This window comes from Melioribacteraceae bacterium (genome assembly GCA_035362835.1).
Lineage (GTDB): Bacteria > Bacteroidota > Ignavibacteria > Ignavibacteriales > Melioribacteraceae > DSXH01.
On sequence record DAOSDY010000002.1, the window covers coordinates 721,389 to 836,731 of the forward strand.

The window sequence follows — 115,343 nt, forward strand, 5'->3', positions numbered from 1 at the left end:
ACCCTTTGTAATTAAATAAGTTAGCAAGAATAACCGGTCATAATGGAATATTGGAATGTTTCTTTTTCGGATTTGAATCGACTTTAGTTTTAAGGAGCTGAAAGGCTGATATCAATCGCTGACGTGTCTCCCGCGGAATAATCACTTCATCAATATATCCTCTTTCGGCCGCGATGTATGGATTTGCAAATTTTTCAATATAATCAGAAAGCATCGACTCCAATTTCTTTGCAGGATCTTCCACTGATGATATCTCCTTCTTGAAAATTATTTCAACGGCACCTTTCGGACCCATTACAGCAATCTCAGCAGTTGGCCATGCGAAATTGAAATCGCCTCTTATATGTTTGGAATTCATAACATCGTAGGCTCCTCCGTATGCTTTTCGTGTTATGACGGTTACTTTTGGAACAGTAGCCTCGCAGAATGCAAAAAGTAATTTTGATCCGTGCCTTATAATACCATTCCATTCCTGTTCAGTACCAGGTAAAAAACCCGGGACATCTTCCAAAACTAATAAAGGAATATTGAACGCATCACAGAAACGAATAAACCTCGCGCCTTTAACTGATGCATTAATATCAAGTACGCCGGCAAGAACAGAAGGCTGATTTGCAACAACACCAACTGATAAACCACCGATCCTTCCGAATCCAACTATTATATTCTGTGCGTAGTTTGAATGGACCTCCAGAAATTCTCCGTTATCGAGAAGTTGATTTATGATCTCCTTCATATCGTATGGTTTATTCGGATTATCCGGTATGGCTTTGTCCAGAGAATCGATTATGTGATCCTGTGCAAAATCGAATTCCCTTTCCGGGGGCAGGTCTTTCCAGTTTAAGGGTATATATCCGAGTAAACGACGAATATTCTCGAGTACTTCAACTTCGCTATCGAATGCGAAGTGAGCCACCCCGCTTTTAACCGAATGCGTATCGGCACCGCCAAGATCCTCGAAACTTACTTCTTCGTGTGTTACAGTTTTAACTACATTTGGACCCGTAACAAACATATGGCTGGTGTTTTTAACCATGAAAATAAAATCTGTAATTGCAGGCGAATAGACAGCTCCTCCGGCACATGGTCCGAGTACAGCAGATATTTGAGGAATCACACCTGAAGCAAGTGTGTTTCTCAGGAAAATATCCGCGTAACCGCCAAGACTTACAACACCCTCCTGAATCCTTGCACCGCCTGAATCATTTAATCCGATTACAGGAATTCCGATCTTCATTGCCATATCCATTATTTTGCAGATCTTTTCAGCGTGTGTTTCAGACAATGATCCGCCAAATACTGTAAAATCCTGACTGAAGACTGCAACCTGGCGGCCGAAGATTCTGGCAAATCCGGTTATAACTCCATCACCGGCTATTCTTTGTTTATTAATTCCGAAATCGTTCGATCTATGTTTAACAAACTGATCTATTTCCTGAAAACTTCCTTCATCTACCAGAAGAAGAATTCTTTCGCGTGCAGTAAGTTTCCCTTTATCGTGCTGCTGTTTAATCTTCTCCTCGCCGCCACCCTTCTTTGCTTCCTCTCGCAGCGATTCCAGTTTCTTTATTTTTTCACTCATAGATCCTTCAGATTGAAATGTGAAGTATTTTTTTTGAATCGGTTTCTTTGAATAATCTTTCAATCTCATTTCTTTGTGAAATAAATCGGGAAGAGTTTAAAATAGAATTATCTCTTTCTTCCGGCAGGTCAACTTTCATTTTATGGAATATCTCAGCAGGTTCATTACCCATAAGATATATATTATCTGAAAGATAAAGCGCTTCTGTAATATTTGTAGTTGCGATAAGCAGAGATGTTTTATAACGGGTAGGGACTTTTCTTATCAGACTGTATAATTCTGTCTTTGTAAGGTCGTCCATTCTTGTAAACGGTTCATCGATGCAGATAGATACCGGGTCGCGGGCAAGGGCACGTGCCAGGGAAATCCGGAACCTGAATCCGATGCTGCGATTATCCGGATAATAATCTGAATATCCTTCAAGTCCAACGAATTCGATCAGATACTTTATATCAACATTCCCTTTTGAAGCAAATAAAATATTCTCTTTTACAGAAAGCCAGGGGAATGAAGAAGGAGTTGAGGGAATAAGCATGATTTTCCCGTCATCCATTCCGGATATTTCGCCGGTGGTTTCTTTATCGAGTCCTGAAATAATTTTCAGCAGTGTTGTTTTTCCAGAACCTAAAGGAGCAATAACGGAAGTAATTTTAGCGGGCTCTATTATTAAAGAAATATTTTGGAATATTTTCTTACTGTTTCCGAAAGAATCGGAAATAGTTTTAGAGATATTTTTTAGCTCAATCATTCTTCCCAGAAAAATATTTTTTCGTCAATGTATTTTATTACAGAACTGCCGATCAGAATCAATATGCTAATGACAACAGCAATAGAAAAAAGACCGGCATAATCATTATATAAAAGTGCTGTTCTATAAATTCCTCCGAATCCTTCTATTCCGCAAATAAATTCATATATCATTACAAGTATCCATAAGTAATAATGAATCCTAAAAAGGTCACTGAAGAAAACCGGTTGTATTTGTTTATAAACAATTTTCGAATAGACTTCCGGTCTGCTTAAATGCATATTCAATCCGGCTTCAAAGTAGGTCTTATTGAAACTACGCGATGAATTCAATAACGAGCCGGCAATCATAAGCAGCGAACTTAATAAACCGAATAGAAATTCCGCTGCAATCGAATCTTCAAACCAGTAGGCAAATAGTATGGCAAAGAAGAATGAAGGGAAATACCTGAATATCTTCAGTTTTTCAACCGGGCCTGGATATTCAATAGAAAGTTGTATCAATCTTCCTGCAAATAAACGGATAATAAAATAGGAAACTACAAGAGAGAAATAAACTATAGAGGAAGTAATAGCAATTGCCTGTAAGATGTTATAACCTTCCCAAATATACAGGAACGATTCAAAAAGCATATGAGGCATCGGCAGAACCCTGTTAACCGGAAGTATAAATTCGAACAGGACTACATAAATAAAAAATATAACCAACAGGAATCCTGATTTAGATCTGAATGATTCACTCATAATTGATTTACCGCTCATCCGCCTGATTTTTTAATTAGAATGTTTTTAATATATCTAAAGAGAATACTCAAATCAAATAGATATTTTTATTGGAAGAAAGGATTATGATTTCTTTCCCGGCCGATAGTACTTTCCGCTTCATGTCCGGGATAAATCCTGATATCATCCGGCAGCACAAATAATTTATTTCTGATCGAATCGATCAGTGTCTTATAGTCTCCTCCCCATAAATCGGTTCGCCCGATACTTCCTTTGAATAATACGTCGCCGGTAAAACAGATTTTTTCGGATTCGAAGTAGAGACAGAATTCACCGGGAGAATGGCCGGGAGTAAACAGAAACTTACCGATTGCCGAACCAATTATTAGCTCACTGTCCTCAGATATCAGTTTATCGGGTTTCGGAGATGGAGTTAATTCAGTGCCGTAAAGTTTACCTTGCTCAATCATCATATCAAGAAGAAAAACATCATCAGGTGGAACCATAAAAACAGGATTATATTTTTCCTTAATAAACGCATTGCCAAATATATGATCGATATGGCAGTGAGTATTAATAAGGAATTTCAGCCGAATCTTATTGTCACCAATAAATTTCTCAATCATTTTCTGTTCATTACTGTCATAGCATCCCGGATCTATTATCGCGCCGTCCAGATTTTGATCGTCATAAATTATATATGTATTCTCAAGAAAAGGATTAAAAGTAAATCGTTTTACGAGAAGCATATTGGTTTACCGGAAGTTTTTCCTAATACGGTTAAATAATTTTTGAGTGTAATTAATATAATTGTCCCTGGTTTCTTCGATTGAGTCTCCGCCGAATTTATTCATAAAATGTTTAGCAAGGATCCAGGCAGTCATAGACTCAGCGATTACAGCGCATGCAGGAACAGCGACAAAATCGCTCCGCTCTCTGCGGGCATCAATCTCCCTCATTGTTTTCAGATTGACCGTTTTTACCGGAGACATAAGAGTCGCAATAGGTTTCATCGCAGCGCGGATAATAAGAGGCAACCCGTTTGATATTCCACCTTCAATGCCGCCCGCCCGATTAGTTTTTCTTGTTAGCTGATTTCCCCTCAAAGAAATCTGGTCATGCACTTCAGAACCCAAAAGACCACTTGAATGGAAGCCATCTCCAATCTCAACTCCTTTTACGGCATTAATCGACATGATCGATTGTGCAATATCAGCATCCAGGCGGGAATCATATGATGAAAAACTACCGAGGCCTACCGGGAGACCCGTGGCAATTACGAAAAAAGTACCGCCGAGAGTATCACCCTTTTTCTTTGCCGATTTTATTTTTCTAATAATCTTTTCTTCGTGGTCCTTTTCAAGTACTCTTACCTGGCTATTATCAGCCTTATTGCTAAGATTTTTTATATCAATTTTTATTTTCCTGAACGGATCATAATTTTTCAACGGATAAACTCCGCCAATACTTTCAACAAAACTCCCGATCAATATTCCAAATTCAGCCAGGAAAATTCTTGCAATAGAACAGGCAGCTACTCTTGCCGCTGTTTCCCGAGCGCTGGATCTTTCAATGGAATTTCTTATATCATCAAAGTTGAATTTGGCAACACCTACTAGGTCTGCATGTCCGGGGCGCGGTACGGATATTTTTTCAACTTCACTGCCTTTACCATCAATGCTCATAATCGATCTCCAGTTTTCCCAGTCTTTATTCCATATTATCATAGAAATTGGAGAACCGATAGATTTGCCGAATCGAACACCGGAGATTATTTCCGCCCTGTCCGATTCTATCTTCATCCTTAATCCGCGTCCGTATCCTCCCTGTCGTCTTATCAATTGAGCATTAATTTCGTCAAGTTTGATATTTAGATTTGAAGGGAAACCGGAGACAATTGTAACAAGTCCTTTTCCGTGAGATTCGCCTGCAGTTTTAAAGTCGATCATTCAACACTTTCTAAAATTTGTTCATAAATATAAAAAAAAAGCGTCCTAATAATGGACGCTTTTTACATAATCTGATGAAATGACTATTATTTGGGAATCTCAACCCCGACAAGTCTGGAGGTACCCTGATTATCGAGAATAATTCTCAATAGAACCGCCTGACCTTTTTTGCTATCGAGAATCGATTGAAGATCGGAGACATTATTAATCTCCTTCTTATCCGCGGAAGTGATAACCATTCCTTTCAATATTCTCTGGTTGTATGCTTTACTGAAATTCTTAACATCACTAACTATAACGCCGTTATCAACTTTGAATTCTTTAAGCTCAGGTTCAGTCATATTTCTAACAGTCATTCCGAGATCGCCGAAAGTCACTTCTTTAAGATCCTTGTTGTTCTCCTTTTTATTCTTATTCGCGGCAGTCACAACTTTTTTATCATCATCTTCATCACGCGATTTAAGAGTAACATATCGTTCAACCTCTTTTCCGTCACGGAAGAGTGTAAGTCTAACCTGGGAACCTGCACGTTTTGAAGCGACATAAGACTGAAGTTCATTCGGCTGATTAACCTCACGGTCATCGACTTTCAGAATAATATCTCCCTGTTTAATATCCTCTTTTTCAGCAGCACCGCCTTTAACAATATCCTGAACAATAACACCTTTTGGTTCTTTCATACCGAGAGCTTTGGCCGTTGATGCATCGATCTCGGCAATACTTACACCAATGTAGCCGCGGCTTACTTTACCGTTGGCAATTAAGTCATTGGCCACAGATTTTGCCAGATTAACGGGAATTGCAAAACCGTATCCGATGTAACGCTGAGTCATCCCGTCTGTCGCTATTGCACTATTAACTCCAATGACGGATCCATTGAGGTCAACTAGTGCCCCACCGCTATTGCCCGGATTGATAGCTGCATCAGTCTGGATGAAATTTTCAATCCCGTAACCGTTCTCGTCGCGAATGATATTTATGTTTCTTCCGGTCGCACTTATAATTCCGGCAGTAACAGTCGATGTTAGAGAAAGCGGGTTTCCGATTGCCATAACCCACTGACCAACTTTAATCTGGTCTGAGTCCCCAAGATATGCTTCAGGAAGACCGCTCGCTTCAATTTTTATTACAGCCAGATCTGTTAGAGGGTCCGTACCAACAACTTCAGCGTCATATTCTCTTTTGTTATGCATTGAAACACGAACCTGGCTCGCATTTTCAACGACATGATTATTAGTTAGAATATATCCGTCATCGCTTATGATAATGCCGCTTCCACCGCCCTGCTGTTCGCGGGGTACATCATCCCTGAAAGGGAAAAAGAAATGAAATCCCTCAGGCAAATTGTTTTTTGCTTTTGATACTACACTTATCTGGACAATTGAAGGAGTCACTTTGTCGGCGACCTGGACAAAAGCATTATTAAAAGCTTGAGCCTGCTGGTCAATCTGTTCAAACGGCGGTTTCGATGCACCTATTTGAATATCAGCATAACCAGGTCTTACCAGACCAAATCCGGAGACAAGAATTGCCCCGAAAACAATCCCAATAAACACCAATGAGATAGTACCGATTAAATTTTTTCTGCGCATTTATTAAATACCTCCTGATTTTAAATTAATTCTAATGATTTTAATCCTTTGAATTCAGTGAGATTATACTTTAGAAATTTTGTCATCATCTGCAGAATCCGATCAAGATCTCTTGATAAGTATTTAACATCATTTTTTCTCTGGTTTAGACAAATATATAATTTGAAAAGTTCCTTATTAATTTCAGTATGAACTAGACGGTCCTGACAGCATTCCTGGCATACAAATCCCGAATCGTAATTAAAAGCCAGGTCCTGTTCGGTGGTTAAAATCCTTCCACAGACGGAACAGTTTTCATAATGTATTGCGTAACCAATCTCTTTAATGAAAAAAATGAAATATTTTGTAAATGTATATTTGGGATCGGCAGTTTGAATATTCAAAAGTTCAAGTGCTTTTACAGTTCCGGTAAATAATCTTGTATGGGCTTCATTTTCCGCTGTTAAACCGGATAGAAGTTCAACAATTGCTTGAGCGTATTGCATCCTTTCGAGGTCGTCTTTAACTACGGTGAAGTGATTTAATAAATCAATTTCCCTGACTAACTGGATATCCCTGTTCTCCTTTTTATAAATAACAATTTGAACATAATTGAATGTATCCAATGCCGCACCGGTTCTGGATTTAGGGGATCTGGCTCCTTTAATAATGGCTGATATTTTTCCGTAATCGTAAGTAAAGAAATGAACTATCCGGCTCGAATCCCCGAAATCGAGTTTACGTAAGACAATTGCTTCGGTTTTTATAAGTTCAGACATTTTCGAATCTGTATGGAGGATAATGAACAGACTTTTCCGTAATAATTGAAGTAATGTATTGATTAGGAGTTACATCGAATGCCGGACAAAATGCATCATATTCCGATGATGTAATATGACAACCGTTCATTTCAAATAATTCCATTTTATTTCTTAATTCGATTTTAAATTCCGATCCTGTTTTAGAATTAAAGTCGATTGTCGTTGAAGGCGCTGCAATATAAAATGGTATTTTGTGATGAAGAGCTAGAACAGATAAATGATAAGTGCCGATCTTATTGGCTGCATCCCCGTTCAATGCGATACGGTCGGCTCCGGTTATTATTAGATCTATATTTCCTTCTTTCATCAATACCGCGGCTGTTGAATCTGCAATAATTTTGAAGGGAATACCGAGTCTGTTTAACTCCCAGGCGGTTAGCCTTGAACCCTGAAACAATGGACGTGTTTCATCAACATATACAAATTCGACAAGACCGTTTTCATATCCTCTCTTAATTACACTTAATGCTGTCCCGTCACCGCCTGTTGCCAGTGCACCTGTATTGCAATGTGTGAGCACAGCTGATTTCTTTTTTAATATCTGCTGCCCATTCACACCTATACTCCGGCACATTTCAATATCATCTTCATGAATTTCAATTGCTTTGGAAATCAATACATTATAAATATCCATACGACCAGAAGACCTGTCAAACAGGTCCTTCATCATATTCAAAGCATAAAATAAGTTTACAGCAGTTGGACGCGTTATTATCAGTCTGTTATATGCTTCGTAGAAATCTGACTTAGGTTCCTTTTCGGATTTTTTAACTGAAAGGGCAAGTGCATAAGCCGCTGCAATCCCGATTGCAGGTGCACCGCGTACTTCTAATCTTTCAATAGCTGATGCAATCCTGTTATAATCATCGGTTATTATGTACTCTAAATTGAGAGGAAGCAGGGTCTGGTTTATGATGTGCAGCTTTTCCTCTTTAAATTCGAGCGAACGTATAAGTGTCATCTTAACTGAAACTGGATAGTTCTCTAAATTCAATAAACCTGTTATGGATCTCCAGAAAACTCAAATTCTCCAATCCTTTTGTACTGAATTTTTCGACACAGAAGGAAGCCATCACCGATCCGTATATAACCGCGCGTTTGAGGTTCTCGAAAGTAAATTCCCTGTTCTTATGTAGGTAACCCGTAAATCCTCCGGCGAAGGCGTCGCCTGCGCCTGTTGGATCGAAGATATTCTCCATCGGATATGCCGGTGCAGAGAAAATAGTATTATCTCCGAACAGAAGAGCACCGTGCTCACCCTTCTTGATGATCAGATACTTTGGACCCATCTTTGAAATTTTATGTGCAGCTTTTATAAGGTTCGGCTCATTCGAAAGTAAGCGTGCTTCCGAATCGTTTATTATTAGAACATTTACTCTCTTGAGGACTGTAAGCAGTTCGTCGTAAGCACCGTTAATCCAGAAATTCATCGTATCGCAAACAACAAATTTGGGTGCGGTTAACTGATCAAGAACATCGTTCTGAAGAGAAGGGGCTATATTTCCAAGGACAATAAAGCTGCTCTTTTTATGTCTCTCCGGAATTACCGGTTTAAATTGTTCGAACACATTTAAATGTGTAAAAAGCGAGTCCCTTACGTTCAAATCGTAGTGGTACCGGCACCCGTACCGGAATGTTTTTGCTCCTTCAACAATCTGCAGTCCTTCAAGGTCGACATTATGATTTTCCAGCATACGAATATGTTCGCTGTTAAAATCAGTCCCCACTACACCAACAATACTAACCGGGCCGGTAAAATAAGATGCGGCAAGTGAAATATATGTAGTTGAACCTCCGAGAGCGTTTTCGATCTTATCGAAGGGTGTTTCAATATCATCCAGACCAATTGATCCAACGACTAAAAGTCCCAATTCATATTCCTTCTGTTTTGATGCGTTAATATATATAAAACCGGAAGATTTTTTTGATTACCGGAAATTTATTTCGTTGAAGTATAGGACCGGATTTTCAGATTCGAAATACTGATAAATCGTATCGACTGATTTTCTCTGGCCGTTCCATGCAAGAAGAGATTTTGCTTTTTCTTTATCGACCCATTGATATTCCGAGTGTTCCGATGAAATTACAACTGCGTCGTTATTAACAAGAGCTGCAAAAACCGGTATCATAAACAAAGCATCCTTCTCGGGTGAGTAGAATGAATTTACATTCGGGACAACCCATAATTTTTCCGGTGTTAATCCTGTCTCCTCTTTAATTTCGCGTAGAGCGGTATCGTAAGCTTTTTCTCCTTCATCAATGGAACCTGTAACCATTTGCCAGATTCCGCCGTAGTTTTCGTTTTCAGATCTTTTCAGTAAAAGAAATTCTATTCCATCGTTTTGCTTTCTAAAAACGTGGGCTTCAATTAAACCTGATGTTACTTTCATATGATCCCAGAAAATAATTTAAAAATAAGCTCTTGCCTCTGCTCTCATTGTATGAATTACTCTTCCGCCGCCGTGAATTCTTCCGTCGTAACTGAATGAAGTCTGGACATAACTTGCAATCTTATAATCGAAAAAGACCCTCCAAAAATAATTTTTACCGATCACATTTCCTTGAGTAATTTCAAACGGAAGATTTCCCGTTAGGTCTTTTCCGGTTAACTCAGTTCTTTCGGTTTCAAACCTTATACGCCCCAAATTAGCAAGCGAGACATAAATTCTCAAAACAATTGAGTTCTGATCCACTACAGACGGTTTAAAAGGATATTTATCCTCGCTCCTGGCAACCTGAACTTTTAGTCCCGCCTCAATACTGTTTACCGGACGGTATGTAAACTCCGTCACCACATCATTCCTGTAAACTTCTCTTGCCCGGTTTGAAGATGGCGGTGAGAGAAGGTTATCGATCTGATTTGTAATCTCAGTCTGATTATTTATTCCCTCAACAAGTTTTAACCTGAGTCTGACCGACCTTTCCCTGAAGAATCCCTTTTCCAGTCCTGCGGCATACTGATTAAGATTTCGTTTCTGCAGATAGCGGATTCTGATTGAAAACTCATTGTTGAACTGAAACAGATTTATATCGTTCTGAAACAGTTGAGAACCTCTTACAGTAGTTGAATCATTAAGAAAACTAGAAAGATGGATAAGATAGATTTTGTCTGTCTCATTATCTCTGCTGTTCTCTTCTATTCGCCATGAAGTTTCCGTTGACACAGCTTTAAGAATTCTTGATAACAGATCTTCACCATTTATGATTCTGTTAAAATCAATTTTCCATCTGGTATTTGTTTTCAGATCGATTACAGGAAATAGCTGGTCGGTTGGAGTGGTAATTACAATGAATTCTCCGTCGTAGGATGTAAGCTGGAATTCATTTTCTTCAGCAATTCCGTTGTTGTTTAGGTCACCAAGATAAATATAATTGCCCGTACCAAACGGTACTTTTACAAAGACTTTTTCGAGGCTGGCGGATTGTTCAGTCGATGCCTGGTAGAACAGCTCGCCGGTAATAAAACTGTTCCAGAAGTTGAAACGGTTCTGGGATAAAAAGAGAACAGTTTCGTTATCGGAGTAACCGATCTGTATGAAATTATCTGTATACTTTTTATTCCTGTAGGTGATATTGATGTTCGAGGAAACTTCCCGTAATCCTTTTAAAGATATCTGAATCTGCTTCATATCCGTCTTCGACTGGAGTACCATAGTTCGATTAAGCGGGAAAGATTCCTCCCTATAAGAGTAGAGTGCTCGTATATCGATCGCATTTAAAGGAGAAAGTTCTACGAACGGTGCAGTTTCAACATACTTAAGACTTGTGGCGAGAAGTGAATCATTAAAAAAATCATTTTTGTTTTCATAGATAAAATTAAATCCGGGCTTTATAAAACCGAAAGAATAGTAGCCGCTTCCATTCTGACGATTCCAGTCGGTTGAAATGTCGTCGTTTTTTGAATTAACATAATCCAGATTATATTCAGCCGAGAAGTTACTGCCGTCACCAATTTTCATAACCGAATTGATTCTATCCGATTCAAAACGGTCACCCTGTTTTATGTATCCGTACTTTGATATAAGTGAGATATTTTCAGCAGGGATAAGGTCCAGGTTAATTTCTCTTAAGTTTTGATCGGAATTAGGAGCAGCGGATAAATTATAATGGCGTTTAAATTCAACATCATCAATCCTGTCCAGCGAAGAATACCTCCCTTGAATAAAACGGTCTTTCAAACCGAATCCGACTTTTCCCAGTGATAAAGTTCCTATTTCAATTCTCCTTGGTGAAAATAATAACTCAAGTTTTCTGGCATAACCAGTATTCTGGTCATCATCTAATCCTGAGAACCTGTTCCGGTCCCAGGAACTTCCTGAGAGTTCTATGTTCAATTTTGAACCTTCAAAAAGATCCGCATTCACGAAAAACGACCCCACCTGTTTTAATTCAGGCATCGGAAGAAAAACAACAGGCAAATAATTTCCGTTATCAATGCCGGCAAATTTATATTTTCCCAGACTCTCTTTTATGTAGTCACCTTTCTTATCACCGACGTAACTGAAAGTGACCTTATAAATTGATGAGGAATTTCCCGGAGAATAAACATAGAATGTGTAAGGCTCCATATTTATTGTAGTATCAACCCTGGAGTAAACACCTGAAATATTTCCGAGTGAATCAGGCGGCGCAAGCGTTACACCTGATCGGGACGCGAGCGTTCTGTCGTTACCGGCAATACGGAGAATTTCGAAGTCGGAGTCCGACAAGCTTATTTCAATCGGGTTATCCTGATCATCGGCCTCACGGAAAAAACTTGCTCCTATGGTTAATGAATTATTCAAGAGACTTGTTTGATAATCAGCCCCCGAAAAATTCCTTCTGAATTGCTGGTCAGTGTATTCATAATCGATCGAAATGCGGCTGGCGGATGTTATAATCCTTTTAGGTGTGAAAATTATTTCCGAGATGGAATAATCAATAATATAATCGTTATTCTCACCCCGTTTTAATTCGAGTCCGTCCAGAAATACTTTTTCACTTCCTGCAATAACAATAATTTCACGTTCGTTATTTACTCCGGTTAAACGATATGGCCCCTGATTCCCATCCAGTCCGTTAAACTGAAGGGTATTGAATTTCCCTCGTGAACCCGCTACTAATACAGATCCGGTATGATTATCAAAAGTGAAATCTCCTTTTAATCCCTGGAGTTTTCTGGTAATCTGAGAAAATTCACTTCTACTGGTGTTTAATTCATAATCTCCGAAAGTACCTGTCGCGTTTTTATGCTTTACCTCTATGAATACTTTATCGAGTTCTTCAAGAGTCTCTGTATTCCCTTCGGGTTGAATAGGAGTATTTTCATCTGAAAGAGCAGCTACAATTTCGAGATCCTCAGAAAGTCGGCCGGCTAACTGCAAACGGAGACCGCTATTCAATTGAAATTCGGAATTTGTTCCGACTGTAAAACCTCTTATGAGGGCACCGCTCTTTTGAATATCTTTACCGAATATGGATTCTGTCGAGAAAGCATTTTTATCAATCTTAGAAACAAATACTGAATCGGACTTTAAATCATCATAAACTACATTTAACCTTCTTTTCCGATACTCAGTTGATAATTCTAATTTAACAGTATTGTAAATTATTATGAGCAGATCATGGAGTTTGAATTTCGATGAATCTGAAATCGAAAACCGTCCGGTTGAATAAGTGATGGAGTAGTTACTCCGGTTTAAGAGGATACCATTTATAAATATTTTTTCTGAGAATGGTATAATATTCAGACTGGATATTTTATAATCGTTCTGAGGATTAACATTAAACGTATCGGTTACAGAGACTTCATCGGGATGCTGCGCAAGCAATCCAGCATGAGGTACCGATACTAGTAGAGCAAATATTAGAATGAATACTTTTTTCAATTGGATGTTCAGGATTATTCTGTAGAATAAATCTATACCTAAACTCCCTCTCTTTCAAGTTCAATAAATGAATGGCATTAATAATGTTGGAATTTTATATCATGTTTATTCATATCGAAGTGCTTCAATAGGATCGAGGTTAGCCGCCTTGTAGGCGGGATAAACACCGAAGACTACACCTACAAATGTAGTAACAATAAGACCTATTACAATCCATTCCACCGGCAGGACAACGGATACGCCGAGAGTAACTGCAACAAGATTTCCGCCTATCACTCCGATCAGAATACCGATAAGTCCGCCAAACCAGCTGAGAGCAACAGCTTCGATAATGAATTGAGCAAGGATGTTCTTCTTCATTGCACCAATAGCTTTTCTTATTCCGATCTCGCGGGTTCTCTCTGTAACACTAACAAGCATAATATTCATAATACCGATACCGGCAGCTAGAAGAGCAATAAACGCAACAACGCCGGCTCCAAGTTTAAAATATTTGGTAATATCGTTGAACTGCTCAATCAGTTGCTCATTAGTTACAAGTTCAAAATCATTTTCCAATCCGGTAGGGACTTTCCTTATTTTCCGCATTGCTCCGATTACTTCGTCCATTGTTGCGGGAATCATTTCTTTTGTCTGGGCCATTACAACAAAGTTGGCGCTTCTATCGCTTCCAAAATGTTTTTCAAAAACGGAGAGAGGGACACATATAAAATTATCCTGAGACTGACCAAGAATACTTCCCCTTTTTTCGAAAACGCCGATTATTTCGTAACTGAACTTTTCAACTCTTATTCTTCTACCGATTGGATCGATTCCTTTAAATAATCTGTCTACCACGTCTGTACCAACAACAGCAACAGGTTTGGAATAGTCGTCATCAGATTTTGAGAAATTTCTTCCTTCTTCAATTTTGAGATCGAGTGCAACAAAATAATCGAAATTTACACCAGCGACAGCAACACTGGGGTTGGTTTTTTCATTTCCGTATTTAATAACTTTTCCGCCGGTAGACAGCGAAATTCCAATTGCAACCGGCAGTGAAGTCATTTCTTTCAACTTAATTCCGTCTTTTACTTCAATGTCTTTCCTGTTCCTCCGGTCTCTGGACCCATGCGGATTTCCAACTCTTATAGCTGGCCACTTCTGGACAATAAAATTATTTGTACCGAGACTGTTAAATGTATTTTCCACGCTTTGTTGAATTGCACTTATTGCCGTCATTACAATGATAATTGAAAACAGACCGACAGCAATTCCGAGCAAAGTGAGAACTGAACGAAGCTTACTGGTCCTAATCGAATTAAATGCGAGTTTTATACTCTCGAAAAAAAGCATTATTCATACCTCAAAGAATCTACCGGATTAAGTCGGGATGCTTTCCATGCAGGCAGGAATCCGGAAATGATTCCTACAACAGCAGAAATTAAAAGTGCAAGAATAACTACCTCTAGTGGCATTGAAGTCGGAAGAAATTGATTGATTATCAAACTCAATGGAAATGAAATCATAAGTCCGATAATACCGCCTATAAGACAGATAACAGCCGACTCAGTGAGAAACTGTAGAAGAATAGACCAGGTTTTTGCACCAATTGCCTTTCTAATTCCGATTTCCTTTGTCCGCTCCGTAACAGAGACAAACATAATATTCATAATGCCGATGGCACCAACAAAGAGAGATAATGCAGTAATAACAATTCCTGCAATCGCGATGATCCCGACTGTCTGATCGTACATCTGTTTAAATGCTTCCTGCTGGTTCACGGCAAAGTCGTCAGGTTTTCCATAGGGTACTTTTCTAATTATTCTCATGGATGCAACAATTTCTTCTTTAGCATCCTCGAGCCTGGCGGTATCACCAACTTTAATATCAATTCTTAATCTGCCCCGTGACGGGCCAGCAAGAGCTTCGAAAGCTTTTATCGGCATTATTATCATTCCATCCATACTGAATGATCCTAAAAATCCACTCCCTTGTTTTGTCATTACACCGAGTATTTTAAAAGGGACATTATTAATTTTTATTTCCTTATTGATTGGACTTTCAACCGGGAAGAGTTCTTTTACAATATCCTGACCGATCATACATACCCTTCGTGCAGCTTTAACATCAGTCTCAGACATAAATCTTCCATCTTCCAGCTCGATCTGGCTGGTAGTTTGGAATTCATGCGTTGTACCATACACTACGGAAGAAACAACTGTTTTTTCTTTTCTTTTAACATTCATACCGAAAGAGGATTTAGTTGGTGCAATAGCTTCGTAAATTGTAAGCATCTCTTTCAAACGCTCGTATTGCTCCATTGTAATATTTTTCCTGTTTCGATAACTGCTCCAGTCACCCATTGCGAACCAGGGAGTTTTACTCACATATAAAACATCGCTGCCGAAGGAAGAGATGGATGTGAGGAATGCCTCTCGAAGGCCTACAATAGCAGTGGACATTGTGGTTACCGCAACAATACCGATTATAATACCAAGTGTTGTTAAGGCGGATCGCATCTTATTTGCACGGATTGCACGAAGCGCAATTGCAAATATTTCAGGAAACTCTACTAGAAATAATTTCACTTAAACTATATATTTTTTTTATCAAATATATTGCAGTAGAGCTTAAGAATAAAGTGAAAGTATAAAATTGTCACATTTATTTGAAATGAATTCAGGAGGAAAAAAAATTCATTTAGGATTTGAACCGGCTAATAACGGTTCATAGTAAGTAATAATCTCATGGTGTTATTTACTCATATCTAAGTGCTTCTATCGGATCAAGATTTGCGGCTTTATATGCAGGATATGTGCCGAAGCTTACTCCGATTAAAACACAAAGAAATACACCAATTAAAACCCAGTCGATTGGAATTACCGCAGTTGCATTTAAAAACGATCCAGCCAGATTACCTAATGAAATTCCGAGAACAATACCAACAATACCGCCGATAAGACTCAATGTAATTGCTTCAATAATAAACTGGAAGAGTATGTTCACCCTCTTAGCGCCAATAGCTTTTCTTATTCCGATCTCCCTTGTCCTCTCTGTAACAGACACAAGCATAATATTCATAATTCCGACACCGGCAGCAAGAAGAGCAATTGCCGCTACAACAATAGATCCGATTCTAACCCCGGAGGTAATATCGTTTATTCTTGTCAGAATCTGCTCGTTAGACCAAATATCAAAATCATTCTCTTCACCGGGTCCCAGTTTTCTAACAGTCCGGAAATAACCTTCGGCAATTTCCATCAGTTCATTGTAGGTATCTTTATCGCCCGACATAACAGTAATATTAATTGATCTTGCTCTTTTACCGTACATTGCCTGAAAAGCTGTTAAAGGAATCAACGCAAAGTTATCCTGGCTCTGGCCGAATACATCCCCCTGCGATTCAAGAATCCCGATTACCCTGAGTTTATATCCATCAACAGTTACTTCCTGATTAAGAGCTGAATAATTAGGGAAGAGGCGCTTAGCAACATCGGGGCCGAGTACAATAACCTTTGAATAACTCTGAACATCCCGCTCGTTGAAAGCTCTTCCTTCATCAATTGTCCATTTGTTATTTGGAAAAGCTTCTGGTGTGCAGCCGGAGACCTGAACATTAGGATTGGTTTCCCTGTTGCCGGCTTTGAATACTTTTCCGAATCCCCACTGTTCAGCACCGACAGATTTGGCCTCAACAAGTTTTTCTCTTAGCTGAACAAACTCTTCGTAAGTAATATCAGGACGGTTTCTGAATCTTGCATTTTGTCCCGGTCCGCCTGTTTGAACAGCCGGCCATTTTTGAATTTGAAAAGTATTCTGCCCTAACTGAGAAACTCCCTTTTCGATACTAGATTGAAGCATTTCTATTACAGTGCTGATTGCAATAATCGAAAAGATTCCTACGATAATTCCAACAATTGTAAGTGTGGACCTTAATTTATTTGCGTGGAGAGATGAGAAAGCGACTTTAATAATTTCAAATATTTCCATTATTCATACCTCAGAGCTTCAACCGGATCTAATTTTGCAGCAGTATAAGCAGGTGCAAATCCGGATATTACTCCTGTTAAAAGTGAAATTACAATTGCAAGAATGACAGTATCGATTTGAACTGATGTTGGAAGGAATTGATTAACTATCATGCTCAACAAGACGGCTAATAACAAACCAACCAATCCTCCAAGCAGACAGATTATGGCAGATTCGGTTATAAATTGTCCCAGAATTGATCTGCGTTTAGCACCAATTGCTTTTCGAATACCGATCTCTTTAGTTCTTTCTTTTACAGAGACGAACATAATATTCATAATTCCTACGGCTCCAACGAAAAGGGACAATCCGGTTATGAACAATCCTGCAATCTGGATTACACCGATAGTGGAATTAATAGTTGTAAGTAGACCTTCCTGCTGATTAATTGAGAAATCGTTCTGCTCGTTATACTTTAGTCCGCGTATCCTTCTCATAATGCCGATTGCTTCTTCCTTTGTATCTTCAACCAGCTGACTGTTTTTAGCTTTTACATTGATAGTAACACTTCTGAAGAATTCACTCTGAAAATATTTGAAAACATTTGATATCGGTATGAAGACCTGCCGGTCAGGATTAAAATTGCCCATAACCCAGCTACCCTGTTCGGATAAAACACCGATCACTTTGAACTTATGCCCTCTTATCCGGACATCCTGATTAAGAGCATTGCCACGGGGGAATAGATTCTTCGCAATTTCAAAACCGATAACACAAACCTGTCTGCCGCCGTTGCTTTCAAGTTCATTGAAAAATCTTCCTTCGTCAAATGTAAGATTGGTTGTATTAATATATTCGTGATTAGTACCCTGTACAAGAATCGATTCTACATTCAGATCCTTAAATTTTACAGTCTGATTTGACCAGACAGTAGGGGCAACTGCGAGAGGTAGTTTTGCAAGTTCCTTATATTTTTCATAATCCTCGAGAACAAGATTTTTCCTGTTCCTCAATTCCCAGAAAGGAATATCGTTATTGAACCACTCCCACTTATCAATATACAGGTTGTCGCTGCCAAGAGAAGAAACACCGGTTTGGAAAGCGTTATCGATTCCTTTAATAGCTGTAGACATCAATACAACAGAAGTAATTCCGATAACAATACCGAGAGTAGTAAGAATTGCCCGGACCTTATTGGCTCTGATAGCTCTCAGCGAAATAAGTAGCCCTTCCTTCAATTCAAATAAATATGTACCCATCGGTTATTCCTTTGCTGTTTTTCAATTCACTGCCAGTTTATTTTCAGACATTGAACTGAGAAATAATTTATAATTTCGATACTCCGTTTTTCTGCGGTATGTATCTCTTTCTAACATTTTCATCTTTTTCGATCAATCCGTCTCTCAGTCTTATAATTCTTGCAGCGTGTTCGGCAATATACTCCTCGTGAGTTACAAGAATTATAGTATTGCCCTGCCCGGATATTTCATGGAAAAGAGCCATTATGTCTTCACCGGTTTTAGTATCAAGGTTACCTGTCGGTTCATCAGCAAGAATAATAGATGGATTGGTAACAAGAGCTCTTGCGATAGCAACTCTCTGACGCTGGCCTCCGGATAGTTCATTCGGTTTATGATGCATACGATCTGATAGGCCTACCTGATCTAAAGCCGAGCGGGCCCTCTCCTTTCTGTCTGATGCAGAGACACCGGCATAGATTAAAGGTAGTTCAACATTATGAAGTGCATCCGAGCGTGGCAGCAGGTTGAAAGTCTGAAAAACGAAACCGATCTCTTTATTCCTGATTGTTGCCAGCTCATTATCATTCATCTGACTAACGTTCACACCTTTGAAATTATAGATTCCTTTAGTCGGAGTATCTAGGCAGCCCAGGACATTCATAAGAGTCGATTTACCCGAACCGGAAGGACCCATAATAGCAACATACTCACCTTTATCAATTCTAAGTGAAACATCTGCCAACGCATGAACTTCTTCACTTCCCACCTGATAAATCTTGGCAATGTGTTCAATATTTATAATGTTCATATTCTTTCCGTTAAAAATGAATTATAGTTAAGGTTTTTTCTCATCCTTGCGTTTCGATGTTACAGATACTTTGGAATCGTTTTCGAGATCTTTGGATATCGCTCTATATGGTCCGGTAACAACTTCTTCGTCTCCTTTAAGACCTTCAATAACTTCGATATATGTATCGTCGCTAATTCCGGTTTTTACTTCGATCATTTTAGCTTTACCGTCATTTACAACAAAAACAACTTCCTTAGGTTTATTCTCTTTACCATTCTTGGGTTTCTGCGGCTGAGCTTCTCCTTCTTCTTCAGTATTCTCTACTGGAGCTTTTTCGGATTCGGATAAACGTGCTGTTACACTCTGAATAGGAACTGCCAGGACATTGACTTTTGTTTCTGTTTCAATGTCGGCATCACAGGACATACCCGGTCTAATCTGATCTCCGGGATCAACTAGTTTAATTTTTACTTCGAAATTCACAACCTGATCCTGTGTGCCTAATCCGGTCGTCTTAGCACTATTACCGATTTGTGTAACAATTCCTTTAAACTCCTTATCTCCGAAAGCATCAACTCTAATTTTTGAAGTATCACCTACAGATACAAGGATTACATCGTTTTCGTCAACGTCAACAGTCGCTTCCATCTGGGATAAGTCAGCAACGGTTAAGAGAGCTGTTCCCTGGAATACGCTTCCGATAACTCTTTCATTCAATTCAACGTCGAGAACACTTACAGTACCGTTCATAGGTGCATAAACATATGTCTTATTCAAATTTTCGACGGCTTCTTTTAAAGATGCTTCAGACTGTGCAACGCTCGACTTCTGGGATTCATAATTTGCATTTGTCTGGAGGTAGCTCGATTTAGCGGCTTCAAGTTCCGAATCGCTCGCAAGCCCTTTCTGGAACAATCCCTGGACCCTTTTATAATCAGCTTCGACCTTATCGAGCAGAGCTTTTGTCGAACTCAAGTTGGCTTTTGTTTGAGCGAGGCGTGCTTCGGCACTAGTCTTCTGAGCTTCATAAATATCAGGTTTAATTCTAAGAAGGAGTTGACCTTTGGAAACTCTATCCCCTTCACGAACCAGTAAAGAGACAATTTCGCCGGTTGCCTCTGCGGTAATTTTAACAAGGAAAACCGGATTTATCTTGCCGGTTGCGGATACAACCTGAGTAATAGTTTTACGTTGTGTTAATTCGGTCTGGACCTGGAAGATATCCTCTTTATTTCCGCTGAATGCAACAAGAAGAATAATTACGAGCAGTAAAACTCCCAATCCTCCGAATATTATAAGTTTCTTTTTTGAATTCTTCTTTCCGTTAGACATTTTGTATAACTCCTTAATGTTTTATTCAAACTTTTTATAATCTAATTTGCCGAGTGAATTATTCAGTTTATCACGTTTGGTATAAAAGTCGAATGATGTATTGATTTTGTTTCTAAGTGCATCCGTATAATCTCGGTCGGCCTGAAGCACTTCGAGAATTGTTCCTGATCCCAGATTATAACGTTCCTGATTAATTTTTCTGGTCTCTTCTGCCGCAGTAACATTCTTGGATGCCACATCAAGACTTTTTTTAGCAGCGGTTAAATCCAGATAACCCTGTTTAACTTCAATCTTAACTTGGCGTTCTAAAGCAAACAGATCCTCTTTAGCATTTTTAAGATTCACTTCAGCAAACTGAATCTGGTTCTCAGTATTCCAGTTAGAGAAAATCGGGAAATTAAGACTCAGACTAATGTTCAGAACTTTACGGTCGAAAAGTTTATCGAATTTAGAAGCACCGCTCGAATATGAGTAGGATCCGCTTAAGGATGGAAATAATCCGGATCTCGCCATAGTTAATCCGCTTTCCGCTGACTGTACAAGGAGCTGCTGGCTCTTAAAATCGAACCTGGTATCGAGAGCAGCGCCCACCATAGCGTTTATATTATCGTATTCGGCGAGATATGCATCGGATTCAGAAATTTCTTCTGAACCGAATGGACTGACAAGCTTATATTCTTCAAGTACATCGAGACCCAGATAATTTAAAAGATTGCTGATTGTGTTTTCATAACTATTTTGAGCCTGAATCAGCAGTAATTCAGCATTTCCAAGCTGGACCTGAGCAGTATAAACATCCGCTTTTGCAACAATACCAAGCCGGTTACGCTCGCTTACTGTTTCATAAAATTTCTGATAGTATTTAACATTGTCCTCACGCACGCGCATCAGTTCTTCCGCATTTAAAACCAGATAATAAAAATTTGTTGCTTCGTAGACGACATCCTGTTTCTTCTTTTCGATATTATATTCTGTTGCCCGGAGATTATTTTTTTTCTGATTGATGTTGGCAATATTTGCCAGTCCGTCAAAGAGGGTTACACTTCCTCCTAGTCCTGCAGAAAAGGAACGGTTATCAATCTGCGACGGCGGAGTAATTACTTCATTACCAAGAAAATCTCGTTGAGTACTGCCGGCATCGTTTATCCTTTGAAAACTCCAGCCTGCATTTGCCCCGAGTGTCGGAATAAGGCTTCCATATGCAGATTTAAGTTGAGATTCGCTGGTACTCAATGAATTCTTAACTTTTATAAGAGAGGTATTTCTTTGAAGTGCTATTGATACTGCTTCCTCTAATGTCAAATTTTTCTGAGCGGCAACCGGAATTGTAAATAGAAGTGTAATAACTGCCAGAATCATTCTTTTCATCTTTAATTACTCCTTTTCTGCGTTTCTCTTCACAGAATTTAATTTTCTGTCAAATTTGACGGAATAAATCAATTAAAAGTTACAATATTGAGAAAAATAATTTTTACTAACGGTTCAGGAAAGACTCCTTTATTTGAAGCAGATAATTGAATGCTTCTTCATAATTATTCCCAATTCTTCCATCTAGTATGGCTTCTTCGATGGAAAACTTAATCTCACCCACTAATTTAGAAGGAGGAATATTACAAATTCTCATAATTTCATCTCCTCGAACAGGTGACTGGAAAGCTCTTAACCTGTCTTTTTCTTTAACATCATGTACTTTCTGCATCACAAGGTCATAGTTTTCAAGATATTTGTTAACCTTATTGGGATTCTTGCTTGTGATATCTGCCCTGCATAGTGTTATTAAATCATCCAGGTCTTCATCAGCAGCAACAATAAGTCGCCTTATAGCGGAATCTGTAACTTCCTCGTCAACAAGTGCAATTGGCCTTAAATGCAATCGGATCAGCTTTTCTATATAACTGAGTTTATTGTTTGGAAGTTTCATCCTTTCGAAGATTCTTTTCATCATTCTTGCGCCAAGCTCTTCATGGCCGTGGAATGTCCATCCTGTTCCCTCAATAAATTTTTTGGTTGGAGGTTTTGCAATATCATGAACTAAAGCTGCAAATCTTAACCATAGGTTATCGCTTGCTTTTGAAACGTTATCTACAACCATACAGGTATGATAGAACACATCTTTATGGTGATGTTCATTCCTCTGTTCAATTCCACCCATCGCATCAATTTCAGGAAATATTATTTTCATCACACCGCTTTTAAAAAGATGGATCAAACCGATCGATGGATTTGGTGAAGCAAGAATTTTCAAAAACTCATCCGTAATTCTCTCCTGCGATACAATTGACAACCGTTCAGCCAGTTTTGAGGCTGCATCAAAAGTTTTTTGTTCAATTAAGAAACCGAGTTGTGAAGCAAACCGGAATGCTCTCATTATACGCAACGGATCATCGTTAAATGTAACTTCCGGATCGAGAGGTGTACGAATCAGTTGATTCTGGATATCATCTAATCCTCCAAGCTTGTCCAGTAATTCAGAGTAATCCCGGTTATTGAGAGAAATAGCTAACGTGTTAATCGTAAAATCCCTGCGGTTAATATCGTCCTCTAAAGTACCCGGGGTAACAACCGGATTTCTGCTGTTGCGGTTATAAGATTCTTTTCTGGCACCTACAAATTCCAATGAGAAACCTGAATAATTAAAATGTGCAGTCCCGAAATTTCTGTATATAACTATCTCCTTTATTGAAAGACGTTCGGCTAAAGCAGCAGCAAATTCCGGTCCGTTCCCGACAATTAAAAAATCCATCTCGCTGCGAGTCCTGCCAAGGATAAGATCGCGAACGTATCCGCCGATAAGATAAACATCTTCTCCTCTTTCAACAGCAAGCTGCGAAGCTTCTTTAAGAAATGCGAATTGATTAATATGTTCTTTAAAGTCGATCATTGATAATGAAAATTCTTCTTAACTTCTTCAGCAAAATTATAAAACCAGTTAATCATCCTGAGGTTATCGATAAATATTTTGTTGTGAATGTCTCCCGAATCAAATTCTAAAGACTTAACAGCAAGTTCTTTAGCTAACAAGTAATCACCATATTTGAGAGCCATCTTCGACAAACCCAGAACAGAAAAAGCAGAAACTCTATCGTTTACCTTTAAACGGCCCGATAATTCTTTTAAAAACTTCCATTTTATTTTGTCAACCTCTGCATAACGAATCAAAGAAGGAATCGATTCATAAAGAATAGCATTAATGTTTATGCTCTTCAGAATATTGAACCGTTCCACTATATCTGCTTCAATATATTTTTTTAACGAGTCGCGCGAATACTCCCCGATACGGAGTCTTAACGATGCTTCGTTTCTGTATTCGATGGAAGGTGACTGAACTACTAAACTATCGTAATATTTTAATCCCTCTTCCGGTTTGTTATTTCTAACTGAAAGATCACCGGCCATTAATTCAAGAATGTAAAGATAAGGAGTTTGAACGAAGTAATTTAATTCTTTTAATAAAATTTCTTCCGCTTCTTTAAATTTTTTAAGTTGTGTTAAAGAGTTCAGCCAACCGTTTAATGCCTGATACGAACCAGAATAAAAATAGACTTCACGGAAATTTATCACGCCCTCATTATATTTCTTATCATCGAAAAGGATCCATGCATCTTTTATCCGTTTTGCTGCGGCCCGGGCACAGTGTTTCTTAAAAATTGATTTACCGCCGAGATATAACTGAGCCAAATGTTTGGTAAAAGTTATCTCCTCCGCATCTAAAAACCGGTAGAAATTCTGCTCCAGATTATAAAGCGAATCACCAAGAATATTTTCGAATTCCAGATTACTATAAAGAGCTTTTACTTTTTCTATACCATATGTTTCGATAAGGTATTTAACAAATGAACCGCTATATATGTATGCCAGGGAGGAAAAATGAGAAAAAAAATCTAATCCGTCGAAAAGATCGGCAATTGATATTTTAAACCCGGACTTTCGAGCCATTCGCGCAATTGAGTGGACCGAAAGACCGTTGAAGTCGTCCTCTATAGCCATAGCAAATCCTTCAATCATTGCCGGATTAAGATTATCAGCAACTTTAAATGGTGTTGTACCGAAGTCCCCTGCAAGTATATGAACGAGCTCGTGTTTTAGAGAAGCGTCAAATTCATTCCCATTAAGATAAATCTGGTTAAGCCACGGCTTAGCTACATTAGCATTTCCGGCTCCGAAGTAATTTCTTTTATCTTCCCTATCATTAAAAATAAATGATGTTATTTTCTTTTCTCTGCGGATGTTTAATTTCCCGCTTATTTGTTCGTAATAATATTCATGAAGCAAAGCAATCTGTTCGGCTTTTATTGAATCGATGCTGTCTGAATAGAGGATTTGAAAGCGGGGTGTCTCAATTCGGTTGTTAAGATGACGTGCAATCGTTCCAATATCGGTTGAGAATGATAAGCATGGTTTTATAAGAATAAAAACTGAACTAATAACTAATATTAAACTAATTGACTGCAGTCTGTTCAGTTTCTTTTTAGTGTATAAAAAGTGAATTCCGAGAAAGATTATAAACAGAATAATTAACAGCATCCTGAATAAAATTAATTTAGAATCAACTGCCAGGTCTTCGTCATAAATAGTACCCGGGAAAAATCCTATTATAAGATTGTAAAAAAAGATTTGAGGATTAAAATAGATTTCTATTAAAGGTATAATCAGAATTAATATTGTAAGGAAATGGAAGATGAGTTTATGATAGCGTCTTGCATATTTGACGATAAGAATCCCGGAAACAGATCCGAAAAACAAAGATGGTATTGAGATTACCAAGTAAAAAAGGATTCCGTCAATCACCGGACAATTGGTAAAAACTAATGTGGAGGAAATACCCGAAACAAGAGGAATAAGCAAAGCCAGGATAAAAAATGTTTTGTGTCGGCTAAAATATCCCGTAAATGAAGCACTGGATTCTTTTCTTGTATATAAGATTGATAGGTAACCCGAGAAAATAAAGAACAGGAAACTGTTCAGAACTGAAGATTCATAACCGATAATATTAACAAGAGGGAAAAAATTAAAAATCAGGTTTATAAATAAGAGAATAGCAAGCAGTATAAATTGTAATTCAACTCTTTTTAATCTCAACTTAGAATTCCGTTGTGGCAACTCTTTCTATTTCCGCTCCTAACGATTTCAACTTTTCTTCAATTTTTTGATATCCTCTGTCGAGATGATAAATCCTCAGGACCTCAGTAGTTCCCTCTGCAGCCAAACCGGCTAATACTAACGATGCGCTGGCTCGTAAATCGGTGGACATTACCTTAGCACCTGTTAACTTCTTAACACCTTTGACTATAGCCCTGTTATTTATAAGTTCAATATTTGCTCCCAGCCTATTCAGTTCCGGAACGTGATTGAAACGGTCCAGATAAATCGTATCAGTAACGGAGGATGTACCTTCTATCAAAGTCATGTAGGCTGTCCATTGTGCCTGCATATCAGTAGGGAATCCGGGATAAACTGCGGTTGTTATATCAACACATTTACGGCTATTATCTGTTGCATCTAAAATAATTTTGTCCTTTGAATTAAATAACTTAATTCCGCTGTCCTCCAGTTTTACAAGTACAGAATCCAGATGATCCAACTGTGTATTCTCAAGTTCTATTCTACTGTCTGTAATGGCGCCTGCAATCAATAAAGTACCGGCTTCAATTCTGTCGGGAATATTTCTAATTGAAAAAGGTTTAAGCACCTCGACACCTTCTACTTCAAGTGTGGTTGTCCCTATACCCTGAATATGTGCTCCCATACCGTTTAGATATTCTACTAAAAGATTAATTTCGGGTTCAATTGCAGCATTCGTGATAAGAGTAGTACCTTTAGCAAGAACTGCAGCCATCAACGCATTTCCGGTTGCACCAACAGAAGGAATATCAAAATGAATCTTGGCACCGTGAAGACGTTTTGCCCTGGCAATAATATAACCCTCTTCAAGTTCAATTTCGCCTCCGAGTTTTTTCATTGCCTCAATGTGAAGATTAATAGGCCGGGGTCCCCACGCACATCCGCCGGGCATAGAAACTTTTGCATAACCGAAACGGGATAGTAGCGGCCCAAGAACATATACGGAAGCCCGCATTTTCTTTACATGTTCATACGGGGCTATCTGACTGGTAATATTGCTTGTATTTAATGTTAACTTATGATTGGCAAACTCTGTTTCAACACCTAGATGGGTTAAGAGTTTGATCATCGTATAGATATCGTTTACCTCGGGAGTATTGTCGATAATATTGATACCGGAATTAAGAAGAGTTGCAGGCATTAATGCCAGGGAAGAATTTTTAGCGCCGCTTACACTAACTTTGCCCGATAATCTTTTTCCACCGCGGATTATAAATTTATCCAATCTAAAATTCCCTATTCAATTCTGAACATCATACCGTTAACACCGACAAGATATAAATGTCCGTCGGGATTAAGAGCAATATCGTTCATATTCGAAAAGATCTGAGATTCTACAAGGTTCCAGTTCTCACCACGGTTTTTTGAGACCATAATAGTCCCTCTGTTTCCAATCAGCACTGAAGTCTTATCATTTATAAACATTACCCTCTGTAGTCCTCCAATATCAGTAACCCTTGTTTCCTCCCAAATTTCTCCGTAGTTAGTCGATCTTAAAATCATTCCGTCGCCGCCAACAATCAAACCGTATCCATTCTTAGTGAAATCGATTGCTTTAAAGTAATTGTCAACAGATTTAAAATCCGACTTATTCCATGATTCGCCGCCGTTAGTGGTTCTAAGGATCATTCCATTCCAGCCGACTGCAAAACCCCGTTTCGCATCGATGAATGCGATGTCGAAGATAAGGTCGGTCGTATTAGTTGTTACTTTATACCAGTTTATTCCACCGTTAATTGTTTTAAGAATTAGTCCTTTGTTACCAGTAATAAATCCGGTTTCATCGTCAATAAATCTTATTCTGAAAAAAGTATATCCTTTCTGAAACGGGATCTGCTGCAGAGAATCGAGAGCATTGTAACTGTAAAAGATAGAAGATGAATCTCCGACAATTATTGATTTGCCTGACGGTGAGACATATATATCGCTGAAGTTAATGTTGACACCTATGTCTTTCGGCTCCCAGGTTATGCCAGCATCATTCGAGATAAGCACTGTACCCGAATCGCCGACGGCAGCGGCCATTTTTTCGTTTGCAAAATAAACGGCATTCAGATTAAAAAGTGTATTACTCCTGACTTTATTAATCGAAGAGAATTTTAATTTATCATCTTCCGACGAAAAAAGGGACTGTATGCTGTATTTTTCAAGTTGATCGAGTTTATTGCTGGTAAGCAGATCGTTAACCTGATGAAAAACGAAATAGGCAAGAACTAACATTAATATTATAATACCTGCAAAAGCGAGGCTCGAAAATGTTTTATAAGTCTTTGAACGTTCGGTCGATTTCTTAAAATAGCTCGTATACATTTTTGCGACATGCTTATCAACTTCCTGTACATCGTTATACATATCTTCGCAGCTGTTATATCTTTCAAGCGGATTCTTTTCCAATGATTTCATAATTACTTTATCCACCTGATCCGGGATGCCGGTCAGCCGGGTTGAAATCTTTGGAGCGGTTTTCTTGAGATGACTATCCATCACCTCGTATTCACTCTGAAAATCGAAAGGCGGAGTACCGACAATCATTTCATAAGTAGTACAACCGATCGAATAAATATCACTTCTGTTGGTAACATCCTCTCCTTTAATCTGTTCAGGACTCATATAATATACGGTACCGATCTTTGAGCCGGTTTTGGTCATATTTTTATCGAACAAAGATTTGGAAATTCCGAAATCCATAATTTTCGTTATTCCTTCTTTGTTCAGAATAATATTGGAAGGTTTTATATCTCTGTGAACAAATCCTTTGGAATGAGCGTAACCAAGTCCGAGTAATGCCTGCTTAAGAATATAGATAACATCGTATAAATTGAATCTGCCCTGCCGCTGAATTACTTTTTCGAGACTTTCTCCTTCAACATACTCCATTGCAATACCGAGGAGATCCCCGTATTCAATGAAACCATAAACAGTGACAATATTCGGATGCGATAATTTAGCCTGATTTTTTGCTTCTCTTTTAAATCTCTCTACAAACCTTTCACGGTCATACGTCTGTGCATTAAGCATTTTAATCGCAACATAACGATCGAGTTTTGTATCATAAGCTTTATAGACTATTCCCATTCCCCCTTTACCAAGAACAGAAACGATCCGGTAATTATCGATCAGTTTACCGATTAAATTTTCCATCAATAACTTTATTTTTTGTATGAGAATATAAAAAAATCTTTTCGAATTACGTTTTGAAAAATCTTTTAATGAGTGATAAAAAGGAAGATTTTTGATATTTCAAACCATTTGACTAATTTTGCAAACCTTTTGCGAGAGTGGCGGAATTGGCAGACGCGCTAGACTTAGGATCTAGTACCCAAAAGGTGTGGGGGTTCGAGTCCCCCCTCTCGCACTTTCACTATTTTTTAATATTTATTGAGGTTTCTTTTGGAAATAAAAGTTAATCAGGTATCCGACTCTAAACAGGAAGTAGAAGTAAATTTAACATATGAAGAAATTACTTCAGATATTGAAGAAGCTTATAGCGAAGAGAGAAAAAATATAGAAATCGACGGCTTTCGAAAGGGTAAAGCCCCGATGGCGATGATTAAAAAACTATACGGCGAAGCTATTGAATACAAAGCCAGTGAAAAAATTGCCACTAAAAAATTCTGGGATGTCGTTGATCAGGAGAACCTGAAGCCGATTTCAACTCCGCAGTTAACCGATATCGACTTTGTACCGGGAAGTAAATTGTTTTTCAAAATCCAGTACGAAATTAAACCGAAACTTGAATTAAAGAATTATAAAGACCTCGTAATAGAAAAACCTTTATTCAAATTAAAAGAAGAAGATATCGACAAAGAAGTCGACTATTTGCTCAAACCTCATTTCACATTTGAAACTTATGATGTTGTTGAAGGCAAAACCTTTCGTATAACTGTAAATCTTCAAAAGCTGGATGAAAACGGTGTTGCCGTTATCGGTCAAGGAAGTGAAAACATGCTTATCGATTTGAGCGACGAAAAAGTTAACCAGCAGATTGTTGAAAATGCTAACGGTAAAAAAGTAAGCGACAAATTCGTATTTACATTTGTAGACGAACATTACCATGGCGAAGAACTTCACAGGGAGGAATACAGGTACGAAGCCGAGATTACAAAAATTGAAAAAATTGTATATCCGGAATTGACAGAGGAAATCTTGAAGAAGATTTCGGGTAACAAAGCTGCAACACTCGATGAATTTAAAGATATGTTGAGAAAGAACTTCACTGAGTACTACACAAAACAATCTGAAGAGATATATACAAACAGCTTATTAAATGAAATAGTGAAGAACAACGAATTTACTCCCCCTCCCGGATATGTAAGTTCCGTTCATAAGCGCCTTATTGAAATGGAAAAGGAGAATGCTAAGCGCTATAAAATGCCTAATGTTGACGAGAAAGCTATTGCAGAGTACTACAAACCGAGAGCCGAGTGGAATGCCAAGTGGCAGATTATACTTGAGAACCTTGCAGAGACAGAAAGTATAAAAGTTGAAGAATCCGAACTGGAAGAACTTGCGAACAAGGAAGCCGAGAAAACCGGGATATCCGCGCAGAAACTTCTTAAATACTATAAAGATTCCAACCGCGGCGATGTACTTCTGGAGGATAAGGTTATTGATTTTCTGAAAGCAAATAATAAGATTAAAGAAGTTGATGCCGAAGAAAAAACCAAAGAAAAAAAAGGAAAATAAAATGAAAGTTAATTTCCCGATCGATTCTATTTATAAAAAAGATTATGAAATTTATAATCAGCTTGTTCCCTATGTAATTGAGCAAACGGGTCGCGGCGAGCGCGGAATGGATATCTTTTCCAGGTTACTAAGGGAAAGAATTATTTTCCTTGGGACAGCGATCGACGATCATATAGCAAGCCTGATAATTGCCCAGCTTCTCTTTCTGGAAGCGGAAGATCCGGAAAAGGATATTTTCCTTTATATCAACTCCCCCGGCGGAAGTGTTTCGGCCGGTCTGGCAATATATGATACAATGAAATATATAAAGTCGAAAGTTTCCACTATTTGCGTTGGATTAGCAGCAAGTATGGGAGCTGTTCTTCTTGCCGGAGGCGAAGCTAACAAACGTTCCGCACTCCCCCATTCAAAAATCATGATACATCAGCCGTGGATCGGTGGTCTGCAGGGACAGACAACAGACATCGAGATTCACGCAAAAGAAATGATAAAGACGCGGGATACAATCTACAATATTCTTTCCGAGCACACCGGTAAGAGTTATGAACAGATTGCAAAAGATTGCGACAGGGATTATTTCCTTACTTCCCAGGAAGCAAAAGAATACAAGCTGATTGATAATATTCTTGTTCATAGAGTCTCTCAAACAGATCAGAATAAAGAAAAAAAATAATCTAATAAATAATTAAGGGCACATAAGTGCCCTTTTTTTTGTCATCCAATTCCGAGGGGGTAACATGAAAACTCTCAAACGCCTCTTTCTCCTAACACTCATTGCAACATCCGGTTTATTTGCTCAGGAAAAACTGTTAACTGTTGAAGATGTTATACTTAATTCGTTTACTAAGTATTCTCCGGCTAATATCCGACAGCTTGGATGGATACCCGATTCTGATTTTTATGTTTTTCCCGAAGGGACCGGAGAATCTTCGGTACTGATGAAATCCACTCCACTCTCAGTGAAAAAAGATACTTTGATTACACTAAAAGAGATCAATTCAAAATTAGAATCTTTTGGTCAGAGGAAACTGAATAATATCCCTGCGATACGATGGACCGATTCCAATACACTTCAATTCTGGTCTGGAGGTACCTGGTTTTCTTACAACATCAAATTCAAAAATATTTCCAAATTAAACGCCCTCCCATCAGGTGCAGAAAATCAAACTCCTGCACCAAATAATAAGTTTGTCGCTTATACCATTGCAAATAATCTATTTGTGAATCTTGATGAGTCGAAAAAAATTCAGATTTCAAATGATACAGACACCAATATAGTTAACGGTCAGGCTGTTCACAGAAATGAATTCGGCATCAACGGCGGAATTTTCTGGTCCCCTAATTCAAATTATATTGCTTACTACCGTATGGACCAGACGATGGTTTCTGACTACCCTCTCGTTGAAATCGACAAGACACCAGCACAACTTAAAAATATCAAATACCCCATGGCCGGTCAAAAGAGTCATCACGTTACAGTTGGGCTTTACAACATAGAAAGCGGAAAGACCACGTGGATTAAAACCGGAGAACCTCTTGAACAATACTTAACTAATCTGGAATGGTCACCAGACGAAAAATATTTTTATATAGCTCATTTGAACCGTGATCAGAACCACATGGAATTCAAAAAGTATGATGTAGCCACCGGCGATTTAATCAATACATTATTCGAAGAAAAGGATACGGAATTTGTTGAGCCCTTGAATCCTATGATCTTTCTCCCGAAATCGAACAATCAGTTTTTATGGTTTTCTGAAAGAGATGGATTCAATCATCTCTATCTCTACGATACGGACGGTAAAATGATTCGGCAAGTTACTCAGGGTAAATGGGTAATAACCTCCTTCCATGGATTCGACAATACCGGAAAATTTATTTACATCACTTCCACAAAAGAATCCCCCATCGAACGCCATTTTTATAAAGTGAATCTTGAAAACGGGAAAATGGATCGGGTTACAAGCGAACCGGGCGTTCATAATGTTCAGGCAAGTTCCAACGGACAGTTTTTTATCGACTCTTACAGCAGTCTTGAAGTCCCCCGCGTTATTAATATTCTAAACAAGAAATATTCTGTTGTTAAAAATCTTTTGAATTCTGATAATCCGTTAAAAGAAATTAAACTTGGCGAAGTAAAAATCTTTACTATCAAGAATGAGGAAGGGACAGACTTATATTGCAGAATGATCTATCCGCCGGATTTTGATAATTCAAAGAAATACCCTGTAATATTTTACGTCTACGGAGGTCCTCACTCCCAGGGAGTTCTTAATTCCTTCGGTGCAGGAAGTTATCAGTTATGGTTCAGAATGATGGCCCAGAAGGGATATATTGTTTTCGAACTTGATAACAGAGGTACATCCAACAGAGGATCTGATTTTGCTCAAGCTACATTCAGGAAATTAGGTACGGTTGAAGTTATGGACCAGATGGCAGGAGTTAATTATCTGAAGTCACTTCCTTATGTAGATCCTGAACGTTTCGGAGTTTACGGCTGGAGTTACGGAGGATTTATGACAACTTCATTAATGCTCAGGACGAACGGCGCATTCAAAGTTGGCGCCTGCGGCGGTGCTGTAATCGACTGGAAATATTATGAAATAATGTACACAGAACGATATATGGATACACCTCAAACTAATCCTGATGGGTACAAGGAATCGGGTCTATTGAATTATATCGATAACCTCTCTGGTAAACTATTACTCGTACATGGCACTTCGGATCCAACAGTAGTATGGCAGAATACATTAGCATTTGCCAAACTTGCCGCAGAAAAGAATAAACCTCTTGAGTACTATCCATATGTAGGGCACGGGCATGGAGTTCGGGGACGGGAGGCTCTCCATCTTTACAATAAGATCACCAATTTCTTTATTGAAAATCTCTGATAGTTTCTTAACAGTCCCGCTTTAGGCGGGACTGTCTTAATCACAGGTTCAGGTTTATCATTTTCAACTCTTTCGTAAATTGTTTATTTTCACAATCAAATTTTGAATACTTCATAGCACGAGCTCTATGCCAACTAATGATAAGTATGATTTCCTAAAAAAGATATCAGAGCTTTCCGAATTTGCAAAACGCGGGGATGATTTTTTTGCTGACGAGGTCTGTAATTTCATTGTTGATGAATTTAACCTGGAAGCTGCAGTTCTTTTTTCAATTGGAACCGACCATAAATTTACAGTATTAAGCAGATCAAGATCCGCACGTAAGAGTTATTCCAAAGGTTCCGCTCACAATTGCCAATCCTGTAAAAATCTTGTTTCCGAACTGACCAATACACTCTACAATGATTCCTCCTGTCAAATACAGATTTCCGACTTTCTTGTTTACGAGGCATGCGCACTTGTTAAAGTAAGTGACGAGCTGAAGATATTGATAAAAGTTGCGAGGAAAACCGCTTTTTCTGCTGAAGAAAAGGCTGACCTTGAAAATGCAATTAAACTGATCGGATTGATTTTTTTCAACTGGTTTTCTACAAAAGGCAATTTAGTTGTTACGGATATTTCATTTACCGGTCTATTCAACAATACTTCGGTTGAATTGAAGAACAGTGTAAATTCTATTATCGGATTCACTTCAATTATTTCCGAGGAGAACCTTTCTGCATCTAATTCAGAGTATCTTGCTTCCATAAAAAAGTATTCTCAGGGCATGCTTCTTATAATCAACGATCTGAATGAAATTGCCAAAGCAGATAGTGGTAAACTTGTTCTCGTTCGGAAAAATATTTCAGTCAGTGCTCTGGTTAATGATATTTCCGCGCTCTTCAAGAGCAAATTATCCAACAAAGAAATTTCATTCAAAATAAACACAGCCGAAGAATTCTCACGTTCAATCGATCTGGACGATCAGAAATTACGCTACATTTTAAGCAATATATTATTTTTCATAACCTCTTCAACTGCCGGTGCCAAAATAACAATTAATGTGACTGGCCATCGAGGTAATAAAATAAGATTCGAAATAATCGAGTCCACAAAAAGTCTTCCGGCCGAACTTATAGAACGGTTTTTTGAACCATTTGCACTCTCAAAGAATAACGAATATAAAAGTACAAGTCTTACAGGACTAAGCTTAACCTTAGTAAAAAAATATGTAAATTTCCTGGGAGGGGATATTACTGTTACCGGAAGCGATAACAGTACAATATTTAATTTCACTATCAATGGAGAAGTGATGACAGAAATTGAATCCACTCTATCGCAGCTGCCAAAACCCTCGACAAAGAACAAGGTTCTTGTAGTTGAGGATGATTACGCTACTTCCAAACTCCTCAGTAATTACCTCAACAAATGGGGCTACGATCCTACTATTGTCAGTTCCGAAAGTCAGGCTTTTTCTGTAATAAACAGTGAACCGCTTCTGGCTATAATTCTCGATATTGAAATTCCCAACATAAACGGTCTGGAGCTGTTAAAAAAGATTCATGATAATCCGAATACGAAAAATGTTCCTGTTATCGCATGTTCAATTGAACCCGAACAGCAAAAAGCTTTTATGATGGGAGCGGTTGAGTATTTTGTAAAACCGATTAATTACAACTACCTTGTTGAAGTCCTTACTCATTACAAACTCCGTAAAGATTCAAACGTATTATGTGTTGATGACGACGTGCCTACACTCAATCTAGTTAAACAGGCTATCCAGAGTGTAGGATTTAACGCTATAGCAGAAAATGTGTCTGCCAATGTAATGAACCTGATACGGGATAAAGAAATAGATCTTGCAATTGTTGATCTTGATATGCCTGCCCCTAACGGATTCGAATTAATAAAACTAATTAAGTCAGAGAAAAAATTCGCAAACCTCCCTATTATCATTTATACAGGAAAAGAAAATTATAAAGAAGATCTCTCCAAAATAGAAGGATTATTCGAAGAACTTCTCGAAAAGAGATCTACTAACATAGAAGATCTTGCCGATACTATTAACGCAATGATAAACCGTTATGAAGTACCGCCTCCTGTTGATTCTGTAATTCAGAAGAAAGGCGGAACCAAAATACTGCTTGCAGAGGATTATAAGCATTCTCAGATAATTGTAACCCGACTACTTAAAAAGAATAACTACGAGGATATAGTAGTTGTTGAAAACGGTGAAGATGCCGTTAAAATGGCTACAGGAGATAAGTTCGATCTGATTCTCATGGATATGCAAATGCCAATTATGAATGGTTTCGAAGCGACCGAAAAGATACGCCAGATGCCCGAATACAAGAATATTCCTATTATCGCGCTTACCGCCTTCGCAATGAAAGGCGACCGTGAGAAATGCCTTGAATCGGGCGCTACCGATTATATTCCAAAGCCGATCGATTCTAAAGAATTTATTGAAAAGGTTAAATACTACACTAACGCTTAAGAACTGTACTTCCCTGCATGTTAAGGGAAGTACGTCCGCTCTTCTTGACCTGCCGGATATTTCAGTCAACTTTTTTATATTTAAGCCGCTTTTTTTATAAATAAGGATTATTGTGGAAAATATTAGAGTCCGTTTTGCCCCCTCTCCAACCGGATACCTTCACGTTGGCGGTCTAAGAACCGCACTTTATAATTATCTATTTGCAAAAAGAAATAAAGGTAAATTTATTTTACGGATCGAGGATACAGACCGCAACCGGTATGTTGAGGGTGCAGTCGAAAATCTAATTTCAGCAATGAAATGGGCGGGTCTCGATTATGATGAGGGGCCGGATAAAGCCGGCAATTACGGCCCTTACATGCAGTCGCAACGACTCGAAATTTATAAGAAGCATGCCGATCAGTTGGTTGAGAATGGCAATGCATACTATTGTTTTTGCACCCCTGAACGTCTTCAGGAATTAAGAGCCGAACAGGAGAAACAAAAACTTCCTCAGGCAAAATATGATAAACACTGCCTGAATCTTTCTAAGGATGAAATTCAGAAAAACCTTTCGATAGGGATCCCTTACGTAATTCGCTTGAATGTAAAACCAAACCAGAAAATTGCGTTTAACGATTTAATCAGGGAGCGCGTTGAATTCGACAGCAGCAATGTTGATGACCAGGTTCTTATTAAAAGCGACGGCTATCCGACTTATCACCTGGCTAACGTTGTGGATGATCATTTAATGGAGATCAGCCATGTAATACGCGGAGAGGAATGGCTCTCCTCAACACCAAAGCATGTATTATTGTATGATGCATTCGGCTGGGAACGCCCTTCTTTCGCGCACCTTCCATTACTTTTGAATCCAGATAAATCCAAATTGAGTAAACGTCAGGGTGATGTTGCTGTTGAAGACTACAGGGACAAAGGATTTTTAAAGGATGCTCTAATAAACTTTGTTGCTCTTCTGGGATGGAATGCCGGTGACGATAAGGAATTTTACTTAATAGATGAGTTGATTGAAAAATTCTCACTTGATAGGGTGAATAAATCGGGAGCTGTGTTCGATCTTCAGAAGCTCAACTGGCTTAATTCTGAACATTTAAGAAAAATGAACGACCATCAGATACTACCCCTTCTTAAAATGGAAATTCAGAATTCAGATTATTCTGGTCTGAAACTAACCGATGAATATCTGCTGAAAGTGATTGCCGCTATGAAAGAGCGGGTCTCTTTTGTAAAGGAGTTTATAACAACCTGCCAATACTTCTATACTTCACCTGTAGAGTATGAACAAAAGTCATTCGAAAAGAACTGGAAACCTGAGACTGCCGGACAAATGGAGAAACTGATAGCTCGTTTTTCAGTATTAGAGAATCCATCAAAGGAAGAATTTGAGAATTCACTGGCTCTGACAGCCGAGGAATTGAATTCAAGCAAAGGTAAGCTGATACATCCTTTGCGGCTGGCGGTATCCGGACAGAGCACAGGGCCCGGAATGTTCGAACTTCTTGCAATATTAGGCAAGGATGAGGTAATAAGAAGAATTCAAAAAGCTATATCCGTCCTCGTGAATTAGATTTCATTAAGGGAACTTAGAGAGATTTTTTCCAGTTTAGCTTCTAAAAACATATGAAGCTATATACACTATACCGCGAGCAGACACTCAATATTTCACTCGAGAAGGCATGGAATTTCTTTTCATCCCCCGAAAACCTTAAAATGATTACGCCTGGTTATATGGGTTTTGAGATAATCTCAGATTACAAAAATGAAAAAATGTATCCAGGAATGATAATCGAATATATAGTGAAACCTGTCCTTAATTTCCCCATGCGCTGGGTAACGGAGATTACTCATGTGCAAGAGCATGAATATTTTATCGATGAGCAGAGGTTCGGACCGTACAAATTCTGGCATCATCTTCATCAATTCAAATTAGAAGCAGGGAAATTGATAATGATAGATAGAGTCAATTATGCACTGCCTCTAGGTTTGATTGGAAGAATTGCACATTCCTTATTCGTCAGGAATAGGATTGAAGCGATTTTCAATTTCAGATCGAAGATACTAAAGGAAATTTTCAGTAGTCATTAATAAAAATTTCGCGGCTAATTGTCTATCTCTGTTTTGCCCAGCTGTCCTTTAATGTTACTGTTCTGTTAAACACAAGTTTTTCCGCTGTAGTATATTTTGTATCGACACAAAAGTATCCGTTTCGTTCGAACTGGAATTTCTCTAGAGGCTTAGCGTTTTTAAGAGACATTTCCAGTTTAGCATTTTCAATTATTTCGAGCGAGGCAGGATTTATCCTGGAAAGCCAGTCCTCCTCATTACCCGGATTTTCAACAGTAAATAGCCTGTCATACAATCTTACTTCTGCATTAATCGAATGTCTTGCAGAAACCCAGTGAATTACACCTTTAACTTTTTTAGTACTTGTACCGGTTCCGCTTTTAGTCTCGTGGTCAATAGTACATCTTAGTTCGGTAACCTCTCCTTTTTCATTCTTAATAATTTCCTCACACTTAATTATATAAGCATAGCGTAATCTTACTTCCCCGCCCGGTATAAGCCTGTGAAAACCCTTAGGAGGATTTTCCATGAAATCGCTCTGTTCGATATAGAGCTCATTGCTGAAGACTACTTTACGCGTTCCTGCTCCGGGATCTTCAGGATTGTTTACAGCATCAAGTTCTTCTTCACCATTATAATTTGTAATAGTAATTTTAAGAGGATTAAGAACCGCCATAGCCCTGTTTGCTTTCTTGTTCAGATCATCACGGATTGCGTATTCAAGCAGCGCGATATCTGTAGTTGCATCTCTTTTAGCAACACCAATTATCTCTGCAAAATTTCTGATCGACTCAGGAGTATACCCTCGCCTCCGGTATCCTGAAATTGTTGGCATACGGGGATCGTCCCATCCATCAACATATCCTTCTTTAACCAATTGAAGTAGCCTTCTTTTGCTCATTACTGTATAACTTAAATTCAGTCGGGCGAACTCGATCTGCTGCGAATGATGCACTTCAAGCTGATCCAGAAACCAGTCGTACAGAGGTCTGTGATTTTCAAATTCTAAAGTGCAGATTGAGTGGGTTATTCCTTCGATAGAATCTTCATTGCCGTGAGCCCAATCGTAGGTCGGGTAAATGCACCAGTTATTTCCCTGCCTGTGGTGTTCCTCGTGCACAATACGGTACATGATCGGATCACGCAAATTGATGTTGGGCGAGGACATATCAATTTTTGCGCGCAGGGTTTTCGAGCCGTTCGGGAATTCTCCTTTCCGCATTCTTTCAAACAGATCAAGATTCTCTTCAATTGTTCTATTTCTGTACGGAGATTCTTTACCTGGTTCAGTTAGTGTTCCCCTAGTAGAACGGATTTCATCAGCATTAAGGTCGCAGACATATGCCATTCCTTTTTTTACGAGAACAACTGCCCATTCATACATCTGTTCAAAATAATCCGAACCATAGAGAATCCGGTCTTCAAAATCGGCCCCGAGCCATTTTACATCCTCAATTATTGAGTCAACATATTCCTGTTCCTCTTTTTCCGGATTAGTATCATCGAAACGGAGATTGAACTTACCATTGTAATCTCTTGCAATACCGTAATTAAGGCAGATCGATTTGGCATGACCGATATGGAGATAACCGTTCGGCTCCGGAGGGAATCGGGTTATAACTTTTCCGTTCCACTTCCCTGTTTTCATATCCTGATCGATAATTTCATAAATAAAATTCTTCGACTTAAGTTCACCAGAATTTCTGTCTTTGTTATTGTTATCTTCCATTTGAGTTAATTACCATTTCGATTGTTGAATAAAATTATTTCGGGTGCAAAGTTAATTAAATAATCAGCTTTGCTCAAATTGAATATCCGCATAGATTACAAATAATAAGTTTAACACTATAATTTCTTTTATTAATGAACTAGTTTTGAGTAACTAATTCTTTCTTTTAATGAATCAGAGCAAGTCATACCAGAGACCGGGATTAATTCTATTAGTCACTACTGTTACTTCCTTCATGACGGCTTTTATGGGCTCTTCACTGAATATTGCCCTGCCGGTAATCGGTTCAGAATTTAGTTCCTCAGCAAAGATACTTAGTTGGATTTCGACAGTTTATTTTCTAATAACAGCAGTTCTATTAATCCCTGTCGGAAAGTTATCCGATACCAAAGGTCGAATGAATTTTTTCAGTTACGGATTAATAGTCTTTACCGGTTCTACCTTTTTATGCGGCATATCCGGAAGCACGGCAATTATTATTTTGTTTAGAGCATTACAGGGAGTCGGGTCCTCTTTCATTTTTGCAACTGGAACCGCTCTGATAGTTACTGCTTATCCGGCTAATCAGAGAGGAAGAGTACTTGGAATAAACACAGCATCGGTTTATACAGGTTTATCTTCCGGGCCATTTCTAGGCGGATTCATAACACAATATCTCGGCTGGAGAGGAATATTTTTCACTAGTGCAATTATCGGACTTGTAATAATTCTGATTGTCTCTTTCATGTTAAAGGGTATTGAAGAACAATCCACTTCCGAAAAATATGATATTATGGGGAGTATTGTTTATTCCTTATCAATTGTCTCAGCAATGATCGGGATTTCAATGCTTCCCGGAATAACGGGAATTATTCTAACAATTACCGGTACAATTTTATTAATTGTTTTTTTCAACATTGAAAAGAAAATTATCAATCCCCTCTTCGACGTACGAATATTCAAGTCGAACAGGACCTTTACATACTCAAACCTTTCAGCTTTAATAAATTACTGCGCCACATTCGCAATAAGTTTTCTGATCAGTTTTTACCTTCAGATTGTGAAGGGTTTAAAACCAAGAGAAGCAGGAATTATATTGATTACACAACCAGTGCTTCAGGCGGTTTTCTCGCCTTACGCGGGGAAATTATCAGACCGGTTCGAACCGCAGTTAGTATCTTCAACCGGAATGGCATTCTTAACTATCGGCCTGGTGATTTTCTGCTTTCTGACTCCCGGTACCGGCTACGGACTTATTATCGGTAATCTCGCTTTTCTCGGTTTGGGATTTGCACTTTTCTCTTCACCAAATGTAAATGCAATTATGAGTTCGGTAGACCGTCATTATTATGGTGTAGCATCTTCAACACTCGCATCGATGAGAGTAATAGGTCAGACATTAAGCATGGGGATAGTAATAATGATTTTTACATTTTATTTGGGTGAAAGAGAATTATCTCCGTTAAACAGTGCAGAATTTATGGAAAGCGCAAGGACATTATTCATATTATTCAGCATCTTATCTGTCGCTGGAATCTTTGCTTCTCTGGCAAGAGGAAATATCCACAGCAAATAATTACCACGTTATCTATTCCTTAAAGGTACTTGGAGATATATTTTAAGAATTGTTTATCATAAAATAAATCAATACCTTTTCATCAACTTCATCATCTAACTCTCGGAGTGAACATGAAAAGGTATAGTCCCCATTCTTTTACTTTATTAATTTGTGCTTCCCTTTTTATTTCATGTCAGGATATTCTCGAAAGTAGTTTCATTTCATTTGACATAAATGAGGATTTTGATAAATATAAAATAAGTACAGCTGCACTTCTGCCGATGAGGAATGACGATACGACCAGCACAGGAACGTTTTACTCGACAAATTATTTTTACAACCGGCTTTTAAAGAATGAAAAATTTATGATGATTGATATTGATAAGTTTATTGCATCGGATTCAGTTTCTATTACACAACAGGTAAAATCATTAAAAAGGAATGGTGTCCTGAACCTTAAAATCTTATTCGGAACAAATCTAGGTTCATTTTTATTAACGGAAAGTGTAGACGCAATAATTGTCGGGGATATTAAGAAAAACGAACACTACTATTACACCTGGTACGGATACTCTAACCACCTTATGATAACAGTTGTAACAAAATGCGATTTCATTTATTATATGGCTTCTTTACAGGATGGAAAGATATTGTGGAAAGCAGATTTATGCGGATATGATAGTTATGCTGATATATTATTCAAAGGGCCTTATCACTACCCGCCGGTAGATCAGGCAATCTCGAACGGAATAGATGTACTCCTGGAGGAATTGAACAAATTATTCCTCAAATAAAAAACCCGATCATAAAGATCGGGTTTTTGTACCGAAGGCCGGACTCGAACCGGCACGAGGTTTGAGCCCCACTGGATTTTGAGTCCAGCGCGTCTACCAATTCCGCCACTTCGGCATTACAATTTTTTCAAGAATTCTTTTCCAACTCCGGATTTTAAGTACTTTTCTCTTACCCTAGCAGTATTTCTCGAATCATGTTTTTCAGAATAGATTAATTCAAAAGGCGCATATGGTTTTGTTGTTTTTTCTCGACCTCTATTATGCCTTAGAAATCTCTCATCTAAATTAGCGGTAATACCGACATAAATATAATTTCGATGAACACTTCTTATTGCATAAACATAATACATCTTTTAGTCCAGCGCGCCTGCCTGCCGGCAGGTCTACCAATTCCGCCACTTCGGCTTAAAAGGCGGTGCAAAGTTAGATTTTATTAAAGAGATATTCAAGAAATGGACACAAATAATTACTTATAAAGTAGTTTAAAAGCGTGTGTCCAGTGATTATACTTAAAGCCGAATTCAATCCAGAGCATTGCGAACGCTTCCAGCCAGAATGAGTGCTTTATATCACCGATATCAATTATATTCTGCCATCCGAATTCACCTGCTAAACCTATTACTTTTTTCTTCGCATCGATGTCGTCCCCGGCTATTAACAGATCCGGATTACCTTCCTGAAGTTTAGGATTAACCATAATTGAGGCGCTGACCGAATTGAAGGCTTTAACAACCTTTGATTCAGGGAGCCATGCCTGAATCTGTTCACCGGCAGAGTTGCCTGGCGCAGCAGTAAACTTAGGCGGGACTCCGCTGCTGAAGTCGAGCGGATTTGTTGTATCGACAACAACCTTATTAGAAAAATTCTCGAGTCCTGAAATTTTAATTGCGTTTTCTGTACCGCTAAAGAGAGTCGCGAGAACAACTATTTCACCAAAGGATGCAGCTTCAGAAAAACTACCGGCAGAAGCATTTGAACCGGCTTCATTTAACCATTCCTTAAGTTTATTAATATCTCTTGTTCCAAGCTTTACATGATGCCCAGATCTTATAAAACCGAGTCCCAGAGTTTTTGCAACCGGGCCAGAACCAAGAATTCCAATTTTCATTTAAGTCCTTTCATATACTTTATTTACAATAACAGGCGGATCGTTACAGAAGTTCTATTAGAATGAATAAAAATCAGGTGTGATAAGCGATATTGGAACCGACCCATGTCTTGCCTTTATTAAAATCGACTCCCATCATTCTGCCCTTACTTGTGCGAAGCAGATTATTTACTAGGACCGGTTCGTCTATCCAGATATACATCATGCGGATCTCAGCTCTTGAAAATTGATCGGGTGTTTCGATCAGCGGAGCGTATTCAACTTTCTTTTGAAGTATATAATTCTCTCTATTATCTATTTTCTCCAGCAGATCTTTAGAAAGATCTACAACAACCCCAGACCCGGCGAACGAATAGAGGGGTTTTAAGACATAGTTCTGCAGGTTCTCCGGGTATTCATTTATAGAAGAGAGGTAAAAAGTCTCCGGTGCATAACCACCTTTTATTAGGGGAAGAGAGTGTTTACTGATTTTGAAGAACCAGTTTGGATGACCGGCCCATTCTACATCATATTGGTCTCTGAAATCAAAATTATATTTTATATTTCTCCTCAACAATTCATCAAATATCACACGATTATAAATCCGTTCGATCTTTACTTTCTTTCCTCTATCTGTATAGTATAGATTTTTACCATCTTTTACGATATCCGAAATGCAAACCGGCTTAATACCGATTTTTTTTCCTGTGATATAAAAATCGATCCTGGTTTTCTGTTTATCGGGTTCAATTTCAAGCAGGATAACATTTTCAGGATTATGAAGTCCGAGAATTGCACTTTTTAGGATCTTAAAATAGGATTCTTCATTCAGCCCGTTGAAATAAGAATTAAAGCCTTCAGGAATTTTGTAATATTTTCTGTTGAGTCGGTCCACTTCTGTCTGAAAAGAATAGAGCGATGGGAAACCCTGAAGTTCTATCAGTTTCGGTTCAAGATTGCCATTGGGATCTTTTGTAATTGCAAAATCAATCTGAAGAAAAAGTGGATGTTCATCTTCGTTGGGAACATAAAGTTCTTCAGGAACAGCGTTAAATGAATTTCTTTTAAAGTTTTCAGTCTGTAAAATTTTTAAAATGGAATCAGCCGCCTCAGTCAATCGGTCCGTCAGATTATTATCGAGGAATAAAGGAGTTTCAGAGATCCGGAAATCAATTTCACCATTAGTCCATTGCCAGATTTCATTCAGGTAATTATTATAAACTTCGTCTGAGTATCTTGAATTGAATTCCTTTCTTATCTCCGGAATCATCAGATCTCCAGGCCGAAATTCGTCTGTTCAATAATAAAATCGACAACTTTCCTTAGATCGTTAGTTTTTTCGAATACCTGGAGTTGACGGTACGCGCCGGTTTTCATTTTAAGAATTTCTTTCACATAATTAATTTCATCGCGGCTGTCGAGTTCGTCGACGACTTCATCTACAAAATCGAGAAGCTCATGAATCAGATAAACCGTATCCACCTCCTCCTGTTTCCCGAAGTCAATCATTTTACCTTCCAAACCGTATCGTGCGGCGCGCCATTTATTTTCATTTATCAACAGCCGTCTGTACAATCTGAATCCAAGATTTTTCTTAAGCAGTTTATGAAGTTTTGCAACAACCGCCTGAATCAATGCTGAGATTGCAATTGTTTCATCAACCAGCATGGGAATGTCGCATATCCGGACCTCTAAAGTGTTAAAAAACGGATGAGGCCGAACATCCCACCAGATTCGTTTGGCATTATCGATGCATCCAGTTTTTATAAGGAGATTTACATACGATTCAAATTCACCATAACTATTGAAATGATCGGGAATTCCAGTACGAGGAAAGCGGTCGAATATTTTTGTACGGTAGGATTTAAAACCTGTTTTCCTCCCTTCCCAGAATGGTGATGATGTAGAGAGTGCAAAAATATGAGGTAGAAAATATCTCAGAGCATTCATTATATGGATCGTATCTTCCTTATTTTCCAGACCGATATGAACATGCAATCCGAAGATTAAATTTGCCCGGGCAACATCCTGCATATCCTCTACTACATCATGATAGCGCGGATGATCTGTAATTTTTTGTTCCGCCCACTTTGAAAATGGATGTGTTCCGGCAGCTGCGATTTCAAGTCCGTGCTGTTTTGCGATTCGTGCAAGGCTGGATCTCAGTCGTACAACCTCTTTACGGGCATCTTTAATATTGTAGCAGACATTCGAGCCGACCTCTACAACGGATTGGTGCATTTCTGCTTTCACCTGTTCTTTGAGAATGACTTTTCCGTCACCTAGAATCAGTTCGATGTGGGATTTGAGTTCACGTGTAACAGGGTCAACAATCTGGAATTCCTCTTCTATGCCGATCGTGAATAGTTTGTCACTCATAAAAAAAAATCTGCCTCCTTCAGTCACTTATTTTGATTTGGGAGCATCATTTACATAGGATTTAATAAACTCGCCCCAGGTAAGGTTGTTCCTTCCGGCTTTGTGCTTTTTCGCTCTATCGATTGCCATATTAGCGGCAGCTTCTACAACCCATTCAAAGTTTTCCTCGCCAACTGAATGCAGGTCGGCATCGGGAGCCGGGTTGCAGAAATCGATGGCCAGAGGGATTCCATCCCTCACAGCAAACTCGACTGTATTAAAATCATAGCCCAATCCTTTGTTCAAAGTAAGAACGTATTTCTCTATATTTTTTAATAACTTAGCTTCGACCGGCAAAGGATTTTTTACATATCTTTCATGGTGAGGAACTTTAGGATCGTATCTCATAATCCGAACGTCTTTACTGCCGATACAATAACACCTGAAATAATCTTCGAACTCAATCGCTTCCTGGAGCATCATAACAAGCTGGCCGGTTTCATTATATGCATTAAAAAATTCCTCTTTATTGTTCAGTTTATAGACATTTTTCCACCCACCTCCCGCAAAAGGTTTAAAAAATGCCGGGAATCCAACGTAGTTAAAAATACCTTCCCAATCGAGGGGGTATTCAAGGTTACGAAACGATTTCTCATTTGTATCAGGGGGATGCTGATTTGAGGGGAGCAGGACAGTCTTAGGCACCGGAACATTTAGTTTGGTAGCAAGCGCATTATTAAAAAACTTTTCGTCTGCGCTCCACCAGAAAGGATTATTTATTACGGCTGTACCGGATAATGCGGCGTTCTTGAGCATCCCTCTATAAAACGGTACGTCCTGCGAGATTCGGTCGATTATTACTGCGTATTCGGAAGCATCGCCCTGGATCACTTTATTTACTTTTACAAATTCAGCAGAGATTCCCTTTTCATTTTTCGAATTAACTCTATCGACAAATGCCTGAGGGAATGTATTCTCCTGACCGAATAGTATTCCTATTTTCTTCATTGCTGTTTCTCCAAAGACTTTTCTTAAATTTATTTTTCTTATTCAACCGCCGATCCTCATGAATTATAAACTAAGGGCTACTGGGGGTCGAATATTAAATTCTTGAAAGGTAATACGGAAACATCTCTTTCCACCAGGGCCAGTCATGTCCGGTTGATGACCTTACATCGAGCCAGTGGGGGATTTCTTTTGAATGAAGTATTCCGCTCATCCTTTTATTCTCTTCCAGACAAATATCCCATTCACCTGTTCCCAAAATAATTCCCATTTTTTTTATTCGATCGAGGAACCAGGGGTCGTTAAGATTATTCATATAATCGGGAGGGTTATTGAAATAACAATTATCGTCGTAATAGCCCATAATAAACTGTTTAATATCATAAGCACCGCCCAATGTAAACAGATGACTGACTTTATCCGGATGACGGAAAGCCAGATTCAAAGCATGATATCCTCCGAAACTGCATCCGGCAACGCCAACAGTTTTAGAACCGGTTTCATACTTAGCAAATTCAATAACATCGTTCAGAATAACTCTTTCGTAGGCCAGATGGGTTTTGACACGATCGGCCGGATGGATTCCATAGTTATACCAGCTTTCAGAATCGATGCCATCCGGGCAATAAATTTTCACCTTACCGGATTCAATAAGATGGGCTGCAGAACCGATAAGTCCGAAATCCTTGTTCTCAAAATATTTTCCCTTTGAAGTTGGGAACAGAATTACAGGGAAACCTGAATGACCGAAAACAAGCATTTCGAAATCCCTGCTCAGATATTGCGTATACCACTTATGATAAAATTCCTGCATAGAGTCAAAATTTTTTATGATGTGAATAAATTTGAGATAGAATATACTTAGCCGGAAATTATAATTCCATTGATGGTGAGTTAAAGGAATGAAATAAAAAACCCGCTTAGGTAAAGCGGGTTCACACAAATAGTATTTTAAGATACTTTAATCAGGCAAGTGTCTTCCAGCTTTGGAGTAATTTCATATAATTAGCCCTTTCAAATGCAGCCGGCTGCGCGATTTTTTTCTGACTCATACTTCCCTTCATCATATCGATCGAGCTATACTCATTCTTTTCCATCCATTCTTTAAGTCCATCAATAATTTCTGTAATCCGTCCTATTCCCTTAACAAGCAGTTCGGAAGCCATCATAGCAACATCGCCGCCTGCCATCATAACTTTTATAACATCCTCATGAGAATGAATTCCGCTGGTTGCACCTAATGAAGCTTTAATATTTCCATAGAGAATGGCAATCCACCTTAATGGAAGTCTCATTTCCCAGTTAGTACTCAGAACAAGATTTGGCACTACTTCAAGTTTTTCAAGATCGAAATCGGGCTGATAGAAACGGTTGAAAAGGACAAGCGCATCTGCCCCCGCATTATCCAATCTTCTTGCCACATTCGACATTGAAGTGAAGAACGGACTTAGCTTCATAGCGACAGGGATTTTAACGTTCTTTTTAATTTCAGTAAGAACATCCACATACATCGTTTCGATTTCCGAGCCGGTGAGATTCGGATTTGTTGCTATATAATAGATATTAAGTTCGAGTGCATCAGCTCCGGCCTGTTCAATATTCTTCGCATATTTAACCCAGCCGCCGGTACTTACACCGTTAAGACTTCCGATAACCGGAATACTAACAGATTTTTTAAGTGCTGCTATATGATCGAGATATTGATAAGGTGTTAAGTGAAACTGCTGAGGTTCCGGGAAATAGCTTAATGCCTCGGCATAGCTTTCGGTTCCGTAAGAGAGATAATGATCGAGTTCACCGGATTCATGTGTAATCTGTTCTTCGAAAAGTGAATAAACAACTACAGCTGCTGCGCCTGCATCCTCCATCTTCTTAACGTTATCAACACTCTGTGAAAGCGGAGAAGAAGAAGGAACGATAGGATTCTTAAGTTTCAATCCCATATATGTTGTTGATAGATCCATATTTTAACTCCTTATTTAAAATTTTCAATTCCTTTATTCATACCGGGAATAACATATTATTCCCGGCAATCATAATGGAGTTTATTAGTTCTCTTTTTTCTCACCGCTTCCGTCGTTTGAATAATCGAATGAAGCCATCTGTTCATATAATTTCCAGCGTTTAAGTACATCCTCCTGAGCAGCGCTCAAGAGTTCCTTTGCTTCTTTCGGGTGCGATTTTGTAAGCATCTTATAGCGTGTCTCTTTATAGATATAATCCTCAAGTTTAATCTTCGGAGCTTTGGAATCTAGTTTAAGTGGATTCTTTCCTTCTTTCAAATTATCCGGATGGTAACGGAACATCGTCCAGTAACCGCTTTCAACGGCAAGTTTCTGGCTTTCCATTCCCTTAGCCATATTGATACCGTGAGCAATACAATGGCTGTAGGCGATAATGATAGACGGACCGTCGTATGCTTCTGCTTCTAAGAATGCTCTTATTGTCTGGGCATCGTTAGCGCCCATTGCTACTCTTGCTACATATACATTTCCATAGTTCATAGCCATCATAGCAAGATCTTTCTTAGCAGTTGGTTTACCTGCTGCAGCAAATTTAGCAACAGCGCCCATTCCGGTAGCTTTGGACATTTGCCCTCCGGTATTGGAGTATACTTCAGTATCAAGAACCAGAATATTAACATTTTTGCCGGAAGCCATTACATGATCCAAACCGCCGTAACCGATATCATAAGCCCAGCCGTCACCGCCCATTATCCAGACCGATTTCTTAACGAGGAAATCTGCAACTTCAAGGAGTTTACCGGCATCGGATGATTTGATCGATTCGAGCTTCTTTTTCAATTCTTCTACCCGTTCTCTCTGTTCATAGATTCCGGTTTCATCTTTCTGATCGGCATTGATTAAAGAATCAACAAATTCCTTTCCGAGTTGATCAGAAAGTCGGGACAATAATTCTTTTGCAAACTGATTCTGTTTATCAACCGCAAGGCGCATACCCATACCGAATTCAGCATTATCCTCGAATAACGAGTTAGCCCATGCCGGGCCGCGTCCCTCTTTGTTCATTGCCCAAGGTGTTGTTGGCAAATTTCCGCCGTAGATCGACGAACAACCGGTAGCATTAGCAACCATCATTCTATCGCCGAACAACTGGGAGGCAAGTTTTACATAAGGAGTTTCACCGCATCCTGAACATGCGCCTGAGAACTCAAACAACGGTTCGAGTAACTGATTGCTCTTAATCAGTGAAGTATTAACGAGTCTTCTGTCGATTTCAGGAATGTTCAGGAAGTAATCGAAATTAACTCTCTCCTGTTCACGGATCGGGATTTGAGGAACCATATTGAGAGCTTTAAGGCGTGTCTCTCTCTTGTTCTTGGCCGGACAGACTTCATAACAGAGTTCGCAGCCGGTACAATCCTCAGCGGCAACCTGTATTGTATAAGCGTATCCTTCCGGAAACTCTTTACCTTTTGCATCCATTGTTTTGAACGCAGCAGGTTTATTTTCGAGATGTTTCTTGTCATAAACTTTAATTCTGATTGCGGCATGCGGGCATACAAGGGCACACTTTCCGCATTGAATACACCATTCAGGATCCCATTCAGGTATTTCGAGAGCGATATTTCTCTTCTCCCATTTTGTAGTAGCCGAAGGGAAAGTTCCGTCGATCGGCATTTCGCTAACCTTAACATCATCGCCTTTTCCTGCCATCATCTTAGCCAGAACATTTTTCACATAGTCAGGCGCCTGATCGGAAACAATCGGAGGCAATTCAATTACGCTGGTTGGTTTAGCCGGTATATCAATCTGGTATAAGTGAGCCAGAGTCTGATCTACCGCTTCATAATTCTTTTTAACAATATCTTCACCTTTAGCGCCGTAAGTCTTCTTGATCGATTTTTTGATCTGTTCAATAGCTTCATCTTTTGGAAGGACACCTGAGATTGCGAAGAAGCAGGTCTGCATAATTGTATTTACTCTTCCGCCCATTCCAGTTGCGTTGGCAACTGCATATCCATCGATTGCATATACTTTTAGTTTCTTATCAATTATCTGCTGCTGAACTTTTTTCGGAAGTTTATCCCATGTTTCTTCTTTACTGAAAGGAGAATTGAGCAGGAACGTTCCGCCGTCAACAATTTTTTCGAGTACATCGAATTTTTCCATGAGTCCGAATGAGTGGCATCCGACAAATTTTGCAGTTTGAATAAGATAAGTAGAATGGATCGGTTTCGGACCGAATCTTAAGTGTGAAATAGTTGTTGAACCTGATTTCTTAGAATCGTAGACAAAATAACCCTGGGCAAAATTTTCAGTTTCTTCACCGATTATTTTAATTGAGTTTTTATTTGCACCGACAGTTCCATCAGCGCCGAGTCCGTAGAATAAGCATCGGACTACGCTATCCGGATCGGTCATAAATGCCGGATCGAAATCAAGGCTGGTAAACGTAACGTCGTCGTTTATTCCTACTGTAAAATGGTTCTTCGGTTTAGCTGATTTCAGGTTATCGAAAACGGCTTTAACCATAGCAGGAGTAAATTCTTTGGAAGAAAGGCCGTAACGGCCGCCAACGATTTCAGGCATTTTTGAGAAAGGAGGATTATCAGATGCCATAGCTTCAGAAATCGCATTTACAACATCGAGGTGAAGCGGTTCGCTAAGCGCGCCCGGTTCTTTTGTTCTATCGAGTACAGCAATTTTTTCGACTGTTTTTGGTAATGCTTCCAGAAAATGTTTTGCAGAGAATGGTCTGTAGAGTCTTACTTTAATAATTCCGACTTTCTCTTCCATTTTTTCAGTCATATAATCAACTGTTTCCTGAGCGGTTTCAGCGCCGGAGCCCATAATAATAATTACACGTTTAGCATCCGGAGCCCCGAAATAATCGAATAACCTGTATTGTCTTCCAGTCAGTTTTGCAAACTGATTCATCGCATTTTCAACAATCTCCGGACAGGCATTATAAAATTTATTAACTGTTTCCCTACCCTGGAAGTAAACATCTGGATTCTGGGCAGTTCCGCGGATGAAAGGATTCTCCGGCGAAAGAGCGCGTTTCTTAAATTCACTTACCGCTTTCGGATCCATCATTGAATGAAGGTCTTCGTCGGATAACTCTTCTATCTTCATAACTTCCGAGGATGTTCTAAATCCGTCGAAGAAGTGGACGAACGGGATTCTCGATTCTATTGAAGCTTTATGTGCTATAAGCGCGGTATCCATAACTTCCTGAACCGAGTTTGAACAGAGAAGTCCGAATCCGGTCTGACGTGTTGCCATAACGTCGCTATGGTCACCGAAAATCGAAAGAGCCGCAGCGGCTATCGAACGGGCACTAACATGAAAAACTGTTGGTGTAAGTTCGCCTGCAATCTTATACATATTCGGGATCATTAAAAGCAAGCCCTGAGAAGCGGTAAAAGTTGTTGTAAGGGCACCGCTCTGAAGAGCTCCGTGAACAGCACCAGCTGCACCGCCTTCGCTCTGCATCTCGGTTACAGAAGGAACAGTCCCCCAGATATTTTTATCCTGACGTGCAGCCCATGCATCGGATAACTCACCCATAGTAGACGATGGAGTTATCGGATAGATAGCTATCACCTCGCTTAACCTGAATGCAACGGACGCAGCCGCTTCATTGCCGTCAATAGTTATTTTTTTTCTTTCCATTAAAACACCTGTTATTTTATAGTAATTTAGTTTTTGGTTCTTAGTTCTTTGTTACTTTTATAGAATTTACCGGTTTAATTACACAAGAATCCTGCCATTTATCAGTCAGCTTAATCGATTATTTCGGCAATTTTCACGGTTTTTGGACCTCGTTTATCCGTTAATTTTTAGAACAGATATACGAAATCTTATTTTTAAGAAAATCCGCAAATATCCGGCAACAATAATAGAGATTATGAGAATTAAAATAAAGACGAATAAGTCTATTTATAATTATTTGGTCAGCCAGGAGCTACATTGAAAAAGTAAAAATCCTTGAGGAAGAAAAATGAAGGAGTGTAGAATTAATATATTAATGGAAAGATTGAAAGATCAGGGTGATGAGAATTGGGAATTAACTAACTCAGGAATTAATATAAAAAATAAGAATCAAAAAACCTGTAAGTCAGTTATTAAATACTTAAGTCGATCTAAATTAAAAGATTAATTTGTAAGCTATTCGGAATAAAGAACAGAGTTCAGTGGAGTATCAATCACTTCACCTACTTTAGCACCCGGGCACCATGTTTCCCAATCGAGTTTCTGGTTATCATTTTCGGGCTTTTTCAGAATCATATCCTTATCCATATAAATGACTGTCATAACTTTTCTTATTTGCCCGGATGTATTAGCCCCTGCGCGGTGAAAGATCCAGCCGGAGTGGAAACTGACCTCACCGATATCGTAAGGTTCAATGACGTGCGGGAAATCATTTACCCTTAATTTGTCTTTAAGTTGTTTTTCACTTTCATCGCTTATTGCTAATTCCCTTCCGTATACAAGTTTATTACTTCCTGAGCTGAATTCGAGCGGACCCATATTTAAAGGAACAGCCTGCAGTGGTATCCATGCTGTAATAGTTTTATCGCTCGATAGAGGCCAGTAATACTGATCTGCATGCCACGGAGTAATTCCCCCGCCTGCTTCTTTAAAGAGGGCCTGATCGTGATAGAGGCGGACTCCGCTTACTTCCATTAACTCGGATGCAATCTTAGCAAGCCGCCTGCTGAAGACGAGTTCTTTAATCCGCTCATCCTCTTTCCAGAGATTGAAAAGCTGCAGAAACGCTTTACCGTATGTGTCTCTTTTATCTAAAGGAAGATCAACTTTATTAAGTTCATTCACCTTATCTGAAATAACCTGATTATAATACAGGATAACCTCAGCAGGAAGAACATTTTTCAACTTGATAAAAGAATTATTTTTATAATCAGCAATCTGATCTGAAGTCAGTTTATAATTATTATTCAGAAGATCCAAGTACATTTGAAATCCCTTTTAGCTAAAGTTAAACACTATTCATAATATCTAAAACTATTTTAGAACAGGAATGGCAGAATGGCTCCGACTAATAGACCAAGAATCATATACCATACTAAATCCTCATCATCATCGTAAGAATCATATGAATCATTTGAAGAGTAATAAGTAGAGTTTTGCTGTAAGGGTACAACCTGCAATGTTACCCAAGTATAAGTGCCATCACTGTGCAATGCCGGAATTAAATTGATAGTACCGGGTCCTTCGACATACGAAGAACCCATCTGATATTGTGTCCAATCATACTTCCAATTAATTCCCTGATAAGCAGCATTCTGAATGGCTTGAACAACTTCGGGATCAGTATCACTTAAAGAAAAATTAACTGTCGATTTATCATTAACGTAATAGCTTTTACTAGCACCCGGTTCAAGATTAGCCTGAAAAACTCCATTAATACGAACGGCAACAGTTCTGTTGCTCTTATTGTAGATATCAACATTATATTGTGCTAAAACCTGACTAACACCGGCAGAAAGAAGTAAAATCAAAACTATTTTATACAATATATTTTTTCGAGTAATCATTTTTATCTCCATATTAATTTTATTTAAGAGAAAATGTTTAAACTAAATAAAGTCGTATATCTCTAACATTGGCACCCAATAATCCTCGTATTTCGAAAAACCAAACAATGGGATATAAACGCGCAGCACTAATTCCTCCTGCCCGTCTTCTACAAAAATATTTTTTTCAGTCTCTAACTTAATAACCACTATTTCCGGATCGGCATTGAAATCCTGATTTACCGGAATAAACGAGACATCAGTCAATAAATTAAACTGGTCATATTTTTTTACCGCTGCATAATTTTTACCTAGAGCATAAGAAAGATAGTTGACCCAATTTTTTATGTCGGAAGAGATATTGTTTTTATCCCCTCGCCGGATTAACGCATAAAATGAATGATCGTTCCCGGCAATAAAACTTCCGCTTGTTCCAGCTAATTGGATTTTACTGATAAACCGTTGACCGGGGAAAGATCCCCAGTATGCATCACCAAGAACCGTTTTCGAATAGAATTTTTTAATTTCATCACCGGAAAATTCAGGGCCGGTTATTTTTCCAAACTTAACCGCTTGGACCAGTCTTCGCACATTTTGGTGAAAATCCTCACTAACCGGTTCCTTATTAACCTTTTCAATTTCTATGGAATTATTAATTTTAGAGACTGCAAATGTAACATTGTATCGATCGATACTATTCGGGTCCAATGTTATAATAACATTTATATACGGCGGGTAGAATATATAATTATCGGAACCTTGTACTTTACTTTTCACTGAACTATATCTAATCCTTCCGGAAAGATCCGACATACCAATTCCGCTTAATTCCCATGGTTCTATTGTAAGGTTACCGATACTAAAACTGTATTCATTCGGTTTCCAGTAATTATCAAATTCCTCAATTTCTTCAAATGTCATCGAAACTCTCAAATAATAACTTCGAATATCGTCCTTTACATATCCGGAAGTATTCAAATTTATTTGCATTTTTGCATCTCTTCCATTAGTGAGGAAAGGGACATCAGAAATTTTTATAATCAAATCACTTTCTTTTTTTACACCGCCGAAATTCTGATTAGCAAAAGATTTTAATTTATTAAAATTATTCCATGAGTCTTCAATCATCATTTCCATCATATCTTTTGCAGTGTTGAAAGATAAAACCGGCTTATTAGCCAATCCGGATTGGTAAATTTCATTTTCTTTATTTATTGAAAAAGATTCAGGATTCTTAGCGGATATAATAGAACTTATAACCAAAATGGTTATTAAATGCTTTATAAACATATGCCTCTACCTTTCACTATTGTTTGAGTATTATAATACCTGCAACAGCCGGTTTAATACATTGATCTGATGGATTCTCTTTATTACGATTGGAGTCTATAACGACCGGTCAAAGATAATTTGCGGTAGATATTTTTCCAAGTGAAATCGGAAAGAGTAAATTGGAAATTAGAATTCTATGGTCGGATTTATTTTAAAATAAAAGTGACAAGGTGACAAAGTAACAGAGTGACAACGAGATAAAGTGAAGCAGGCGGAGTTGGATTACTTGGATGCTTGGTTGGTGGGATGATGGGTGTTGAAGAATTGAATTGTGTAATTGATAAATTGTAGAAGCGTTGAATTGTTGAATTGAATAAATTATCGAACCGTTACTGATCATCCGTTGCTATTAACAGATTAAACGTAACCGATGGCTGTTATCTATTGCATATTTAGGAATTTTGAATAGACACAACAGAATCACTGCAAAGAGCTGTAGACCGATTGAACATCGTCGTCCTCTTCGAGGGCTTCGATGAGATCGTTCACTTCTTTCAACTGGTCCCCTTCGAGTTCTTTTGTGTTAGTAGGAATATAAGTCAGCTCTGTAGAGAGAATTTCAAGCTCGCGTTCTTCGAGGGCTTTCTGCATGCTGCCGTAATCCTGGAATGAAGAGTAGATATAGATGAACTGATCGTCATACGAGAAATCATCCAGGCCGGAATCGATCAGCTCGAGCTCGAAAGTTTCAAGATCGGCAATTTTCTCTTTACTGATCTTAAACAATCCTTTCCGTTCGAACATGAATGAGATAGATCCGGTACTCCCCATTGAACCCTCGTGCTTTCTGAAGTAGTGCCGGACGTTGGCAACAGTGCGTGTCGGATTGTCGGTCGCGCATTCAACCAGGATACCGATACCGTGGGGTCCGTAACCTTCGTAGGTAATTTCCTGGTAACCTGTTGTATCCTTTGAGGAGGCCCGTTTAATAGCTGCTTCTACCTTATCCTTCGGCATATTTACCGATTTCGCGTTCTGTACCGCAATACGAAGTTTGGAATTCGCTTTAGGATCCGGGCCGCCAGATTTAACGGCTATTTCAATATCTTTTCTTACGCGGTTGAATGCTTTTGACATCCGCGCAAAACGCGCGAACATTTTATGTTTTCTTGTCTCGAATATTCTGCCCATCTGAAGTTTCCGTTTTTATCAGGTGCAAAGTTAAGAAATGTTAACTGTATGAGAAAAGGAAATTTGAGAAATTGTAAGGAAAGGGAAATGTTCAGGTGTGGAAATGTTGAATTGGGGGATTCTTGAGTCCCGGGATTGAGGTTTGTTATGATGGTAGTATGGAAATATGGAAAGTTGGAATAATGGAAAACTGGAGTAATGGGAAGATGGAATGTTGGAAGTTTTGAAGCGGGAAATTGTTAATTAAGAATCAATTAGACAATTCAACAGTTCAACAATTCAACAGGAATATTTGTTACCCGGTTATATCAGTCACGAGGTTATTCTCAAGTTTATATTTCCGGTTTGATTTGGGGCAGGATGCCAAACCATTCTTATCGAAATGAAGCCGCTGCCCGGCTTCGCTCATCCAGCCTATGATCTTTGCCGGATTACCGACTACAAGAGCGTAATCTGGGATATCCTTTGTAACAACGGCGCCGGCACCTACAAAAGAAAACCGGCCGATGGTTACACCGCATACAATTGTAGAATTAGCACCAAGCGATGCGCCTTCCCTAACAAGTGTTTTTACGTAATACTTTGCACCTACCTGAGGGTATTTGCTTCGGGGATCTACAATATTTGTAAAGACCATCGACGGTCCGCAGAATACATAGTCCTCCAGCGTTACGCCTTCATAGACCGAAACGTTGTTCTGAATCTTAACATAATTACCTATTACAACATTATTGCCGACGTTTACATTCTGTCCGAGCACACAATTCTTTCCGATCTTCGCACCGGACTGAACGTGGGAGAAGTGCCAGATTTTTGTCCCTTCGCCAATTTCTACATTATCGTCGATGTAGGATGATTCGTGTACAAAGTATTTCAGGTTCATATTCTAATTCCTCCTGGAATATTGGAAGAATGGAATATTGATGGAATTGATTAATCAATAATTTCCAGCCAATTTCCGGATTGCCGCTTTCTATTTAGAGATTTTATTAACGCTACTAACTTGTTTTCAACTTTATAATGATATTCATCAAGTGAATTATAATCATCAGTGGTAATTAGATTTACCCTGTGAAGTCCAATTATTCTAGTCAATAGTTCACCCAATGAACCCAACGCCACATTTAAAAAGTAAAGATATTCATTAATAGATTTTCTGCAATAACCTTCGGCGATATTAGCGGAAACTGATTGAGCAGCATCGATAATTTGACTTCTACTTTTTAAATCAAGGCTGCTGATTCTGGAAATACATTTATAAACCAACTCGAACAAATTAACAGCATCATTCCAGACTTCCAACTTCATATAACCGCGGTTAAGATTTCTTTTGAATTTTTCTGACAACCTGTTCTCCCCCATTCCATCCATCATTCCAATATTCCATTACTCCTTCATATCACCATCAACACAATTATTATCTTTAAAATAAACTAATCACTTGAACTTCTTTGCTTTCTCTCTAATCTTCTGAACGAGCTCAATTGAAGGACGGCTATCATTAATTCCGAATCCCCCGCCGGATAAAACATTCTTATATACTTCTGTGTGGAGATCTGTGAATCCTTCGGTAAACTCGATCTCTTTGCCGTCAATCTTAATTGAACGGTAGGTTCTTTTGTTATTCTTTAATGCTTCTTCCGGAAGATCGCGCGGATCAATTGAAAGGAACCAATCAACATCGGCATTTTTAAGGCTTAATGTTCCGCCCATCTTATTATCCATTGCCAGATTTAGCGAGAATTCTTCAACATCTCCGAAGAGCCAGATTAAAAGATCGAAGAAGTGGATGCCGATATTGGTTGCTATTCCCCCTGACTTCTGAATATCCCCTTTCCAGGAGAAGTTGTACCAGAGTCCGCGGGATGTAATATATTTTAACGTAACCCGGTGTTTAGTTTCTGGTTTGTGGTTCTTGGTTAGTAGATTTTTTTTGAGTTCAATTATAGATGGATGAAGGCGAAGCTGCAGTACGGTATAAATTTTCTGTTGAAATTCTTTTTCTAATGCTTCTAGTGCATCAAGATTCCAGGGATTTAAGACTAACGGTTTTTCGCAGATGGCATCGGCACCCACGCGGAGAGCAAACCTGATATGGGCATCATGAAGATTATTCGGTGAACAGATCGAGACGTAATCGAGCTTAAAATCCGATTCTTTACGTTTAAGCATTTCTATATGGCGGTCGAAGCGTTCGAACTCGGTAAAGAAGGCGGTATCCGGGAAAAACTGGTCGAGTATTCCAACGGAATCATGCGGATCCAGAGCCGCAACGAGATTGCTGCCGGTCTCTTTAATTGCTTTGAGGTGCCGGGGAGCGATATATCCGGCTACTCCGGTAAGTGCGAAGTTTTTCATGAATAGAAGATAAGAACTTAAGCGGAGAGATGGTATATGCGGGGGCAGAAAGTATCAAGTTCGTTTAAATGCAATTGGGATTGGAATTATGGAATGGTTGAATAATGGGCGGATGGTGGCCGTATGCTTGGATGCTTGGAGGGGTGCTGGGCGGGGTGCGTGGTTCTTAGTAAAGAGAAAGTAACAAAGTTACAAGGTGACAAGGAAGTGATGGGTGATCTGTGAACTGTAATCGGATGAATAAAGACGGATGACGGAGTAGAATTGATTGAGTGCTTAGATGCTTATGTGGTTGAGTTATTGAAGTGTTGAATTGATTTATTTATTAGAAAGATCCTTTACACATCGGAAGCCGAAATAATTATCATAAGTATCAGGATCATAATGGTTGCGGAGTGTTATCCGGCACCCGAGTTCATTTACATTCCATGACCCTCCGCGGAGGACTTTGAAATTACCCTTTTTGCCGCCTGAAGGATTATTAATGTCTGAGGAATCATAAGGTGAATACCAGTCGCTACACCATTCGAGAACATTGCCGCACATATCATATATACCAAGTTCATTTGGCGATTTAGTTCCGATTGGATTAGTCCGCAGATCAGAATTGGCAGAATACCAGGCAACATCATTCAGGTTATTACTGCCAGCGAATTTATATTTTTTAGATTTAGTTCCGCCGCGTGAAGCAAATTCCCACTCGGCTTCAGTAGGCAGCCTCTTTCCGGCCCATTCAGCATAATCGTATGCATCCTGCCAGCTTATATTAACCACCGGATGGTCATCAATCCATCCCCATTCAGGCACCGGGGGCATGCGGCGCCCTTTTGAATTGCAGAATTCACGGAATTGCTTTACAGTGACCGGGAATTTATCTATCAGAAAACTTTTCACTTCAACTTTTCTTACCGGTTTTTCATCTGCAAAATCCAGACTTCCCATTTCAAAACTTCCGCCATCAACTAAAACCATCTCCCCTTTCTTTAATTTTTCCTCCTGAATCAGTTTTAGTTTATTGATATTCTCGATAATATTATTCCACTGATAGACAGGATTTTCTTTTTTATCCCAGAGAGCAGATTTCCGGCAGAGAACCAGAGCCTCATCAAACTTTCTTTCTTCAACCAGTTTTTTAATCTCTTCATAATAGACAGATGCCTGTTTCTTTCTGATATTCAATTCAACTTCTTTTCTTCTTTTCTCATCGATCAGATAGATCAAATCAGAGATTGTGCCGATACGGTTCTTCTTGTCCCTTGTAAGACATTTCATAGCAATGGGAGCAACGTCGTGTTTGCTTTTGAGAGGAGAGATTTCGATTAACGGATTAAGTTTTTTTTCTTTAATCAATTTAGCCGATCCGCTATAAGGAAGGTCGCCGTCGATCATTTCATATAAGATCATTCCGAGTGAATAGATATCTGCCTCTTTGCCAACATCTTTCCAGCGAGCGGCCATAATCTGTTCAGGGGCCATATAAGCGGGAGTTCCTACACCGTCGTGGAGAATTTCCAGATTCTCCATTCCTATACCGCGTGCAAGTCCAAAATCGCTAATCTTAACCTTCCATTTCTGGGAGAGGTCTTTGAAATTTTTATTTTTTATTAACAGGATATTTTCCGGTTTGAGGTCAAGGTGAATAAGTCCCGCCTGATGAATTGCCTCAACGCCGAGACATGCCTGCTTAAATATTTCGAGTCCTTCTTCCAGGCGGTCTTCAATGTGTCCGGAGGTTTCAACAAGCCAGTTACGGAGACTCATATCGGCCAGTTCCATCGGATAGATGACAATTGTCTGTTCTTTTGATAAAGCGATCTGGGGCTGATAAGCTTTGATTACGTGTTCAACATTATCGAGTCGGTCGCGCGACTCGAACTCAAGAAGTATATTGTTGATTGAATCCTTTGTGATGTAAGGAAGAGTCTTTAAGGCCATGGTTCTTTCTGTAATCTTATCGAAGACCTCGTAGACACTTCCGAAACCTCCCTGCCCTATTTTGCTTTTAACAAGATACCGCTCGGCAATCAGTTCATTTATCTGCAGTTCAACATTTTTTATCGGGGCAGTTTTTTCTTTTATGTCGCTTAAACTGCTGCTGTGATTAGTCTGGTGTGGCGTACGGCTGCCGTGCGGAGTGCGTCCGTTTGTAACAGTATTACCCGTAGGAGTTTTGCACGAAGGACAAATCTGCCAGGTTCCCTTAATCTCCTTTCCGCACTGTCGGCATTTACTGATCTGGATAATAGGCTCGAGGCAATTAGGACAGATATCCCAATCGGATGAAATCTCCTCACCGCAGGATTTACAGTACAGGTTTAAGTCCACATTAAGGCCATTATCTTTGATAGTTATACTTTCTTTTTTAGACGCCCTGAAGAATACTGCCAAATAATAATACCTTTTCAGCAATATATGTGTGTAATGGGTCACACGGTTGAGGTGGGTGAAAGAAAGTGAAGAGTAAACTGTAATCTGTGATCGGTGAACTGTAAAGGAATGAGCAGGAAAAATGGAATGTTGGAATAATGGGTGGATAGTGGCCGTATGCTTGATTGCTTTGGTGATTGGTTGATTGGAGGAGTGTTCGTGGTGCTTAGTTCGTAGTTCTTAGTTAAGAGAAAGTGACAAAGTTACAGAGTGACAAGGTGACAAAGGAGGGTGAATCTATGACAGAAGACGGAGGACAGAGGTCTGAGGACGGATAGGGTTGATGGATGGATTTAGGAAAAATGGAATAATGGAATGGTGGAATAGTGGGTGGATGGTGGCCGTATGCTTGAATGCTTGGATGCTTGATTGATTGGATGATTGATTGGAGGGTTGAAGGGGCGCGGGGCAAGTGTAGTTCTTGGTTCTTAGTTGCTTAGTTCTTGGTTACTCGGTCTTCTGTACGCTGCATTCTGTCATGAAAGAATGGCCACGAATTTCACTTATTTACACTAATCATTCTGTATTCAATGTATTAGATTTATTTAATCTTAAAAACTGACGGATCGTCATTGCTACTATTTTTAAATCAAGCCATAACGACCAGTTATCAATATACCACAAATCATATTCGGTACGTTTTTGCATTTCTGTTAAATCTGATGTCCTCCCTTTCAAACCATTTACCTGAGCCCAGCCTGTAATACCGGGTCTAATAATGTGACGCTTCATATAATCTGCCAGCTCGTCCTTCAGGATTAAATTCTCGGCTTCATCATGAGGACGGGGACCAACAACAGACATATCCCCTCTTAATACATTAAAGAATTGAGGCAGCTCATCAATATTAAATTTTCTTAAGAAAAAGCCGAACGCCGTAAGACGCGGATCACCCTTTAGTGTTATTCTATGTCCATTATTGTTCTCTCCAGGAATCATCGAACGGAATTTATAACAGTAGAACGGCTTCCCTTTCATGCCCCATCTTTTGCCTTTATAAAATATCGGTCCGGGATTAAATATTTTTTGCAGCATAAAAATTATCGGGAAGAACCATGAGAAGACTAAAAGGATTAAAGTAATAGATAGTATGAGATCGAAAGATCTTTTCAAGAGTTTCCATTTATGATTTTTTGGTTCAGCAATCATTACGGAGAGGAAACATATTTGTTTTATGATAATATAAAAACTTTAATTATTAGAATAAACAGGTTAAGTAATGGCTGCTGGTGGTGGATGGAGGAAAATTGGAATAATGGAATGGTGGAAGAATGTGTGGATGAACGCCGTATGCTTGATTGCTTGAATGCTTGGTTGATTGGAGGATTGAAAGGGTGCGGGGCAAGTTTAGTTCTAGGTTCGTAGTTCTTAGTTAAGAGAAAGTGACAAAGTTACAAAGTGACAAGGAAGTGATGGGTGTTCAGTGAACAGTAATGGGATGACAGAAGGCTGAGGACAGAGGTCTGAGGGAGGAGAGAGTTGATGGAAGGATTTAGGAATATTGGAATAATGGAATTTTGGGTGGATGGTGGCCGTTTGCTTGATTGCTTGGATGCTTGATTGATTGGATGATTGAGAGATGTTAGAGATACTATAGAAACTGATACTAAACTTATATATAGTATTAGTTATAACTATTTATTATTTTACTATTAGTTTACTGTTTCTTTACCACAAAAAAAGGAGGATTGTCAGCTTTAATGCATTACAGAGGGGTATTTTTCCTTTATACTTATATTTTTTATATTACAAGGATATATAACATGCATGAGGAAGCAGAACGAGAAAAATTTGTAATGCTTAGAGCCAGCGGATTATCTTATGAACAGATCCGTTTGAGAACAAAGATATCAAAACCGACACTGATAAAATGGGATAAGGAGTTCAGGGAGGAGATAATCAAGTATCAGAAGGAGCGTACAAATGAATTACTTTCGGTACTATTAAACGATTCCATGAATTATTTGAAGGAGATGCTTTCAGAGAGGAATAAAGCATTTGCTCATTTTAAGAAGATAAGCTACGATAAGTTATCTAAGAATGAGCTTGTTAATATTATCTCTAAACTGGATTCGCTGATCAATAAGAATCTGGAATACTTAAGCGCAACGGATATTAATTTGAATCTGGGTGTAAACAGTCCGTACAGGTTAAATGCAACAGCGGAGGCTTATAAGTCAGAAGCGCCAGAGGAAATAACATTACGTGTAAGACGGATATGCGAGTTTGATGACCCGCCAACGGAACGGATCACTGAGAGTAAGATTCCTGCGAAAGGGGTGGGAAGATTTTGAATGCGTGTGCGGGGCGGGGTTTGGTTGTATTGAAGGAGGACGGAGAAGGATTGCTTGGGTATGGGTTGTTCTTAGTTCGTGGTTCTTAGTTCGTTGTTTTTGGTTAAGGAGTTAACTATAAAACAAGGAACAGGGATAATGGAGTTGTGGAATAATGGGTGGATGGTGGGCGTATGCTTGATTGCTTTGGTGTTTGGTTGATTGGCGATTGTTCGTGGTGCTTAGTTGTTATTTAGTTTGTTACAATGTTACAAGAAAGCTATCAATAGACTTCATCATGAGAGCCGATATTAATTAGAAGAATCTCACTTAGACCTGTTTCCGGATTATGAATTAAATCGAAGACAATTCTTACTTCACGGGTTACTGAGCAGGCATAAACTCCTTCCAATAATCCTTTTAACTTATGGGTCTTTAATGAAGGTTCAAATGGATCGGCTTCCAGAAATTTCAATGTATTAATTATTCTATCCTGCAGATCAGGCTGATATTTAATAATCTTCTTAAAAGCACGCTTAAAAGAAGATGACCAGTTGAGGACTATCATTATTTTTCAGCATCTTTAAGAAAATCTTCTACAGAACCTCTTCCAGATCTGCCTGAATAATATTCTTCCCTGCTTTCTCTAATAGTGTCTGATATTTCCTTCCGTCTTTCCTCAATAACACGCTTATAAATGAGGTTAGAAATCATTAATTGATCTTCCAGAGAAAGCTTCGAAACAGATTCCAGGAAGTCATTGATTATATTTTTTGTCTGCATGTTAATTACCTAATGATTTCAATTACAACTTACTAAGATTGATGCTAAATAACAATTCAGAGTGTGTAAAATGGAATGGTGGAATGATGGGTGGTTCGTTCGTGGTGAAAGAGTAAACAGTAATCGGTGAACAGAAGTCGGAAGACAGAGGACGGATAGGGTTGATGGATGGATTTAGGAATATTGGAATAATGGAATATTGGGGGGATGGTGGCAGTATGCTTGAGTGCTTGAGTGCTTAGGTGGTTGAAGGGGTGCGGGCGCGGGGCGGGATTTGTTACTTTGTTTCCTTGTTACTATGTCACTGGTTACTCGTTACTGTTCACTCATTACTGATTTCCCGTCACGCGTTACTGATTACACATCTTCACAGCACAAAACTGACCGAGGCGCCGCCGGAGAAATGCTTCATGTCCATAAAACCGCCGAGGAGTTTGATATGGTTGAATAAAGTTATACGCATACCGGCATTGAAACGCTCGGCATCGTACTCCCCCATCAACTCTAACATTTCAATCAGTGTTACGGAAAAACCGCCGAAGATACCGACGTACTGGTGATCGGCCGCATCGATAATATCGGATCCGTAACCTAATGTAAAATGAATCCGGTTAAACGGAGAGTTGAAATTAAAGTTCTTAGAAATTACAAGATAAGTCGACGTGAAATGTTTTGCACTTGGGTCTGTGCTATAAGGATTATGGAGACCGAGTGTGATTGAAGGAAGATTATTAGTCTCGTCAAAGAACCTTATCCTTCCGCTGAACATGCGATCCATTACATGTCCCCGCTCGTACGGATAATTGAGCTGACGTGTAATCCTGAAAGAAGCTTCAATAAAAGGAAGAAAACTAATCGTAATGAACGGAGCAATTACATCTCTAACACCGTTTGAATACTTGAGATGATTCCTTTCGAGGTAATTAGCGCCTAAATAGATGGTGCCGTCCGCGGCAAGATCCGCAGTTGGGATATTAAAAAGTCCTGTCATCCCGTTGAGCGACTGTCCTCTCGTAACAGAGACAGAAGCTAAGATGACAATAAACAGTACTTTTATTAATTTCATTTAGAGATATTTGGTCAAATTGGAAAATCTTAAGAGTAAAATAGGGATTTTTCTTCTTATTGCCTCCTTTCTATTGAACCTGATCACTTCAGGAATATCAAATTATTCACTCAATTCCGTTCTTTTTAAAATAATTTCAGGGATTACAAGCGGAATTGTAATTTTATTCTTTTTTAAGAATGAGCTGAAAGAACTCCTCCGCACTATTAAGAAATCTGCTGTTTTTTTAGCTGCATTGTTTATTCTATACATGTCGGTGAGCCTATTATGGTCTAGCAATCCCGGTTTCGGAGCGGAGAAGGTGATACATTTTGTGATTGGAAACGGGCCCTTAGTTCTGGGTATTGGGTTGATACTGGGTATTAAAGTAGTAAGTAGACAGTATTCAGAAGGCAGTGGGCAGTCTTCATTCGGCAGTGAGCAGTTGGCAGGCGGGGTGGTAATTATTGGAGTTATTGCTTGTACCATTGCAATTCTTCTCGATCCGTTCAATCCGAGTATCCCCTATTCATTTGAACTTACCAGGTGGAGTCATGTCGCATTCGGAAGGTTTACTGGACTGGCGCTTTTAATAACTTATCTATACTATCAGAATGCAGATAACCGTGAAAGGAAATTATCAGCGCTGTTACTGACGTTACTTTTCACTTATTCAATTATAAGTTCCGGCTACAGGGGCGGATTGATAGCCGCAATTTTAGCAATAAGCGCCGATACTTTTTTCAGAATAATCAGGCATCCTGAAATCCGGCTCCGCGCAATAATAAACTACATAAGTATAGCAGCGATAGTTTTATTAAGTTTTTTTATCATGAGCTGGAATAATGGAATGATGGAAAGGTGGAATAATCTTTCAGTATTAGCGGGTAACGAGGTGAATGTTGACAATTCAATCAATTCAAGGATTGAAGGATACAGTGTTGCTTGGAGAATGTTTAAAGAGAATCCCCTTACCGGATCCGGGCTGGGAAGTTTTAACGGGAGTAATTACGGGAGTGAAATCGGAAGGGAAATTAAATATCCGCATAATATTATTCTGGAATTGCTTTGCGAGTTGGGGTTAATAGGATTAGGGTTTTTGATAGTTTATACCGGTGCTGTTATCAGAGTTTTATTACAGTGGAGGAAGGATTTGCTGATAATTTTTGTATTTGGAATTTTGTTGGCAATGTTTGGGAAGGATATGAGCAGCAATGGATTGGTGTGGGTTTTTGCAGGAATGGTAGTAAAGGAAAGGTCATAGGTGATAGGTCATGGGCGAGAGGTCATAGGTCATAGGTCATTCATGGGTGATAGGTCATAGATGATTGTTAGGGTTTGGATTTAAGGGATTTGATTAAACCGTTTATCATTTTCACAATTTCAGTACCTTCATTTTCCAAATCATTCAGCTTTTGAACATCAATCCACTTCATCTGGCAGAAAAGATTCAATAATGTAATTGTTTCAAAAGCCGAACCTCTAGCAATATATAAGAAGTGAAGATATTCTTTTTTTGAAAACCTTCCGTTACCTTCGCTGATATTCATAGGTACTGAAGCTGCAGAAGATTCAATCTGCTCAAATAAACGGAAATGTTTTCTATCAGTATTAAGAGAATCAATTAAGAGGATAATGTTACAGGACCAACTTAGAGCTTTTTGCCATACTGTAAGGTTTTTAAAACTAATTACATTTTCCATTTTCCCCCTAACTATAACCTATCTACTATAAGCTAGCAACTATGAGCTATCAGCTATAACCTACTCCCCCTCTACCCGCTCCGTGCTTTTCGCACTAATATATTATACCAGGCCTTGAAGAAATATCTGATATCCGTGAACAAAGGATTCTTTTCGTAGCTATCGAGGTATTTCGATTCAGAAGCTGCTATTTCATCAATAGTCTTTGGAAGGTCTGCATAGTAAGGCGGAACGAGGCCGGGTTTGTACTTTATACGGCGTTTTTTAAGGTCTTCGGGATAGAGACTGAAATAATGGGAACTCAGGGGCCGGACGCCTACAAGTTTTAACTGGCCTTTGAAGAAATTTATAAACATCGGGAATTCATCGAGCCAGAATCTCCTTAAAACTCTTCCCCAGCTGGTTATTCTAAAATCATCCTTGAACTTCCCCCCTTCTTTCAGATTTGCCTTTTCAAAAACAAAATTTTGAAGATATTCAGAGTAAGGATACATCGTCCGAAACTTGTAAACATAGAATGTTTTGCCGTGAAGACCGATTCTTTTAAGTTTTATAAAAGGTCCGTAAGATGGGTTTGTATCCTGTGAAGGCTCCCGTTTTTTAACCGCGATAAGATAGACCAGGTTTCCGATCTGTTTAAAATTGATCAGGTCAAAACCGCAGAAGTAGATCCTTCCAATTATTTCGGGAAGGGACAATGCACGGTTTTTCCCTTTTGTCAAACCGAAATAGATATTTTTAAGGAAGGGCATTTTGGGGAAAAAGCGTTTCCAGATAAAATCGAAGAAATAGAAGATATATGCAAAATAGAAAGGATACTTTTTAAAAAACCGCTCCCTCCTTAGGCTGAGAGGTTCAACTGCGCCTACAAAAACTCCTCCGTCAATAAGTTTTTGATTGACCTTTTTAAGGTACTTATTGATCCTCTGAATATCATTCAGTTCGCGGAGGTTCATATAGAACTCGAGCTTATTCTCGGGCATCACCTCAATGTTAAAAACATCGGATGACTTGATCATATATGAATTTCGTACATCGAATGTAAGGAAGTCGAGGTGCTCCTCAAGGAAATTATAAATCTCCTTATGCTTCTTAAGGTATACAGTAAGAAGCTGTTCAGAGAGATAATGATTGAAAGGATTTCCTTTAATGCCGTATTTAGCTGGATAATTGCCATTAGATCTCATCATTGGTTCATCAAGGAGAGAAGTTGCTTTTAGAAACTTTGTGGCAGGCTCGTCAGTCCTGGACTGGCTTCTGTATAGGTAATAGATACTGTTAATAATTACAGCATGGATGGAAAAAATTAATGCAATGTATAACGGATAGATAGTGCTCAGGTTTTCGGGGATTAGGATATAGACCATAAAAGAGACAAAGGCAATAAAAATGATATATCCCTTTATTCTTCTCCATATAAAATACCAGTAATTCAATGAGGACCTGTGTGCCTCGAAATGGTGAGTAAATACCGAGGAAGCAATCCAGAAAATTAAAAGGAACGCAGTGGAATAAGTCTTATATTCTATTCGAACTGAACTATATGTGAAGTAGGTAATGACAATGATAAAGAGGATTAGAAGGAATTCTGAAACAAAAAGACCGGGTGAAAAATTGAACTTTATTTTGAATGGATTCTCAAAAATTAAACCGAATTTTATAATTCTGATAAACAGCTCAATTGAGAATCCGAGCAGAAATGTTCCGCTTATTACGAGTCGTGATGGGAAAGAATCTGCAACCAGGTTAAAATAAATAGTAATAATGCCGATTGAAAGAATAAGCGACCTGAAAATAGGTTGGGCTCCCTCTATCACTTTGCGTTTAGACGTGATTCCGTATTTGCCTGTTATAAGCGAAGAGAAAAGAACGGTGAGAAGTATTATAGCATGATACGGAGTATATGCGGAATATACTTGTACTTCACCGAGCTTAATAGTCTCGATCAGTTTGAATGAAAGAGTATAAATGAGTAAGTCGGTAATTAGTTTAATTAGCATAATTGAAAATTATGAATAATAGTGACAAAGTTACAAAGGAACAAAGTGACAAGGAAGGTAATGGGTGATCGGTGAACAGTAATCGGAAGACTGAAGTCGGAAGACAGAATAGAAAAATATGTATGCTTGGTTGCTTGATTGTTGGGTTGCACGGAGGATAATCGTTCGTTGTTCTTGGTTCTTCGTTCGTGGTTCCCCGCAAAAGGCGCGGGGCATGCTTAGTTCAAGTGTAAACTGTAATCTGTTATCGGTGAACTGTAAAGTAATGACCAGGAATTATGGAATGTTGGAATATTGGGTGAATCGTCCCCGTAAAAGGAGCGCGAGGTGTGTAATAGGCAGTCTTCAGTCGGCAGTCCTCAGTCTTCAGTCAGCGGAGATGGATTTCCGATTCTTTTGTCAGGAGAATCTTTACGATTCTTTTGGCAGCATGTCCATCCCATAATTCCGGGATTGATCCTTTTTTTATTTTACCTGATAAGACATCAGAAGCAGCAGCGAGAGCTTTATTTAAATCATTGCCTAGCAATTGATTTGTACCAACTTCAACAGTGATGGGACGCTCTGTTGAATTCCTTAATGTAATGCATTGGACCCCAAGATATGTCGATTCCTCCTGAATACCGCCGGAGTCGGTAATTATCAGTTCTGCATTTTTGATTAAAGAAATAAAGTCTATGTAACCGACAGGATCAGTAAGATTTATATTGGGGTGAATCATATTCATCAATCCGAATTTAACAAGATTATTTTTCGTTCGGGGATGAATCGGGAAAATTATTTTCCTTCTATCTGCAATTTTATTTAATAAGGAGATAAGTTCTATCAGCTCAACTTTTTCATCAACGTTACCAGGTCTATGAAGAGTAGCTAACACATAATTATTTTTAATAAGACCGAATTCATCAATGATTTTTGATTCCTCAGCTTTCGGCAAATAGTATATGAGAGTGTCAATCATTGTATTGCCGACAAAGAAAATCTTAGAGTTGTAAATCCCTTCTTTTTTAAGATTCTCGAGACCGCTTTTTTCAGTTACGAAAAGGTAATCTGATATCTGATCTGTGAGAATTCTGTTTATTTCTTCCGGCATGTTTCTGTCAAAGCTTCTTAGTCCGGCTTCTACATGTGCAACTTTAATCGAAAACTTAACTGCAGTCAGGCTGCATGCAATAGTTGAATTCACATCACCCACTACAATTACTAAATCAGGTTTTTCACTCAACAGTACTTTCTCGAACTCGATTATAATTTTTGCAGTCTGCTCGGCATGAGTACCACTTCCTACCCCTAAGTAATAATTTGGTTGAGGAAGATTAAGATCCTGAAAAAAAACTTTGCTCATATTGTCATCATAATGCTGACCGGTATGGCAAATGAGGTGCTGGAGATTGATGTCTGAAGACTGAAGACTGAAGTCAGAGAAAGCTTTATGGATTGGAGCGATTTTCATGAAATTTGGACGGGCACCAACAACAGATATGATTTTCAAAGTAGCTCTTAAAAGTATTATTAAAAAGAATAATTATTTACTAGAGAAGAATAAATCCAGAGGATAACGAGAAAGATTTATAATCCTAGTCTAATTTTCCTGTATTGCCATGCTTCCTTTAAGGTTGGAGTAGTATTATAAGTTGCTATTGATGAATCATTTTTAATAAACTGAACATAACCATTTTTAAGTTTGTCCAATGCTTCTAACATAGCAGCCGGGGCTAATTCGTAGTTCTTTTTAACAATAGTATTAAAATTGTCTTTTTCTTCAATTGGAAATTTTTTTTGAACAATTACATCACCAGCATCAAGTTCTTCATTAACAAAGTGAATCGATACTCCTGTTTCTTTTTCTCCTTTAAATAATACCCAGAAAGGAGTTAATCTGCCCCTATTTTTTGGTAGTAATGCATTATGCCTATTTATCACTCCAATTTTGGGTATCGCAAGTAATTCACTTTTCAAAATATTCTGGGATTGGTTTATAATTACATCTATATTAAGATTTCTAATTTCATCAAGGAACTGTTCATTGTTCGGAGACTTAATGTCCAATGTTTTTATCCCATTTTCTGATGCTATCCGGGCAATTGAAGGATCCTTGAATAGTTTTGGAAAGATTAAATATAGCTTTTTTTTAATTTTGTAAATAATTGTTATAAAAGAATTCCTTACAAAATGATAAAAACCCATTATTAGAAAAAGAGATAGGAGATAGGTGAATTTTGATTTTTTTCTTTGAATTGTTAATCGATCCCCTTTAGAAATTGCTAAACCAATTATCTCATTTTTTTTTGACTCGATAATTTGGGAGATGAATGAATTTGTCTGCACCGGATCATCCATAGTTATGATAAATATTCTCATAAAAGTCCATTGTCAAGACAGTATTGCTTAACTGTCGTAAAAACATAACCTCTTTCTTTATAAAATTGTATTTCCTTTTTATACAATGGGATTGCTGCTTTTCCCAGATTCTTTACCTTCAATTGTGAACGTAGTATATCCTTAAAAAAATAACTGACTGGATTTTTTGTTCTTTTATTTATTACGCGGACTTCACTTGATTCATCAATAAATTCATTAGGGTGAATATCAAAGACCACGGGTTTTTTATTAATACTACTTTCTAAATGAATTCCTCTTCGCTGAATTGAGGTTATAAAAGGTATTATTCTCATTGTAGTACCAACGTAAGGTAAAAATAGAGCAGATAAAGGTATTTCAACCAAATCACTATGCCCCTTCTTAAAAATGTTATTTATATCAACTTTGTAAGGCAATCTTGGAGAAGTAAGCCATTTAAGTTTATTCACACTTCCAAAAGAAAGGAAAAAATCGAACCTTTGCGAAGCAATAGAGCTATCAATTCTATGACCAGTTTCAATTAAAGCTCTTGCAGTGTAACTATTAACTCTTAATGCAGGTGCTCTAAAGGAGATAATTTCTTGTCCCGAAATATCTTCTAATAATTTTTTTGTATAATCAAGATGTCTCTTCTGTTTTTCAAAAGGCATTACATCAAAACCATTTGAGGGCAGATGAGATTTGCCATGAGAGCCAATTTCATGCCCTAAGCTAATAACCATTTTTACAATTTCAGGGATGAGTTTTACTATGTAACCGGTAAAATAAAAAGTGGATTTGATATTTAATTCATTATAGATTTCTAACAAAATTGGCATTCCCGTTTTAAAGACTTTTATGCCAGTTTCATCCCGTAATGTATTATGCCATATTGATGTCGTTTCGACATCATTTGTTAGAAGACAGTACTTTTGCGTGCTGTTAATGTTACTAATTTTTTATTCTCACGAAGTTCTTAATATAATTAGTTAGATAATTAGAAAAATCTATCTTTTCATCAAGCATTTTTTGTTTTTTTCTTGCCAACTCATAATAATCAGAATTTAAAATCCTATCAATAAGTTCATAAATACTTTCCGCATTATTTGGAAGTAAACCGTAACCAAGATTGTATTTATTTTCAAGTTCATCCAGATAACTAATTCGATTCACAAAATCATTTACACGGATGAATGGTGTACCCAGTACAGCTGCTTCAGCAGCCATTGTCTGGCTATCACCAATATACAATTTAGAAAATGCTAAAAAATGATGAATATCCAATGGATTAATTTCCAATCGATAATCATTCAATTCTGGACCAATATCTCGTTCACTTGTGATATATACATCACCATAGTTTTCTAATTTCTTAATAACTTTAATTGCATAATTATCATTAATTCCTTTAATACCTACATCATGGTGAGCTGATAACTTAGCAAACCTCATAATAGAGAATGGTCTATCAATAGAAATGTATTTTTCTACGACTCTAATATCAGGAGTAAAATGATTGGGATGCAAATACGATAGTTCATGATAACTGTTATGTTTAATACATTTATATTCCCATTTACCCGTTCTGCAGACTTCCGGGCAGATTATTTTATCAGCGAAGTGATATCCTATATTGGCAGTATATTTTATTATATCAAAATCATCTTCATTTACGATAGTATTTGGTATCCCTAATATTCTTCCTGCAATTGATATTATTATGGAAGTACCCATCACAAGATCAGGTTTTTCCTTTTTTAATATTTTATATAACGAATAGATTTTCTCATAAAATTGTAATACAAGGTCTTTTTTTGTTAATAAAGTCTTTCTTGCCTTCAGTTTAATTGAAATATCTTTCAATTCAGACTTTTGGATAAGATCTTCAAGAATATCCTTATCATTAAATGTGATAAAAACATTTTCATTTAAATATTTCAGATCTTTTATCACATTCTTAAATAAATGAAAATGTGCTGGGTGTGCTAAATGAAATAATACTTTCATTTATATAAAGTCATTATTTTTGATAAACTGACAAACATCCATGCATTGGACCAACGCATGAATGAAGTAGTATTTTTATGATACTTGAATTTTCGGAAGTAAAAATACCCTTCTTTACTTTGTATATTTTCGATCATGAATTCCGCTACATTTTGTGCCGTTTTTTTATCCCCGAATCTCAAAAGAGTCAATATAGATTGACCTGCAGAAGTACAGTCGATTGGATAAAGATTAGAGTTATAAAATTTTGGTATACTATCTTTTTCAAAAAAATTATTTAAATAATAATTATAACCTATTTCAAGAGCTTTCTGATATTTAGGATCGTTAGGAATGCAATACTTAATAAAGTCATCTAAGCAGTCAAGGATGTAACCAGTGTGATAGTTATCTACCCACTCACCAGATGCCCTTTTTGAATAATACCATGAGCCATTTTCATTTTGTGAATTTAAAACATAATCTGCAGCTTTTGTTGCTATGGTTTTAAGTTCTTCCTCTTTGGTGAAAATGTAAATAAATGAAAGAATCCGGATACCTTTCATACTTGCATTAAATACTTTCTGCTTGTCGAAAGGAGAATAAGAAAATATAAATGAGCCATCATCTTTATAAGTACGATTAATGTCTTCGAGGACAAAATCTTTGGAGCCAATTATTAATTCTTTTGATTTGTCAATATTGGTTAATCGATAACATTCAAATAAAGAATTAACAATAAATCCCGTAGCCACTATCGTAGGCTGATAAGCGGGAATGGATGCGTACCGTGATTCCCAGTCGAAATCATAACCCCAGCAATTACTACTGTAACCTTTGGGAATTAACGCTATAAGTTCTTCGATCAATTCATTAATTTTCTTTAAATAATTATTTTTTTCTTCCACGTATACTTCACTTAAATATGAGTAGGCTTGAATACACAAGCCAAGTGTAACAGGATTTTTTCCTTTTGGAACAACTAACAATTTTCTTAAATTAAATGGAGAGCGCTTTACTAACTGTTGTACACCAAACCGAATTAACTTATTGTTTCGAAAAAAAGGTAGTTTGAAAAGCGGTGATTTTAAAGCATCGTATGGGTCATATCCCGAATAATTATTCTCTTCAATGTAATTTTGAAGTTTTCTTAGGGAATCTGCTAATTTTTCTATATGCATAATTGATTTATGGGAAGGTAATAAATGATGCAGAACCAACAGTTAATATAGTTTACTTTTCCGAGAGGATTAATTTCTAATAATTATTGTTTTTCGATTTTTAATGGACTCGATTATTTTAAAGGTAACTAAAGTAGAATGATACAATTCTTCAAAAGGAATTAGAGGATTATCATTAAAAAGTGAGCTAATAAACTCTTTCAATTCCTGTGCGTGACCTTTATCCTGTTTTCTACTTTTTATCTTCTCTTTCTTATTACCGTAAATCTCCAGCTCTCTAAAGTCATCAATTTTCCAGACCGATCCGCCGTTAAAGACTTCAAGATACTCTTTGGATAAAGCTTTATTTCCGTTTGAAAAATAATTTATTCCGGCAATGCTGCCATTTTCAAATTTTAAATTAATCGTCACAGAATCCATTAATCCGTAGGCATCATCAAGGCTCTCAGCAGATACAGAAGATACTTTCGAAGCAGTTAAAAAGATTGCTAGGTCTATGAAGTGACAGATTTCCCCTATTATTCTTCCGCCACCAACATCAGGATCCTGTATCCAATGTTCCTTTGAAATTATACCAGCATTGATCCTATAATTTATCGCAGTTGGTAAATTAGGATTTATAAATTTTTTAATCTTACTTATCATTGGGGAAAATCTTCTATTGTATCCTACCATTAAATGAGAATTATTTTTTTGATATTCTTTATTAATCTCTTCAAGTTCAGCTTCTGACATACAGAGAGGTTTTTCCGTAAAGATATTCTTCCCATTTTTCAAAGCATCAAGCACATATTTATAATGTAGATTATGTCTTGTTGCAATAAATACTGTATCGATATGATCATTATTTAATATTTCTTCGCTATCGGAAGCTGCAAAATCAAAATTATATTTATTTGCAATGTTCCTTGAAGAATTACCACTTGATGTTGATACACCAACAAAGTTGACATAGCCAATTAGATTAGGCAGTAGATAATTCTGTGAAAAAGTACCCGCCCCAATAAATCCAACATTTGGTTTACCTTTGATACGTATTATTTCTTTATTAAATGTTATCGATTCTTTTTTCAGTTCTTTTTCGACATCATATTTTAATAGTATACCGGTGAAAGGCTCCTTCTTTGATAAGATCAGATCGTAAGCTTCAGGCGATTTTCTAAAATCGTAGACATGTGTGATTAGTTGCTCTAAATTGAGTTTTCCTCTTTGGAGAAGATCAACAAAAGCTTCCATATTTCTATTTTCGGTCCATCTCACGTAGCCTATAGGATAATCAATTCCTTTCTCTTCATAGTTGACATCATATCTTCCGGGGCCATAGGAAGAGGACATCCTTAATTCAAGTTCCTTCTTATAGTAATTTGCCCTACTGAAACCAGTTGGAACAGCACCTACAATAACAACTTTACCCTTCTTTCGGCATATCTCCCCCGCAAGTTCAATAGGATCTAAGGATGATGTTCCGGCAGTAATAATAACTGCATCAACTCCATTGCCTTTAGTGAATTCAGTTACTGCTTTTTCCAAACCGTAGTCATCTCTAGTAATAGCAAAATCAATAATTGATTTCTTTGCCATTTCAACCTGAGTTTGTTCAATGTCAATTCCAAAGGTTTTAACACCAGCAGCATTCAAATACTGAACTGTAAGTTGACCGATAAGACCTAAGCCAATGACAACACAATTTTCACCGATCCTTAGATCAGCTTGTCTTACTCCTTGAAGAGCTATAGATGCAACGGTGGTAAAAGACGCGTACTTCAGGTCAACATCCTTGGGAACTTTAACGCATAAATTCTTTGGGACTGAAACAACTTCAGCATGAACCGCATTCGCACCGCCGCAGGCTACATAATCCCCTACTTTAAATTTTGTAATTCCTTCACCCATCGCAATAACTTCACCTGCACAACTATAACCTAGTGCCGAAGGTGAATCCAATTTATTCATTACGGTTTTATAAGTTTGCAATAGACCTTGTGATTTCGCCATCTCAATAACTTGTTTAACTTCTTTTTGACGTGACTTTGCCTTTGCAATATACCCTTTACGAGCATCAGTAACGGTTTTGCCTTCTGTACCGGCACTTATAACTGAGTAATGATTCCTTACCAAAACATACCCAGTTTGTATTGCAGGGATTGGAACTTCAAGAAGTTCCATCTTTCCATTTTTGAAATTCTGTGTAAGCTGCAGCATAATCAATTCGCTGTAATTATAATGGTGAAATTATTTAATAAATTTTTGAAATATTTGATACCAACACCTAAATGAGATCAGAGCATAAATCAAAGCAGAATTATCCTCACTACCGTTAAGATGTGAATTAATAATCTTTTGTATATTTTTAACAGAAAATCCTTTATATCCCGAATAAAAATCAAAATCGCAAAATTTTTCTATATTTATTGAATTAGAAAGTATACTGCGGAGAGGCATTCCGAATCCTGCTTTTCTACGTTTCAATATATAATTAGGCAGATAAGGCTTCATTGTATCTTTCAGAATTTTTTTTGTTTCACCAAATAAATTAATTTTATAAGATTCTGGAAGACTTAAGGCAAATTCTACAATTCGATAATCTAGAAATGGGACTCTGCCTTCAACTGAATTGGCCATGCACATTCGGTCTATGTAAGCAAGATTCTTAACAAGAAAATTGTCTATTTCAAATCTGTTAACGGAATCAAATGGGCGACAATTATCAACGAAATAATTACTAAGGAATTCTTCAGAGGTATAATTTGCAACTTGGTAAATCGATTTTGAGTTCTCATAATCACCTACAATATTAAAAATGCCATATCTGATATTTCCATAATTATAGTATTTCCCAAGCTTATAGAGGTATCTTTTGTAAGGTTTTAACCATCCCTTTCCAGCATTTAATCCTGATAAATAATTCATAAATAATTTAACTAGTCCTGAAGGAAGCAAATCCAGATATTTGGAATACATGGTAAGCTGATGACCAGCATAACCGTAAAACAATTCATCAGCTCCCATTCCAGACAGCAACACTTTAGAATCTGATGAAGCTTTTTGAGAAATTAGGAAGGATGGTATTTGAGATCCATCAGCGATCAGATCATCGGAATACTGAATAGTTTTACCAATCAAGGACATTTCATTATTTCCAATATCAACGGATTGAATGGAAAGATTCCAGTCGTCAGCAAGTTTATTTGCGTAATAAAAATCGGATGAAGATCCCTCCGTTTTAAGATCAGTTATGTTTTTCTTAGCAGTATAATGTGTAATATCCTTTCTATCACGCGTAAAATATGCGATTATCGAGGAGTCCAAGCCACCTGAAAAAAAGGTTCCTAAAGGCACATCAGACATTAATTGCATATTTATTGCAGATTCTAATAATCTATATAACTCAGTACATGCTTCATTGTAAGACAAGGTAGCTATATCTTGATTCTTTTGTAATTTCCAGTAGCTAATTAATTTCCAGGACAGATCATTAAGGTCTATTTCAATATATGAGCCGGGATTAAGTCTTTTTATACCGTTAATTAAAGTATCTTGACCTGGTGTGTATTTAAAAACAAAATAATTCAATAAGGCTTCTTCTGAGATACTATTTTCAGACAGGAATTCCATGATGGTTTTCATTTCCGATGCAAAAACAAATACTTGATTCCCCGAGTAATAATAAAGTGGTTTTACTCCCAATCTGTCACGTACAAGAAACATTTTTTTTTGTTTCTCATCAAGAATAGAAAACGCAAAATCACCATTTAAATACTCACAAGCCTTTATGCCTATTATTTCATAAAGCTTTAGAATTACTTCTGTATCCGTCTTTGATTTGAATTTTTTATTTTTTAGGAATTCTAAATGCAGATTATTGTGATTGTATATTTCACCGTTGTAAATTATGCTCACTTTGCCATCATCACTTTGCATAGGCTGAGAACCTGCTTCAGATAAATCTATTATACTTAACCTATTATGTGCAAGCAGTATGTTATAATTATTAATAACAGACTTGTAAGTACCATTGCTGTCAGGTCCCCTATGATGTAGAGACGATAGAATGTTATTTTCATTAACTTTATTCTTTGTAATACAACCAGATATACCGCACATATCAATTCTTATTTACAGATAATACTTGGTTAAATACTTCAGAAATATTTTTTTCAAATATTTCATACGTAAACTCAGATTCATATTTTTTTCTACCGTTTATGCCAAGACTTTTTCTTAATTCAGAGTCTTCTATAAGAATTTTAATCTTATTCGCAAGATCCTCAGGTTTTTCCTTATTAAAAAGAAATCCAGTTTCATTTTCAGAAACTATTAAAGGAATGCTCCCTTCCTCAGAGGCTATTACAGGTAGTGAAAATTGCATAGCCTCAAGAATAACAAGGCCAAATGCTTCATACTGAGTTGGAAAAACAAAAATATCTGCTTCAGAATATAGTTTATATTTGTTATCTCCACCTGCATCTGTAATTAATTTTATTAAATTATTTAGTTTTTTTTCGCTAATTATTTTTTCTATGTCTTTAATTTTATAGTCAGACTCTCTTCCAGCAATGCAAGCAGTAAAATTTATTTTTTCATTATTAAGAATTTCAATCGCATCCAGGAATATTTTTAAGCCTTTTACTCGACTGAAATTAGAATAATATAATATCACAGGTTTATTATTTACAACATTTTTCTCAATAATAAAACGGCAATCTATTCTAGTTACCCCGTTCGGGACAATATAAGGATTACAATCAACAACATTTACGATATCATTCTTCACTAAATTTGAAAGGCATATTGTTTCTTCATTCTTAAATGCTGCTCTTAGAATAATTCTATTAAACATATTTTTATTAGCAAATAATTCAAGACCTTTTCCATGAAGATGATAAATGATTTTTTTCCTAAAGAGTTTGATAATAAAAGCAAAGCAAATATCTCTGTAAAGCGCAAATCCTGTTGTTGAAATTTGGAAGTAAATAAGTGCTGGATTAAAAAAGACGAGAACATAAATCAACTTGATAAGTGTTCTAAAGAATACAATTAATTTACGGCTACTAATTTTACCAAGTTCAGATACTTGATCGCTGTAGGATACCTCAAATATTTTTATAATAAATTTATCATGAAGTAGCTTACTATTTTTTACATACTGGTTCATTTGTGTAACCCCAGTATTCGGAGGAGGAATTTTGATGAATAGCAAAATCCTTTTACTTTCTAACATTAATAATAAGCTTGTTATTTAATATATGTTATTAATTATCAGTTGCAGGTATTATATCAAAATGAAGCGGCCTCTTTCGCCTCGATGGTTTCTCTTTTAATTGCCATAGGGTCAAGATAAATCTGATACCTCAACGGAAATTCTTGAAAGTATGCACCCTTTTTTAACTTTTCAATTTTTTTAAGAAGATCATACAAATTAGAAGTAAAGTATGATTTTCCATAACTACTCAGAGGGATTAGTTTGTATTCTTCCATAAACATGGCATTAGAGCTCAAATTGTTTCCAGTTTTTGTGAAAACACTTATGTATTCGTTAATGTGAATGAAGTTTTTCCCAGCACTCAATAACTTTAGATAGAGATCAATATCTCCCAGTGATTTCAATTGAGAATTAAATTTATATTTTTCAAATAAATTCCGCCGAAAGAAAGTAGCACAGGAATAAATATATGACGAACCATATTTTAGGTAATTGAATCGGGCATTAAGGGATTTTTTGAAAGAAATGAGTTTACCATTATCATCGATTACAAGCATGTTTCCATGATAAACATCAGCATTTGGATATTTTAGTGAATAATCATCAATGATCCTTAATGAATTAGGTAAATATTGTTCGTCACAATTAAGATAGGCAATTAAATCACCACTGCTACATTCTATACCCTTGTTAATTGCATCATACATACCTGAATCACTTTCAATTATATATTTCCCACTTTTGAAATTGTTTTTCAGCCAATCAACTGTTCCGTCCTTAGACCCGCCATCCACAATTATATGTTCTTTATGTACGCCTTGCTGATCATTGACGGATGCCGAACATCTTTTAAGATAGTTCAGCATATTGAAACTAGGTGTAATAATTGAAAACCTTATCATTTTTTTACTGCGATTGCGAATAATGTATCTTTAAAATTTGAGTTTAATTTAAGCAATAATCTGTATGGTAGTTTCAGCCAATTGCTAATATACTTCGGATTCCATCTTAATGAATATTGAGATAACTGATGTACATATGATTTCGAAATATCCCTTTTTGACTTATTTTTTTTTTCTTTTATGGACAACCCAGTAAAAGTATCTTCTACACTTAGCTCAACCATTTTAAATTTACATTGGGTTATCACATACTCCAAATCTTCTCTAGTATATTCTCTATGATGACCACTATGATATTTTTGATGAAATATATACTTTATATCCGGCATAAAACTTGATCCACATAAAAAAGTAAGGCGTTTTTTCAAATCAAGTATATTTGGTGTATCAATGATAAGAATTCCACCAGGTTTTAAGATCCTGTAGAACCAATCCAAAATTCTTCTAGGTGAATTTTGAATATGTTCGATAGTTGCGAGCCACATGATTACTTCATAACTATTCTCATCAAAAGGTAACTCATCAGTTTCGAGATTGTTGATAGGTGTATAGTTGAAACGCTTCGAATGCAATTCGCAAATTTTATGACCCGCTATTTCTGGAGAATCCGTAACAGAGATGTTGTAACCCATCTTTTGCAATACTCTTGAAGGTATAGCAAATCCAGCAGACACATCTAAAATCTTAATGTTTTCTTCTGGATAGTATTTTAATACGCTATATACAGTTTTAAAATGACGATAGTAATCTCGGAAAATAATCCCCTGGGGAATATCATATTCAGAAGCTAAAACTGAGCATTCGTTTTTAATAAGTTCGGAAATACTCTTATTTATATTTGTACTGTTTTTTAATTTAAGATCTTTCACTATCATTTTTAATAACTATTTTTCAAGAACAAAATCGTTCATTATTAAAACGTCAAGTCCATTATCATAAAAGCAGCGAATTGCCTCGCGAGGATGATTTATTATAGGCTCTCCCATTATATTCATTGATGTATTTAGTATAAGGTATTCGCCAGTCATATTTCCAAAATCATTTATAAGCCGCCAGTATTTAGGATTGTGGTTTTTCTTTATTGTCTGTGGCCGTAATGTATGGTCTGCATGTACTACCGCTGGTACATTTTTACGTTTATCCTCTTTACATGTGAAAGATGTGATCATAAAGTATTCATCCCTTTCCCTTTCTAAATAATCTTCCTTTTTCTCCCAGGAAATCGAGGGACAGAATGGTCGGAATGCTTCTCTGAACTTAACTCTTGCATTAATTATATTTTTATTTTCCGCTTTATTGGCACTCATTAGAATTGAACGATTACCTAAAGCTCTGGGCCCGCTTTCCATTCTGCCCTGGAACCAGCAAATAATTTTATCTTCTGCTAGTTTTTTTGCAGCATATTCCGTAGCGTTATCCAATTTCCTGTATTTAAGGTTTCTTAATTTAAGGACATCCTCAATTTCATTTTCAGAGTATTCCGGTCCAAGATACAGATCAGTTAGTGAATATATTTCAGCTTCTGGATTTTGAGAATAATACGCATATAACGCAGCACCGGAAGCAAGACCAGAATCTCCGGCATTTGGGAATATAATTTGTTTTTCAATTTTTCCAGTTTCCCACAATCTCTGATTTAATTTAACATTGAGAAATACTCCTCCTGCGCAGGTAAGATTTTTTGTCTTTTCCTTTTCCATCCATGGAAAAATAATTTCAAATGCCTGTTCTTCAAGCACCCGTTGAGCTTCTGCAGCAATATTTTCTGCACCATGTTTGTCAACAAGTTTTTTTATCTCGAATGCATCGTCAAAATGCCATTCGGTTTGTCCTCCTTCATTCCAAATAAATGCCCTTCCATAATCATAGGGCTCTATTAAATCGCCCGTTCCGAATTTTGGATAGAATTTGTCCAATAAACCTTTTACTTTCTGGTAATCACCATAAGGGGCTAGGCCCATTGTTTTTCCTTCACCATCTCCATGCCACCAACCTAATGCCTCAGTTACGTTGCTGTAAAACCACCCAAGAGAACCTTTTGTATCAAATTTTTTTAGCGGTACAATTTTACCATCTTCACCTTTCCAAATGCATGTTGATACCTTATCTCCGGCACCATCCATAGTTACAATAAGTTGTTTTTTCCTATCTCCGCTTGTGTAATATGCTGAAGCAGCGTGCGCTAAATGATGTTCTACATTAACTATTTTTGTTCTGTCATTTTTTTTGAATGATTTCACATAAATTGGTGGTTTCTTCAATGTTTTCCTTGGAACAACAGGAGCAATCTCAAGCAGATTTCGGATCCTGGAATCAGGAGTTACAGGCAATCCCAGTTCGAATAAAAAATTGAAATCTGGAATTGTATGGATCCCTGGTACTGCGATTATATCTACTTCATTAATGGTAATGTTTTGTGACTTTAAACAATAATCTATTGACTTTAGCGGAAGACCGTTATAATGTTTAATACGTTTAAATCTTTCTTCTGCAACGTCTGCAACTAGTTTTCCGTCAATAACTAGTGCCGCGCTGCTGTCATGGCCAACATGAACACCAAGTACAACCATTTTTTCCCCTTCTTTAATTTAATCCTAAAATTTGTTTGTATGTTTCAATGGTAATTCCAGCAACTATTTTACTACCATTATTTTCTTTTATAATCTGCTTTGATTTATTACTCTTTGAGATAGAACCCTCCTTATCAGTCAGCATCATAATTAGTTTATCGATTAAATCTGACGGGTCATTAATATCAAATAAATTATAAATATTATTATTTTTCACCATTGAAGGAATTCCCCCTACATTAGATGCGAGTGAAGGAGTTCCCACTGCAAGTGCTTCAAGTAATGAATTAGGGCTGTTATCACAATAGGAAGGGTGGAGGTACAACCTTGATCTTGATAATAATCTTGCGATTTCAGACGGATTCCTATAACCGACCCATTCAATATTTTTATCTACACCTAATCTAGATGCTAGCGATTTCATTTTTCTCAGATACTTAATATGGCCTCCTCCCACAAATTTGAAGTTTAATCTTGGAAAATGTTTAATAATTTCGGGTACACATCTTAGTAGTAATTCTGTTCCTTTTCTTTTACAAATTGTTCCAACAACAATAATATCATCGGAATCCATACCGTTCCAGTTTGTTTCAAGAAAAATATCGCCAACTGCCTCTGGAAGATAGAAGATTTGGGCATTTTTATTGTTATGCTTAACAAAACTTTTATCCCAGTTAGTTCTGCATCCAAACTTTGAACCAGATCGTATTGTATTAACTTCTATTCTTGCTTGTATCCAACTTGTTACACTAGGCTCATACTTGAATAAAGAACTGATAATCCCCTGAATAGATACAATACTGTTTACTCCAGAATTAACTGCTCCAAATCCGTATGGGCCTTCGGTGCCATGTCCATGTACAATATTAGGTTTAATATCTTTTAATAGATCATTGAATTTTTTTACTAAGTTTTTATAATAAGTTATCCTGTCGATTGGCAACCATGATGGAAATCCTTTATAAATAAAGGGGATGCCAGAAGGAATTACATGTAAGTGGTGACCTATTTTGTGATAGAAATATTTTGGTGCACGAGTAGATACATTAAGAATATGTAATTCAATTTCTTGATTATTAATTAGTTCGTTAGAAAGTGTAACTATCCATGATGAAGAGTGCACAAAATCAGGATTGCCATTAAGTTGTCTTCTAATCTCTGGAATGTTATTTATCGGATATGGGCAAAGCCATGCTATTTTCATTTGATTTGATAATTAAATGATAAAAAGATAGACCTATGAAAATTACACTTTGGAAAATAACCTGGGAAAAGCCAAGTAAAATTATTAATGATAGTGATAAGAGCGGAAACCATTTATAGTTGATTGTCTGGTTTTCATTTAGTTTCTTGAATGTTTTGTAAATACCAAAGAAATAAAAAATAAAGAATGGGATCCCATATTTGACAGCAAAATCTGATATCCCATTATTCCTATGTGTATCTCTGCTAAAACCTGTGAAATCATCAAATCTAGTGTACTCATTAACTCCTCGTCCAGTAAGAGGGTAATTCAATATGTCATACATGTCAAATATAAAATTTGCAAACCTTCCTCTACTTCCATAATGATAATATCCCACATTTAATGATTGTTGATATTGCTCATCAAGTTTTCGACCCAAGAATTCCAAAGAATTAAATGAATACCAAAAAATGGCAATAAGTAAGGGGATCATTACAAGTTTATAGGATTTCCGTCGTAGAAAAATAGTAGCAGATAAAATTGCTACAAATAGTGATATATAACTTGCTGTTGAAAAGGTTGTGATAATACCGGCCAAGAAAATTAAGTTCTTCTTATTCCACAAGTTTTTAGATAAAATTATATTTATGTAAAATGCTAAGACAGCATATACACCCAGACCACCAGCTTCGTGAAAGGCAGAAGGATTTCGTCCCCCAATAATTTCCAAGCCATAATCATAATATGGTTTTGAAATACCAGTATTAAAAGTATATATAATCATGTTAGAGTTATATGAATAACCGCGCCTGCTCGATTGCTGCTCAAATATTGGAGCTATATTATCAATGAGGAACTTTTCAAAACCAGGGATTAGTAAGGAAGGGATAAAAAATATGAAACTGATTATTATAAGCAAGTAAATTATATTGACGTAAGCTTCAAATAGTTTTTCACCTATTAACTTTATTAATAAATAAGCATTAATAAATGTTATATATATACCAATAGTTGTTTGCAAAGATATATAATTAAAAATAATAAATTGGCCCAACAAAACAATTGTAAGCAAAAAAATAAAAGTAAGAAAACCTTTATCAAATTGATGTCTTTTGATTGCGAAACTACTAGCGGCTAGAATAAAAATGGCCAAATTCCAGAAATAGCCTGAAGTAAAAAATGGGATTCCCCCTAAACCAATAAGAAGAAAAGTGAAGAAATAACTCGCGTAATCTTTATTTTTCAATTTAGGCAAATTAATTCTTCCTCAAATCTTTTTGTATTTATTGTTATATCATACTTATTAGAACTATAATTATATGCATGGGTGATTATATCTTGATAGATTTTATATTTTCTGATTGCATCTTCTAATATTTTTTTTAAAGTATTAAAATCACCGTATGCATATAAACCCATCTTATCTTCTGTTAAAACATTGTCAGGATCAACAACAAGACTGATAACAAGTACATTATTATTCCATGCTTGTATGAATGTATTGGGAAATCCTTCAGTTGTACTTGTGTTAACTAGTATTTTTGCAATTTTAAACCATTCGATTGTTTTTTCATAACTTAAAGGGCCTAAGAATTTTATGAACTCTGAATTATCCTGAACTTTATTTAGATATTTCCCAGCTTCACCTATCATAACAAAATCCCACTCTTGCCGAGATATCAATTTTGCAAGGTCGATGAATAAATTGGGTCTTTTTACTTCTCTCATATTTCCTACCCAAAGTACAATATTTTTCTTTTTCGGATTGTAGTCATCAATTCTATTTATTTTTATATATGAATTAGGAATTACTATCGATTTCATTCCCTTATTTTTAAATAATAGTTTTTGCTGGTGAATTGTTTGAGTTATTATAAGATCAATTTTATTTTTTCTGAACCGAATTATAAAATCACAAATTAGTGCATCAATAATTTTGATTACTCTCTTTAATGATATTCTCTTGGACAAATGGTATTTCAGATAGGAATTTTTATATAATTCATCATCACCCGCTAAAGCATAAATAACTTTCTTTCTAGTTAAAAATGAATACAATAAAAGAGCTCCCCTCATAATACGAGCATCTGTTCTTACATAATAAAAATATGAGTCTGTTTTGAAAAGTAGTAATAGTATCTTAAAGTAATTTAACACATAGCTTTTGGATTGCTTTAAAAAATAATATTTAATTGAAGGATTATGATACTGTTGAAATTGGATCGGGCCATTGTTGGTAATTACTTCAATTTGCCAACAATTTTTTAATAACTGTTCACTTAAAAGATAAACCTGGTATTCAGAGCCTCCGACTACTTTTGTAAGCCATGCCGGAAGAAGAAAACAAATTTTTTTTTGCTTGGAAATTATCACTGTGAATATGATAGAACTATTTTAGCAATATAAATTTTTAAAAATCTTTTGTTATGTTAATGTTAAGAATTTCATCAAAGAATCCATGATGAATCCCAGGATATAAATTCATTATAAATGACTTGAATATTTTTTTCTGTTTGGGGATATTCATACGAAAAAAAATATTTTCAAATGAAGATAAACTGCTTATGGTTTTAATTTTATTGAATGATTCAATTGCGAGCTCAAATTCATGGAAACTTACACCTCGCCCCCTTCGCAGGAAATGTTCATAATTTTTCAACGATTCATCCATATATAATTCTCTAAAATTATTTCTTTTACTTTTCCTTGAATAGTAGTATGCAAGATCATCCGGTAGCCAGTGAAAGAACGGAAGTTGAGATGTATGAATATCATAATACCACAAACGATTCGGAGTTTCAATTACAGATAATATTCCATTTTTATTAAGTAAATTCCAAGCTTGTTTAATAGCTGTTATTCTTTCACGAACAGTCATATGCTCAAGGCTTGCAAAAAAAATAATAAAGTCAAATTTGCAATTAATAAACGAGTCTATAAGATCAACTGCATTCATAACTTTAAAATGAGCTTCCACTTTATAGAGACTACACCGTTTTTTTGCAACGGTAATAGATTCTTCTTCAATATCGATTCCTGTAACCTTAGCTCCTTGTTCAGCTAAGGCAACAGTGGAAGATCCGGTTCCACATCCAATTTCTAAAACAGTAGAATCAGTTAATGGTTTAGCTGTATTCAACCATGGTATGATTCGTTTTCTATCAATTTGTAATCTAGTCATTAAATGCGATAATAGATCATTTTCAAATAACATAAATGCATCCTGAGTAAAAGGATGTTTATTCTTATAATAGTTTTCAATTAAAAAAAATTTAAGTTCATTAAGTTCATTATCATTTATTTGTTTTTGATTATCTAATATTTGTCGGGGTATTTTATAATATAGCTTATTAAATAAATTATTATTTTTTAACAAATTTTTAGTTCTTTTCATAACTATATACTTATATCAATTTCATTTTTAAGATAATTCGAAACGTTTTCCACCCAATCTTTGGAATAAGATGATTTGTTAAAACTCTTAGCATATGACCTTCTTTGGTGGGAAACGAATGGTTTACCATTAAAACAGCTTTCTTCTGTAGTCACTATGAACCAGTTAATAAACTTTTTTTGTCCTTAGGTAAGTAAGATATTTCGAGTTTATACTTAGCATCAAGTTCCAATAACAGCCCTATATTGAAAGTGATCGTAATGAATACTAATCTTCATTTGGAAATCACAATTCTTGGTTATTCTTCTTTGTCTAATTCTTTTTTGTTAAGAAATATTATGTAGTAATATATAAGTCCTTTTTCATATTAAAAATTACAATGTTTTTATAGTTTCAATCATAACCCTAATGTCCATTTCTTATTAACTAAACGCACTATCAGCATAATAATAGAACATTTATTAGTTATATTAAGTTTTACTATTATAAAAGTAATTGGCTAATTTATGTTACTAAGTGAACTGCATATTCAATATCTCTCAACCATGATTCGAGAATTTTCATTTCCATTTTAGTTACTATATTATTTTGCATTAATTTTTTATAGGCTGTATATAGATTTTCTTCAATACTTTTTGAACAAGAAACAGAACTTTCAACAAAGTTTATAATATTTTCTGAATTTATATACATAGGTATTTCTGATCTAAAATCTGTCATATAATCATGTTCGTTTCTGATTTGCAATACGGTTGCATCGGTAAATCCGATATTATATCCTGCCGCCCACAAGATAGGTTGTGCAACATAACCTCTGAGAATATCAGTAAAACGAAATGTTACAGAAGTTGGAAGATAAAGAAGAGGAAAGAATTTTTTTGTGAAGAGGGTATTCTGTGAATTTATTGGCGCAATATTTCCTTTTTTCAGAACAATTGGCGCATTTTTTTGAAAATAACAAGATTTGTTTATAGATAGTCTGTAAATTGCATCAACATCTGGATCTCCATTAGCTAGTCCTTGCCAAATACCGACTTTACATTTCTTTTTAATTATTGTCTTCTGATCAATTAAATTACCTATTTTATTCAAAGGTAGACCTCTGGGCCATATTTTATCTTTTGTAAACAATGAATAGATATTAAGAAATCTATCACCACTATTTGTCATATTGTAAATCCCATACGCTTTAGGGAATTCCCAAAATGAATATGGAATATTATCATCATCTGCATCTATAATTATTCTTGCATTATTTTTAATTGCATATAAATAACCAACCATTTTTCTGCTATAATGATTATAAGGTAAATACTTACCTATTCTATAATTCATTTCTGTCTGCTGTTTAATTGGAATATAAATAGCATTTTGACAAGTCCAATTTAATGGAGTCTTTTTATCTCCCACAACTATTAATTGGTATTTTTTCAACGTCGCGAACTTACAAATTGCTTGAGTTGGTAAATATATACTTGTTATAACAATTGAATTAGAAAATTTATTTGTCATAATCTTCAACCATTTTATTAATATCCTTGCACTTTAATTCAGCTGATAAGTTATTTTTTATAAGTAACTGCAAATTATTTATCAATCTAATTCTATCCTCTTGTTTGTATTGAATAGCCCTATTAAATGCGTATGCTATGTGTTGTGGATTGCCGGTTTCATAAATTATGCAATTATAATTGTCTTTAAGAAAAGCCTTTAGTATACCGTGATTCGAACTAACTAATAGATTACCAGATAAAATATATTGTAATAGTTTAGTAGGGAAATTATATGCATTTTGTTTGTTTTTTTTCTGGGTAATAATATTAAACGTTGAAGTATTTAATAGATTCAATAATTCTTGTTGTGATAAGTAATCTATAAATACGACATGGTCAGTTATGTTATATTTATTAATGTAACTTATTAATCTCTTTGATTGTTGTCCAATTAAAAATAATTTATACTTAGAATTATAGTTTATGAATTTTGAAAAACCTTTTATTATTGCTAACAAATCATCCTTTTTTAATGCCACAGTGCCAATATGAACAAAATATTGCTTTGTAAAGTCGCTTGCTTTTTTACATCCTTGCGAATAATAATCACTTAATATTTGAGGGATATATATATAAGGTATTCGCTTTGGTATTCTAGAGGATAATTTGGGATTTATAATTATAAAAAAATCGATTTTATTGAAATAGATAAATTTTATGAAAAGTGTTTCCATAAACGAATTGATTAAAGTATAAATTCCAATTATTATATTTTTCCTTATCCAATTAGTATTGAGAAATATACCCCAAAGATCCTCTCCCAAATCCATAATGATTTTATAATTGTACTTGTTTCGGTATCGAATAATAGTCCTTAGAGTCTTTAAATTTCTATCTCGATAAATTATTATACTGGGAGTATTATCATTTATAACATATTCATAGAAATCATCCAAAGAGGCAAACTCATTTGAATAACTATATACGATAATATCTTTATTTTGTTCTAAATAACTTTTTTTTTCTGCATTTGGGTAAATAGAAAATAAGGCTACACTGTTATTACAATTTTTCAAACCTAATGCTAAATTTATTGCTCTAAATGCACTTGCAAATGGTTTAGTTATTAAGTCGCTATCACATATTATTAAATATTTCATTAGCTTATTAAGAATATTCTTCGATCTATCGTTTTAATAATTTATATAATTCTGTTAATGTTTTTGGGAAAATTATTCCTGTACCCATCTCATTCAAATAATCTGTCCAGTATCTTTTATATCTTGTTGAATGCCAATCTAATAAATTGATACATGAAATAGTCCTGATATCAGACTTTGTTAAGGAATATCTGAATACACCACTTATTAATCCCACAACAGAATTTTTTACATGATTGACTAGTAATTCAGCTGGTATAAATGTTTGATATTGTTTAGCATATAATTTATTATTATTTCTATTAGGATGATTTTTTACATGAACATCAGTAAGGAGTATAACATCATACACCTTTAAAATTGATTCTTTTGTTGCCTGCGTACTCATTTCATCAATATCAGACACAATAAATAAGTTATAAGAATCTTCAACACTAATTTTGAATTTGTCATAGACTTTGGCATAAAAATTATGTCTATTATTGTATTCTACTATTTGTATACTAAATTTGTTAAAATTCTTTTCCTTGAGAACAGGTATAAGTGTTCCGAGATTAACCCTAAAAGTCAAATCTAATTTCCAATTCATTAACACAATGATTTTCATTCGAATCCAAAATTTAATTATTTCTCTTAGTATTATTATTGGATTAATACTTGAGAAGTAACGGTATTTTAATAATAATTCTGGATCCCATTCTGTTTTATGGAATACTATTTTTCCCCTTTTATGGATATTTGGAACCAATAAACAATGGATATCAAAGCTTTTATGTGTTATATGAAATACACTATACTCACCTGATAATTCAAGAGTAACTTTTTCAACAATATTTTTTATTTTCTTAGGAGTCTGTATTATATCATTTGACGTAATTTTAGGTAAAACCTTCCATTGTATATTCATAAATATACAAAAGTCTAAAATGTCCTTACGGTTTGAAACGACAATTACCTTTTCGCCATTTTTAATCAGATGCAACGGAATCACCAGTGATTCATAACCAAGACAAATACAATAGTGGGTCATATTAGGAAAACACAAGTTTTTTAAGCGGATGATAATATTTTACGTAAAATATTATTACAAAAAATGCAACCAAAACAGTCTTTATAATCATTGCAGGAATTAATCTGAGATTTAGATAATAAAAAAGTAAATAGACAATTATTGCTCCAGTCAATAGAGGTAAAATCGACTTCCAATTAAAAGGGATAAAATAATATCGTCTGGAAACAGAATAGGACAAAGTGAATTGTGAAAAGAGAGCTAAAAGAGTTGTAATGGCTGCTCCGTAAGCACCGATTAATGGGATCAATAAAAAATTAAGTAAAACGTTTACTGTTGCACATACTATAATTATATACATAACAACTATGGTTTTTTTCTCCTGATATATCATAAGATGGTTTAGGCCATTGAGCTGCTGGAAAAAATATGCTAAAGAAATAATAGGTATATAGATATATGCCTGATGATAGCGGGGATCAAAAAGTATCTGAATTATCTCTTTTGAAAATAATGAAACGACAAAACAAATTGCCATTGTAGCTATAATGAAAATGTTATTAGTTTTTGCTAATTCAGCTTTTGCATCGACTTTATCTTTACTATTAGCAATTTTATAGAAGTGAGGACTGTATGCTGTATAAAACGCACCCGTAAAAAGGAGCACAAATCCTGCAGCACTATATCCAATTGAATATATACCTACATCTGCCAGAGAGAGATATCTTTCAATGAAAATCCTATCGGAAAGATTAAGCACCCATGCAGAGACCATAACCGGAATCATCGGGAGACTAAATTTTAATGAGGATTTAAGTATATCTGGTTTGATTGTAAAATTAGTAATTCTAAGAGTTATAATAAGAAAAATCGGGAAAACAAAAAGAGCAGCTAATAAACTTGCCTTTAAATACCCTTCAGCCCCCTGTTTAAACCAGACAACCAATGCAAGAGTAAAGACAATTGTTGCAGCAAAGCGGATTAATGAAAGCCCGACAAACATTTTTGCTTTTTCTTCAACCCTGTAATACATTGTTGGAACAGTAACAAGAATATTTAAAAAAGCAGCAAGTATTGCATAAACATAATAAGGATAGAAACTGATAGAAGAAAATATTTTTTCAACCAGGTTACTAAATATAAAAAGTAATAAAAGTATTAAGGAAGAAAGAATTACTATAGCATAGTTAATAGTACCTAAAAAATCTTTTCTTTCATTTTCGGTCTTAAAATCATAATAAAGCCTGTTAATAGATCTTTCAACGGCAAGTGTAAATACAATTGCTAAAATCATTGTAAGTACGGACATAGAGCTAGTAATACCATAATCCGAAGGTGTTAGATACCTGCTGTATATTGGTACAAGAATAAAGCTTGCAATCTTTGGTAGTAAATTACCAATAGTATAAATAATACTATTCTTAAATAATTTACTGTGCATTTGCTATAAAACTATCATTTTTTGAAATGAACTTTATATTTTAAATAACTAAAGAACATAATTTGATTTTCCGCCATCAAAATTTATGGTTACTCCATTCAAGTATTTTATTTCATTCTCTATAATTGACTTGACAAATTTTCCAATCTCTTCTGGCCTTCCTGCCCGCCCCATCGGCAGGGATTCTTCATACTTATTAATATCATTTACTAATGCTATTAACCGGTCTGTTTTTATTGGTCCAGGAGCAATATTTATACAACTAATATTACGCTTGGCATAAATTTTACTCAAAGATTTGAGCACACTTACAAAGGCAATCCTATATGAATTCGACAAAATCAAATTTGGATTTGGTTCTTTGATATTGAAAGAAGAAATTAAAAAAACGTAACCGTTTTTTTTAATTTCCATTTTTTGAAGTATCAAACAAAAACTAAGAAACAATTGATTAAAATATTTAATCCAATCGTCTTTAGTGATTTCATAAAAATCTTTACTTGGCGGTCCTCCCGTATTTAATACCAATATATCGGTCCATTTTTCTTTCTCAATTAAATTTTCCACCTGAGAAAGATTTGCTGTATCTAAAGTAGTACTCGAAGTATTAACTATCGAATAATTTAATTCCGCAAGGCTATCGGATATAGCTTTTCCAATACCACGTGAGCTAGCTAAAATTATTGCTTTTTTCATAAGGTATTTTAGCCCTTTCATCTCCCATTTTCTTTTTTAATCCATCCCCAATTGAATCAGGCAAAACAATTAAATCACTAATAAATTTATTTAACTCTTCCAATCTGACAGCATGCTCTTCATCAGGATGATAACTTGATTCATTACTTTTGACATAGATAAAAATATCTGTTGGTAAAAAAGCAGTCGAAAGAAAAACTACTTTTAGGTTTGCACAATGATTTCCAAATGCAATTGGGATAGAATATCTTCCCTTTAAAGTGTTAATCACTTTTAGATTAACTTTATTAATGTCATGAGATATTTGAGTATGTACAAGAGTAATTCTAGAAATAAATTTTTTGAATTTCGAGATAAATTCGTCAATCTCTTCAAGACTACTCATTCCAGTCGAAACATAAATTCTACTTGCATTACTCTCGATCAGACGATTTAATAAAACAAAATTATTAATATCATTTCTTATCACTTTGAAAAAATCGATTTTAATTTCATTAAAAAAATCTATTTTATTTGCATCGGCAAGTGCAATGCCGAATTTTTTATTACCACTTTTTATCATTTTTGCTGCGTTTCGATAAAATCTATCACTTAATAAAAGTTTTTCTCTACCATTTATATAATAGTCAGGCTCACGTATTTGGAAAGTAATTGCATCAGCTTTAGTTTTTAATATTGCATCTATGTAGCTGTATGCATAATTCTCGTTTCCAAGATGGTTCAATCCGACTTCACAGATTATCATTTTCTACCTTCTTTTATGAAATGATTGCGGTGCCTTTCGTATATTGCTTCCAATTGATGAATATCATCGGGACTATCAATTTGATAAAGTTGCCAATCCTCCATCTCGTAAAGCGTAATTTTACCACCCAAGCGATTCTTATTTTTTTTAAGAATCCAGGGTTTGAAAATATATATTGAACCATTTTCAACATATTGAAAAAAATCTTGACGGCGTGGACGTTTCAAATAATCATAATTTAAGGGATGAAAATACTTTTTCTTTTTGCTCCAAATAAAATGATGCGCCGGAACACCTGAAAGCAAAGAATCAGCATTCTCATTTTTAATCTGAAATATTGCCTTTTTAATATCATCATTCTTTCTTAAAGGAGATGTGGGTTGTAAAAAGACGATGTATTCAATTGGCTCAGTAATATAGTTCAGTGCATGAAACAAAGCAGCATCAGGCATAATAATATCATTTGCCAGTATATCAGGTCGTTTAATAGTCTTTGCTCCAAAACTTACCGCTGTATTCAATATTTCATTTGAATCAGATGATACATAAACTGAATCAATTATTCCCGAATTTTGAGCTGAAAGGATTGACCAAGCAATTAATGGTTTATCAATAAATTTATAAAGATTTTTGTTTTTTATACCCTTAGATCCACCTCTAGCAGGAATTATTGCAACTATTTTATTTGCCAATTTTTTCTCCTTATTTTCTTAGTCTTTTTCTGGCTTCAAATTCACTTGGGTAAACAATCTTTTTAGGTTCTCCAATCATCAATTTAATATTTTTTATTCGCTTCGCTAGCATGTCCATTGCTAAGAGCTCAAGGCTTGCTTTTTGATCAGTTCCCCATAAACTATGCGATAAAGTTATATGTCTTTCAACAATTTTAGCCCCCAGAACGACCGCAACTACAGTTGGCGTTAAATCTTCCTCATGACCAGAATAACCGATAGTACAGCCATATCGTTCTTTATAAAAGGGTATTAAACTTAAATTTAATTCGTTTGTTGGGGCAGGATAACTTGAGTTTGTATGTAATAGAATTGGATTACAGCCATTTTTTAAAAATAGATTTACAGCAATATCCACCTCTTTCAAAGTTGACATGCCTGTAGATAATAATACCTGTTTCCCTGTTTTGGCCACCTGTAATAATAATTCATGATTTGTAACCATTGCTGAAGGAATTTTTATAAATGGGATCGAATATTTCATGATAAATTCAAGACTCGGTATATCCCATACTGAAGCTGTCCAGTCCAGTGGTTTTTCCTGACAATAATTATTTAAATAATCGTATTCACTTTCATTGAATTCAATTCTTTTTTTATAATCTAGATACGTAATTCGTCCCCATGGGGTATCTCTCATTATATTCTTTTGTTCTTCTGGTACACACAATTCAGGAGTTCTTTTTTGAAATTTTGCACAATTCCATCCACACGCATGCACAGCATCAATCAATTTCTTTGCAATTTGTATATCACCATTATGATTGATACCGATTTCTCCTATTAGGTAAGGTGTTTCCAATATTTCAAAATCCATCCAATCCTCAATTTATATTAGTATGCCAGATATATTATTTAATAAGAAGAAGTAAAATAATTTTTTAAATTCCTTATAATTATAAAAAGTTAACACATTATTTGAAATAATTTAAAAAGTCCATTAATAAAATCTGTTTTGGGTTTATACCCGAGCTCATTTCTGATCAGACTTATATCCGCATAACTATGTTTGATATCCCCTGGTTTAGATTTATTATAAATAGGAATTATATTTTTTGTTGACAACGAATTTAATTGTTTTACTAACTCATTTAATGTTATCGGATTCGATGTAGCACAATTCATTGTAAGCCAGGATTGATACATCATACTTATTGCTAATATATTGGCTTCAACAACATTTTCTACATAAGTAAAATCCCTGCTTTGGGTACCATCTCCATAAATTACGGGCTGACGGTTTTCCATAAATGCTTTAATAAATTTTGGGATTACAGCTGAATATTCTGAATTGGGATCCTGCCGTGGTCCAAATACATTGAAATAACGCAATGCTATGGTCTCAAGTCCATAAATTTCGCTATACACTTTGCAGAAATACTCGCCGGTTAATTTTGATACTGCGTACGGTGACAAAGGATTTGGCTTAAGACCTTCATGTTTAGGAAGTTCAGTTGAATTACCATAAACAGAGGAAGATGATGCAAAAATCAGCCGCCGAACGCCATTAAGTCTAGCTGCCTCCAAAATATTTAGAGTACCACTTATATTAACTTCGTTTGTTGATAGAGGATCGTTAATTGAACGAGGCACTGATGGAAGTGCAGCCTGATGAAGTATTACCTCAATTCCCTTTACCGAATTTTCAACCGTTGTGTAGTTTCGTATATCTCCTTCTATCAATTCAATATCTTTAAAAAATTCCTGAATATTCTCTCTTTTCCCTGTTGAGAAATTGTCCAAAATTCTTACTGAGTGATTACGCTTTAGTAATTCATCAACAATATTTGAGCCGATAAATCCAGCGCCGCCCGTAACTAATATTTTCATTTATTTTTCAATAAATTGTTTATATGTTTTTTCTAATCCGTCTTTTAATTCAGTTTTGTAATTCCACCCTAGAATGGTAAAACGAGAAACATCCAAGAGTTTTTTTGGCGTACCATCCGGTTTGGAATTGTCAAATCTTAATACGCCTTGATAATTCGTTACAGTTTTAATTAATTCAGCAAGTTCTTTAATTGTGACGTCTTGTCCTGTTCCAATATTAAGGTGTGTAATTTCTTTTTCATAGATACATTTCGCATCAATTTTCTGAATTAGGAAATAAACAGCATCTGCCAGATCATCTACATACATAAATTCTCTTCTAGGAGTACCTGTTCCCCACACTTCAACATACTCTGCATTATTAACTTTAGCTTCGTGGAATTTCCTTATAAGTGCCGGAAGTACATGAGAAGTTTCGAGATCATAATTATCATTTGGACCGTAGAGGTTTGTCGGCATTACGGAAAAGAAATTGCATCCATACTGACGGTAATAATTTTCGCAAAGTTTTATACCGGCTATCTTAGCAATTGCGTAAGGTTCGTTTGTAGGTTCCAGCGGACCAGTTAGAAGGTATTCCTCTTTAATCGGCTGGGGGCAATTCCGCGGGTAGATGCATGAACTTCCAAGAAAGATTAGCTTTTTAACTCCATGAAGATAAGATGCATGGATAATGTTGGATTGGATCATCAGGTTATCATAAAGGAATTCTGCGCGGTAGGTATTATTTGCAAGAATACCTCCGACCTTTGCAGCTGCGATGATAACGTATTCGGGTTTTTCGGTTTCGAAAAAATCGTTTACAGCCTGCTGGTTCCGGAGGTCGAGCTGTTCGAAGGTTCTTGTAACGATATTTGTGAATCTTTCGGAAGTAAATTTCCTCATTAGGGCTGAGCCAACCATCCCAGTATGACCGGCGATGTAGAGTTTTGAGTTTGTGTTAATCATAGTAGTAACAAAGTTACAAGGTTACAATGTGACAAAGTCACAAAGAGACAAGGATTATTTATTTAGATATTTAATTAATCCATAGAGTTGAGCTCGCAACTCATTAAGTTGATTTATTAATTTTTCTAGTTCGGTTACTGATATATAATTTAATTCGTTTGAAATAATTAGCTGAGTTTCAATTTCTGACATTGAGCCTGATGCAATATATAAAAACTGTACAAATTCTTTTTTTGAATGACGTGCACTCCCTTCCGCAATATTCGAAGGGACCGAAACAGCTGCTCTTCGCAATTGAGATGTAAGACCATACAATTCATTACTCGGGAAACTACTTGAAAGATCATAAATATATTTTACTAGTTGAATCGAATTTTTCCATAAGTCTAAGTCTCTATGTGTCTTATGTACCTTTTCCATCCCCAACTCTGTTACTTTGTATCTTTGTCACTTTGTTACCTTCTAATATCCTCTCTTCACAACCTTTTCCAGATCCGATTTCATCATAATCTTAATAAGTTCTTCAAACTTTACTTTCGGCTCCCAGCCGAGCTTTTGTTTTGCCTTTGAGTAATCGCCTATTAGAAGATCGACCTCTGTCGGGCGGTAGTAGACTGGGTCAATGGCAACGACAGGAGTACCGGGGGTAAGTGAGCGGTGATCTGTAATCAGTGATCTGTGATCGGTAGTGGGTTGGATGATTGGTTGATTGGTTAACTCAGATTCTGAAACAAGTTCAGAATGACAGAAACCTTTAATAACTCCGACTTCTTTTTCGGCTTTCCCATGCCATTCGAGTTCTATGCCGGCTTCTTTAAAAGCAAGCTCGCAGAATTCCCTTATAGTATGGGTTTCACCGGTTGCCAGGACAAAATCCTCAGGTTCAGGATGCTGAAGAATTCTCCACATTCCTTCGCAGTATTCGGGCGCAAAACCCCAATCCCTTTTAGCATCTAGATTACCGAGTGTGACTTTCTTCTGAAGACCAAACACAATTCTAGAAACTGCCCTTGTAATTTTTCTGGTTACAAAAGTTTCCCCTCTTCTTGGAGACTCATGGTTAAACAGAATTCCATTAACGGCATAGAGTCCATAAGCTTCTCTATAGTTTTTGACTATCCAGTATCCGTAAAGTTTAGCAACCCCGTACGGAGACCTCGGGTAAAAAGGAGTATTCTCATTCTGCGGCGTTTCCTGGACTTTACCAAACAGTTCTGAAGTAGAAGCCTGATAAAACTTGGTATGTTTAATCAATCCGGTTTCCCTTATTGCATCTAAAAACCGTAGCGTACCGAGTGCATCTACCTGGGCAGTATAATCCGGCACTTCAAAAGAGACTTTAACATGGCTCTGCGCCGCAAGATTGTAAATCTCATCGGGACCAATTTTCTCAAGCAACCGGTTTAAATTGCTCGTATCAACAACGTCGCCATAGTGAAGAAACAGTTTCCTGCCACTTATTTCCGGATCATTATAGAGGTGGTCAATTCTTCCAGTATTAAAAGAGCTGCTTCTTCGAATAATGCCGTGAACTTCATAGCCTTTACCTAGGAGAATCTCAGTTAAGTAGCTTCCGTCCTGACCGGTAATGCCTGTTATTAGGGCTTTTTTCATGTCTATTTAGTTCTTGGTTAGTTGTTCGTAGTTAAGAGAAAGTAACAAAGTTACAAGGTGACAAAGTTACAAAGGGGAAATGAATATTTGCTTGAGTGCATGAATGCTTTGATGCATGATAAAAATTCGTAATACACATAGACACTTTCAATAAGTTATACGGTAATTTTCAGTTTGTTTTCAATTATACAAGCAACAAAGCATCCAAGCATAGCGATCATAAATCCATCATTCCAACTTTCCATTATTCCATCTTTCCAACTTTCTATCCTTCCCTACTGATTTCTTACCACTTACTACTGCCTACTTACTACTTCGACTCCCTCATGCTTTAAAAATCTTTCCACTCTTCACACCTTTCCTCTCGAAAACGTTTCGTGTGTCCACAATTAACTTTGCATTATCCGCAATGAGCTGATAATCGACTGAATCATGGTCTGTAGAAATAAGTACAAGATCATGGGAGGAAATTGTTGAACTGTTGAACTGTACAGAGGACATTTCGAAATTATATTTGCGTGTCGGGGGGAGTTTAGGGATATAGGGATCGTAGTAATCAATTTGCGAGCCCCGAGACCTGAAGAGTTCGATCAGCTTAAGCGAAGGTGACTCGCGCATATCGTCAATATTTCTCTTATACGAGACACCGATCAGTAGAATCTTTGACTGGCTTAATGACTTGCCGTTCTGGTTCAGGACATCTCTTGTCTTTTCGACAACGTAATAGGGCTGATAAGTATTAATTTCACCGGCCAGTTCAATAAACTTTGTATTGATATCGTATTCGCGGGCTTTCCATGTAAGGTAGAAAGGGTCGATCGGGATGCAGTGCCCTCCGAGTCCGGGTCCGGGCTGGAACTCCATAAACCCGAACGGCTTGGTAGCGGCGGCCCTTATTACTTCCCAGACGTCAATTTCCATACGGTCGAAGACCATTTTTAGTTCATTAACCAATGCTATATTAATGGAGCGGAAGATATTTTCGAGCAGTTTGGTAGCTTCGGCTGCACGGGCGGAACTGACAGGGACGGTTTTAACGATTATCTGGTCGTAGAGCGCTTTAGCGACTTCAAGGCAATTTGGAGTAACTCCGCCGACTACTTTTGGAATTGTAGAGGTTGTATAATCGGGATTATTCGGGTCCTCGCGTTCCGGACTAAAAGCGAGGAAGAAGTTTTCTCCGACTTTCATATTCCGTTCAGGAACGCCGATCATTTCCTCTTTATCTTCCTCAATACCGACAACCGCGCTGATCCCCTTTTCGAGGATCGGGAGGAGGACTTCATCCGTAGTACCGGGATATGTTGATGACTCAAGCGCAACGAGCTGTCCTTCTTTAAGGTATTTAGCTATTTCCCTGCCGGATTCTTCGATATAGGTAAGGTCGGGTTCGCGGTGTTCATCGAGCGGAGTTGGGACGCAGATTATAATAGCGTCAACATTAATCAATCCGGAAAAATCCGATGTAGCTGAGAATTTCTTCTTTTTAACCTGTTCCAGAATTCTTGATGAATCGATATGCTTGATATAGCTCTCTCCCTTGTTAAGAAGAGGAATTTTCCGGTCGTCGATATCGAATCCGATGACTGTAAAATCTTTTTCAGCAAATGTAAGGGCGAGGGGGAGTCCGACGTAGCCCATGCCGATGATTCCGATAACAGCGGATCTGGAGTTGATTTTGTTGAGTAATTGGGTTTTCTGTGTCATGGTGTATTAGTTAAGGTTAGTAATTAGTTACAAAGTGATAAAGTAACAAGGTGACAAAGTGACAAAGGTTATTTATTGAGATATTTAATTAATCCATAAAGTTGAGCACGTAATTCATTAAGCAGATTAATTAATTTTTCTAATTCAGTTGTTGATATATAATTTAATTCATTCGAAATTACTAGCTGAGTTTCAATTTCTGACAATGAACCAGAGGCAATATATAAAAACTGTACAAATTCCTTCTTTGAATGACGGGCACTTCATTCTGCTATATTAGATGGGACCGAAACGGCCGCGCGGCAAAGCTGAGAAATAATTCCATACATTTCATTATTCGGGAAATTACTTGTAATCTCATAAATATATTTTACTAATTGGATAGAATTTTTCCATAAATCCAAATCTCTATGTGTCTTATATTTCCCTTCAATCCCAAACTCTGTTACTTTGTATCTTTGTTACTCTGTTACTAAGTAAGCTGTTACAGATTACTCATTACTGATCACAAGCTACTCTCATTCCTCCGCACCCAAATCCGCACACAGCTCCGCTACGGTAAGTCACACTTCCCCCGAATGGTTCAGGATTAAGATTATTATTTCTGCCCTCATAGAAGATTGGTATTCCGAGTAAAAACCCAGATTTATTAGTGAATATAATGAAATTTTATATTTAATAGTTAGTATCTTTTATTAAAAAAATGTTATCTCTGCATAGAGGTTGTTCTTAGTTCTTAGTTAAAGAAGAGTGACAAGGTTACAAAGTGACAAGGTGACAAAGTAACAAGAGTCTGAGGACGGAGATGGAATGCTTGGATGCTTGATTGATTGGATGATTGAGGGGTGAGTTGTAGTTGGTTCTTGGTTCTTAGTTCGGGGTTCGTGGTTCTTAGTTAAGGTAGAGTAACAAGGTTACAAAGTGACAAGGTGACAAGGTGACAAAGGAAGTGATTAGTAATGGGAAGTCTGAAACTGAAGACGGAGGACAGAGGTCGGAAAAGGAATGCTTGGGTGATTGGATGATTGAGGGGTGAGTTGTACTTGGTTGGTTCGTAGTTCTTAGTTGTTGGTTCTTAGTTCTGAGTTAAGATGTAGTGACAAAGAGACAAAGTAACAAGGTGACAAGGGAGTGATGGGTGATCGGTAATCGGAAGACGGAGGTCAGAAGACTGAAGTCGGAGGACGGAGATGGAATGCTTGGATGCTTGATTGATTGGATGATTGAGGAGTGCGCGGTTCGTACCGGAGTACATACCTCAGAAGACTGAATAATTGAATTGTTCTGAAGGTTATTTCATAAAGATCATTTTCCTTATTTGATTGAATGATTTACCGCCGCCAGTTGGTATCGCAAAAATCCTGTAAAAATAGATGCCGCTTGAATTTCCCTTCCCCTCCCATGTGATTGTATGATTCCCCGCAGGTTTTATTTCATTTACTAAGCGAGACTTAACCTCTCCTAATACATTAAAAACAGTAAGAGTTACACTACTTTCTTTTGGAATTGTATAATTAATCTTCGTCGTTGGATTAAATGGATTGGGAAAGTTCTGATCTAATTTATAATCAGAAATGATTTCATTAGCTTTTATTGATGTTGGAGTTTTTATTTCAAAAGCTCTTCTTGCCATAATGTGAGGGGGATTTCCATTCGGGTATCCTCTGCCAAAATACAAATAGCCCTGGCTTCCCGTAGTCATTTGCGAGGGATGATCTAAACTAATTAAACTGGGATAAGCAACACCCGGCTGACCCTGAATTGAGCTGAGATAAAAATCGCGTTCATTCCAGATTAATCTTGGTGTATCCCAGGAAATACCGTTTGAAGAGGTTGATATATGAATACCGTTTCTGCTCTGGAATACAACGATGAACTGATCGATCGCCGTGTTGTAACTTACCGCAGGAAGCGCGGCATAAACGCTAGTTAGACCATCCGGCGGCGGCTGATTTATGACAGGTGTACCCAATCCTCCCAATCCGGGTTGCGAGAAACTTCCGTTGGAATATTTGAACCAGGAGCCCGGTTCCCCGTCGGATGATACTGCCGCTCTCGCCAGGTAAATCAGGTCCGGTCTGCTTACCGGATTACCCCTTAGCCATTCAGTAAACATCATATACAAATAATTGCCATCTTTACTCTTAAAAACTGTCGGATTGCCGACTCCCCAGATCTGGAAATTACAATTAGCTGGTTTCGGAGCTGCTGTAGAAAGAACCTGTCCCCTTCTCTGCCAGGTTATTCCGCCGTCGGTAGAACGAGCTAAGCCGATAGCAGCCATGAATGGATTCGGGAAGTTGCACGGATGATTTTCTGCATGATAGAACATAAGGAGATCCGTTCCGTTATTAGCCGGTATAACCGAATAAGCACCGGCATAGGAACTATCGAAACCGGTTCCGCTCGGCTCCAATATTAAAACCGCCTGGCCTCCCTGAAGCGGAAACGGTTCAAGATTTGAAAAATCATTTCCTCTAAGAAGAACAGTTCTATTGGTTGCGGTAAACCAGAATCGAATCTCATTTTCAAATTTTTTGTAAGATACCGGCCCATCAGGAGTATGCATTAATCCCCACGGATTGCTTCCGGGGATTACGATTTCTTCATTTTCAGAAAGTATAAATTCAAAATCGGTTTGAGAGTAAATGGTAAAATTTAGAGAAATGAAAAGTGCAATCAGAAGGCACAGGATACGATCAGGATTTTTCATACAAGTTCATCCTATTTTCAATTTCAAGATGGCTAATTATCGGATGCGAGTCAATATCCGTGTTGGGGAGGGAGGCGTGCTGGGTTAAAGAGTAAACAGTAATCGGTGAACTGTAATCGGATGATGGAGGTCAGAAGACTGAAGTCTGAGGACGGAGATGGAATGCTTGGATGCTTGATTGATTGGATGATTGAGGAGTGATCGGTGAACTGTGAAGGAATGGTCAGGAATAATGGATTGATGGAATGATGGAATAATGGGTGGATCGATCGTAGTTCTTGGTTAATGTAGAGTAACAAGGTTACAAAGTGACAAGGTGACAAGGGAGTGATTGGTGATGGGTGATGGGTGATCGGAAGTCGGAGGACAGAAGACGGAAGTCGGAAAAGGAATGCTTGGATGCTTGGATGTTTGGATGATTGAGGGGTGAGTTGTAGTTGGTTCTTGGTTAAAGTTGAGTGACAAGGTGACAAAGTAACAAAGTGACAAAGTAACAAGGTGACGAAGTAACAAAGTGACAAAGGTTATTTATTGAGATATTTAATTAATCCATAAAGTTGAGCACGTAATTCATTAAGCAGATTAATTAATTTTTCTAATTCAGTTGTTGATATATAATTTAATTCATTCGAAATTACTAGCTGAGTTTCAATTTCTGACAATGAACCAGAGGCAATATATAAAAACTGTACAAATTCCTTCTTTGAATGACGGGCACTTCATTCTGCTATATTAGATGGGACCGAAACGGCCGCGCGGCAAAGCTGAGAAATAATTCCATACATTTCATTATTCGGGAAATTACTTGTAATCTCATAAATATATTTTACTAATTGGATAGAATTTTTCCATAAATCCAAATCTCTATGCGTCTTATATTTCCCTTCCATCCCTAACTTTGTTACTTTGTATCTTTGTTACTCTGTTACTACATAACCTATTACACATAATCCATTACACATCACTCGCCGGGGTTCTTCCTGTCGAACTTAAGTATGACAGATTCCTTTTCGCGGTCGGAGAGGCCGTCTGATTTATTAGTTGATTTGAATAAGTCGAATACGTTCTTAACCTGTTCTTCGGCGTCCTTCTGATGGGCGGCATCAATTTTTGCAGGTCCCTGATCAGGTTTGGAGGCTATATCGCTCTCAATATTTAGAGCCTGTTTAAGAAGAGAAATAATCTCTTCACGCAGGTCGACCACTTTATTTGGATCCGGAGAGCTCGGAGGATTAAGTACTTTTACAGCTGGGGTTTTATCCTCGGCAATATTATTTATCGACGCTACGTTATCGGGTGCTTTTTCAGCCGTCGTTTTATGCTCATACTTCTTTGCCTGAACGGTTTCAGCTGCCTGTTCCCTTTCGTCAATCTCTTTATCTATGAAATCCTTATCAAAAGCGAAGATCGCATCGGCAAAAATCTTATCGTTCTGATTCTGCGCTTCTACTGCTTTGAGGTCGAAGCTGTAGACTTCCGCAAAATCGGGTTCGCTTTCCCAACGTGTAAGAGATGTCAGTCCGACCTGCTGAATTTTGAACCGGAAGCGGTTCGGGTCGAGTTCAAAACGAAGGTGACGGAGGTCTTTAATTGCGAAGATCGGATCGAAGTAGACGAGCTCCATCCTGCCGTTTACTTTAATAAAATACCCATACTTGGTTGAATAAGCATCGAGGTTATGGATGTTTGTTAGAAGCCGGTAGATAATCAGGTTCTTGGGCGAGGGATCTTTAACATAGTTGCACACATCGAAATAGCTGATGCGTCTGGGACGTTTAGTCTTTTCGTTCTTGAAGATTATCTTAAAACTGTCGTTGAAATTAAACAGGTTCTGGGAGTAGATGAGGACGTCCTTTGTTTTGAGGTCTAGAGTTTCAAGTAGCATGTTTATTCGTTCTTAGTTCTTGGTTCTTGGTTTATAATTAGAATTTTTTAAATACTGAATAAAGCCGCCAATCAGTTTTTTTATTTTTTCAGATTTCTCGGTTAATCCATTAAATTGTTCAATGCTAATATACTCAATATCGAGTGCAATATATAAGAGCGATTGGACTTCAGATGCAGACCGATAAGCATAATTGAGAAAATTGATAAATGACTTATTTGAACCGCTATCAAATCCTTCTGCAATATTTGTCATAATCGAAACAGCTGCTCTCTGCAGCTGGTCTTTGAATCCGAAATCTTTTGTAATGCTGCCACGGGAAGTAATCTTATAAATATCCTTAACAAAGATTCTGGCTTCTTTCCATGAATCAATTTCAGGAAATGATTCAATGTTCATTTATTAACAGCACTAATTATTACTCATCAACAAATAACAGCAAAGATCTAAGAGCATCGCATAACCGCAATATTATTGTTTGCTTGATTGATTGGATGCTTGACTGAAAGCCCTACTTCGAATAATCGACACGCCAATCATCATCAGGCACAGATTTATCAATTAGTGATTTAATAAATTTCAGCAATTTGTTTTCCAATTCAAAACATTTACCGTCGAAAAGATCGAACAAATTATTGCTGATAATTCCAGTATTAAAAAGAGCGAACATTTGAGAATAATTTTCAGCTAATGAACTGAGAGCAATATCAATAAACCGAATAAGTTCTTTCTTTGATCTTCTTGAATGCCCTTCTGTTATATTGCTATGAACAGAAAAAGAGGAATCAAGAATTTGAGATTTAAGTTTCAGATCAATTTTCAGATTTGAAAGCAAGTCGTATTCAATTCTGAACAATTCTATTGCTAACTTCCATATCTCAAGTTTTCTATAAGACCGATTAAGATTCTTATTCCGGCTCAATACTTCTTCATCAAGCATAATATATTAACTACTTCTTTCCACGCAATCAAACAACCAAGCATTCAATCTGAATATATTTTAAGCGTACGCTACCCTCCTACGCCCAGCGGATCAGTCCGAGTTCAAACTGATTGATCAGAATATCATTCTTAGGCAATATTCTCAAAGTAAAACCGAACTGGCCGGTATCCCTGCAGTCGATCTCTCCGCGGTATGAGTATTTACCTGATTTTGTTTTCTTCGGGTTGCAGGTCATATTCACATAGGAATGAGTCTTAAGTCCGTTTTCAACTTTACCGAAATAGATCTGCACATCCACATCATCGGGAGAAAGGTCACCCAGTTCAACTTCGGCAACAACCGGATATTTATTGCCAACTTTAAGATCGCCGTTCTTCTCTTCTTCAAGAATAGAGATGAATTTAACTTTATTCCAGTTGTCATAAACCTTGTTCTTCCATGACGAATATGCCTTCCCTTTCGCCTGGTTATTATCCATCAGCTCATGACGCTTTTCATAAGAAGCGAAATAAAACTTTTCGGCATACTGCTGAACCATACGGTGAGTGTTGTATACAGGTCCCAGTTGCCTCATTGAATTCTTCATCATCTTAATCCATCCGCGCGGAAGTTTCCCTTCGCTTCTATTATAGAAGAGAGGCACAATCTCCTTTTCAATCATTTCATAAATCAGCCGCGACTCAATCTCATCCTGGTAGTCGAGGTTATCGTATTCCTCGCCGTTACCGATCTTCCAGCCTACGTGATAATCGTAAGCTTCATCCCACCATCCGTCGAGAACCGAGAGGTTTAGACCGCCGTTAGCAATAATTTTCATACCCGAAGTACCGCTTGCCTCCAGAGGCCTTCTCGGATTATTTAGCCAGACATCGCAGCCTTCGACCATATAGCGCGCTACGTTCATGTCATAATTCTCGATGAAGACGATTCGCTTACGGAGATAACTTTCTTTTGTCATCGCGATAATATCCTGGATCAGCTTCTTCCCTTCCTCATCCTTGGGATGTGCTTTGCCAGCGATGATGAACTGAACCGGATAATCCGGATTGGCAATTAAACTTGTGAGCCGTTCGATATCCTGAAAAATAAGTGTTGCTCGTTTATACGTCGCAAAGCGTCTCGCAAATCCGATAGTTAAGGCGGAAGCATCTAGAACTTCTTTAGCGGCATTGATCTCGGAGGAAGACCCTCCGCGGTTAATGATCTGCTGTTTCAATCTCTTGCGCGCGAATGCGACGAGGCGTTCGCGCCTTCTCTCATGAGTGCGCCACAATTCCTCATCGGGAATCTCCTCAATTCGTTTCCATGTATCGGGATCGGAAGGATTGCGCATAAACTTTTCGCCCATATACCTGTAGAGCAGCTCCTGCATGTCGTTTGACAGATGGGAATGAAGGTGAACACCGTTGGTAACGTAATCGATCGGAATCTCATCGAACGGTACGCCGGGGAAACCGGACTGCCACATTTTCTTTGATACAGTTCCGTGAAGGCGGCTTACACCGTTAACATATCCTGCCATATTCATGGCAAGGTGGGCCATGTTATAGTTGGAAGCAGGTTTATCTTTGATGATTGTACCGAGTCCGTAGAATTCTTTATCGGTGATTCCGAGTTCATGACGGTAGTAATTGCCGAAATATTTTTCGATCAGGTCATTCGGGAAGATATCGATGCCGGCAGGAACCGGCGTGTGGGTTGTAAATACGTTCGAATAAAAATTTATATCGTGAGCTTCTTTGAAACTAAGGTTATAGAGTTTCATCAGGGTTCTTATTCTCTCGAGCGCGAGGAAAGCCGAATGGCCTTCATTCATATGGCAGACGATCGGTTTAATTCCGATTGCGTGAAGTGCGCGAATACCTCCGATACCTAGGACTATCTCCTGCTGAATCCTGGTTTCATTATTACCACCGTATAAAGCGCGGGTGATCTTACGGTCCTCTTCATTATTCTCAAGAACATTTGTATCTAAAAGATAGAGAGGAACACGTCCAATCTGAATCTTCCAGACCTGCAGATAAACTTTTCTGCCGGGAAAATCGAGTTCTATTTTGAGAGGAGATTTATCCTCATTGGTAACTAACGTAAGGGGCTGATTGTAGAAGTCGGTAATCTCGTATCTCTCCTGCTGCCATCCGTCGGATGTAAGATACTGCTGGAAGTATCCTTCCTTGTAGCAGAGTCCGATTCCAACTAAAGGCAATCCGAGGTCGCTTGCCGATTTAAGATGATCGCCGGAAAGGACACCGAGTCCACCCGAGTAGATCTGGAGGCATTCGGTAAGTCCAAACTCAGCAGAAAAGTAAGCTACGACATTTTCCTTATCGAATTTATAATTTTTCTGATACCAAGTTTTCTCTTCCATATAGATTGAGAGCTGGACATAAACTCGGTTCATGTGGGAGATAAAGCTATCGTCTGTAGAAACTTCGTTAAGGCGTTCCTGGCTGATTTTGCCGAGCATAAGAACGGGATTATGGTAAGTCTCATCCCAGAGTTTTCCGTCGAGGCGCCTGAAGAGATCTATTGCGTCGTGGTTCCAGGTCCAGAACAGGTTAAAGACAATTTCGCGAAGCGGTTCTAATTTTTCGGGCAGAGCCGGGACAACATTGAATCTTCCAATATAATTAACCATTTACTCCTCTTAACTTTCAGTGATATTCAGATTTACGGCTCAAATTTAAGAATTTTGCGGCAATAGCAAAGAGGAAATATTTGGGAGCGGAGAAAGGAGGAATGGAATAATGGAATAAGGGAATGCTTGGGTGATGATGGTTCTTAGTTCTTGGTTCTTAGTTAAGGTAGAGTGACAAGGTGACAAAGTAACAAGGTGACAAGGGAGTGATGGGTGATGGGTAATCGGATGACAGAGGACAGAAGTGTGAGGACGGAGAAAGAATGCTTGGATGCTTGGATGTTTGAATGATTGAGGGGTGAGTTGTTCTTGGTTCGTAGTTCTTAGTTCTTGGTTCTGAGTTCGGAGTTCTTGGTTGAAGAAGGTTTCTGTTTTTATTGAGCGGGTGATTTTATTAAATTAGTCAATCAATAATCACGGTAAATGAATGGAAGGAATCTTCAGTCTTCTAACCGGAATAATTCTCGGATCTTTTCCGACCGCATATATATTATTAAAGAGATACCGGAATATCGACATCACTGAGAACGGATCGGGAAGCGTTGGAGCAATGAATTCTTTCCGTCTCTCAAAATCGAAGTTGCTCGCCTTCTCTGTTTTTCTGATCGATTTTCTTAAAGGTATGATTACTGTCTACCTGATCGAACTCATCTTCGGCGATTTCTTCATATTAAAAATGATGGGATTGATCGGGGCTGTCTTAGGCCACTGCTATTCATTCTGGATTAAGTTTAAAGGCGGGCGCGGACTGGCGACAACGGCAGGCGGTGCATTATTAATTTCATATCCGTTAGTGGGTATCTGGGTTATAATGTGGTTAATTGCTTTTGCATTTAGAAGAAGCATTCATTTTGCTAATTTCGCAGCGTCATTATTAACTGCTTTACTGGCATTGACATCGGCAGATATTCTAAATAAATATACTTTTCCTGGCGCCGACACTAATTTTGAGTTTTCTTTAACAGTAGTATTTCTTTTAATAATTATTCTGTTAAAACATATTGAACCGATGAAAGTTTATATAAAACAACAAGCTGAAAAATCGAGGAAGGATTAAAATGAGTAATGTAAAACTAATTGCAGCAACCGCAATTATTACACTGGCAATTGCTTCGGCAGTTTTTGCATTTATTATCAACAGGCCGGCAGACAACGGAATACTTGAAAGTCCGGGAAATGACAATACAAGTCTGAATGCCGCTTTCACATCGTTTCAGGATACGGTTCAGGATAATATAACCGGCACGCGCCAGACGATCATAACCAAAACAGCGGCGATGGTTTCCCCTGCCGTAGTCGGAATTAACGTAACCGAGATCCGCCAGGTGCGCGATATCTTCTCGATGGATCCGATGTACAGGTATTTCTTCGGCGACAGGGTTTACAATCAGCAGATTAAAAATTTAGGTTCGGGAGTAATTATTTCCCCCGACGGATATATACTTACAAACGATCACGTTGCCGGCAATGCAGTTGAGGCAATTATAACAATGACCGACGGCACGCAGCATGAAGCAAAAATAATCGGAAGCGACCAGTCTTCGGATATCTGCCTGCTTAAGATTGACGGCGAGAACCTGCCGTATGTAAAGATCGGAGACTCGGACAAAATCCTAATTGGTGAGTGGGTCATCGCACTTGGAAATCCTTTCGGGCTCTTCGACATCAACGACCAGCCGACAGTAACCGTAGGAGTAATAAGCGCAAAGGGAATGAACATAGGAGCCGAGAAGAACAGATATTACGTTAATATGATTCAGACCGATGCGGCAATCAATACGGGAAACAGCGGAGGCCCGCTGGTAAACGCATACGGCGAACTAATCGGGATGAATACGCTTATCTATACCGCAGGTTCGGCGGGAAACATAGGACTCGGATTTGCGATTCCGATCAACAAAATAAAAAGAGTAATTGAAGAGCTGAAAACGAACGGGAAAGTGGACAGGGATTTCTGGACGGGTTTAAGTATTCAGACGATAGACCAGGCAATTGCAAAAGCATATAATCTTAAGAGCTCGAGCGGAGTGATAGTGACTCAGGTACTTCCGAACTCCCCTGCCCAGAAAGCGGGCATTGAAGTTTATGACATCATTACAGGCATAAACAATTTTAAGATCAACAACGAAACGACAATGATCGGAAAACTTCAGGAATTCAGAACCGGAGATGCTCTTGACGTAAAAATTTTACGCGACGGCAATTCAATGATAAAGAAAATGAGACTGGAGAAAAAAAGATGATAGAACGTTATACCCGTCCGGAGATGGGGAAAATCTGGGAGGAAAGTTTTAAGCTGGATACATGGCTTAAGATCGAGATATTAGCTTGTGAAGCGCGTGCCGAAATGGGATTTATTCCGAAAGAGGACCTTGATGAGATAAAATCCAAGGCCGCTTATGATGTAAAGAGGGTTCTTGAGATAGAAGAGACAACAAAGCACGACGTGATCGCATTCCTGACAAATGTAGCAGAGTATGTAGGTCCGGCATCGCGACACATTCATTACGGAATGACATCGAGCGATATACTTGACACCGCGCTTGGCTACCAGATGAAATCCGCCGGCGAGATTCTGCTAAAAGGGATGAACGGATTAAAGGAAGTATTAAAGAAGAGAGCACTTGAGCATAAGGAATCGTTATGCATCGGAAGAAGTCACGGAATCCATGCCGAGGAATATTCGATGGGATTAAAATTCGCTTTATGGCATGAGGAAGCCAAAAGAAATATTGAGCGGTTAGAAAATTCGATTAAGAGTATAAGCACGGGAAAGATTTCCGGCGCGGTAGGAACGTTCGAACACCTTTCACCAAAAGTTGAAGAGTACGTCTGCAAAAAATTAGGATTAAGTCCGGAACCTGTCGCAACACAGGTTGTGCAGAGAGACCGTCACGCAGAATTTTTAAGCACACTTGCAATAGTCGGAGCTTCGCTCGAGAAGATCGCAATTGAGATCCGGCATCTGCAAAGGACGGAGGTTCTTGAAGCGGAGGAATATTTCTCCAAGGGCCAGAAAGGTTCATCGGCAATGCCTCATAAACGTAATCCGATTATAAGCGAAAGGATTACCGGTTTAGCGCGCATTCTAAGAAGCAACGCGATGGCAGCGCTTGAGAATGTAGCACTCTGGCACGAGAGGGATATATCCCACTCATCGGTCGAGCGGGTAATAATTCCCGACAGCTGTATTGTTCTTGATTACATGTTAGGACTTGCCACAAAGCTTGTAGAAAATCTTTTAGTCTATCCCGAGAATATGATAAAAAACTTAAATCTTACGCGGGGATTAATTTTCTCACAGAAAGTTCTGCTTCTTCTTACCGAGAAAGGGATTTCGCGGGAGGATTCATATCAGATTGTCCAGTCTTCGGCAATGAAAGTATGGGAGGATAAGAATACAAATCTGCTTGATGAGCTGATGAAGAATGAGAAGGTTAAAGGGATTATAAGTGAAGATGAACTTAAGAGTATTTTTGACAATAAAAATCTGCTTAAGAATATAGACTATATATTTAAGAGATCTGTGGAGGGGTGAGTCGTTCCGGGTTCTTAGTTCTGGGTTCGTGGTTCTTGGTTGTAGAAGAATAAATAGTTGAGAACGTTTGCTTTGGTGCTTGATTGATTGGTTGATTGATGGGCGGGTTGTACTTGGTACGTAGTTCTGAGTTAAGATGTAGTGACAAAGAAACAAAGTGACAAGGTGACAAAGGAAGTGATGGGTGATCGGTGAAGAGTAATCGGAAGACGGAAGTCGGAAAACAGAGGTCGGAGGACGGATAAGGATTGCTTGCGTGATTTGATGGTTGGATGATGAAAGCGAATTATTATGTTTTTGGTTCTTATTTCACAGTTAGTCGTTGTTAGTTCGATTTTTCGATGATTTTGCATATTCATTAAGTTAAAACTCAATTATCCCATATAAAAATCATTTTTAGATTTTTTGAGTTAAACCTTCCTTAAAAGCTACCTTTAACCTATATTTAGATACCATCCAAAAACTAACAATTTTCGCAAATAACATGATATTGACAAAATTGAAGCGAAATATTATATTAGCACTCGTTATTTTAGAGTGCTAATTAATTTCCATAATAATAGGAGGTAGAAATGGCTCAATTTAAAATCCAACCGCTTCATGACCGCGTAATTGTAAAACCGAAAGAAGCTGAAGAAACAACAAAAGGCGGCATCATCCTTCCGGATACAGCAAAAGAAAAACCGATTGAAGGAACTGTTGTAGCAGTAGGCGAAGGAAGAGTAAAAGAGGACGGAAGTGTTGAAAAACTGACCGTTAAAGCCGGCGACACTGTACTATACGGAAAGTACTCCGGTACTGAAGTAAAGATTGACGGCGAAGAATATTTAATTATGCGCGAAAGCGATATTTACGGAATTGTAAAGTAATTCAATATCAGCTTTGATTGATAAAAGTTTTTTAGAAAATAAAGGAGATATAATATGGGATCAAAAATAGTAGAATACAGCAGCGATGCACGCGCATCGTTAAAGAACGGCGTTGATAAATTAGCCAATGCGGTTAAAGTTACATTAGGCCCGAAAGGACGTAACGTAATTATCGACAAAAAATTCGGTGCTCCGACCGTAACAAAAGACGGTGTTACAGTAGCAAAAGAGATTGAACTTGAAAACCCGATTGAGAATATGGGTGCCCAGATGGTCCGCGAAGTTGCCTCAAAGACAAGTGATGTTGCAGGCGACGGAACAACCACAGCCACCGTATTAGCCCAGGCAATCTACCGCGAAGGACTGAAGAACGTAACAGCCGGCGCCAATCCGATGGACTTGAAGAGAGGTATTGATCTTTCAGTTTCTAAGATTGTTGAATACTTAAAATCGATCAGCAAAGAAGTAGGCGGACGCGAAGAGATCGCCCAGGTAGGATCAATCTCCGCTAACAACGATAAGACAGTCGGAAACCTTATCGCTGACGCAATGGAGAAAGTTGGCAAAGACGGTGTAATAACAGTCGAAGAGAGCAAATCAGCCGAAACAAACCTCGAAGTAGTTGAAGGTATGCAGTTCGACCGCGGATACATTTCACCCTACTTTGTAACCAACTCCGAGACCATGGAAGCAGTTTTAGAAGACCCTTACATTTTAATTCACGACAAAAAAATCTCCGCAATGAAGGACTTACTCCCTGTTCTTGAAAAAATAGCACAGGCAGGCCGTCAGCTCGTAATCATTGCTGAAGACCTTGAAGGCGAAGCTTTAGCAACATTAGTCGTAAATAAATTAAGAGGAACACTCAAAGTATGCGCAGTTAAAGCTCCCGGATTCGGCGACAGAAGAAAAGCAATGCTTGAAGATATTGCAATCCTAACAAACGGAACAGTTATTTCCGAAGAGAGAGGATTTAAATTAGAGAACGCAACGTTAGAATATTTAGGCCGCGCAAAGAAAATGGTTGTTGATAAAGACAACACAACAATCGTAGAAGGCGGCGGAAAATCCGACGACATCAAGAAGAGAATCAATGAAATCAAAGCCCAGATTGAAAAGACAACATCCGATTACGACAAAGAAAAACTCCAGGAACGCCTCGCGAAATTGTCAGGCGGCGTAGCTGTTCTTAAGATCGGTGCAGTTACAGAAGTTGAAATGAAAGAGAAGAAAGCAAGAGTTGAAGACGCGCTCCACGCTACACGCGCAGCAGTTGAAGAAGGTATCATTCCCGGCGGCGGTGTCGCATTCGTAAGAGCAATCGCATCATTAGATAAGCTCGAAGGCGAAAACGTTGACCAGAATACCGGCATCAAGATCATCCAGAAAGCACTCGAAGAGCCGTTGAAGCAGATTGCTGCAAACGCAGGCCTTGAAGGCGCAGTTGTGCTGAACAAAGTTCTGGAAGGAAAGAACGATTTCGGTTTCAACGCAGCTACAGAAAAATATGAGAACCTTGTTAAAGCAGGCGTTATCGATCCTACAAAGGTTACAAGAACAGCTCTTGAAAACGCAGCTTCAGTTGCTTCCCTCTTAATCACAACCGAAGCAGTAGTTTACGAGAAGAAAGAAGAAGAAAAACCAATGCCACCGATGCCGCACGGCGGAATGGACGGAATGTATTAATAATTAGTTCTTGGTTCTTGGTTCGTGGTTCTTAGTTCTTGGTTCTTGGTTAAT

94 protein-coding genes, 2 tRNA genes and 2 pseudogenes are annotated in these 115,343 nt (G+C 37.3%); 17 read left to right on the top strand and 81 right to left on the bottom strand.

Going from position 1 to position 115,343, the window contains the following annotated elements:
* Positions 1–37 precede the first annotated feature (37 nt).
* The 22 genes from PLZ15_10425 to PLZ15_10530 form a co-directional block, all read right to left on the bottom strand.
* Entirely contained in the window at positions 38–1,582 is a 1,545-nt protein-coding gene (locus tag PLZ15_10425) for an acyl-CoA carboxylase subunit beta (GenBank protein HOI30160.1), read from the bottom strand.
* Positions 1,583–1,589: 7 nt separating this feature from the next.
* The gene (locus PLZ15_10430; GenBank protein ID HOI30161.1) at positions 1,590–2,330 is read right to left on the bottom strand and encodes an ATP-binding cassette domain-containing protein; all 741 of its coding nucleotides are present in this window, start codon (positions 2,328–2,330) and stop codon (positions 1,590–1,592) included.
* On the bottom strand, positions 2,327–3,091 hold the full coding sequence (locus PLZ15_10435) for an ABC transporter permease subunit (GenBank protein ID HOI30162.1): 765 nt from the start codon (positions 3,089–3,091) through the stop codon (positions 2,327–2,329). Before PLZ15_10435 ends, PLZ15_10430 begins: the two co-directional genes overlap by 4 nt.
* 68 nt (positions 3,092–3,159) lie before the next feature.
* The gene (locus PLZ15_10440) at positions 3,160–3,801 is read right to left on the bottom strand and encodes an MBL fold metallo-hydrolase (protein ID HOI30163.1); all 642 of its coding nucleotides are present in this window, start codon (positions 3,799–3,801) and stop codon (positions 3,160–3,162) included.
* A gap of 6 nt (positions 3,802–3,807) precedes the next feature.
* Entirely contained in the window at positions 3,808–5,001 is a 1,194-nt protein-coding gene (gene aroC / locus PLZ15_10445; GenBank protein HOI30164.1) for a chorismate synthase, read from the bottom strand.
* A gap of 86 nt (positions 5,002–5,087) precedes the next feature.
* Positions 5,088–6,593, bottom strand: coding sequence for a Do family serine endopeptidase (locus tag PLZ15_10450; GenBank protein ID HOI30165.1), 1,506 nt, complete (start codon positions 6,591–6,593; stop codon positions 5,088–5,090).
* 20 nt (positions 6,594–6,613) lie between these two features.
* Complete coding sequence (gene recO / locus PLZ15_10455; protein ID HOI30166.1) at positions 6,614–7,351, bottom strand: DNA repair protein RecO; 738 nt, start codon at positions 7,349–7,351, stop codon at positions 6,614–6,616.
* A complete protein-coding gene (gene mtnA, locus PLZ15_10460; protein ID HOI30167.1) occupies positions 7,344–8,354 on the bottom strand; it encodes an S-methyl-5-thioribose-1-phosphate isomerase in 1,011 nt (336 codons plus the stop codon). Before mtnA ends, recO begins: the two co-directional genes overlap by 8 nt.
* 1 nt (position 8,355) lies before the next feature.
* Positions 8,356–9,264 carry a PfkB family carbohydrate kinase gene (locus tag PLZ15_10465; GenBank protein ID HOI30168.1) on the bottom strand — a complete coding sequence of 303 codons (909 nt, stop codon included), beginning with the start codon at positions 9,262–9,264 and terminating at the stop codon, positions 8,356–8,358.
* 57 nt (positions 9,265–9,321) lie between these two features.
* Entirely contained in the window at positions 9,322–9,783 is a 462-nt protein-coding gene (locus PLZ15_10470; GenBank protein ID HOI30169.1) for an NUDIX domain-containing protein, read from the bottom strand.
* Positions 9,784–9,801: 18 nt separating this feature from the next.
* Positions 9,802–13,260, bottom strand: a complete 3,459-nt coding sequence (locus tag PLZ15_10475; GenBank protein HOI30170.1) for a hypothetical protein — start codon at positions 13,258–13,260, stop codon at positions 9,802–9,804.
* A gap of 105 nt (positions 13,261–13,365) precedes the next feature.
* Positions 13,366–14,595, bottom strand: coding sequence for an ABC transporter permease (locus PLZ15_10480; protein ID HOI30171.1), 1,230 nt, complete (start codon positions 14,593–14,595; stop codon positions 13,366–13,368).
* Entirely contained in the window at positions 14,595–15,830 is a 1,236-nt protein-coding gene (locus PLZ15_10485; protein HOI30172.1) for an ABC transporter permease, read from the bottom strand. Before PLZ15_10485 ends, PLZ15_10480 begins: the two co-directional genes overlap by 1 nt.
* 169 nt (positions 15,831–15,999) lie before the next feature.
* Positions 16,000–17,232, bottom strand: a complete 1,233-nt coding sequence (locus PLZ15_10490; protein ID HOI30173.1) for an ABC transporter permease — start codon at positions 17,230–17,232, stop codon at positions 16,000–16,002.
* Entirely contained in the window at positions 17,232–18,470 is a 1,239-nt protein-coding gene (locus PLZ15_10495; protein ID HOI30174.1) for an ABC transporter permease, read from the bottom strand. Before PLZ15_10495 ends, PLZ15_10490 begins: the two co-directional genes overlap by 1 nt.
* 67 nt (positions 18,471–18,537) lie before the next feature.
* Positions 18,538–19,260, bottom strand: a complete 723-nt coding sequence (locus PLZ15_10500) for an ABC transporter ATP-binding protein (GenBank protein ID HOI30175.1) — start codon at positions 19,258–19,260, stop codon at positions 18,538–18,540.
* Positions 19,261–19,287: 27 nt separating this feature from the next.
* On the bottom strand, positions 19,288–20,574 hold the full coding sequence (locus tag PLZ15_10505; GenBank protein HOI30176.1) for an efflux RND transporter periplasmic adaptor subunit: 1,287 nt from the start codon (positions 20,572–20,574) through the stop codon (positions 19,288–19,290).
* Positions 20,575–20,595: 21 nt separating this feature from the next.
* Positions 20,596–21,942: a TolC family protein gene (locus PLZ15_10510; protein ID HOI30177.1), complete on the bottom strand. Its 1,347-nt coding sequence runs from the start codon at positions 21,940–21,942 to the stop codon at positions 20,596–20,598.
* 106 nt (positions 21,943–22,048) lie between these two features.
* The gene (locus tag PLZ15_10515) at positions 22,049–23,455 is read right to left on the bottom strand and encodes a CCA tRNA nucleotidyltransferase (GenBank protein HOI30178.1); all 1,407 of its coding nucleotides are present in this window, start codon (positions 23,453–23,455) and stop codon (positions 22,049–22,051) included.
* Positions 23,452–25,653: a hypothetical protein gene (locus tag PLZ15_10520; protein ID HOI30179.1), complete on the bottom strand. Its 2,202-nt coding sequence runs from the start codon at positions 25,651–25,653 to the stop codon at positions 23,452–23,454. Before PLZ15_10520 ends, PLZ15_10515 begins: the two co-directional genes overlap by 4 nt.
* A 1-nt stretch (position 25,654) precedes the next feature.
* The gene (gene murA, locus PLZ15_10525; GenBank protein HOI30180.1) at positions 25,655–26,920 is read right to left on the bottom strand and encodes a UDP-N-acetylglucosamine 1-carboxyvinyltransferase; all 1,266 of its coding nucleotides are present in this window, start codon (positions 26,918–26,920) and stop codon (positions 25,655–25,657) included.
* An 11-nt stretch (positions 26,921–26,931) separates the two neighbouring features.
* Entirely contained in the window at positions 26,932–28,836 is a 1,905-nt protein-coding gene (locus PLZ15_10530) for a protein kinase (protein ID HOI30181.1), read from the bottom strand.
* A 131-nt stretch (positions 28,837–28,967) separates the two neighbouring features.
* On the opposite strand from PLZ15_10530, the gene PLZ15_10535 reads away from it, so the two are divergent.
* From PLZ15_10535 to PLZ15_10565, 7 genes are all read left to right on the top strand, one after another.
* Positions 28,968–29,050: transfer RNA gene (locus PLZ15_10535), tRNA-Leu, on the top strand.
* Positions 29,051–29,085: 35 nt separating this feature from the next.
* Positions 29,086–30,381 carry a trigger factor gene (gene tig / locus PLZ15_10540; protein ID HOI30182.1) on the top strand — a complete coding sequence of 432 codons (1,296 nt, stop codon included), beginning with the start codon at positions 29,086–29,088 and terminating at the stop codon, positions 30,379–30,381.
* A gap of 1 nt (position 30,382) precedes the next feature.
* Complete coding sequence (gene clpP, locus PLZ15_10545; protein HOI30183.1) at positions 30,383–31,054, top strand: ATP-dependent Clp endopeptidase proteolytic subunit ClpP; 672 nt, start codon at positions 30,383–30,385, stop codon at positions 31,052–31,054.
* A 64-nt stretch (positions 31,055–31,118) separates the two neighbouring features.
* Positions 31,119–33,275 (top strand): S9 family peptidase, encoded by a 2,157-nt coding sequence (locus tag PLZ15_10550; GenBank protein ID HOI30184.1) that lies wholly within the window; start codon positions 31,119–31,121, stop codon positions 33,273–33,275.
* Positions 33,276–33,402: 127 nt separating this feature from the next.
* Positions 33,403–35,751: a response regulator gene (locus tag PLZ15_10555; protein HOI30185.1), complete on the top strand. Its 2,349-nt coding sequence runs from the start codon at positions 33,403–33,405 to the stop codon at positions 35,749–35,751.
* A 112-nt stretch (positions 35,752–35,863) separates the two neighbouring features.
* Positions 35,864–37,318 carry a glutamate--tRNA ligase gene (gene gltX, locus PLZ15_10560; GenBank protein ID HOI30186.1) on the top strand — a complete coding sequence of 485 codons (1,455 nt, stop codon included), beginning with the start codon at positions 35,864–35,866 and terminating at the stop codon, positions 37,316–37,318.
* A gap of 53 nt (positions 37,319–37,371) precedes the next feature.
* A complete protein-coding gene (locus tag PLZ15_10565) occupies positions 37,372–37,836 on the top strand; it encodes an SRPBCC family protein (GenBank protein ID HOI30187.1) in 465 nt (154 codons plus the stop codon).
* A gap of 22 nt (positions 37,837–37,858) precedes the next feature.
* Here the strand turns inward: PLZ15_10565 and PLZ15_10570 are convergent, their stop codons facing one another.
* Entirely contained in the window at positions 37,859–39,544 is a 1,686-nt protein-coding gene (locus tag PLZ15_10570) for a glutamine--tRNA ligase/YqeY domain fusion protein (protein HOI30188.1), read from the bottom strand.
* Positions 39,545–39,713: 169 nt separating this feature from the next.
* On the opposite strand from PLZ15_10570, the gene PLZ15_10575 reads away from it, so the two are divergent.
* Positions 39,714–41,099 (top strand): MFS transporter, encoded by a 1,386-nt coding sequence (locus PLZ15_10575; protein ID HOI30189.1) that lies wholly within the window; start codon positions 39,714–39,716, stop codon positions 41,097–41,099.
* 113 nt (positions 41,100–41,212) lie between these two features.
* On the top strand, positions 41,213–41,875 hold the full coding sequence (locus tag PLZ15_10580) for a hypothetical protein (GenBank protein ID HOI30190.1): 663 nt from the start codon (positions 41,213–41,215) through the stop codon (positions 41,873–41,875).
* Positions 41,876–41,904: 29 nt separating this feature from the next.
* Here the strand turns inward: PLZ15_10580 and PLZ15_10585 are convergent.
* The 18 genes from PLZ15_10585 to PLZ15_10670 all read right to left on the bottom strand — a co-directional run bounded on the left by PLZ15_10585 (position 41,905) and on the right by PLZ15_10670 (position 62,190).
* Positions 41,905–41,990 (bottom strand) — tRNA-Leu (locus PLZ15_10585).
* A gap of 1 nt (position 41,991) precedes the next feature.
* Positions 41,992–42,225 (bottom strand): GIY-YIG nuclease family protein, encoded by a 234-nt coding sequence (locus PLZ15_10590; GenBank protein HOI30191.1) that lies wholly within the window; start codon positions 42,223–42,225, stop codon positions 41,992–41,994.
* 116 nt (positions 42,226–42,341) lie between these two features.
* Positions 42,342–42,983, bottom strand: a complete 642-nt coding sequence (locus PLZ15_10595; GenBank protein HOI30192.1) for an NAD(P)-binding domain-containing protein — start codon at positions 42,981–42,983, stop codon at positions 42,342–42,344.
* 73 nt (positions 42,984–43,056) lie between these two features.
* Positions 43,057–44,232: a hypothetical protein gene (locus PLZ15_10600; GenBank protein ID HOI30193.1), complete on the bottom strand. Its 1,176-nt coding sequence runs from the start codon at positions 44,230–44,232 to the stop codon at positions 43,057–43,059.
* Complete coding sequence (locus PLZ15_10605) at positions 44,232–45,341, bottom strand: carboxylate-amine ligase (protein HOI30194.1); 1,110 nt, start codon at positions 45,339–45,341, stop codon at positions 44,232–44,234. The genes PLZ15_10600 and PLZ15_10605 overlap by 1 nt, the downstream gene beginning before the upstream one ends.
* Positions 45,342–45,368: 27 nt before the next feature.
* Positions 45,369–46,328, bottom strand: a complete 960-nt coding sequence (locus PLZ15_10610) for a hypothetical protein (protein HOI30195.1) — start codon at positions 46,326–46,328, stop codon at positions 45,369–45,371.
* A 94-nt stretch (positions 46,329–46,422) separates the two neighbouring features.
* Positions 46,423–47,139, bottom strand: coding sequence for an alpha/beta fold hydrolase (locus PLZ15_10615; protein HOI30196.1), 717 nt, complete (start codon positions 47,137–47,139; stop codon positions 46,423–46,425).
* A 151-nt stretch (positions 47,140–47,290) separates the two neighbouring features.
* Entirely contained in the window at positions 47,291–48,289 is a 999-nt protein-coding gene (locus tag PLZ15_10620) for a dihydroorotate dehydrogenase-like protein (protein ID HOI30197.1), read from the bottom strand.
* Positions 48,290–48,373: 84 nt separating this feature from the next.
* The gene (nifJ, locus tag PLZ15_10625) at positions 48,374–51,964 is read right to left on the bottom strand and encodes a pyruvate:ferredoxin (flavodoxin) oxidoreductase (GenBank protein HOI30198.1); all 3,591 of its coding nucleotides are present in this window, start codon (positions 51,962–51,964) and stop codon (positions 48,374–48,376) included.
* A gap of 495 nt (positions 51,965–52,459) precedes the next feature.
* On the bottom strand, positions 52,460–53,269 hold the full coding sequence (locus PLZ15_10630; GenBank protein HOI30199.1) for a phytanoyl-CoA dioxygenase family protein: 810 nt from the start codon (positions 53,267–53,269) through the stop codon (positions 52,460–52,462).
* Positions 53,270–53,322: 53 nt separating this feature from the next.
* Positions 53,323–53,850, bottom strand: a complete 528-nt coding sequence (locus PLZ15_10635) for a hypothetical protein (protein HOI30200.1) — start codon at positions 53,848–53,850, stop codon at positions 53,323–53,325.
* 42 nt (positions 53,851–53,892) lie between these two features.
* Positions 53,893–55,119: a hypothetical protein gene (locus PLZ15_10640; protein HOI30201.1), complete on the bottom strand. Its 1,227-nt coding sequence runs from the start codon at positions 55,117–55,119 to the stop codon at positions 53,893–53,895.
* A gap of 462 nt (positions 55,120–55,581) precedes the next feature.
* Entirely contained in the window at positions 55,582–56,292 is a 711-nt protein-coding gene (locus PLZ15_10645; protein HOI30202.1) for a YebC/PmpR family DNA-binding transcriptional regulator, read from the bottom strand.
* A 295-nt stretch (positions 56,293–56,587) separates the two neighbouring features.
* A complete protein-coding gene (locus PLZ15_10650; protein ID HOI30203.1) occupies positions 56,588–57,175 on the bottom strand; it encodes an acyltransferase in 588 nt (195 codons plus the stop codon).
* A gap of 50 nt (positions 57,176–57,225) precedes the next feature.
* Entirely contained in the window at positions 57,226–57,666 is a 441-nt protein-coding gene (locus PLZ15_10655; protein ID HOI30204.1) for a four helix bundle protein, read from the bottom strand.
* Between the two features lie 63 nt (positions 57,667–57,729).
* Complete coding sequence (locus PLZ15_10660; protein HOI30205.1) at positions 57,730–58,650, bottom strand: Gfo/Idh/MocA family oxidoreductase; 921 nt, start codon at positions 58,648–58,650, stop codon at positions 57,730–57,732.
* A 318-nt stretch (positions 58,651–58,968) separates the two neighbouring features.
* Entirely contained in the window at positions 58,969–61,038 is a 2,070-nt protein-coding gene (locus PLZ15_10665; protein ID HOI30206.1) for an SUMF1/EgtB/PvdO family nonheme iron enzyme, read from the bottom strand.
* 555 nt (positions 61,039–61,593) lie between these two features.
* Entirely contained in the window at positions 61,594–62,190 is a 597-nt protein-coding gene (locus PLZ15_10670) for a sugar transferase (GenBank protein HOI30207.1), read from the bottom strand.
* Positions 62,191–62,202: 12 nt separating this feature from the next.
* On the opposite strand from PLZ15_10670, the gene PLZ15_10675 reads away from it, so the two are divergent.
* Positions 62,203–62,442: a hypothetical protein gene (locus tag PLZ15_10675; GenBank protein ID HOI30208.1), complete on the top strand. Its 240-nt coding sequence runs from the start codon at positions 62,203–62,205 to the stop codon at positions 62,440–62,442.
* 398 nt (positions 62,443–62,840) lie between these two features.
* Positions 62,841–63,371, top strand: a complete 531-nt coding sequence (locus tag PLZ15_10680; GenBank protein ID HOI30209.1) for a hypothetical protein — start codon at positions 62,841–62,843, stop codon at positions 63,369–63,371.
* Positions 63,372–63,633: 262 nt separating this feature from the next.
* Here PLZ15_10680 and PLZ15_10685 read toward each other — a convergent pair whose 3' ends face one another.
* From PLZ15_10685 to PLZ15_10695, 3 genes are all read right to left on the bottom strand, one after another.
* Positions 63,634–63,918 carry a type II toxin-antitoxin system mRNA interferase toxin, RelE/StbE family gene (locus PLZ15_10685; protein ID HOI30210.1) on the bottom strand — a complete coding sequence of 95 codons (285 nt, stop codon included), beginning with the start codon at positions 63,916–63,918 and terminating at the stop codon, positions 63,634–63,636.
* Positions 63,918–64,133 carry a hypothetical protein gene (locus PLZ15_10690; GenBank protein HOI30211.1) on the bottom strand — a complete coding sequence of 72 codons (216 nt, stop codon included), beginning with the start codon at positions 64,131–64,133 and terminating at the stop codon, positions 63,918–63,920. The genes PLZ15_10685 and PLZ15_10690 overlap by 1 nt, the downstream gene beginning before the upstream one ends.
* Before the next feature lie 367 nt (positions 64,134–64,500).
* Complete coding sequence (locus PLZ15_10695; GenBank protein ID HOI30212.1) at positions 64,501–65,199, bottom strand: YjbH domain-containing protein; 699 nt, start codon at positions 65,197–65,199, stop codon at positions 64,501–64,503.
* Positions 65,200–65,209: 10 nt separating this feature from the next.
* On the opposite strand from PLZ15_10695, the gene PLZ15_10700 reads away from it, so the two are divergent.
* A complete protein-coding gene (locus PLZ15_10700) occupies positions 65,210–66,442 on the top strand; it encodes an O-antigen ligase family protein (GenBank protein ID HOI30213.1) in 1,233 nt (410 codons plus the stop codon).
* Between the two features lie 67 nt (positions 66,443–66,509).
* On the opposite strand, the gene PLZ15_10705 is transcribed toward PLZ15_10700, so the two are convergent.
* The 37 genes and pseudogenes from PLZ15_10705 to glgP all read right to left on the bottom strand — a co-directional run bounded on the left by PLZ15_10705 (position 66,510) and on the right by glgP (position 109,196).
* On the bottom strand, positions 66,510–66,881 hold the full coding sequence (locus tag PLZ15_10705) for a four helix bundle protein (protein ID HOI30214.1): 372 nt from the start codon (positions 66,879–66,881) through the stop codon (positions 66,510–66,512).
* A gap of 71 nt (positions 66,882–66,952) precedes the next feature.
* Complete coding sequence (locus PLZ15_10710; protein HOI30215.1) at positions 66,953–68,881, bottom strand: sugar transferase; 1,929 nt, start codon at positions 68,879–68,881, stop codon at positions 66,953–66,955.
* Between the two features lie 370 nt (positions 68,882–69,251).
* Positions 69,252–70,373 carry a UDP-N-acetylglucosamine 2-epimerase (non-hydrolyzing) gene (wecB, locus tag PLZ15_10715; GenBank protein ID HOI30216.1) on the bottom strand — a complete coding sequence of 374 codons (1,122 nt, stop codon included), beginning with the start codon at positions 70,371–70,373 and terminating at the stop codon, positions 69,252–69,254.
* A 77-nt stretch (positions 70,374–70,450) separates the two neighbouring features.
* On the bottom strand, positions 70,451–71,242 hold the full coding sequence (locus tag PLZ15_10720; GenBank protein HOI30217.1) for a formyltransferase family protein: 792 nt from the start codon (positions 71,240–71,242) through the stop codon (positions 70,451–70,453).
* Positions 71,239–72,060, bottom strand: coding sequence for a polysaccharide deacetylase family protein (locus tag PLZ15_10725; protein HOI30218.1), 822 nt, complete (start codon positions 72,058–72,060; stop codon positions 71,239–71,241). Before PLZ15_10725 ends, PLZ15_10720 begins: the two co-directional genes overlap by 4 nt.
* Positions 72,061–72,172: 112 nt before the next feature.
* Positions 72,173–73,228: a DUF354 domain-containing protein gene (locus tag PLZ15_10730; GenBank protein ID HOI30219.1), complete on the bottom strand. Its 1,056-nt coding sequence runs from the start codon at positions 73,226–73,228 to the stop codon at positions 72,173–72,175.
* Positions 73,225–74,388 (bottom strand): hypothetical protein, encoded by a 1,164-nt coding sequence (locus tag PLZ15_10735; protein ID HOI30220.1) that lies wholly within the window; start codon positions 74,386–74,388, stop codon positions 73,225–73,227. The genes PLZ15_10730 and PLZ15_10735 overlap by 4 nt, the downstream gene beginning before the upstream one ends.
* Before the next feature lie 69 nt (positions 74,389–74,457).
* Positions 74,458–76,590, bottom strand: a complete 2,133-nt coding sequence (locus tag PLZ15_10740) for a bi-domain-containing oxidoreductase (GenBank protein ID HOI30221.1) — start codon at positions 76,588–76,590, stop codon at positions 74,458–74,460.
* 30 nt (positions 76,591–76,620) lie between these two features.
* Positions 76,621–78,492: an asparagine synthase (glutamine-hydrolyzing) gene (asnB, locus tag PLZ15_10745; GenBank protein HOI30222.1), complete on the bottom strand. Its 1,872-nt coding sequence runs from the start codon at positions 78,490–78,492 to the stop codon at positions 76,621–76,623.
* Position 78,493: 1 nt separating this feature from the next.
* Positions 78,494–79,543: a glycosyltransferase family 4 protein gene (locus PLZ15_10750; GenBank protein ID HOI30223.1), complete on the bottom strand. Its 1,050-nt coding sequence runs from the start codon at positions 79,541–79,543 to the stop codon at positions 78,494–78,496.
* 122 nt (positions 79,544–79,665) lie between these two features.
* Positions 79,666–80,493, bottom strand: coding sequence for a glycosyltransferase family 2 protein (locus PLZ15_10755; GenBank protein HOI30224.1), 828 nt, complete (start codon positions 80,491–80,493; stop codon positions 79,666–79,668).
* On the bottom strand, positions 80,490–81,362 hold the full coding sequence (locus tag PLZ15_10760; GenBank protein ID HOI30225.1) for a class I SAM-dependent methyltransferase: 873 nt from the start codon (positions 81,360–81,362) through the stop codon (positions 80,490–80,492). Before PLZ15_10760 ends, PLZ15_10755 begins: the two co-directional genes overlap by 4 nt.
* A 15-nt stretch (positions 81,363–81,377) precedes the next feature.
* Positions 81,378–83,063, bottom strand: a complete 1,686-nt coding sequence (locus PLZ15_10765; protein ID HOI30226.1) for a carbamoyltransferase C-terminal domain-containing protein — start codon at positions 83,061–83,063, stop codon at positions 81,378–81,380.
* A 13-nt stretch (positions 83,064–83,076) separates the two neighbouring features.
* Positions 83,077–84,267: a glycosyltransferase family 4 protein gene (locus PLZ15_10770; protein HOI30227.1), complete on the bottom strand. Its 1,191-nt coding sequence runs from the start codon at positions 84,265–84,267 to the stop codon at positions 83,077–83,079.
* Entirely contained in the window at positions 84,230–85,504 is a 1,275-nt protein-coding gene (locus PLZ15_10775; protein ID HOI30228.1) for a hypothetical protein, read from the bottom strand. The genes PLZ15_10770 and PLZ15_10775 overlap by 38 nt, the downstream gene beginning before the upstream one ends.
* Positions 85,492–86,325 carry a glycosyltransferase family 4 protein gene (locus PLZ15_10780; GenBank protein HOI30229.1) on the bottom strand — a complete coding sequence of 278 codons (834 nt, stop codon included), beginning with the start codon at positions 86,323–86,325 and terminating at the stop codon, positions 85,492–85,494. The genes PLZ15_10775 and PLZ15_10780 overlap by 13 nt, the downstream gene beginning before the upstream one ends.
* A gap of 334 nt (positions 86,326–86,659) precedes the next feature.
* Positions 86,660–87,643: a class I SAM-dependent methyltransferase gene (locus PLZ15_10785; protein HOI30230.1), complete on the bottom strand. Its 984-nt coding sequence runs from the start codon at positions 87,641–87,643 to the stop codon at positions 86,660–86,662.
* A gap of 504 nt (positions 87,644–88,147) precedes the next feature.
* The gene (locus PLZ15_10790; GenBank protein HOI30231.1) at positions 88,148–89,155 is read right to left on the bottom strand and encodes an STELLO glycosyltransferase family protein; all 1,008 of its coding nucleotides are present in this window, start codon (positions 89,153–89,155) and stop codon (positions 88,148–88,150) included.
* Entirely contained in the window at positions 89,145–90,296 is a 1,152-nt protein-coding gene (locus PLZ15_10795; GenBank protein ID HOI30232.1) for a glycosyltransferase, read from the bottom strand. The genes PLZ15_10790 and PLZ15_10795 overlap by 11 nt, the downstream gene beginning before the upstream one ends.
* Positions 90,297–90,321: 25 nt before the next feature.
* Positions 90,322–91,278 (bottom strand): hypothetical protein, encoded by a 957-nt coding sequence (locus tag PLZ15_10800; GenBank protein HOI30233.1) that lies wholly within the window; start codon positions 91,276–91,278, stop codon positions 90,322–90,324.
* Positions 91,279–91,327: 49 nt separating this feature from the next.
* Complete coding sequence (locus tag PLZ15_10805) at positions 91,328–92,746, bottom strand: oligosaccharide flippase family protein (protein HOI30234.1); 1,419 nt, start codon at positions 92,744–92,746, stop codon at positions 91,328–91,330.
* A 48-nt stretch (positions 92,747–92,794) separates the two neighbouring features.
* Entirely contained in the window at positions 92,795–93,442 is a 648-nt protein-coding gene (locus PLZ15_10810; GenBank protein ID HOI30235.1) for an SDR family oxidoreductase, read from the bottom strand.
* A complete protein-coding gene (locus PLZ15_10815; GenBank protein ID HOI30236.1) occupies positions 93,417–94,187 on the bottom strand; it encodes an N-acetylneuraminate synthase family protein in 771 nt (256 codons plus the stop codon). The genes PLZ15_10810 and PLZ15_10815 overlap by 26 nt, the downstream gene beginning before the upstream one ends.
* The gene (locus PLZ15_10820; protein HOI30237.1) at positions 94,184–94,879 is read right to left on the bottom strand and encodes an acylneuraminate cytidylyltransferase family protein; all 696 of its coding nucleotides are present in this window, start codon (positions 94,877–94,879) and stop codon (positions 94,184–94,186) included. Before PLZ15_10820 ends, PLZ15_10815 begins: the two co-directional genes overlap by 4 nt.
* A 10-nt stretch (positions 94,880–94,889) precedes the next feature.
* A complete protein-coding gene (locus tag PLZ15_10825; GenBank protein ID HOI30238.1) occupies positions 94,890–95,735 on the bottom strand; it encodes an N-acetylneuraminate synthase family protein in 846 nt (281 codons plus the stop codon).
* 89 nt (positions 95,736–95,824) lie between these two features.
* The gene (locus PLZ15_10830) at positions 95,825–96,748 is read right to left on the bottom strand and encodes an SDR family oxidoreductase (GenBank protein HOI30239.1); all 924 of its coding nucleotides are present in this window, start codon (positions 96,746–96,748) and stop codon (positions 95,825–95,827) included.
* Entirely contained in the window at positions 96,749–97,696 is a 948-nt protein-coding gene (locus PLZ15_10835; protein ID HOI30240.1) for a GDP-L-fucose synthase, read from the bottom strand.
* Positions 97,697–97,750: 54 nt separating this feature from the next.
* Positions 97,751–98,116, bottom strand: coding sequence for a four helix bundle protein (locus tag PLZ15_10840; GenBank protein ID HOI30241.1), 366 nt, complete (start codon positions 98,114–98,116; stop codon positions 97,751–97,753).
* Positions 98,117–98,158: 42 nt separating this feature from the next.
* Positions 98,159–99,310 carry a GDP-mannose 4,6-dehydratase gene (gene gmd, locus PLZ15_10845; GenBank protein ID HOI30242.1) on the bottom strand — a complete coding sequence of 384 codons (1,152 nt, stop codon included), beginning with the start codon at positions 99,308–99,310 and terminating at the stop codon, positions 98,159–98,161.
* A gap of 324 nt (positions 99,311–99,634) precedes the next feature.
* Positions 99,635–101,017, bottom strand: coding sequence for a nucleotide sugar dehydrogenase (locus tag PLZ15_10850; GenBank protein ID HOI30243.1), 1,383 nt, complete (start codon positions 101,015–101,017; stop codon positions 99,635–99,637).
* A gap of 68 nt (positions 101,018–101,085) precedes the next feature.
* Positions 101,086–101,421, bottom strand: a pseudogene (locus PLZ15_10855) (four helix bundle protein).
* 887 nt (positions 101,422–102,308) lie between these two features.
* Positions 102,309–103,730 carry a T9SS type A sorting domain-containing protein gene (locus PLZ15_10860; protein HOI30244.1) on the bottom strand — a complete coding sequence of 474 codons (1,422 nt, stop codon included), beginning with the start codon at positions 103,728–103,730 and terminating at the stop codon, positions 102,309–102,311.
* A gap of 524 nt (positions 103,731–104,254) precedes the next feature.
* Positions 104,255–104,620, bottom strand: a pseudogene (locus tag PLZ15_10865) (four helix bundle protein).
* Positions 104,621–104,691: 71 nt separating this feature from the next.
* On the bottom strand, positions 104,692–105,615 hold the full coding sequence (locus PLZ15_10870; GenBank protein ID HOI30245.1) for a hypothetical protein: 924 nt from the start codon (positions 105,613–105,615) through the stop codon (positions 104,692–104,694).
* Between the two features lie 12 nt (positions 105,616–105,627).
* Positions 105,628–106,014, bottom strand: a complete 387-nt coding sequence (locus tag PLZ15_10875; protein ID HOI30246.1) for a four helix bundle protein — start codon at positions 106,012–106,014, stop codon at positions 105,628–105,630.
* Positions 106,015–106,126: 112 nt separating this feature from the next.
* Complete coding sequence (locus PLZ15_10880) at positions 106,127–106,555, bottom strand: four helix bundle protein (GenBank protein ID HOI30247.1); 429 nt, start codon at positions 106,553–106,555, stop codon at positions 106,127–106,129.
* Positions 106,556–106,634: 79 nt separating this feature from the next.
* Entirely contained in the window at positions 106,635–109,196 is a 2,562-nt protein-coding gene (gene glgP, locus PLZ15_10885) for an alpha-glucan family phosphorylase (protein ID HOI30248.1), read from the bottom strand.
* Between the two features lie 427 nt (positions 109,197–109,623).
* Here glgP and PLZ15_10890 point away from each other — a divergent pair, with 427 nt between their 5' ends.
* From PLZ15_10890 to groL, 5 genes are all read left to right on the top strand, one after another.
* Positions 109,624–110,253 (top strand): glycerol-3-phosphate acyltransferase, encoded by a 630-nt coding sequence (locus PLZ15_10890; protein ID HOI30249.1) that lies wholly within the window; start codon positions 109,624–109,626, stop codon positions 110,251–110,253.
* A gap of 1 nt (position 110,254) precedes the next feature.
* Positions 110,255–111,439, top strand: coding sequence for a trypsin-like peptidase domain-containing protein (locus tag PLZ15_10895; GenBank protein ID HOI30250.1), 1,185 nt, complete (start codon positions 110,255–110,257; stop codon positions 111,437–111,439).
* The gene (purB, locus tag PLZ15_10900) at positions 111,436–112,734 is read left to right on the top strand and encodes an adenylosuccinate lyase (GenBank protein HOI30251.1); all 1,299 of its coding nucleotides are present in this window, start codon (positions 111,436–111,438) and stop codon (positions 112,732–112,734) included. The genes PLZ15_10895 and purB overlap by 4 nt, the downstream gene beginning before the upstream one ends.
* 572 nt (positions 112,735–113,306) lie before the next feature.
* Positions 113,307–113,603 (top strand): co-chaperone GroES, encoded by a 297-nt coding sequence (gene groES, locus PLZ15_10905; GenBank protein ID HOI30252.1) that lies wholly within the window; start codon positions 113,307–113,309, stop codon positions 113,601–113,603.
* A gap of 54 nt (positions 113,604–113,657) precedes the next feature.
* Entirely contained in the window at positions 113,658–115,289 is a 1,632-nt protein-coding gene (gene groL / locus PLZ15_10910) for a chaperonin GroEL (protein HOI30253.1), read from the top strand.
* Positions 115,290–115,343 lie beyond the last annotated feature (54 nt).

Excerpts from the sequence above, each read along its gene's own strand:
- PLZ15_10425 (HOI30160.1), bottom strand. The coding sequence starts at position 1,582 with ATGAGTGAAAAAATAAAGAAACTGGAATCGCTGCGAGAGGAAGCAAAG.
- PLZ15_10430 (HOI30161.1), bottom strand. The coding sequence starts at position 2,330 with ATGATTGAGCTAAAAAATATCTCTAAAACTATTTCCGATTCTTTCGGA.
- PLZ15_10435 (HOI30162.1), bottom strand. The coding sequence starts at position 3,091 with ATGAGCGGTAAATCAATTATGAGTGAATCATTCAGATCTAAATCAGGA.
- PLZ15_10440 (HOI30163.1), bottom strand. The coding sequence starts at position 3,801 with ATGCTTCTCGTAAAACGATTTACTTTTAATCCTTTTCTTGAGAATACA.
- aroC (HOI30164.1), bottom strand. The coding sequence starts at position 5,001 with ATGATCGACTTTAAAACTGCAGGCGAATCTCACGGAAAAGGACTTGTT.
- PLZ15_10450 (HOI30165.1), bottom strand. The coding sequence starts at position 6,593 with ATGCGCAGAAAAAATTTAATCGGTACTATCTCATTGGTGTTTATTGGG.
- recO (HOI30166.1), bottom strand. The coding sequence starts at position 7,351 with ATGTCTGAACTTATAAAAACCGAAGCAATTGTCTTACGTAAACTCGAT.
- mtnA (HOI30167.1), bottom strand. The coding sequence starts at position 8,354 with ATGACACTTATACGTTCGCTCGAATTTAAAGAGGAAAAGCTGCACATC.
- PLZ15_10470 (HOI30169.1), bottom strand. The coding sequence starts at position 9,783 with ATGAAAGTAACATCAGGTTTAATTGAAGCCCACGTTTTTAGAAAGCAA.
- PLZ15_10480 (HOI30171.1), bottom strand. The coding sequence starts at position 14,595 with ATGCTTTTTTTCGAGAGTATAAAACTCGCATTTAATTCGATTAGGACC.
- PLZ15_10490 (HOI30173.1), bottom strand. The coding sequence starts at position 17,232 with ATGGAAATATTTGAAATTATTAAAGTCGCTTTCTCATCTCTCCACGCA.
- PLZ15_10495 (HOI30174.1), bottom strand. The coding sequence starts at position 18,470 with ATGGGTACATATTTATTTGAATTGAAGGAAGGGCTACTTATTTCGCTG.
- PLZ15_10500 (HOI30175.1), bottom strand. The coding sequence starts at position 19,260 with ATGAACATTATAAATATTGAACACATTGCCAAGATTTATCAGGTGGGA.
- PLZ15_10505 (HOI30176.1), bottom strand. The coding sequence starts at position 20,574 with ATGTCTAACGGAAAGAAGAATTCAAAAAAGAAACTTATAATATTCGGA.
- PLZ15_10510 (HOI30177.1), bottom strand. The coding sequence starts at position 21,942 with ATGAAAAGAATGATTCTGGCAGTTATTACACTTCTATTTACAATTCCG.
- PLZ15_10515 (HOI30178.1), bottom strand. The coding sequence starts at position 23,455 with ATGATCGACTTTAAAGAACATATTAATCAATTCGCATTTCTTAAAGAA.
- PLZ15_10530 (HOI30181.1), bottom strand. The coding sequence starts at position 28,836 with ATGGAAAATTTAATCGGTAAACTGATCGATAATTACCGGATCGTTTCT.
- clpP (HOI30183.1), top strand. The coding sequence starts at position 30,383 with ATGAAAGTTAATTTCCCGATCGATTCTATTTATAAAAAAGATTATGAA.
- PLZ15_10550 (HOI30184.1), top strand. The coding sequence starts at position 31,119 with ATGAAAACTCTCAAACGCCTCTTTCTCCTAACACTCATTGCAACATCC.
- PLZ15_10555 (HOI30185.1), top strand. The coding sequence starts at position 33,403 with ATGCCAACTAATGATAAGTATGATTTCCTAAAAAAGATATCAGAGCTT.
- PLZ15_10565 (HOI30187.1), top strand. The coding sequence starts at position 37,372 with ATGAAGCTATATACACTATACCGCGAGCAGACACTCAATATTTCACTC.
- PLZ15_10570 (HOI30188.1), bottom strand. The coding sequence starts at position 39,544 with ATGGAAGATAACAATAACAAAGACAGAAATTCTGGTGAACTTAAGTCG.
- PLZ15_10575 (HOI30189.1), top strand. The coding sequence starts at position 39,714 with ATGAATCAGAGCAAGTCATACCAGAGACCGGGATTAATTCTATTAGTC.
- PLZ15_10580 (HOI30190.1), top strand. The coding sequence starts at position 41,213 with ATGAAAAGGTATAGTCCCCATTCTTTTACTTTATTAATTTGTGCTTCC.
- PLZ15_10590 (HOI30191.1), bottom strand. The coding sequence starts at position 42,225 with ATGTATTATGTTTATGCAATAAGAAGTGTTCATCGAAATTATATTTAT.
- PLZ15_10595 (HOI30192.1), bottom strand. The coding sequence starts at position 42,983 with ATGAAAATTGGAATTCTTGGTTCTGGCCCGGTTGCAAAAACTCTGGGA.
- PLZ15_10600 (HOI30193.1), bottom strand. The coding sequence starts at position 44,232 with ATGATTCCGGAGATAAGAAAGGAATTCAATTCAAGATACTCAGACGAA.
- PLZ15_10605 (HOI30194.1), bottom strand. The coding sequence starts at position 45,341 with ATGAGTGACAAACTATTCACGATCGGCATAGAAGAGGAATTCCAGATT.
- PLZ15_10610 (HOI30195.1), bottom strand. The coding sequence starts at position 46,328 with ATGAAGAAAATAGGAATACTATTCGGTCAGGAGAATACATTCCCTCAG.
- PLZ15_10615 (HOI30196.1), bottom strand. The coding sequence starts at position 47,139 with ATGCAGGAATTTTATCATAAGTGGTATACGCAATATCTGAGCAGGGAT.
- PLZ15_10620 (HOI30197.1), bottom strand. The coding sequence starts at position 48,289 with ATGGATCTATCAACAACATATATGGGATTGAAACTTAAGAATCCTATC.
- nifJ (HOI30198.1), bottom strand. The coding sequence starts at position 51,964 with ATGGAAAGAAAAAAAATAACTATTGACGGCAATGAAGCGGCTGCGTCC.
- PLZ15_10630 (HOI30199.1), bottom strand. The coding sequence starts at position 53,269 with ATGTACTTGGATCTTCTGAATAATAATTATAAACTGACTTCAGATCAG.
- PLZ15_10635 (HOI30200.1), bottom strand. The coding sequence starts at position 53,850 with ATGATTACTCGAAAAAATATATTGTATAAAATAGTTTTGATTTTACTT.
- PLZ15_10640 (HOI30201.1), bottom strand. The coding sequence starts at position 55,119 with ATGTTTATAAAGCATTTAATAACCATTTTGGTTATAAGTTCTATTATA.
- PLZ15_10645 (HOI30202.1), bottom strand. The coding sequence starts at position 56,292 with ATGGGCAGAATATTCGAGACAAGAAAACATAAAATGTTCGCGCGTTTT.
- PLZ15_10650 (HOI30203.1), bottom strand. The coding sequence starts at position 57,175 with ATGAACCTGAAATACTTTGTACACGAATCATCCTACATCGACGATAAT.
- PLZ15_10655 (HOI30204.1), bottom strand. The coding sequence starts at position 57,666 with ATGATGGATGGAATGGGGGAGAACAGGTTGTCAGAAAAATTCAAAAGA.
- PLZ15_10660 (HOI30205.1), bottom strand. The coding sequence starts at position 58,650 with ATGAAAAACTTCGCACTTACCGGAGTAGCCGGATATATCGCTCCCCGG.
- PLZ15_10675 (HOI30208.1), top strand. The coding sequence starts at position 62,203 with ATGATTTTTTGGTTCAGCAATCATTACGGAGAGGAAACATATTTGTTT.
- PLZ15_10680 (HOI30209.1), top strand. The coding sequence starts at position 62,841 with ATGCATGAGGAAGCAGAACGAGAAAAATTTGTAATGCTTAGAGCCAGC.
- PLZ15_10685 (HOI30210.1), bottom strand. The coding sequence starts at position 63,918 with ATGATAGTCCTCAACTGGTCATCTTCTTTTAAGCGTGCTTTTAAGAAG.
- PLZ15_10690 (HOI30211.1), bottom strand. The coding sequence starts at position 64,133 with ATGCAGACAAAAAATATAATCAATGACTTCCTGGAATCTGTTTCGAAG.
- PLZ15_10695 (HOI30212.1), bottom strand. The coding sequence starts at position 65,199 with ATGAAATTAATAAAAGTACTGTTTATTGTCATCTTAGCTTCTGTCTCT.
- PLZ15_10705 (HOI30214.1), bottom strand. The coding sequence starts at position 66,881 with ATGGAAAATGTAATTAGTTTTAAAAACCTTACAGTATGGCAAAAAGCT.
- PLZ15_10710 (HOI30215.1), bottom strand. The coding sequence starts at position 68,881 with ATGCTAATTAAACTAATTACCGACTTACTCATTTATACTCTTTCATTC.
- PLZ15_10720 (HOI30217.1), bottom strand. The coding sequence starts at position 71,242 with ATGAGAATATTTATCATAACTATGGATGATCCGGTGCAGACAAATTCA.
- PLZ15_10725 (HOI30218.1), bottom strand. The coding sequence starts at position 72,060 with ATGCCAATTTTGTTAGAAATCTATAATGAATTAAATATCAAATCCACT.
- PLZ15_10730 (HOI30219.1), bottom strand. The coding sequence starts at position 73,228 with ATGAAAGTATTATTTCATTTAGCACACCCAGCACATTTTCATTTATTT.
- PLZ15_10735 (HOI30220.1), bottom strand. The coding sequence starts at position 74,388 with ATGCATATAGAAAAATTAGCAGATTCCCTAAGAAAACTTCAAAATTAC.
- PLZ15_10740 (HOI30221.1), bottom strand. The coding sequence starts at position 76,590 with ATGCTGCAGCTTACACAGAATTTCAAAAATGGAAAGATGGAACTTCTT.
- asnB (HOI30222.1), bottom strand. The coding sequence starts at position 78,492 with ATGTGCGGTATATCTGGTTGTATTACAAAGAATAAAGTTAATGAAAAT.
- PLZ15_10750 (HOI30223.1), bottom strand. The coding sequence starts at position 79,543 with ATGAACCAGTATGTAAAAAATAGTAAGCTACTTCATGATAAATTTATT.
- PLZ15_10755 (HOI30224.1), bottom strand. The coding sequence starts at position 80,493 with ATGATAAGGTTTTCAATTATTACACCTAGTTTCAATATGCTGAACTAT.
- PLZ15_10765 (HOI30226.1), bottom strand. The coding sequence starts at position 83,063 with ATGGTTGTACTTGGTGTTCATGTTGGCCATGACAGCAGCGCGGCACTA.
- PLZ15_10770 (HOI30227.1), bottom strand. The coding sequence starts at position 84,267 with ATGAAAATAGCATGGCTTTGCCCATATCCGATAAATAACATTCCAGAG.
- PLZ15_10780 (HOI30229.1), bottom strand. The coding sequence starts at position 86,325 with ATGAGGGGAGCTCTTTTATTGTATTCATTTTTAACTAGAAAGAAAGTT.
- PLZ15_10785 (HOI30230.1), bottom strand. The coding sequence starts at position 87,643 with ATGAAAAGAACTAAAAATTTGTTAAAAAATAATAATTTATTTAATAAG.
- PLZ15_10790 (HOI30231.1), bottom strand. The coding sequence starts at position 89,155 with ATGACAAATAAATTTTCTAATTCAATTGTTATAACAAGTATATATTTA.
- PLZ15_10795 (HOI30232.1), bottom strand. The coding sequence starts at position 90,296 with ATGAAATATTTAATAATATGTGATAGCGACTTAATAACTAAACCATTT.
- PLZ15_10805 (HOI30234.1), bottom strand. The coding sequence starts at position 92,746 with ATGCACAGTAAATTATTTAAGAATAGTATTATTTATACTATTGGTAAT.
- PLZ15_10810 (HOI30235.1), bottom strand. The coding sequence starts at position 93,442 with ATGAAAAAAGCAATAATTTTAGCTAGCTCACGTGGTATTGGAAAAGCT.
- PLZ15_10815 (HOI30236.1), bottom strand. The coding sequence starts at position 94,187 with ATGATAATCTGTGAAGTCGGATTGAACCATCTTGGAAACGAGAATTAT.
- PLZ15_10825 (HOI30238.1), bottom strand. The coding sequence starts at position 95,735 with ATGGATTTTGAAATATTGGAAACACCTTACCTAATAGGAGAAATCGGT.
- PLZ15_10830 (HOI30239.1), bottom strand. The coding sequence starts at position 96,748 with ATGAAAATATTAGTTACGGGCGGCGCTGGATTTATCGGCTCAAATATT.
- PLZ15_10835 (HOI30240.1), bottom strand. The coding sequence starts at position 97,696 with ATGATTAACACAAACTCAAAACTCTACATCGCCGGTCATACTGGGATG.
- PLZ15_10840 (HOI30241.1), bottom strand. The coding sequence starts at position 98,116 with ATGGAAAAGGTACATAAGACACATAGAGACTTAGACTTATGGAAAAAT.
- gmd (HOI30242.1), bottom strand. The coding sequence starts at position 99,310 with ATGAAAAAAGCCCTAATAACAGGCATTACCGGTCAGGACGGAAGCTAC.
- PLZ15_10850 (HOI30243.1), bottom strand. The coding sequence starts at position 101,017 with ATGACACAGAAAACCCAATTACTCAACAAAATCAACTCCAGATCCGCT.
- PLZ15_10860 (HOI30244.1), bottom strand. The coding sequence starts at position 103,730 with ATGAAAAATCCTGATCGTATCCTGTGCCTTCTGATTGCACTTTTCATT.
- PLZ15_10870 (HOI30245.1), bottom strand. The coding sequence starts at position 105,615 with ATGCTACTTGAAACTCTAGACCTCAAAACAAAGGACGTCCTCATCTAC.
- PLZ15_10875 (HOI30246.1), bottom strand. The coding sequence starts at position 106,014 with ATGAACATTGAATCATTTCCTGAAATTGATTCATGGAAAGAAGCCAGA.
- PLZ15_10880 (HOI30247.1), bottom strand. The coding sequence starts at position 106,555 with ATGCTTGATGAAGAAGTATTGAGCCGGAATAAGAATCTTAATCGGTCT.
- glgP (HOI30248.1), bottom strand. The coding sequence starts at position 109,196 with ATGGTTAATTATATTGGAAGATTCAATGTTGTCCCGGCTCTGCCCGAA.
- PLZ15_10890 (HOI30249.1), top strand. The coding sequence starts at position 109,624 with ATGGAAGGAATCTTCAGTCTTCTAACCGGAATAATTCTCGGATCTTTT.
- PLZ15_10895 (HOI30250.1), top strand. The coding sequence starts at position 110,255 with ATGAGTAATGTAAAACTAATTGCAGCAACCGCAATTATTACACTGGCA.
- purB (HOI30251.1), top strand. The coding sequence starts at position 111,436 with ATGATAGAACGTTATACCCGTCCGGAGATGGGGAAAATCTGGGAGGAA.
- groES (HOI30252.1), top strand. The coding sequence starts at position 113,307 with ATGGCTCAATTTAAAATCCAACCGCTTCATGACCGCGTAATTGTAAAA.
- groL (HOI30253.1), top strand. The coding sequence starts at position 113,658 with ATGGGATCAAAAATAGTAGAATACAGCAGCGATGCACGCGCATCGTTA.